General features: G+C 60.7%; 102 protein-coding genes, 1 tRNA gene and 2 pseudogenes (2 of these 105 running past the window's edge). 46 read left to right on the plus strand and 59 right to left on the minus strand.

The features are described from left to right. The 4 genes and pseudogenes from ASD32_RS17255 to ASD32_RS17270 all read left to right on the plus strand — a co-directional run. A protein-coding gene (locus ASD32_RS17255; RefSeq protein ID WP_060639265.1) for a Gfo/Idh/MocA family oxidoreductase crosses the window boundary here: on the plus strand, positions 1-707 show its 3' portion. The gene continues 475 nt to the left of window position 1, outside the view; only the last 707 of its 1182 coding nucleotides appear in the window; its start codon lies beyond the left edge, outside the window; the stop codon is at positions 705-707. Positions 708-791: 84 nt separating this feature from the next. Next, positions 792-1055, plus strand: coding sequence for a type II toxin-antitoxin system ParD family antitoxin (locus tag ASD32_RS17260; protein ID WP_060639266.1), 264 nt, complete (start codon positions 792-794; stop codon positions 1053-1055). Then, entirely contained in the window at positions 1052-1351 is a 300-nt protein-coding gene (locus ASD32_RS17265) for a type II toxin-antitoxin system RelE/ParE family toxin (RefSeq protein WP_060639267.1), read from the plus strand. The genes ASD32_RS17260 and ASD32_RS17265 overlap by 4 nt, the downstream gene beginning before the upstream one ends. A gap of 116 nt (positions 1352-1467) precedes the next feature. Then, positions 1468-2840 (plus strand): annotated as a pseudogene (locus ASD32_RS17270) (GH1 family beta-glucosidase). Positions 2841-2883: 43 nt separating this feature from the next. On the opposite strand, the gene ASD32_RS17275 reads toward ASD32_RS17270, so the two are convergent. The 5 genes from ASD32_RS17275 to ASD32_RS17295 form a co-directional block, all read right to left on the minus strand. Then, on the minus strand, positions 2884-3828 hold the full coding sequence (locus tag ASD32_RS17275; protein ID WP_060639268.1) for a rhodanese-related sulfurtransferase: 945 nt from the start codon (positions 3826-3828) through the stop codon (positions 2884-2886). Between the two features lie 72 nt (positions 3829-3900). Next, a complete protein-coding gene (locus ASD32_RS17280; RefSeq protein ID WP_060639269.1) occupies positions 3901-4260 on the minus strand; it encodes a VOC family protein in 360 nt (119 codons plus the stop codon). Positions 4261-4327: 67 nt separating this feature from the next. Beyond that, a complete protein-coding gene (locus tag ASD32_RS17285; protein WP_060639270.1) occupies positions 4328-5020 on the minus strand; it encodes a YafY family protein in 693 nt (230 codons plus the stop codon). A gap of 50 nt (positions 5021-5070) precedes the next feature. Next, positions 5071-5976, minus strand: a complete 906-nt coding sequence (locus ASD32_RS17290; protein ID WP_060639271.1) for a CHAD domain-containing protein — start codon at positions 5974-5976, stop codon at positions 5071-5073. After that, positions 5951-6448 (minus strand): CYTH domain-containing protein, encoded by a 498-nt coding sequence (locus tag ASD32_RS17295; protein WP_060639272.1) that lies wholly within the window; start codon positions 6446-6448, stop codon positions 5951-5953. The genes ASD32_RS17290 and ASD32_RS17295 overlap by 26 nt, the downstream gene beginning before the upstream one ends. Before the next feature lie 231 nt (positions 6449-6679). Between ASD32_RS17295 and ASD32_RS17300 the strand changes: the two genes are divergently transcribed. From ASD32_RS17300 to ASD32_RS17320, 5 genes are all read left to right on the plus strand, one after another. After that, positions 6680-7318: a 2-dehydro-3-deoxy-phosphogluconate aldolase gene (locus ASD32_RS17300; protein WP_060639273.1), complete on the plus strand. Its 639-nt coding sequence runs from the start codon at positions 6680-6682 to the stop codon at positions 7316-7318. A 36-nt stretch (positions 7319-7354) separates the two neighbouring features. Then, positions 7355-7837, plus strand: a complete 483-nt coding sequence (locus ASD32_RS17305; protein WP_060639274.1) for a hypothetical protein — start codon at positions 7355-7357, stop codon at positions 7835-7837. Positions 7838-7932: 95 nt separating this feature from the next. Further along, positions 7933-8712 carry a tellurite resistance TerB family protein gene (locus ASD32_RS17310; RefSeq protein WP_060639275.1) on the plus strand — a complete coding sequence of 260 codons (780 nt, stop codon included), beginning with the start codon at positions 7933-7935 and terminating at the stop codon, positions 8710-8712. A 134-nt stretch (positions 8713-8846) separates the two neighbouring features. After that, positions 8847-9539, plus strand: a complete 693-nt coding sequence (locus ASD32_RS17315) for a GNAT family protein (RefSeq protein WP_060639276.1) — start codon at positions 8847-8849, stop codon at positions 9537-9539. Continuing rightward, complete coding sequence (locus tag ASD32_RS17320; protein WP_060639277.1) at positions 9536-9751, plus strand: hypothetical protein; 216 nt, start codon at positions 9536-9538, stop codon at positions 9749-9751. The genes ASD32_RS17315 and ASD32_RS17320 overlap by 4 nt, the downstream gene beginning before the upstream one ends. A gap of 3 nt (positions 9752-9754) precedes the next feature. Here the strand turns inward: ASD32_RS17320 and ASD32_RS17325 are convergent, their stop codons facing one another. The 3 genes from ASD32_RS17325 to ASD32_RS17335 form a co-directional block, all read right to left on the minus strand. Beyond that, positions 9755-10780 carry a nickel/cobalt transporter gene (locus ASD32_RS17325; RefSeq protein ID WP_060639278.1) on the minus strand — a complete coding sequence of 342 codons (1026 nt, stop codon included), beginning with the start codon at positions 10778-10780 and terminating at the stop codon, positions 9755-9757. After that, positions 10774-11415, minus strand: a complete 642-nt coding sequence (locus ASD32_RS17330; protein ID WP_060639279.1) for a DUF1007 family protein — start codon at positions 11413-11415, stop codon at positions 10774-10776. The genes ASD32_RS17325 and ASD32_RS17330 overlap by 7 nt, the downstream gene beginning before the upstream one ends. Before the next feature lie 100 nt (positions 11416-11515). Continuing rightward, positions 11516-12415, minus strand: a complete 900-nt coding sequence (locus ASD32_RS17335) for a LysR family transcriptional regulator (RefSeq protein ID WP_060639280.1) — start codon at positions 12413-12415, stop codon at positions 11516-11518. Positions 12416-13128: 713 nt separating this feature from the next. Here ASD32_RS17335 and odc2 point away from each other — a divergent pair. From odc2 to ASD32_RS17355, 4 genes are all read left to right on the plus strand, one after another. Then, complete coding sequence (gene odc2, locus ASD32_RS17340; protein WP_060639281.1) at positions 13129-14262, plus strand: ornithine/lysine decarboxylase; 1134 nt, start codon at positions 13129-13131, stop codon at positions 14260-14262. 101 nt (positions 14263-14363) lie between these two features. Continuing rightward, on the plus strand, positions 14364-14954 hold the full coding sequence (locus ASD32_RS17345; protein WP_060639282.1) for an N-acetyltransferase: 591 nt from the start codon (positions 14364-14366) through the stop codon (positions 14952-14954). A 158-nt stretch (positions 14955-15112) separates the two neighbouring features. Beyond that, positions 15113-16156, plus strand: a complete 1044-nt coding sequence (locus ASD32_RS17350) for a serine hydrolase (protein WP_156383213.1) — start codon at positions 15113-15115, stop codon at positions 16154-16156. 195 nt (positions 16157-16351) lie between these two features. Next, positions 16352-16795: a glyoxalase superfamily protein gene (locus ASD32_RS17355; protein ID WP_060639283.1), complete on the plus strand. Its 444-nt coding sequence runs from the start codon at positions 16352-16354 to the stop codon at positions 16793-16795. 30 nt (positions 16796-16825) lie between these two features. Here the strand turns inward: ASD32_RS17355 and ASD32_RS17360 are convergent, their stop codons facing one another. From ASD32_RS17360 to ASD32_RS17375, 4 genes are all read right to left on the minus strand, one after another. Next, positions 16826-17242 carry a GNAT family N-acetyltransferase gene (locus ASD32_RS17360; RefSeq protein WP_244490191.1) on the minus strand — a complete coding sequence of 139 codons (417 nt, stop codon included), beginning with the start codon at positions 17240-17242 and terminating at the stop codon, positions 16826-16828. Between the two features lie 50 nt (positions 17243-17292). Beyond that, the gene (locus ASD32_RS17365; RefSeq protein ID WP_060639284.1) at positions 17293-18282 is read right to left on the minus strand and encodes a WD40 repeat domain-containing protein; all 990 of its coding nucleotides are present in this window, start codon (positions 18280-18282) and stop codon (positions 17293-17295) included. Next, the gene (locus tag ASD32_RS17370; RefSeq protein ID WP_060639285.1) at positions 18282-19412 is read right to left on the minus strand and encodes a GTP-binding protein; all 1131 of its coding nucleotides are present in this window, start codon (positions 19410-19412) and stop codon (positions 18282-18284) included. The genes ASD32_RS17365 and ASD32_RS17370 overlap by 1 nt, the downstream gene beginning before the upstream one ends. A gap of 128 nt (positions 19413-19540) precedes the next feature. Beyond that, complete coding sequence (locus tag ASD32_RS17375; RefSeq protein WP_060639286.1) at positions 19541-20332, minus strand: creatininase family protein; 792 nt, start codon at positions 20330-20332, stop codon at positions 19541-19543. A 94-nt stretch (positions 20333-20426) separates the two neighbouring features. Here ASD32_RS17375 and ASD32_RS17380 point away from each other — a divergent pair, with 94 nt between their 5' ends. From ASD32_RS17380 to ASD32_RS17390, 3 genes are all read left to right on the plus strand, one after another. Beyond that, positions 20427-20927, plus strand: coding sequence for a MarR family transcriptional regulator (locus ASD32_RS17380; protein WP_060639287.1), 501 nt, complete (start codon positions 20427-20429; stop codon positions 20925-20927). 103 nt (positions 20928-21030) lie between these two features. Then, entirely contained in the window at positions 21031-22059 is a 1029-nt protein-coding gene (locus tag ASD32_RS17385; RefSeq protein ID WP_060639288.1) for a LacI family DNA-binding transcriptional regulator, read from the plus strand. Positions 22060-22087: 28 nt separating this feature from the next. After that, positions 22088-23059 carry a 2-hydroxyacid dehydrogenase gene (locus tag ASD32_RS17390; RefSeq protein WP_060639289.1) on the plus strand — a complete coding sequence of 324 codons (972 nt, stop codon included), beginning with the start codon at positions 22088-22090 and terminating at the stop codon, positions 23057-23059. Positions 23060-23064: 5 nt separating this feature from the next. Here the strand turns inward: ASD32_RS17390 and ASD32_RS17395 are convergent, their stop codons facing one another. Further along, entirely contained in the window at positions 23065-23823 is a 759-nt protein-coding gene (locus ASD32_RS17395) for a gamma-glutamyl-gamma-aminobutyrate hydrolase family protein (protein ID WP_060639290.1), read from the minus strand. Between the two features lie 443 nt (positions 23824-24266). Between ASD32_RS17395 and ASD32_RS17400 the strand changes: the two genes are divergently transcribed. From ASD32_RS17400 to ASD32_RS17425, 6 genes are all read left to right on the plus strand, one after another. Next, entirely contained in the window at positions 24267-26576 is a 2310-nt protein-coding gene (locus ASD32_RS17400; protein ID WP_060639291.1) for an EAL domain-containing protein, read from the plus strand. A 226-nt stretch (positions 26577-26802) separates the two neighbouring features. Beyond that, positions 26803-27549, plus strand: a complete 747-nt coding sequence (locus tag ASD32_RS17405; protein ID WP_060639292.1) for a hypothetical protein — start codon at positions 26803-26805, stop codon at positions 27547-27549. A gap of 219 nt (positions 27550-27768) precedes the next feature. After that, positions 27769-27993, plus strand: a complete 225-nt coding sequence (locus ASD32_RS17410) for an aa3-type cytochrome c oxidase subunit IV (protein WP_060639570.1) — start codon at positions 27769-27771, stop codon at positions 27991-27993. A 192-nt stretch (positions 27994-28185) separates the two neighbouring features. After that, on the plus strand, positions 28186-29343 hold the full coding sequence (locus ASD32_RS17415) for a Re/Si-specific NAD(P)(+) transhydrogenase subunit alpha (RefSeq protein ID WP_060639293.1): 1158 nt from the start codon (positions 28186-28188) through the stop codon (positions 29341-29343). A 63-nt stretch (positions 29344-29406) separates the two neighbouring features. Next, positions 29407-29817 carry an NAD(P) transhydrogenase subunit alpha gene (locus ASD32_RS17420; protein WP_060639294.1) on the plus strand — a complete coding sequence of 137 codons (411 nt, stop codon included), beginning with the start codon at positions 29407-29409 and terminating at the stop codon, positions 29815-29817. A gap of 10 nt (positions 29818-29827) precedes the next feature. Next, complete coding sequence (locus ASD32_RS17425; RefSeq protein ID WP_060639295.1) at positions 29828-31228, plus strand: NAD(P)(+) transhydrogenase (Re/Si-specific) subunit beta; 1401 nt, start codon at positions 29828-29830, stop codon at positions 31226-31228. 79 nt (positions 31229-31307) lie between these two features. Here ASD32_RS17425 and ASD32_RS17430 read toward each other — a convergent pair whose 3' ends face one another. The 3 genes from ASD32_RS17430 to rpsU form a co-directional block, all read right to left on the minus strand. Further along, the gene (locus ASD32_RS17430) at positions 31308-31787 is read right to left on the minus strand and encodes a DUF992 domain-containing protein (protein ID WP_060639296.1); all 480 of its coding nucleotides are present in this window, start codon (positions 31785-31787) and stop codon (positions 31308-31310) included. Between the two features lie 214 nt (positions 31788-32001). Next, positions 32002-32889, minus strand: a complete 888-nt coding sequence (locus ASD32_RS17435; protein WP_060639297.1) for a tetratricopeptide repeat protein — start codon at positions 32887-32889, stop codon at positions 32002-32004. Between the two features lie 281 nt (positions 32890-33170). Then, on the minus strand, positions 33171-33416 hold the full coding sequence (gene rpsU, locus ASD32_RS17440; RefSeq protein WP_328518504.1) for a 30S ribosomal protein S21: 246 nt from the start codon (positions 33414-33416) through the stop codon (positions 33171-33173). A 411-nt stretch (positions 33417-33827) separates the two neighbouring features. Between rpsU and ASD32_RS17445 the strand changes: the two genes are divergently transcribed. The 4 genes from ASD32_RS17445 (at position 33828) to ASD32_RS17460 (ending at position 39201) form a co-directional block, all read left to right on the plus strand. Further along, positions 33828-35081, plus strand: a complete 1254-nt coding sequence (locus tag ASD32_RS17445; protein ID WP_060639299.1) for a sarcosine oxidase subunit beta — start codon at positions 33828-33830, stop codon at positions 35079-35081. A 229-nt stretch (positions 35082-35310) separates the two neighbouring features. Beyond that, the gene (locus ASD32_RS17450) at positions 35311-35655 is read left to right on the plus strand and encodes a sarcosine oxidase subunit delta (protein ID WP_060639300.1); all 345 of its coding nucleotides are present in this window, start codon (positions 35311-35313) and stop codon (positions 35653-35655) included. Then, positions 35652-38645, plus strand: a complete 2994-nt coding sequence (locus tag ASD32_RS17455) for a sarcosine oxidase subunit alpha (protein ID WP_060639301.1) — start codon at positions 35652-35654, stop codon at positions 38643-38645. Before ASD32_RS17450 ends, ASD32_RS17455 begins: the two co-directional genes overlap by 4 nt. After that, positions 38638-39201: a sarcosine oxidase subunit gamma gene (locus tag ASD32_RS17460; RefSeq protein ID WP_060639302.1), complete on the plus strand. Its 564-nt coding sequence runs from the start codon at positions 38638-38640 to the stop codon at positions 39199-39201. The genes ASD32_RS17455 and ASD32_RS17460 overlap by 8 nt, the downstream gene beginning before the upstream one ends. Positions 39202-39493: 292 nt before the next feature. Here ASD32_RS17460 and ASD32_RS17465 read toward each other — a convergent pair whose 3' ends face one another. Both ASD32_RS17465 and glgX read right to left on the minus strand, forming a co-directional pair. Continuing rightward, complete coding sequence (locus ASD32_RS17465) at positions 39494-39982, minus strand: MaoC family dehydratase (RefSeq protein ID WP_060639303.1); 489 nt, start codon at positions 39980-39982, stop codon at positions 39494-39496. Between the two features lie 81 nt (positions 39983-40063). Continuing rightward, positions 40064-42034, minus strand: coding sequence for a glycogen debranching protein GlgX (gene glgX / locus ASD32_RS17470; RefSeq protein WP_060639304.1), 1971 nt, complete (start codon positions 42032-42034; stop codon positions 40064-40066). Positions 42035-42473: 439 nt separating this feature from the next. Here glgX and ASD32_RS17475 point away from each other — a divergent pair, with 439 nt between their 5' ends. Continuing rightward, a complete protein-coding gene (locus ASD32_RS17475; protein ID WP_060639305.1) occupies positions 42474-43385 on the plus strand; it encodes an aldo/keto reductase in 912 nt (303 codons plus the stop codon). 12 nt (positions 43386-43397) lie between these two features. On the opposite strand, the gene ASD32_RS17480 is transcribed toward ASD32_RS17475, so the two are convergent. The 15 genes and pseudogenes from ASD32_RS17480 to ASD32_RS17555 form a co-directional block, all read right to left on the minus strand. Beyond that, positions 43398-43607, minus strand: a complete 210-nt coding sequence (locus ASD32_RS17480; protein ID WP_060639306.1) for a hypothetical protein — start codon at positions 43605-43607, stop codon at positions 43398-43400. A gap of 246 nt (positions 43608-43853) precedes the next feature. Beyond that, the gene (locus tag ASD32_RS17485; RefSeq protein ID WP_060639307.1) at positions 43854-45482 is read right to left on the minus strand and encodes an alpha-D-glucose phosphate-specific phosphoglucomutase; all 1629 of its coding nucleotides are present in this window, start codon (positions 45480-45482) and stop codon (positions 43854-43856) included. Positions 45483-45486: 4 nt separating this feature from the next. Then, positions 45487-46926 (minus strand): glycogen synthase GlgA, encoded by a 1440-nt coding sequence (gene glgA, locus ASD32_RS17490; protein ID WP_060639308.1) that lies wholly within the window; start codon positions 46924-46926, stop codon positions 45487-45489. Between the two features lie 2 nt (positions 46927-46928). Then, complete coding sequence (gene glgC / locus ASD32_RS17495; protein ID WP_060639309.1) at positions 46929-48188, minus strand: glucose-1-phosphate adenylyltransferase; 1260 nt, start codon at positions 48186-48188, stop codon at positions 46929-46931. Between the two features lie 120 nt (positions 48189-48308). Continuing rightward, on the minus strand, positions 48309-50519 hold the full coding sequence (gene glgB, locus ASD32_RS17500) for a 1,4-alpha-glucan branching protein GlgB (protein ID WP_060639310.1): 2211 nt from the start codon (positions 50517-50519) through the stop codon (positions 48309-48311). Further along, a complete protein-coding gene (locus ASD32_RS17505) occupies positions 50516-52978 on the minus strand; it encodes a glycogen/starch/alpha-glucan phosphorylase (protein WP_060639571.1) in 2463 nt (820 codons plus the stop codon). The genes glgB and ASD32_RS17505 overlap by 4 nt, the downstream gene beginning before the upstream one ends. Before the next feature lie 228 nt (positions 52979-53206). Further along, positions 53207-54196 (minus strand): TadE/TadG family type IV pilus assembly protein, encoded by a 990-nt coding sequence (locus tag ASD32_RS17510; protein WP_060639311.1) that lies wholly within the window; start codon positions 54194-54196, stop codon positions 53207-53209. Between the two features lie 174 nt (positions 54197-54370). After that, on the minus strand, positions 54371-55249 hold the full coding sequence (locus tag ASD32_RS17515; protein WP_060639312.1) for a transglutaminase family protein: 879 nt from the start codon (positions 55247-55249) through the stop codon (positions 54371-54373). A gap of 37 nt (positions 55250-55286) precedes the next feature. Further along, on the minus strand, positions 55287-57701 hold the full coding sequence (locus ASD32_RS17520; protein WP_060639313.1) for a circularly permuted type 2 ATP-grasp protein: 2415 nt from the start codon (positions 57699-57701) through the stop codon (positions 55287-55289). 7 nt (positions 57702-57708) lie between these two features. Next, positions 57709-61041: a transglutaminase family protein gene (locus tag ASD32_RS17525; protein WP_060639314.1), complete on the minus strand. Its 3333-nt coding sequence runs from the start codon at positions 61039-61041 to the stop codon at positions 57709-57711. A gap of 140 nt (positions 61042-61181) precedes the next feature. Then, positions 61182-62522 (minus strand): FAD-binding oxidoreductase, encoded by a 1341-nt coding sequence (locus tag ASD32_RS17530; protein ID WP_060639315.1) that lies wholly within the window; start codon positions 62520-62522, stop codon positions 61182-61184. Between the two features lie 115 nt (positions 62523-62637). Next, positions 62638-63024 carry a VOC family protein gene (locus ASD32_RS17535; RefSeq protein WP_060639316.1) on the minus strand — a complete coding sequence of 129 codons (387 nt, stop codon included), beginning with the start codon at positions 63022-63024 and terminating at the stop codon, positions 62638-62640. A 63-nt stretch (positions 63025-63087) separates the two neighbouring features. Further along, positions 63088-63861 carry a VOC family protein gene (locus ASD32_RS17540; protein WP_060639317.1) on the minus strand — a complete coding sequence of 258 codons (774 nt, stop codon included), beginning with the start codon at positions 63859-63861 and terminating at the stop codon, positions 63088-63090. 52 nt (positions 63862-63913) lie between these two features. Then, positions 63914-64483, minus strand: a pseudogene (locus ASD32_RS30705) (DUF1579 domain-containing protein). Next, complete coding sequence (locus tag ASD32_RS17555) at positions 64437-65165, minus strand: thioredoxin family protein (RefSeq protein WP_060639572.1); 729 nt, start codon at positions 65163-65165, stop codon at positions 64437-64439. Before ASD32_RS17555 ends, ASD32_RS30705 begins: the two are co-directional and overlap by 47 nt. A 75-nt stretch (positions 65166-65240) precedes the next feature. Between ASD32_RS17555 and ASD32_RS17560 the strand changes: the two genes are divergently transcribed. The 3 genes from ASD32_RS17560 (at position 65241) to ASD32_RS17570 (ending at position 67031) form a co-directional block, all read left to right on the plus strand. Next, positions 65241-65687: a MarR family winged helix-turn-helix transcriptional regulator gene (locus ASD32_RS17560; RefSeq protein WP_060639320.1), complete on the plus strand. Its 447-nt coding sequence runs from the start codon at positions 65241-65243 to the stop codon at positions 65685-65687. Positions 65688-65747: 60 nt separating this feature from the next. Beyond that, positions 65748-66146, plus strand: a complete 399-nt coding sequence (locus tag ASD32_RS17565) for a VOC family protein (protein ID WP_060639321.1) — start codon at positions 65748-65750, stop codon at positions 66144-66146. A 159-nt stretch (positions 66147-66305) separates the two neighbouring features. After that, positions 66306-67031 carry a class I SAM-dependent methyltransferase gene (locus tag ASD32_RS17570; protein ID WP_060639322.1) on the plus strand — a complete coding sequence of 242 codons (726 nt, stop codon included), beginning with the start codon at positions 66306-66308 and terminating at the stop codon, positions 67029-67031. Positions 67032-67063: 32 nt separating this feature from the next. On the opposite strand, the gene ASD32_RS17575 is transcribed toward ASD32_RS17570, so the two are convergent. The 5 genes from ASD32_RS17575 to cpdR1 form a co-directional block, all read right to left on the minus strand. Then, on the minus strand, positions 67064-67990 hold the full coding sequence (locus ASD32_RS17575; RefSeq protein ID WP_060639323.1) for a cation transporter: 927 nt from the start codon (positions 67988-67990) through the stop codon (positions 67064-67066). Between the two features lie 238 nt (positions 67991-68228). Then, positions 68229-70073, minus strand: a complete 1845-nt coding sequence (ilvD, locus tag ASD32_RS17585) for a dihydroxy-acid dehydratase (RefSeq protein ID WP_060639325.1) — start codon at positions 70071-70073, stop codon at positions 68229-68231. A 426-nt stretch (positions 70074-70499) separates the two neighbouring features. Beyond that, positions 70500-70688 carry a hypothetical protein gene (locus ASD32_RS17590; protein ID WP_060639573.1) on the minus strand — a complete coding sequence of 63 codons (189 nt, stop codon included), beginning with the start codon at positions 70686-70688 and terminating at the stop codon, positions 70500-70502. A gap of 175 nt (positions 70689-70863) precedes the next feature. Continuing rightward, positions 70864-70938, minus strand: a tRNA-Val gene (locus ASD32_RS17595). Between the two features lie 96 nt (positions 70939-71034). Then, positions 71035-71397: a response regulator CpdR1 gene (gene cpdR1 / locus ASD32_RS17600; RefSeq protein WP_018327941.1), complete on the minus strand. Its 363-nt coding sequence runs from the start codon at positions 71395-71397 to the stop codon at positions 71035-71037. A gap of 195 nt (positions 71398-71592) precedes the next feature. On the opposite strand from cpdR1, the gene ASD32_RS17605 reads away from it, so the two are divergent. Further along, positions 71593-72492 (plus strand): N-formylglutamate amidohydrolase, encoded by a 900-nt coding sequence (locus tag ASD32_RS17605; RefSeq protein WP_060639326.1) that lies wholly within the window; start codon positions 71593-71595, stop codon positions 72490-72492. A 395-nt stretch (positions 72493-72887) separates the two neighbouring features. After that, complete coding sequence (gene hisN, locus ASD32_RS17610) at positions 72888-73661, plus strand: histidinol-phosphatase (RefSeq protein ID WP_060639327.1); 774 nt, start codon at positions 72888-72890, stop codon at positions 73659-73661. 14 nt (positions 73662-73675) lie between these two features. On the opposite strand, the gene ASD32_RS17615 is transcribed toward hisN, so the two are convergent. Next, the gene (locus tag ASD32_RS17615; RefSeq protein WP_060639328.1) at positions 73676-74653 is read right to left on the minus strand and encodes an alpha/beta hydrolase; all 978 of its coding nucleotides are present in this window, start codon (positions 74651-74653) and stop codon (positions 73676-73678) included. A gap of 550 nt (positions 74654-75203) precedes the next feature. On the opposite strand from ASD32_RS17615, the gene ASD32_RS17620 reads away from it, so the two are divergent. Next, positions 75204-75680: an Hsp20 family protein gene (locus tag ASD32_RS17620; protein ID WP_060639329.1), complete on the plus strand. Its 477-nt coding sequence runs from the start codon at positions 75204-75206 to the stop codon at positions 75678-75680. A 114-nt stretch (positions 75681-75794) separates the two neighbouring features. On the opposite strand, the gene ASD32_RS17625 is transcribed toward ASD32_RS17620, so the two are convergent. Then, the gene (locus ASD32_RS17625; RefSeq protein ID WP_082546805.1) at positions 75795-76832 is read right to left on the minus strand and encodes a bile acid:sodium symporter family protein; all 1038 of its coding nucleotides are present in this window, start codon (positions 76830-76832) and stop codon (positions 75795-75797) included. 96 nt (positions 76833-76928) lie between these two features. Between ASD32_RS17625 and ASD32_RS17630 the strand changes: the two genes are divergently transcribed. Continuing rightward, positions 76929-77807: a LysR substrate-binding domain-containing protein gene (locus tag ASD32_RS17630; protein ID WP_060639330.1), complete on the plus strand. Its 879-nt coding sequence runs from the start codon at positions 76929-76931 to the stop codon at positions 77805-77807. On the opposite strand, the gene ASD32_RS17635 is transcribed toward ASD32_RS17630, so the two are convergent. Continuing rightward, entirely contained in the window at positions 77808-78854 is a 1047-nt protein-coding gene (locus tag ASD32_RS17635; RefSeq protein ID WP_060639331.1) for a low specificity L-threonine aldolase, read from the minus strand. Between the two features lie 564 nt (positions 78855-79418). Here ASD32_RS17635 and gltB point away from each other — a divergent pair. The 4 genes from gltB to ASD32_RS17660 all read left to right on the plus strand — a co-directional run bounded on the left by gltB (position 79419) and on the right by ASD32_RS17660 (position 87962). After that, positions 79419-84140, plus strand: coding sequence for a glutamate synthase large subunit (gltB, locus tag ASD32_RS17640; protein WP_060639332.1), 4722 nt, complete (start codon positions 79419-79421; stop codon positions 84138-84140). Between the two features lie 51 nt (positions 84141-84191). Further along, complete coding sequence (locus ASD32_RS17645) at positions 84192-84434, plus strand: hypothetical protein (RefSeq protein WP_156383217.1); 243 nt, start codon at positions 84192-84194, stop codon at positions 84432-84434. 208 nt (positions 84435-84642) lie between these two features. Beyond that, positions 84643-86097, plus strand: coding sequence for a glutamate synthase subunit beta (locus ASD32_RS17650; RefSeq protein WP_060639334.1), 1455 nt, complete (start codon positions 84643-84645; stop codon positions 86095-86097). A 359-nt stretch (positions 86098-86456) separates the two neighbouring features. Then, a complete protein-coding gene (locus ASD32_RS17660; RefSeq protein WP_060639336.1) occupies positions 86457-87962 on the plus strand; it encodes a DegQ family serine endoprotease in 1506 nt (501 codons plus the stop codon). Positions 87963-88049: 87 nt separating this feature from the next. Here the strand turns inward: ASD32_RS17660 and ASD32_RS17665 are convergent, their stop codons facing one another. Both ASD32_RS17665 and ASD32_RS17670 read right to left on the minus strand, forming a co-directional pair. Further along, entirely contained in the window at positions 88050-89213 is a 1164-nt protein-coding gene (locus ASD32_RS17665) for a DUF459 domain-containing protein (protein ID WP_244490199.1), read from the minus strand. 231 nt (positions 89214-89444) lie between these two features. Continuing rightward, positions 89445-90665 (minus strand): lytic murein transglycosylase, encoded by a 1221-nt coding sequence (locus ASD32_RS17670; RefSeq protein WP_060639338.1) that lies wholly within the window; start codon positions 90663-90665, stop codon positions 89445-89447. Positions 90666-90965: 300 nt separating this feature from the next. Between ASD32_RS17670 and galU the strand changes: the two genes are divergently transcribed. Beyond that, entirely contained in the window at positions 90966-91853 is an 888-nt protein-coding gene (gene galU, locus ASD32_RS17675) for a UTP--glucose-1-phosphate uridylyltransferase GalU (protein WP_060639339.1), read from the plus strand. A 63-nt stretch (positions 91854-91916) separates the two neighbouring features. Here galU and ASD32_RS17680 read toward each other — a convergent pair whose 3' ends face one another. From ASD32_RS17680 to ASD32_RS17690, 3 genes are all read right to left on the minus strand, one after another. Then, positions 91917-93392, minus strand: a complete 1476-nt coding sequence (locus ASD32_RS17680; RefSeq protein ID WP_060639340.1) for an outer membrane beta-barrel protein — start codon at positions 93390-93392, stop codon at positions 91917-91919. A gap of 94 nt (positions 93393-93486) precedes the next feature. Further along, the gene (locus tag ASD32_RS17685; RefSeq protein WP_060639341.1) at positions 93487-93945 is read right to left on the minus strand and encodes an NfeD family protein; all 459 of its coding nucleotides are present in this window, start codon (positions 93943-93945) and stop codon (positions 93487-93489) included. A gap of 3 nt (positions 93946-93948) precedes the next feature. After that, a complete protein-coding gene (locus ASD32_RS17690) occupies positions 93949-94953 on the minus strand; it encodes an SPFH domain-containing protein (RefSeq protein ID WP_156383236.1) in 1005 nt (334 codons plus the stop codon). Between the two features lie 161 nt (positions 94954-95114). Between ASD32_RS17690 and queC the strand changes: the two genes are divergently transcribed. Genes queC through queE form a run of 3 tightly spaced genes read left to right on the plus strand, consistent with a single transcriptional unit; the run spans position 95115 to position 96918 of the window. Then, positions 95115-95825 carry a 7-cyano-7-deazaguanine synthase QueC gene (gene queC, locus ASD32_RS17695; protein ID WP_060639343.1) on the plus strand — a complete coding sequence of 237 codons (711 nt, stop codon included), beginning with the start codon at positions 95115-95117 and terminating at the stop codon, positions 95823-95825. Next, positions 95825-96181, plus strand: coding sequence for a 6-carboxytetrahydropterin synthase QueD (gene queD, locus ASD32_RS17700; protein WP_060639344.1), 357 nt, complete (start codon positions 95825-95827; stop codon positions 96179-96181). Before queC ends, queD begins: the two co-directional genes overlap by 1 nt. Continuing rightward, a complete protein-coding gene (gene queE, locus ASD32_RS17705; RefSeq protein WP_280139464.1) occupies positions 96169-96918 on the plus strand; it encodes a 7-carboxy-7-deazaguanine synthase QueE in 750 nt (249 codons plus the stop codon). The genes queD and queE overlap by 13 nt, the downstream gene beginning before the upstream one ends. Here queE and hemH read toward each other — a convergent pair. The 8 genes from hemH to hmgA all read right to left on the minus strand — a co-directional run bounded on the left by hemH (position 96915) and on the right by hmgA (position 106327). After that, positions 96915-97949, minus strand: a complete 1035-nt coding sequence (gene hemH, locus ASD32_RS17710; RefSeq protein ID WP_060639345.1) for a ferrochelatase — start codon at positions 97947-97949, stop codon at positions 96915-96917. The two genes, queE and hemH, sit on opposite strands and share 4 nt — an antisense overlap. A gap of 140 nt (positions 97950-98089) precedes the next feature. After that, the gene (locus ASD32_RS17715; protein ID WP_060639346.1) at positions 98090-99976 is read right to left on the minus strand and encodes a 5'-nucleotidase C-terminal domain-containing protein; all 1887 of its coding nucleotides are present in this window, start codon (positions 99974-99976) and stop codon (positions 98090-98092) included. 240 nt (positions 99977-100216) lie between these two features. After that, on the minus strand, positions 100217-100585 hold the full coding sequence (gene omp10, locus ASD32_RS17720) for an outer membrane lipoprotein Omp10 (RefSeq protein ID WP_060639347.1): 369 nt from the start codon (positions 100583-100585) through the stop codon (positions 100217-100219). A 173-nt stretch (positions 100586-100758) separates the two neighbouring features. Then, on the minus strand, positions 100759-102210 hold the full coding sequence (locus tag ASD32_RS17725) for a homospermidine synthase (RefSeq protein ID WP_060639348.1): 1452 nt from the start codon (positions 102208-102210) through the stop codon (positions 100759-100761). A gap of 175 nt (positions 102211-102385) precedes the next feature. Next, positions 102386-103033, minus strand: coding sequence for an alpha/beta family hydrolase (locus tag ASD32_RS17730; protein WP_060639349.1), 648 nt, complete (start codon positions 103031-103033; stop codon positions 102386-102388). 81 nt (positions 103034-103114) lie between these two features. Beyond that, positions 103115-103756 (minus strand): maleylacetoacetate isomerase, encoded by a 642-nt coding sequence (maiA, locus tag ASD32_RS17735; RefSeq protein ID WP_060639350.1) that lies wholly within the window; start codon positions 103754-103756, stop codon positions 103115-103117. Further along, entirely contained in the window at positions 103756-104784 is a 1029-nt protein-coding gene (locus ASD32_RS17740; RefSeq protein ID WP_060639351.1) for a fumarylacetoacetate hydrolase family protein, read from the minus strand. The genes maiA and ASD32_RS17740 overlap by 1 nt, the downstream gene beginning before the upstream one ends. A gap of 187 nt (positions 104785-104971) precedes the next feature. After that, the gene (hmgA, locus tag ASD32_RS17745; RefSeq protein ID WP_060639352.1) at positions 104972-106327 is read right to left on the minus strand and encodes a homogentisate 1,2-dioxygenase; all 1356 of its coding nucleotides are present in this window, start codon (positions 106325-106327) and stop codon (positions 104972-104974) included. A 97-nt stretch (positions 106328-106424) separates the two neighbouring features. Between hmgA and ASD32_RS17750 the strand changes: the two genes are divergently transcribed. Continuing rightward, entirely contained in the window at positions 106425-106880 is a 456-nt protein-coding gene (locus tag ASD32_RS17750; protein ID WP_060639575.1) for a MarR family winged helix-turn-helix transcriptional regulator, read from the plus strand. On the opposite strand, the gene ASD32_RS17755 is transcribed toward ASD32_RS17750, so the two are convergent. Next, positions 106877-107356 carry an Lrp/AsnC family transcriptional regulator gene (locus ASD32_RS17755; RefSeq protein WP_060639353.1) on the minus strand — a complete coding sequence of 160 codons (480 nt, stop codon included), beginning with the start codon at positions 107354-107356 and terminating at the stop codon, positions 106877-106879. The two genes, ASD32_RS17750 and ASD32_RS17755, sit on opposite strands and share 4 nt — an antisense overlap. Positions 107357-107484: 128 nt before the next feature. On the opposite strand from ASD32_RS17755, the gene hppD reads away from it, so the two are divergent. Both hppD and ASD32_RS17765 read left to right on the plus strand, forming a co-directional pair. Further along, positions 107485-108600, plus strand: coding sequence for a 4-hydroxyphenylpyruvate dioxygenase (gene hppD, locus ASD32_RS17760; protein WP_060639354.1), 1116 nt, complete (start codon positions 107485-107487; stop codon positions 108598-108600). Between the two features lie 267 nt (positions 108601-108867). Beyond that, a complete protein-coding gene (locus ASD32_RS17765) occupies positions 108868-109776 on the plus strand; it encodes a GGDEF domain-containing protein (protein ID WP_060639355.1) in 909 nt (302 codons plus the stop codon). 3 nt (positions 109777-109779) lie between these two features. Here the strand turns inward: ASD32_RS17765 and ASD32_RS17770 are convergent, their stop codons facing one another. The 4 genes from ASD32_RS17770 to ASD32_RS17785 all read right to left on the minus strand — a co-directional run bounded on the left by ASD32_RS17770 (position 109780) and on the right by ASD32_RS17785 (position 114076). Then, on the minus strand, positions 109780-110064 hold the full coding sequence (locus tag ASD32_RS17770; protein WP_060639356.1) for a YciI family protein: 285 nt from the start codon (positions 110062-110064) through the stop codon (positions 109780-109782). Positions 110065-110066: 2 nt separating this feature from the next. Further along, entirely contained in the window at positions 110067-110852 is a 786-nt protein-coding gene (locus tag ASD32_RS17775; protein WP_060639357.1) for an aminotransferase class IV family protein, read from the minus strand. After that, positions 110849-112006 carry an aminodeoxychorismate synthase component I gene (locus ASD32_RS17780; RefSeq protein ID WP_060639358.1) on the minus strand — a complete coding sequence of 386 codons (1158 nt, stop codon included), beginning with the start codon at positions 112004-112006 and terminating at the stop codon, positions 110849-110851. The genes ASD32_RS17775 and ASD32_RS17780 overlap by 4 nt, the downstream gene beginning before the upstream one ends. A gap of 207 nt (positions 112007-112213) precedes the next feature. Next, complete coding sequence (locus ASD32_RS17785) at positions 112214-114076, minus strand: M3 family oligoendopeptidase (protein ID WP_060639359.1); 1863 nt, start codon at positions 114074-114076, stop codon at positions 112214-112216. Between the two features lie 204 nt (positions 114077-114280). Here ASD32_RS17785 and ASD32_RS17790 point away from each other — a divergent pair, with 204 nt between their 5' ends. Then, on the plus strand, positions 114281-115343 hold the 5' portion of the coding sequence (locus tag ASD32_RS17790) for a sigma-54 dependent transcriptional regulator (protein WP_060639360.1). The gene runs 488 nt beyond the window's last position; 1063 of the gene's 1551 nt are visible here — the first part of the coding sequence; it begins with the start codon at positions 114281-114283; its stop codon lies beyond the right edge, outside the window.

Below are 115343 nucleotides of genomic sequence, written 5' to 3' on the forward strand. Positions count from 1 at the left end.
TCGAGAATGGTGATATCGGCGCTGTCCGCCTGGTGCAGATGGAATATCCGCAGGATTGGCTGACGGAGAATATCGAACAATCCGGCCAGAAACAGGCCTCATGGCGCACCGATCCGGCAAAGTCCGGTGCGGGTGGTTCCACCGGCGATATCGGCACGCATGCCTATAATCTCGGAGCCTTCGTTTCCGGTCTCGAGCTGGAAGAGCTGGCCGCCGATCTCGACAGTTTCGTCGAAGGCCGGGCGCTTGACGACAACGCCCATGTGATGATGCGCTTCAAGGCAAAGAACGGCCAGCGGGCGAAGGGCATGCTCTGGTGCAGCCAGGTTGCGCCCGGCCACGAGAACGGCCTGATGGTCCGCGTCTATGGCACCAAGGGCGGCCTGGAATGGACGCAGAAGGACCCAAACTATCTCTGGTACACGCCGTTCGGCGAACCCAAGCGCCTCATCACCCGCAACGGCGCCGGCTCCGGCCCTGCCGCCGCCCGCGTCTCCCGCATCCCGTCGGGCCATCCGGAAGGCTATCTCGAAGGCTTTGCCAATATCTACACGGAGGCCGCCCGCGCCATCTTTGCCAAGCGCAAAGGCGAGGCCGTCGATCCGGCCGTCACCTATCCGACAATCGATGACGGCATGAAGGGTATGGTGTTCGTCGATGCCTGCGTGCAGTCGTCGAAGCGGAATGGGGCCTGGATCAAGGTTTAGGCGTCTTCGCGGTCTTTATCCGGTTTGCGCATGCTGCTATGCTAACTGTTATTGTCTTCTGCCAGCGGACACAAAGGAACGAGCATGGCGAGCAGCGCAAACCTCGGGCAACATCTGGAAGACTATGTGACCGATCTGGTGAAAAACGGGCGCTACAATTCGCGCAGCGAGGTGCTGCGGGAAGGCGTCCGTCTGATCGAGGATCGCGAGAAAAGACTGGCGGCACTCGACCAGTCGATTGCTCAAGGGCTTGCCGATGTGAAAGCTGGCCGGGTGAAACCCGCCAAGGATGTGCTTGAGCGCCTGCTGGCCAAATATGAAGGCGAGGCGAAAGACAGCGATTCGTGATCGTCGTTTTCACCGCCGCTGCCGAGGCGGACCTTGAGCAAATCGCCGATTATATTTCTCACGGCAATCCGCGCCGGGCCGCAACCTTTGTTCGGGAGCTGATTGATCGTTGCGAACGGCTGGCGCAATCTCCCCTGGCGTTTCCGCTCGTGCCGCGTTATGCTGAGGCAGGTGTCAGACGGCGTCCCTATCGGGGCTACCTGATTTTTTACACAGTCAATGAGGACAGGGTGGACATCCTGCACATTCTGAACGGTGTTCAGGACTATGAGGCCATTCTTTTTCCCGAAGCCTGAATACCCTATCCTTGCCGGGCGTGAAACCTGCCAGCCCTAACAGGTTCGAGGTTGACTTCTTCGCGAAGCGTTTTTACTGCAACGTTGCAGTTGACGGTGCCTACGCGGAGAATGTCATGATCGATCCCAAAACCCTGGCAGACCGCTTTCCCGGCGATTTCATTTTCGGCGTCGCGACCGCCTCCTTCCAGATCGAAGGTGCGACCAAGGCCGACGGCCGCAAGCCGTCGATCTGGGATGCGTTTTCCAACATGCCGGGCCGGGTCTATCAGGGCCATAATGGTGATATCGCCTGCGATCATTATAACCGGCTGGACGAAGACCTCGATCTCATCAAGAGCCTCGGCGTCGAGGCGTATCGTTTCTCGATCGCCTGGCCGCGCATCATCCCGGAGGGCACCGGGCCGGTCAACGAAAAGGGGCTGGATTTCTACGACCGTCTCGTCGATGGGCTGAAAGCCCGCGGCATCAAGGCGTTTGCCACGCTCTACCATTGGGATCTGCCGCTGGCGCTGATGGGCGATGGCGGCTGGACAGCGCGCACGACCGCCTATGCCTACCAGCGTTATGCCAAAACGGTCATTGCCCGCTGGGTGACCGGCTGGATGCGGTGGCGACTTTCAACGAGCCGTGGTGCTCGGTCTGGCTCAGCCATCTCTATGGCATCCACGCGCCGGGCGAGCGCAACATGGATGCGGCACTGCATGCGCTGCATTTTACCAATCTCGCCCACGGCCTTGGCGTTTCCACGATTCGCGACCTGAAGCCGGACCTGCCGGTCGGCATCGTCATCAACCCGATGCAGGTCTATCCCGGCAGCGACAGCGCTAAGGACAAGGCGGCCGCCGAGCGGGCCTTCGATTTCCACAATGGCGTCTTCTTCGGGCCGATCTTCAAGGGTGCATATCCTGAAAACTTTCTCTCGGCGCTCGGTGAGCGCATGCCCGCCATCGAGGATGGCGACATGGCGACGATCAGCCAGAAGACCGACTGGTGGGGCATCAACTATTATACGCCGATGCGCGTTTCCGATGATCCGGATGCGAGCGCGGAATTTCCGGCAACGGTCAGTGCCAGGCCGGTCAGCGACATCAAGACAGATATCGGCTGGGAGATCTTTCCGCAGGCGCTCGGTGATCTCATCCGCACGGTCAACGACCGCTACACCTTGCCGGACTGCTACATCACCGAAAATGGTGCCGCCTACAATATGGGCGTCGAAGACGGCGTGGTCGATGACCAGCCGCGCCTCGACTACATCGCCGCTCATCTGGCCGTCACGGCCGATCTGATCAAGGAAGGCTATCCGATGAAGGGTTACTTCGCCTGGAGCCTGATGGACAATTTCGAATGGGCGGAGGGCTACAAGATGCGCTTCGGCATCGTCCATGTCGACTACGACACCCAGGTCCGTACCATCAAGACAAGCGGTCACTGGTACAAGGAACTGGCCGGGCAGTTTCCGAAGGGCAACCATAAGGCCGGGTGACGGCCTCCACATGGGGCGCAATAACTTCCTGCCCCGCGCCTATTCAGCTCCCCAGATGCCGCTCGCCGCGCTTCTTTGCCAGGTCCATCTGGCGCTGCCGCTGGCGGTAGCGCTGGCGGTCTTCTTCCGTGCGGCTGTCATAGCAGTGGATGCAGGTGACGCCATGCTCGTGATGGGGTGACAGAAGGTCCTGTGGGGTCAGCGGCTGGCGGCAGGCGTGGCAAAGCGTGTGCTCGCCTTCCTTCAGGCCATGCGTGACCGAGACCCGGTCGTCGAAGACGAAGCAGGCGCCGTCCCAGAGGCTTTCTTCTTCCGGCATGTCCTCGAGATATTTCAGGATGCCGCCCTTCAGGTGGTAGACCTCATCAAAGCCTTGCTCCTTCATGAAGGCGGTCGCCTTCTCGCAGCGGATGCCGCCGGTGCAATACATGGCGATCTTCGGCTTGGCGGCCAGGTCGGCATTGTTCTTTACCCAATCGGGAAATTCGCGAAAACTCTTGGTGTTGGGATCAACAGCGCCGCGAAACATGCCGATGGCTGTTTCGTAATCGTTGCGGGTATCGATCACCAATGTGTCCGGATCGGAGATCAGGGCGTTCCAGTCCTTCGGCGCCACATAGGTGCCGACGATCTTGTTGGGGTCGATATTCTCGACGCCCATGGTGACGATTTCCTTCTTTAGCCGGGCTTTCATGCGCAGGAACGGCATGGACGATGTCCAGCTTTCCTTGTGTTCGAGACCCACGAATTCCGGCTGTGCGCGCAGGAAGGCGAGCACGGTCCGGATGCCCTCTTCGGGTCCTGCGATCGTGCCGTTGATGCCCTCATGCGCAAGCAGCAATGTGCCCTTGACGCCGTTGTCATCGCAGACCGCTTGCAGCGGTTCGCGAAAATCGGCGAACCGCGCGAACGCGGCGAAATGATAAAGTGCCGCCACCAGAAACTGGCCGCTGTCCAACGGGCGAGGCGTTTGAAGCATGTCTGTCATGCGGCGTGAAATACAGCTTTCCGGCCGCGCACGCAATCGGGTGTGCGGCCGGTCGCGGGACGATCAGGCGGATCAGGCGGCTTGCGGCGTAAAGACCCGCAGGCGGTGGCCGTCCGGATCGGTGCAGGTGAACGTATAGTCACTGTCGGATGCGGCCGGTTCCTGCACAATCGTTACGCCTTTCCTGCGCCACTCGTCATGAAGCGCATCGACGCCTTCACGCCCTGCAACGAAAATCGGCAGTTCGGCATCGTTGGCGTTCACGGCAGCCGGTTGCTTGTTCTTGCGCGCGAGGCCCAGTCTCAGGGCATCGTTCATGAGGACGACTGCGTAGCTCGGCGACAGTTCTAGCGGCAGCGCACCAAACATCGCCATGTAGAAAACGGCGCTCTCGGCCGGGCTTTCGACAGGCAGAACAAAATCGGTTTTCATGGCAGTCTCCTCTGGTTGGGTTCGGAGACTTTTTATTCCGGCATGCTGTCAATTTATGGCAGCAGGATCACATATCGTGGGTGACGTTATGGGCACGGCGCCATTCCGCCAGAAGCAGGTCGCGCCGGCGCGGAATACGGATGCCGGTCACGGTCATCGTACTGAAACGGTCGGTGCGGAAATGGCGGAAATCATTGCGCAATTCGCACCAGGCAGCCAACACGCGGGTTTCCTCGAAATAGGCCAGGGCAAAGGGCCAGATGCGCCGCGTGGTCGGCTGGCCGTTGACGTCGGCATAGTCGATGTCGATCTTCATGCCCAGCCGGATGGCTTCGCGGATGGCGGGGAAATCGATGGTGCCGATCTTCAGTTCGCGCGTGTTGTAGACGAGCAGCGAATTCGTCTCCAGTTCGTGGCGCAGATCGGCAGGCAGCACGGCGGCAATCTTGGCCAAGGCGTTCTGCGCCGCATCCTTGAGTTCGTCGTCGGCCCGCGCCGCCACCCAGCGCGCGCCGAGCACCAAGGCTTCGATTTCCTCTTCGCTGAGCATCATCGGCGGCATCAGGAAACCGGGTTTGAGCACGTAGCCGAAGCCGGGTGCGCCCTGGATGTCGGCGCCCTGCGCCTGCAGAGTGGCGATATCGCGGTAGAGCGTGCGGATGCTGATGCCCATGCGCTGCGCCAGCGCGCTGCCGCTCACCGGACGGCGGTAGGTGCGCAAAAGCTGGATCAGATCGAGAAGGCGGGTGGAGCGGGACATGCCCGATCATATTGACAGGGATTGGCAGTATCAATGCCGGGAACGCCGCGTCAGACCGCGTCCTGCCACAGAAGCCTGATCGCGCGGCTTTCTGCTTTTGGGTCGTCGCGGAAAGCTGAAGCCGCGACCGTCAGGGCTTCCTCCCGCAAGATTTTCTGGCGGGTGATGACGGCGGAGAGGAGATAGGCAACGTCCTCGCTCTTGCCCAGAAGATGCGGCTGTTCGTCGACGAGTGAGGCAAGCAGCGCAAGATCATTGTGATGGCCGAGCAGATCGACGACCCTGGTGACTTCGGCCCGCTTTGCATGCATGGCGGAGGGCCAGAGGCGTTGCAGCATATTGAGGTAGAAGCGGTAATCCTGGCTGCGCTTCCGCAACTCGTGAAACAGATGCGCGTCTGTCCTATCGGCGCAGGCCTTTCGCGCCGCCGCTGCTTTTTCCAGTGCCTTGCGCCACCCCTTGGCGATGCGTTTTGCGCCCTTTTTGCCGCCATCCTGAAACGTGATGCGTGACAGTGCCTCCAGCGCCCGGCCGCAGGTGGCGATGGCCGCTGCCACGGTGTCTTCGAGCGGGTTTTCCTCTGCTGCCTGCGCGTCGCGCCGGGCGGGCAGAACCTTGCCGATCCGTTTGAGGGCCGCGCGCTCCTCGTTGTTTTCGGCGTGGTCCAGCAGGTACCGGCTGACTTCGACGAGTGCGGTGGCATCGCGGGAGGTCGAAAGCGTCCGTGCCATGTCGCGGATGCGCGTATTTTCCGAACGCCGGAAGGCCGGGATATCTGCGGCGGCAAGGCGGTAAAGCGAGCGCAGCCGCTTGAATTTCTTGCGGGCATCGTGGATCGCGTCGGCCAGCCCCTGCGGGCGCTCGGTCAAGGCGGCGATGGCAAGCGTCAGTTGCCCGGTGCCGACAGCCTTGAATTCAGCCGTGAAATGTTCAGAAGGGCGAATACGATAGCTCATGATCTGCCTTGGATACCAATGGGCTGGTTGAGAGATACTGGTTGGAATAGTGCGGGTCCCCTGTCACCTCGGCACCCAGCCAGTTGGGCAGGGCTGGCGTGTCGCCTTCAGCGCCGAGCTCGACTTCGGCGACCACTAGGCCCTCATGCGCGCCGGCATAGACGTCGACCTCCCAGACAAAGCCGTGATGATGCACCTTGTAGCGGGTCTTTTCGATGATGAGGCCGATGGCTTTCGACATCATGTCACGGGCGTCGTCCACGGGGATCTCGTATTCGAATTCGTCGCGGGTCATCGCGCCGCTGCCGATCTTGATCGTCAGTTTCGCCCGCTGGTCATCCATCAGCCGTACGCGGGCGGACCGGTCATCCATGGTGACGATATAGGCCTGCCGAAAACGCGTGCCGCCGTCTGCGGCCTCCCGCCAGCTGCCGGACGCCACCAGAAACTTGCGTTCAATTTCCTTGGCCATTGATAAGCCTGCCATTTTTGCTTTCAATCGCGCCCAGACTACAGGATTGTGTCCTTTGAACAAGCAAGCAATTCTGGCCGCTTTTTCCTGTGCTGCAGGTTGGTGCAGCGCCGCTGTCAAGCCTGCGTCACCATGTCCAAATAGGTTCGGCCGGTCCCGTTTGGTATCGACAAAGGCGGATGGGAAGAGTATTCGAACCTCACTTCAATCGTTTTAAAAGGGCTGTCCGGCATGAGCGAGAAAACCGATAGACTTCTTTCCGTCCTGAAATTGCAGCCGGTCGTTCCGGTGCTGATCATCGATGACGTCGCGACTGCCGTGCCCTTGGCGCGCGCGCTTGTGGCCGGTGGCTTGAAGGCGATCGAGATTACCCTGCGCACGACGGCCGCTCTGGAAGCCATCCGCGCGGTTGCCAACGAAGTGGAAGGCGCCGTTGCCGGTGCCGGAACCATCCTCAACGCAGCCCAATATGAGGCAGCCGTCGAGGCAGGCTCGCAGTTTATCGTCAGCCCCGGCACGACGCAGGAACTGATCGATGCCGCCAATGATTCCGAGATCCCGCTGCTGCCGGGTGCCGCAACCGCCAGCGAAGTCATGGGCCTGCGCGAAGAAGGCTACAAGGTGATGAAGTTCTTCCCGGCTGAACAGGCCGGCGGCGCTGCCTATCTGAAGTCGCTGTCTTCGCCGCTTGCCGGCACGCTGTTTTGCCCGACCGGCGGCATTTCGCTGTCCAATGCGAGGGATTACCTGTCGCTGCCCAACGTCGTCTGCGTCGGCGGGTCCTGGGTTGCGCCGAAGGAACTGGTTGCCAAGGGCGACTGGGCCGGCATCACCAAGCTGGCCGCAGAGGCGTTTGCGCTGAGAGGCTGACCTCTTTCGCAGCCAACACGGGCGGAGGTCTCCTCCATGCACAATGGCTCCGCGACGGTCTGCAGCGTTCTTTCCACCCTGCGTGAAAGTGGGGTGGAATGCGATCTTTTTGGCGGATGGGCGGAGGAACTGCTCGGTCTTTTTCCGCCGCGTGACCATGCCGATATCGATCTTGTCTATCGCGGCGCAGATTTCGGCGCGATCGATGCACTTCTCGCCTCGAAAGGCGCTGATATCGATGAGGTCACCGGAAAACGCTTCCGCCACAAGCGTGCGTTTCGCTTCAACGGTGTGATCTGCGAAATCCTGTTGGTTGAGGATTGGCAGCATCAGCCTTTCACGCTGTTTTGGGGCGATATCCACTTTGCCTGGAATCCGCCCTTTCTTCATCCCCATGCCGTTCACTTGATGGACCAGCCGGTTTCGGTCGTCCACGCGGACAACCTTCGCGCATATCGCGCCGGATTCAAGTCGCTGCAGAACCATCGCTGGTTTGACCCTAAGTCGCGCATTCCGTGACTGCGGCACATTTGCTTGTGTCTTTCATTTGTATTCCTCCCGTTGCATTCCTATGTCTCTATCCGACCGAAACCGGCCTCAAGGGAGTGGACCGAATGTTTGACGCAAAGAAATTGCTGGATCAGTTTTTGGGTTCTCAGATCCCCGGCGCCGGTGGCTCGGTGCGTGATCGCGCTGGACAGGCGACGCAGATGGCCAAGGACAATCCGCTGGCCGCCGGCGCCATCGCCGCTGTCCTGCTCGGCACGGGTACCGGCCGCCAGGTCGCGGGTTCTGCCCTGAAGCTTGGTGGTCTGGCTGCCATCGCTGGCCTCGGCTATCAGGCCTACAAGAATTACCAGGCCGGCAAGGAGCCGGTGGTACAGCCGCAAGAGCAGGCGCAGCCCGAGCTTCTGCCGCCACCTGCCGATTCCGGCTTCAGCACGGAGCCTGCGGTTCTCCGCAACGATTTCGTTCTGGTGCTCGTGCGCGCCATGATCGCGGCTGCGCGCGCCGATGGCCATATCGACGATACCGAGCGCGCCCGCATCATGGACAAAGTCAAAGTCTCCGGCCTTGATTCGGAAGCCGAACAGTTCCTGCACGAAGAGCTCAGCAAGCCCGTCGATCTCGACGCCATCGTCGCTGCCGCCGTGAGCGAGGAAGAGCGCGTCGAGCTCTATACTGCCTCCCGTCTGGCCATCGATGCCGACAGCCGTGCCGAGCGCGGTTATCTCGATCAGCTCGCCGGACGCCTCGGTCTTGCCGACGCGCTGGTCGATCATATCGAGGCGACGGTTTCTTCGGCCAAGACTCCGGTGATCGAGGCTCAGGCAAACCCGCCACAAACCTCGGTGCCGCAGACCGGCCAACCGCCGATCAAGTCGCCTTGGTGATCAATCCATCATCACTTTGCATTTGTGCGGATGCCTGAGCTGTCCTATGCCAGCGTCAAAGCCTTAATACAGACCGGTGCGGTAAGACGTGCCGGTTTGAGGGCTGATGGTGTGGTCACTCGGGGAGTGTGCAGATGCGTGATTTGACCAATTGGACTGGCTGTCCGGCGCCCAAGCCGGTCACTCTCGAAGGCCGGTATGTCCGGATCGTGCCCTATGATCGCGCAGCGCATCTCGAGGCGCTCTGGCAGGCCTTCGGCGGTCTGGAGATCAATGCGCGGCTGCAATATTTCGCACAGGACGACTTTCGCAGCATCGAGGATTTCGATGCCTGGCTGACGGGCGTGCAAAAGGGCGGCTGGGTCACGGAGGTATTCTACGACAAGACCACGGGCGATGTGGTGGGCCTGGCCAATTACATGCGGCCGGATCCGGCCAATGGCGTGGTCGAGGTCGGCGGTGTCGCACATTCCTTCTCGATGGCCCGTTCACCTCTGTCCACCGAGGTGCATTATCTGATGGCCAAGCATGTCTTCGATGACCTTGGCTACCGGCGCTACGAGTGGAAATGCGACAACCGCAACGAAGCGAGCAAAAAGACGGCCAACCGTCTCGGCTTCAGCTTTGAAGGCGTTTTCCGCCAGCACATGTTGTCCAAGCGCGCCAATCGCGATACCGCATGGTTTTCGATCATCGACGGCGAATGGCCTGTGCTGAATGCGGCTTTCGAAGCCTGGCTGTCGCCGGAGAATTTTGCCGGTGATGGCACGCAGAAGCGCAAGCTGGAAGATATCCGCACCGAGCTTTCGCAAAAGGAGACCGCATGACCATTCCGGAAAAGAAAGACCGTTCGCCGGCAGTCGCAGCGGCAGTCATCCTGCTCGTCGTCGGCGCGGGCTTCTTCATCCTGCCGAATATCATGCTTTGGATCGGTACCTATTCACCTTGGCTTGCGGCGGCCTTCGGCGCGCTGTTCGTGCTCGCCTTCTTCCTGATCTTCTGGCTGCGCGCCCGCTACCAGCGCGGCCGCGGACTATAAAGGTCAGCCCTGCAGCGAAGCGCCAAGCAGGACGATGCCGAGCGTCAGCACCAGCAACGCGCCGGAAATTTCGATGCCATTGCTGATGCGCATGGCCGATGAGCCGCTGGATGCGTAGCGCACGGCGAGGTCCTTGGCGGTAACCGCGAGCGTCGCCAGCACCGAGACAGTGATGGCGGTGCCGATCGACATGGCAAAGACCGAAAGCACGCCACCCAGATAGAGCCCGTTCAGCAGCGCGAAGCTCAGCACGATCAGTGCACCCGAGCAGGGCCGCAAACCCACGGCAATGATCGCCGACCAGGCTTCACGCAGCGCAAACCGGTCGCCTTTCAGCGTCGACGGATCAGGCGCGTGCGCGTGGCCGCAAGTGTCGCAGACCTCGCCGTGAGCGTGACTATGGCCGTGGGAATGATCGTGGTTATGATGTGCGTGGTTATGCGCGTGTCCGTGGTCGTGTGCAACGGCAGGCGCCAGGCGCCGCGCCCGCATGCCGCGCAGCTTGCGAAACAGCAGCCAGCCGCCGAAGGCTGCGATCAGCGCGTAGCTCGCCACTTCCAGAAAATGCGTCGCCTGGGTCATCGAGATCGAGGAACCGCGCAGGACGAGATAGGCGGCACCCACGAGCAGGATGGCGACGCCGCCCTGCATCATCGATGACAGGAACGATAAAAGCACGCCACGCTTCAGCTCGGTCTCGTTGGCGATCATGTAGGAGGAGATGACCGCCTTGCCGTGGCCGGGGCCTGCGGCATGGAAGACGCCATAGGCAAAGGACAGCCCGATCAGCGACCAGAGATGCCACGGGTCGTCGCGCATGGCTTTGATCGCTTCGGTCAGCGTGTGGTAGAAGCGTTGCTGCTCCATGTTAATCCAGGCGAAAAAGCCGCCGAAGATACCGCTGGTGTTGAAGGATGGCTCTGCGGTGCCGATGCCGAGTGGCGATTGCGCATGGGCGACGCTGATACCGGCGGCCGTGACAATCAGCGCGAGGCCGATCAGGCGGGCAGGACCGCGCCCCATCAGCATTTGAACTCGATTCGTGTGGCAAACATCTTCGACATGTCGGTTCCGGTCGGGTCGTTGAAGAAGGCGTCGGTCAGGCTGGCCTGGTTCTGGGCAAGCACTTCATCCGGGTCGGGGCGTACCACCTTGTGCTCGCAGGCATTCAGCTGGTCGCCGACCGCAACGAGATCGCTGTCCGTCGGAAAATCCATCGCCGTATACATAGTGGGATCATACACGCCGAACGACATATTGCCCTTGAGCGGGATCGGCTCGGCAGGCTTGACGGCGAACATCAAGAGCAACTGGCCGTCCTTGTAATCCGCAGTGATTTCGTTGGGCTTGTTGACCTTGATGGTTTTGCCATTGTCGGTGATCGTCGTGTAATAATTGTATTCCTGCAGGGAATCGAGCACGGTCTGGCCAACCTCCTGCAATTCGTCGGGATCGAGCTGCGCATTGGAATTCTTGTCGAAATCCATCACGACGCTGGCGGAAAACAGCTCGTCAAAGCGCCAGACATTGCGCAATTCGGTGATCTGGTTCGTCCCGTCGGCGACAATCTCCAGGCGGGCCTCGGCGAAGATATGCGGATGCGCGAGTGCGGCACCAGGCGCAAACACGGCCGCTGCCGTCAGGATCAGGGGCAATCGCTTCATTCTATCGTGATTCCTTTGGCTGTTTCGGGCGCAACGCCAATACGCGAGCAATGTATGTCAAATGGGACGGAATTGGGACTTTTCGCCCAATGGGACCGTGTCAATTTTCCGCATTCTTGCGAAACCACTGGTGCAGGAAATCAACGAAGGTGCGCACCTTGGTCGGTAGATAGCGCCGGTGCGGGTAGATCGCGTAGATGCCGCGATCCTTCGGGATATAATCTTCGAACATGGAGACCAATATGCCTGCGGTGACCTTCGGCCTCGCGATGAAATCGGGAACGCTGGCAATGCCCATGCCGGATTCCGCCGCGCGTACAGCAGCAAGCGGGCTGTTGACCTCGATCGGCCCGCCAACCGGCACGCTGAACCCGGTGCCATCCGGCTCCATAAAGCGCCAGTTGCTGTAGGACCGGCCGTTGGTGTCGATGATGCAGGCGTGCCGCGACAGTTCGGACGGGTGGCTGATGGGTCCAAACTCTTCAAGGAATGCCGGTGTCGCGCAGTAGAGAACCTGAAAATCATCGAGCTTGCGGGCAATCAGCGTCGAATCCTCCAGCTTGGTGATTCGGATTGCCACGTCGAAACCTTCTTCGACCAGATCGACGAAACGGTCGTCGGAGATGATTTCCAGCGACAGTTCCGGATGCGCCTTGCCGAAATCGATCAGCGACTGGCCGATTTCCGCATCGACGAAGGTGCGGGGTGCTGAAATGCGCAGGCGGCCCTTGAGGTCGGAATTGCTGGCGCGAACCAGGTCGGCGAGGTTGTCGATCTCTTTCAGGATTTCCGATGCCGTACGGTAATAGGTATGACCGGCCTCGGTGAGCGAAAACTGCCGGGTCGTGCGGTTGAGCAGAAGGGCGCCGAGTTCGTCCTCAAGCTCGCGCACATATTTCGACAGAAGCGCTTTCGAGCGCCCGACGCGCCGCGCGGCTGCGGAAAATCCCTCGGCATCGACGACATCGATGAAGGCGCGAATGCGGGTCAGTGTATCCATCGGGCTGCTGTTCCTGCCTGTTTGGGCTGCCGCCCTGTTCGTGATTCGCTTTTTCTTGGCCACTGCGACGATAGACCGGCATTGCGCAAAGGCGAAGGACCGTTGCAGCCGTTAACGTTTCGCGTTCTGCGGAACACCAAAGCGCGTTTCCCAAAAACGATCTTAAAACAAGGCGTTGGTTTTCGCGACGGGTTCGCTCGGATTGTTCAGCAAATCTGAACATATTAACGGTTGGCGCTGCGCAGAAAAAATCATCGGCCAATTCGAAAAAAGTCTTGATTACGACAATGTTTTTTCTTATCTCCGCTTCAGCCCAAAGTCGCACGTGCCCATGGGTGTCCGCCGACCCTCGAATTTGGTGAGGAAATCGGTAAGGTACCTGGAATTAACCCCTCCAGTCGCTCCTCCGGCCAACCGGAAAATGCGAGGACATCTGAAGCAACGACGGTGCGGGCCTTTTTGTTCTCTCCCTGCTTTCCATCAGCGGGGGTTACTGAAGAGGCACACCTTCATTGCCGGAAGTGCGGTAGGGTCATCCTTCCAATCAATGGCAGACAAAGCGGATCAAAGCTCTTGGCGGGGCGTTGTTCCATCATTCGCGCATCGTGCGCATGTCTGGATCCGGGGTCTCCACCGGCTGGTTCCAGGGCATGTTCGCGTATGTCCTTTGTCCTCCACATCTTTGTGGAGCGTATCTGATTGAGGATAGAACCATGACGACTGCACGTATCATCGATTTCCTGAACACCCGACGTCCCGAAGGTCCTTGCCTTGTGGTCGACCTCGATGTCGTGCGCGACAATTTCAAGGCTTTCCGTCACGCTCTGCCGGATAGCTCGATCTATTACGCCGTCAAGGCAAACCCGTCGCCGGAAATCCTGCGCCTGCTCGCCTCCCTGGGCTCCAACTTCGATTGCGCGGGCGTCGCCGAAATCGAAATGGCGCTCGATGCCGGTGCGACCGCTTCGCGCATCTCCTTCGGCAACACGATCAAGAAGGAACGCGACATTGCCAAGGCGCATGCGCTCGGCGTTTCGCTGTTTGCTGTCGATAGCCATGAGGAAGTCGAAAAGATCTCCCGTGCCGCTCCCGGCGCCCGCGTGTTCTGCCGCGTCCTGACCGATGGCGAAGGTGCCGAATGGCCCTTGTCGCGCAAGTTCGGCTGCGTCCCGCAGATGGCTGTCGACGTTCTCGTCTATGCGCATCAGCTGGGCCTCGTCTCCCACGGCGTCTCGTTCCATGTCGGTTCGCAGATGACCAAGGTCGATGCTTGGGATTCGGCACTCGCCGATGCCAAGCGCGTTTTCGTGCAGCTTGCTAAGCAGGGCATCCAGCTGAAGATGGTCAATATGGGCGGTGGTTTTCCGACCAAGTACCTGCGCGACGTGCCGTCGGCGGAAGCCTATGGCAAGGCGATCTTTTCGTCGCTGCGCAAGCACTTCGGCAACAACATCCCGGAAACCATCATCGAGCCGGGCCGCGGCATGGTCGGCAATGCCGGCGTGATCAAGGCGGAAGTCGTCCTGATCTCGAAGAAGTCGGACAATGACAACCACCGCTGGGTGTTCCTCGACATCGGCAAGTTCGGCGGTCTCGCCGAAACCATGGATGAAGCGATCCGTTACCCGATCCGCACCGTCCATGACGCTGACGCGATGGAGCCTTGCGTGCTGGCCGGTCCGACCTGCGATTCGGCTGACGTGATGTACGAGAAGAACATGTATCCGCTGCCGATCACGCTTTCGATCGGAGACGAAGTTCTGATCGAGGGCACGGGCGCCTACACGACGACCTATTCGGCCGTGGCTTTCAACGGTTTCGATCCGCTGAAGTCCTACGTCATCTGATTGGCGTCAGCTAAACAGTCTGCTCCGGGTCAAACCGGAGCAGCAAATTCACAATTTGTTTTCGATACCGTTTGAATCGGTTTTGAGTACGGGAGGCCAAGATGGCCGCTGTTCTTGATTCTGTCCGCGCCTTTTTTGCGCAGAATGCCTTCACCATCGACGCTGAAAATCCGGGCGACGTTGTCGCACGCGAAAATCTGCTTGACCAGGCCATGGGCCCGAACCGCCGCCGCAAGTCGTCCGAGACGCTGCGCCGCGGCCGTGTGCCGGCCGAAGGCCTGGCTCTGGTCGCCCGCGATCCGGATGGCCATGTCATCGGCACCGTGCGCCTGTGGAACGTCGAAGCCGGCGTCAGCCGCGACGGCACGCCCGTTGACGCGCTGCTGCTTGGCCCCCTGGCGGTCGATGCCGCCCATGAGGGCAAGGGTATCGGCGGCGCCCTGATGCGGGCGGCGATCGGCGAGGCCAAGAGCCGTGGTCACGGCGCCATCCTTTTGGTTGGCGACGCACCCTATTACGAGCGTTTCGGCTTTTTTGCCGCCAAGGCACAGCATCTCGTCATGCCTGGCCCGTTCGAGCGCAACCGGTTTCTGGCCATCGAGCTGAAAGACGGCTGGCTGGACGGTGCGGCCGGCATGCTGGTCGCCAGCGGCCGCAAGCTCGCCATGCCGCGCCTTCGCCGCGCAGCTTGAAATGGCCATGGCATCGCGCTGTAAAAGCGCGATGCCATTTTTCCTGCCGGCATGCTGACGCCTGCCGTGCGGTAACATGCCCGTCAACTTCGCGTGACATTCGGGAAAATCGGGATTTCCTTCTGGAATTCGCCGTCTTCCGCAGCCAGCATACCGGCATGTTGATCCGGACCCTTCTTTGCCTCGCCCTTGTTTTCTCCAGCGGCTCTGTCCTGGCGCAGGACAACGCCGCTCTTCCCGTTGCCGCACAAACGGCTGCGGTGAGCGCCATTCTCGATCGCGCCGCGCAATTGTCATCGCTAAAATCGGTGGTCGTCTCGCGTGATGGCGGCATCATCGCCGAACGCGGTTATGGCGGGCATACGCCGCGAGAGCCCACCAATATCAAATCGGCCTCCAAATCGATCATGTCCGCGCTCGTCGGTATCGCTATTGCCAAAGGCGAACTGGAGGGCGTCGATCAGAAGATTGCGCCGATTTTGTCGCGGGATCTGCCTGAGAACCCTGATCCGCGCCTGCAGCAGGTGACCATCGGAAATCTTCTTTCCATGCAGGCGGGGCTTGGGCGGACGTCCGGTCCCAATTACGGCCGCTGGGTTTCAAGCCGCAACTGGGTGCGCAGCGCGCTTTCCCTGCCGTTTGCTGCCGATCCCGGCGGACCCATGCTTTACTCGACAGGCTCTACGCATCTTTTGTCTGCCATTTTGACACGTACCTCCGGGCAATCGACGCTGGCTCTGGCGCGCCGGTGGTTCGAGCCGCTGAAGGGCTTTTCCATCACCGCCTGGGACCGAGACCCGCAGGGCATCTATCTCGGTGGCAATCAGATGGCGATGAGCACGCGGTCGCTTCTGGCTTTTGGCGAACTCTACCGCAATGGCGGCAAGACGCCGGAAGGGGTTCAGATCGTGCCTGCGGACTGGGTTGCGCAATCCTGGCAGCACAGGACCAATTCGCAGTTTACCGGCGACAGTTACGGCTATGGCTGGTTCCTGCGCAATATGGCGGGCCGCGACGTTCGCTATGCCTGGGGTTATGGCGGCCAGATGCTCTATATCGTGCCGTCGCTTGGGCTTACCGTCGCCATGACCTCCGAGGAAGACGCGCCATCCGCCCGCACTGGTTATCGCGATAGCCTGCACCAGCTGATGGCCGACATCATTCTTGCCAACGAGGCTGCAGCAACGGTGCGCCCCGGCTGATGACCGTGGTTTGACAGACAGGTTCTGCTGCGGTAAACGCTCGCCAACGGGTGAGAGCCCCGGCCGTCCGCGAGCTTCGTGCTTTTGGTGAAGTCTCTTATAATTCCTCTTCGGTCGTCCATCTCTGTGGCGTGCGAACGGTGGCAAGGCGGACCCCCTCCGGATGATTGCACGCTCCATGTTGGAGACTGAACGATGCGTGGATCGATCCCGCTTCCCTCACTCGATGCCCTGAAAGACCAGGCAAAACGGCTGCGCGCCGGTCTTGCCACCGGCGGCCAGGACATCACCCATTCGAAATCGCTGGAGCTTCTTGCCGCGCAATACGGGTTTCGCGACTGGAACACGCTGCATGCCATGATCGGCAACCGGCCGCCCCTCAATCCGTGGATGCTCGGGTCGCGGGTCAAAGGCCATTATCTCGGCCAGCCCTTTGAGGCGACAATTCTCGGCGTCCAGGCCGTGACCGCCCAACCCGGCCGCTACCGCCTCACGCTCGATTTCGACGAGCCGGTGGACGTCGTCACGTTCGACAGCTTCTCGGCTTTCCGCAAACGCGTCCACTGCACCATCGACGAAACCGGACGAACGGTCGAGAAAACCTCGAACGGCCGGCCGCAGGTGGAATTGGCGTGGTGAAGAGCGCGTAGGCTGGCAGGGCTTGCACCATCATCGCGATATGCCGGATTTGTCCCATCGATAGAGCACGTCCGGTTCCCTTTCCTCGTTCTCCGAACCGTCCGTCATTTTGACTAGGACGAAACCGAGTTTTTCATAGAAACGACGTGCGTCGTCGTTCCGCTGAAATGTCCAGAGATGCAAGGACTGCGCGGCATGTTGTGCAACGTCAAGAAGCGCCGAGCCGACACCGGCATGCTGGAAGCCTGGACGGACATAGAGTTGTTCGATCCAGGTTTCGCTTAACGAGATGACGCCGATAAGGTTGCCGTCACTCAGCGCGCCCCAGATTCTGCTCGTCTTGAACAGATGCTCGGACCAGTAGGCAAGGTCTTCAGAGGGTGTGTGCAGGGCCCCGATCCACGGAAAACTGGCATTGAACGTCTCGCGATGAATGCGCGCGGCCATTGGCATGTCCGCGAGCCCGAGTTCACGTAGAGCGAAAACGTGCTTTTTTGTCACCCGGCGATATCGACCACGCCGCAATCTCCCGCTTCCGAGCCGAAGGCAAGCTGGCGGCCGTTTTTGTTCCAGGCCATGGCGGTAATGGCACCCTTGCCGGGGCGGCGCAGCAGCACTTCCTTGCTGTCGGTGAAGCGCACCACCATGATCATGCCATCGGCATAGCCGATCGCCGCGATCTCCTCGACCGGGTGGCAGCACACCTGCGTGACCATGATATTGGCGCGGGTGCCGAGTTCGAGCGGCGCCTTGCCCATCGGGCCATCCTTGGCCTGGAAGGGCCAGACGATGGCGGCCGGTGCGCCGGAGGATGCCAGCCATTTGCCCTTGGCGGACCATGAAATGGATTTGATCTTGGCCGGATAGCCGGTCATGCGCATGTGCCGGGTTTCGGCACCGGGCTTGGTATCCAGCTTCCAGCCATGCAGCGCGTTTTCCTGCATCGAGGTGACGACGAAGCGGCCGTCGGGGGAGAAGCTCACGCCGGTATGGGCGCCCTTCCATTCGAGATCGACCGGCTGACCCGGGATCGCCACCCAATGCAGCGAGACGCCATTATAGCGGGCAAGCGCAATGCGCAGGCCTTTCGGCGCAAAGGCGATGCCCTCGACTGTGCGCTCCTCGGTGAAATCCTTGACGGTCCCGTCCGCCAGCCGCACATGCGCCGTCTTGCCATAGGCATAGCCAACCGCACCCTGCGGTCCGGCTGCGACCTGCGATATCCACTTGCGCGGCACATGGGCGATTTCGCTCACCGTGCCGTCTGCCTTGATGCGCAGCACCTTGCCGTCTTCGCCGCCGGTCAAAAGCGTATCGGTCGCGTCATCGCGGATGGAGGAGAGCAGGCCCTCATGCGCCTCGACGGTTTTGTGGCCGTGATCGAGGCTATGGATGAGCCCGGAGGATTCGGCAAAGAACGGGATGTCGCCGAGAAAGGCCACGCCGGCGACGTGACCTTGAAGGTCGAGAGGAGCAACTGTCGGCATCAGTGAGCTGCGGCCTCGGCGGGAACGGCTTCGCAAGCCTTGAACGTGCGTTCAAGCTTTTCGCGGTCGAGTTCGCGGCCGATAAAGACGAGACGGCTCTCATGCTTTTCGCCGTCCTTCCAGGCACGCTGGTGATCACCTTCGATGATCATGTGCACACCCTGGACAACGTAACGCTCTGCGTCGTCCTTGAAGGCGATGATCCCCTTCAGGCGCAAAATGTTTGGGCCTTCCGTCTGGGTGATCTTCTGGATCCAGGGGAAGAAGCGGTCCGGGTTCATTTCGCCGCCGCGCAGAGACACCGACTGTACCGTCACGTCGTGGATCGGCGAGGGGGCGTGATCGTGATGATGGTGGTCATGGCCGTGATGATCATGGTCGTGGTGGTCGTGATCATGATGATCATGGTGGTGATGGTCGTGGCCGCAATCCGGACCGCAGGTATGGTCGTGGTGGTGATCATCATGGTCGAGGAAATGCGGCTCGTTTTCCAAGGCCCGTTCCAGGCTGAATGCGCCCTGGTCGAGAACCTTGGTCAGGTCGATATTGGAGCGCTCCGTGCGGTGAATACGGGCCGAAGGGTTGATGGCGCGCACGGTGGCTTCGATCTTTGCCAGTTCTTCCGGCGTGACGAGATCGGTCTTGTTGAGCAGCACGACATCGGCAAAGGCGATCTGGTCTTCGGCTTCGCGGCTGTCCTTCAGGCGCAGCGGCAGATGCTTGGCATCGACCAGAGCCACAACGGCGTCGAGTTCGGTCTTGGCGCGCACATCGTCGTCCATGAAAAAGGTTTGTGCGACAGGCACCGGATCGGCAAGACCGGTGGTTTCGACGATAATGGCATCGAAGCGGCCCGGACGGCGCATCAGGCCTTCCACAACGCGGATCAGGTCGCCGCGCACGGTGCAGCAGACGCAGCCGTTGTTCATCTCGTAGATTTCCTCGTCGGATTCGACGATCAGGTCATTGTCGATGCCGATCTCGCCGAATTCGTTGACGATGACGGCATATTTCTTGCCATGGGCCTCCGTCAGAATGCGGTTCAGGAGCGTCGTCTTGCCGGCACCGAGATAGCCGGTGAGCACGGTAACGGGAATGGGCTTGGCGGCAGCTGTGGTTGCTTCGGTCATGGGAGCCTCGGAAAAATCGGGATGCCATCGGGCATGGGGTTAACGCTGATATAGGAGATGGAGAGCGCCAGCGCAAATGCGAGGGCTATGTTCCCGCTGTTTTTATGCGTACCGGCGATGTTCCCAGCTCAGCGCAGGATGGAAAGATCGAAAGCTGCCACATCCTCCAACAGTTCGATGATCCCAGACACCGCGTGCGCAATCAGCTGCTCGCCACGCGTCGCTGTCGCAGCCGATGCGTCACCGGCGGCGCCCTGTTCGTTGAGGTCCGGCATCTTCCAGCCGAAGGCATGTGGACCATAGGCGCGCAGATGTTTGAAACGGCGAGTAAAGTCGGACTGGCGTGACGTAAAGCACTGCGCTTTCGCCATATCCACCTTGTCCGGGTACATGGCCAGCATCACCGATGTCTCGATATCGCCGCCGTGAATGTCGATTGCCTTGTCTTCCGCGCGGATCCAGCCGTCCGGTTGACCGAAGCGGGTCCAGCTGGTGGCCACCGCCAGCATGCCGAACCGTATCCGCGCTTCCGTCGCGACAATGGTCATCAGCGGTGAATTACCGCCGTGGGCGTTGAGCATGACGAATTTGCGGATGCCCTTTTCGTGGAGGTCTTGCGCCATGCCGATCCAGCGTTTTACCGCTTCATCATAGGTCAGCGAACGCGTGCCTGGCGTATCCGCATGTTCGATCGAATAGCCGGTGGGTTCGGCGGGCAGGAATGTGACGGGCAGGGCGGGAGGCAGGCGGGCGATGACCCGCTCGACCAGTCCTTCAGCAATCAGCGTATCGGTTTCAAACGGCAGGTGCGACCCGTGCTGTTCGTGGGCGCCGAGCGGCAGGACGGCGATCCAGTCCTTTCGCGCTGCGGGCGCGAGATCGGAAACATTGTCTTTCCAACGCGGTGCGGGGACTGTCATGCTCCTGAGAGCCTTTCGGTTGTACTTGCGGTATGGCTGTCATTCGAGTCATACAGGTGACGGATGGCCGTGCAAGAAATTTGGTGGAGGACCGATGGGAAAGAAGAGCAAGGCCGAAAAGAAAGCCAAGGGAGCCAAGAAAAAGCATCACGACGTCGAAGTCCACGCGCAGGACCTCGCCTCGGTGCTGGTCCAGGCGGCACGTTCAATGCGCACGGTGCTGTCGCGCAACCTGGTTGAAAGCGGGCTCTATGCGGGACAGGATGGGGTGATGCTGGCTTTGGCCGAAACCGATGGGCTGACCGCCGGGGTTTTGGCGATGAAACTCGGCGTCAAGGCGCCGACCATGACCCGTACCGTCGGCCGCATGGAAGCCCAGGGTTTCCTGGAGCGGCGGGCCGATGATGAGGATGCAAGGCTGACCAAAGTCTATCTGACGACGCTCGGGCGCGACCGGCTGCAGACCATTACAGAGGCCGGCAAGACCTCTGAGGACATGGCAACGAAGGGCCTCACCGAGAAGCAGATCAAGACCCTGATGAAGCTGCTGCGTGCTGTCGATGGCAATCTTCAGGGAACAGTGGTCGCAGAATAGCTCCCTCTCTTCCTGCCTTAATTGGCGATTGCGGCGGCAATTTAAACAGTTTAAAGAGGATTTAAAAATAGCGGTATTGAGCCGGGATAGCTGAGGGGGAAACGTGGCGCAGAAGATCAAGCTCTCCACCATTGCGGAAACGCTGGGTGTGTCCACGGCAACCGTTTCACTGGCATTGCGCGATAGCCCGCTCGTGGCTGCCATGACCCGCGACAAGATCAAGGAGCAGGCCCGCGCGCTCGGCTATATCTACAATCGCCGCGCCGCCAGCCTTCGTACCTCCCGCTCCGGCATTATCGGCGTCGTCGTGCACGACATCATGAACCCGTTCTACGGCGAAATCCTGAAAGCCATCGAGGCTGAACTCGACCGCGACCGGCAGACGTTCATTCTCTCCAACCATTATGATTCCGTCGAAAAGCAGCGCGCCTTCATCGAGACGCTGCTGCAGCTCGGCGGCGACGGCGTCATCATGTCGCCGGCGATCGGTACGCCGCCGGAAGATATTCAGCTGGCGGAGGACAATGGCATGCCGGCCATCCTGATCGCCCGCTCGATCGAGGGCGTGGACGTGCCGATTTTCCGTGGTGACGATGCCTATGGCATCTCGCTTGCCACCAATCACCTGATCAGCCTTGGCCACCGCGTTATCGCCATGGTCGGCGGCACCGACCAGACCTCGACCGGCCGCGACCGCTATCAGGGCTACGTCAATGCGCTGCGCAAGGCCAATATCGACGTCGATCCGGACCTGCGCATTCCCGGCCCCCGCTCGATGCAGGGCGGCTTCGAGGCGGCGGTGCATCTGCTCTCCTTGCCGCAGAAACCCACAGCCGTCGTCTGCTGGAACGATCTGGTCGCCATCGGCATGATGAACGGCATTGCCCGCGCTGGCCTTGTGCCCGGCCGCGATGTTTCGGTGACCGGCTATGACGATCTGGAGGAAGCCTCGATCGCAACGCCGGCGCTCACCACCGTCTGGAACGGTCAGTCGGATGTCGGCCGCAGTGCGGCCCGCGCGCTGCTCGACAAGCTGAATGGCAGCCATGAGCCGGATGGTATCCACCTGATCAAGCCGGAAATGCGGATCCGTCAATCGACCGGTCCGCTCCGGCCCAATCCCACAGAGTAAGTTTATCCAATTCCGCAAGGAGCAAAACATGTCCGATGTCCGCCAGCGTATTCTCGTGCCCGGAAAAATGAACCAGCGCGTGCTCGACCGTTTGCCTGACCATTTCGAGCCCGTTTTCATCGCCGCCACCGATCCAGCGCTCGTCACGGCCGAGCTTTCGTCCAGCGTTGCCGGCATCGCAGTCCAGGGTAAAATTCCAGCCGAATTCGTCGATGCATTTCCCAAGCTGGAAATCATCGCCAATTTCGGCGTCGGCTATGATGGCGTGGATGCTGTGCATGCGGCAGAGCGTGGTGTCATGGTGACCAACACGCCGGATGTGCTGACGGAAGAGGTCGCCGATACCGCTATTGGCCTGCTGCTCAATACGGTCCGGTGTTTCCCGGTTGCCGAACAGTGGCTGCGTCAGGGACGCTGGGTCAAGGAGGGCGCGTTTGTTCTCACGCCGTTGACATTGCGCGGCCGCACCGTCGGTCTCTATGGCCTCGGCCGGATCGGACTGGCGATTGCCAAGCGGCTGGAAGCCTTCGGTGTCTCCATTGCCTATCATGCCCGCACGCCGCGCGAGGGGCTGGCCTATACACACTACACGACGTTGAAGAGCATGGCGGAAGCGGTTGATACGATCATCGTCATCGTGCCCGGTACCGAGAGCACCCGCAGGACCGTCAATGCCGAGGTGTTGCAAGCCCTGGGGCCGCAGGGTGTATTGATCAATGTCGGACGCGGCACGACCGTGGATGAGGAGGCGCTGATCGATGCCCTGCAGCGCGGCGTTATTGCTGCCGCCGGTCTCGATGTCTTTGAGAATGAACCCCACGTTCCCGAGGCTCTTCTTTCTCTGCCGAATGTCTCACTTCTGCCGCATGTCGCCTCGGCCTCGCAGGCGACGCGCGATGCCATGGCCGATCTGGTAGTGGACAATCTGGTTGCCTGGTTTGAGACCGGTGCAGCATTGACGCCGGTCCCGGAAACGCCGTTCAAGCGGAAGACGGCGTAAAGCCGTCAACCCTTCGTCTTGGCCGCCGCATAGGCGCGAACCGCATCGCCGAATGCCTCAAACAAGGTCGAGGACGGTGTGTCCTTCCCAACCCAGTATTCCGGATGCCATTGCACGCCGACAGCAAACGCCTTGGCGTCGATGACCGATACGGCCTCGACAGTGCCGTCTTCGGCGACGGCCTCGACGGCCAACCGGGGGGCTGCCGTCGAGATTGCCTGCCGGTGCAGCGAATTGACCTGCACCGAGCCTGCGCCGAGAATGGAGGCGAGGCAGCTGCCTTCCTTGACGAGGACATTCTGGCGGATGCCGTAGGCGATATCGAGATCCGGTACATCGGGCTTGCGGTGATCGGAAATGCCGGGCATGTCCTGGATCTCGCTTGCCAGCGTGCCACCCAGCGCAACGTTCAGTTCCTGAATGCCACGGCAGATGGCAAGCACCGGCACGCCGCGTTCCAGCGCACGCCGGATCAGCGGCAAGCTTGTGGCGTCGCGGCCCGGATCGAACGGGCCATCAGCCTCCGTCGCCTCCTGACCATAGAGCGAGGGGTGAACATTCGTGCGCGATCCGCTGACCAGCACGCCATCCACCCGGTCGAGGATTTCATCCGCATCATTGCCATTCTCAAGGGCCGGAACAAGGAATGTCATCACGCCAGAGCCTTCGACGGCGGCACGAACATATTGATGCGGCGTGGCATGCCAGACATTGCCGTCGAATGTCCTGAAGTCAGCGGGTATGGCTACAACCGGTTTTGGCACTGCTGGGTCTCCATTTGCGGCCCGTCAGCATCGCTGAAAGCAAAGCCTCTTATCACATGATCAAGCCATTGCCCTGACGGCCAACGGAAGTCAATTCCGGTCGAAGCGGCAGGATACGCAAACCTCTTGCCAGCAACTGGCAAGATATGGCCCTTTGTCTTAGAATTGGAGTAACCATTCCATCAGATAAATCGCCGGGCAAAATTACTGGAAAAAAGCCTTGTGCCGGCGCGGGTAAAAACCGGTTTGCAGCGTGAAACCATGTCCGGTTGCAGAAAGGCTTTACTCCTTAAAGATGGCTACAATACTGGGTTGAAATCCGTCAAAGTCAGCGTGTTTGAACCGATATACCTAATACATGCAGTGATTTTTTCCGGTAACCGCGCGAAATCTTTCGTTAAACCCTCGGGAATAACACTTCGCCAAACCGGAGCAGGGGGTTCATGAAGTCAAATGAACAGAGCGCTCTTCCGACCGATGTGTATCTTTCGTTCGTAAGCTCACTCTACGATTATCGACAGACATTGTTGATCGGCATGCTGTCGCATGTCGTAACATTCCTGCTTGTCTTTGCAAAAACCCACGATCCTTTTTTCCTCGGCTGCACGGTCGCCATTGTGCTGATCTGGCTCGTCCGGGGTGTCGGCATGCGCCGGTTTGACCGGGAAGATCTGGCCTCGCTGAGCTTTGAAGGCATCCGCCGCTGGGAAAACCGCTATAATGCCGGTGGTGTCTGCGCGACGCTGACGCTGGGAATAGCCTGCGGCTATGCCATTCTTGCTACCCGCGATCCCTTTGCCGAACTCGCCTGCATTTCTGTTACGCTCGCCACCATGGTGTCGCTGGTCGGGCGAAACTATGGTTCGGCCCGTGCGGTCGTCGTCATGTCCCTGTCGGCCTGCGGCCCGATCATCCTCGGTCTGCTCGGCCTGATGGACGTATTCATGGCGCTGCTTGCCGTTCTGATCGTGCCGTTCATCCTCACCACCTGGTCGATGGCGCGCGGTGTGCGCGAAACTCTGCACAAGAATGTTCTGGCCGCGCGCGAGATATCGACGATCGCCAGCCGGTTCGATCTCGCGCTTAACAATATGCCGCATGGCCTGTTCATGCTGGACGCAGACAACCGCATTCTGGTCGCCAACCGGCGGGCCTGTGAGCTTCTCAATCTCGGCGAGCGCGAACGCCTCAAGGACTGCCATCTCGATGCCGTCTTGCGCTATGGCGTGCGCCATACATTTTTAGAGCAGGATCAGGCAAAGCAGGTGCTGAAGCAGCTGGACCAGCTGGTGCAGGGCATGCAGTCGCGCGCGCTCATCCCGTTTTCAGACGACCTGTTTCTGGAGTTTTCCGCAAGCCGCCGCGACAATGGCGGCGTCGTGCTGATTTTTGAGGACGTGACGGCGCGGGTGCGGGCGGAAAAGAAGATCCTGCAGATGGCGCGGTTCGACACGCTCACCGGCCTGCCCAATCGCGATTATTTCGGCGAACTGGTCAGCAACGCGCTCGTCGATAAAAACCGCAATGGTCTGGCCGGCTTCATGATTCTGAATGTCGCCGAGTTCAAGCATGTCAACGATATGCGCGGCCATATCGTCGGCGACAGATTGTTGTGCGCGATCTCCGAGCGGCTGAAGAAGGTGACGGGGAACAAGGCGATTGCGGCGCGCCTGATGGGCGACGAATTCGTTCTGTTCTTTTCCAGCGACAGCAACCGGCGTGTGCTGGAAGAGCGCATGCGGGCGGTGCACGCCCAGATGCGCGGAGCTTATCTTGCCAGCGGCTTTACCTTCAATATCTCGATGAGCGCCGGCTACGTGATTGCCGATAATTGCGATTTCCGGCTGGAAGACATGCAGATTAAGGCCGATCTCGCGCTGTTTGAAAGCAAGAGCCGCGACAAGGGCAGCTGCACCGCATTCGAAGCGGAGATGGATGCAAACTATCTCGACAGGCAGAAGCTGAAGACCGATCTGCGCGAGGCAATCGAGATGGGCGGGCTGTCGGTAGCCTATCAGCCGATGTTCATCGCCGACGGCTCGCGCATCGAATGCTGCGAGGCGCTGGCGCGTTGGACCCATCCCGAGCGTGGCCCGGTTGCGCCGGATGTGTTTATCCAGGTGGCCGAGGAAATCGGTGTGGTTTCCAGCATCACCAAATTCATGCTGCGCCAAGCCTGTCTGGATTGCCTGCAATGGCCAAGTCATATCGCCGTTTCCGTCAATCTCTCGGTTCTGGATCTTCGCAATGGCGAGATCATCCCGATCGTCACGGATATCCTGTCCGAGACGGGGCTCGATCCGTCCCGGCTGCATCTGGAAGTGACGGAAAGCTGCCTGATGGAAGAGGCGGCCAAGGTGCAGACGATCCTGCAGGAACTGCGCGCGCGCGGCATTACCATCGCCATCGACGATTTCGGAACGGGATATTCCAGCCTCAGCTATCTCGATGCGCTGCCGCTCGATATCATCAAGATCGACCGCTCCTTCGTGCGCAACATCCGCGAGGATGCCCGCCGCTTCAAGCTTCTGCGCGGCATGGTCAACCTGTCGCGCGAGCTCGGGTTGAAAATCGTCATCGAGGGGGTTGAGACCAGCGACCAGCTGGCGCTGATCAATCAGTATAAATGTGCCGACCTGATCCAAGGATATGTGTTTGCCGCGCCCATGCCGTCGCTTGCGATCGAAAGCCTGTCGGACACGTTGCTGAAAAAGCTTTCCGTATCGAAACGGCGCAGCCGGCGGACCGCTTAGGCGTCCCGGCTGAAAACTTCTTGCTTTCAATCCGACCGTGCTGCCATTCCGGGACACCGGAGTTGCGCCTGTTTCACGCTGTTACGCCATCAAAAAACTCAACGGTAATTTAGCGTTAACTATCTGTTAACCTTAACAAATGGTTTATGCTTAATAAACCATTAAGATATTGTGAGGTGCCTCCGTTTAGCCGATGAATGCCCCTTCAACAGGGGCATTTGACGAGATGAAAGCGGAGCAGAACAGATTTTCAGAGCGGTTGCTCGAACTGTTGGACCATGTGGAATATCGCCGGGTCGAGACGGGCGAGGACATGGAAGATGTCGCCCGCATCCGTTTCAAGGCCTACAAGATGGCCGACATCCTGCCCTTGTCCGGCACGATGCTGATCGATGACATCGATTTCGACAGTCACGCCTATGTTTTCGGGATCTATTTCGAGGAGCGCCTGATCAGCACGGTGCGCGTGCATCATGTGACGCCCGAGCACCGGGTCAGCTCGTCCGGTTCGGTCTTTGGCGCGGAGATCGACAGTTTTCTGGATGCCGGCCTGTCCCTGATCGATCCGGTCCGGCTTGCCGCCGATCCGGAGATCCTCAAGGAAATGCCGGCGATCCCCTATCTGACCCTGCGGGTCGCCACTATGGCCTCCGAGCATTTCGATGTCGACCGGTGTCTGTCGCTGGTCAAGCCGCAGCATGCCGCCTTCTACAAGCGCATCTTCGATGCCGACACGATCGTGTCACCGCAAAAGAACTGCGGCGACTACAAGATCGACCTGACGCTGCTTGCTGCCCGCGTCCGCGAAATCCGGCCCTGGCTCTATACGCGGTTTCCGTTTTTCGATTCGGAAGCGTTCGAGCGGCGCATGATGTTCGGGGATGACCGGGAGGCGCAGTATGCGCCGCTGACGGTGCTGCCCACCGCGCGGCTGGCGCTGACGATGCAGAGCCGTGCGCGCAATCCGGGCTGACCAGGCTTGAAGTGCCGCAACTGCCCTCCGCCACACCGTTATGCCGCAGGTTGCAGCTGCAGTTTTCGTTGCGTTTGACCGTGGCTTTGTGTAAGGCCACCTATGCGCGATCGATGCTCTCGGGCCCTTTGAATGCGCATGGAATGGAAGAGAGACGGGATGCCGCGCTTGCCGCCAAAGGCGAACCAGGGCGCAGCTGAATTTCAGGGAGATATGACAATGGCTGAACATCACTCCGGACCGGCCGAACTGGGCGCACCGATGGATTATGCCGAACACGAGAAGACCTATAATTTCTTCCTCGAGGCGACGAAAATTGTCACGATCTTCTGCGTTGCGCTGCTGATCGCCATGGCTGCCGGTTTCTTCACCAGCGCCGGCTTCTTCACCGCCTTCGTTCTTTTCGTTCTCCTCAATATCGCCGGTTTCGTGCTGCTGCGCTGACCGGCTTTCCAAACTTCTGACGGAAGCGGCACTTGGGAGTGAGGTGCCGGCTTTTGCATGGCCCGGTGTTCGCCGGGCCGGAAAAGACATGCGCGCAGGCCGCCAAAGGGTGGCTCAAGGCGTGATTATCGAGTGTACGGGATAGTGGAAATCGCGGCCTGCCATGTTCCCGCCCGTTTCAGGGAGGAACCTGTGGCAGAGACCGTATTCATACCGTTGGAAACATTTCCGGGTGAGGGCCGTATCGCGGCGTCGCCTGAGAGTGTGAAGAAGCTCAAGACCCTCGGCTTCGATGTCGTGGTTCAGGCCGGTGCCGGCACTCTGTCGCGTATTCCAGACAGCGAATTCGAAAAAGCCGGTGCGGCGATCGGCTCTGCCGGCGATGCTGCCCGCGCCGATGTGGTGCTGAAGGTGCGGCGTCCGTCTTCGGCAGAAGTCGCCGGCTACAAGTCCGGCGCCATCGTGCTGGCGATCATGGATCCCTATGGCAACGATCAGGCATTGGCCGAGATGGCCAAGGCGGGCGTTTCGGCATTTGCGATGGAGCTGATGCCGCGCATCACCCGTGCCCAGTCCATGGACGTGCTCTCCTCCCAGGCCAATCTTGCCGGCTATCAGGCCGTGATCGAGGCAGCCTCCGAATATGACCGGGCGATGCCGATGATGATGACGGCGGCGGGCACTGTCCCTGCGGCAAAGGTCTTCGTCATGGGCGCTGGCGTTGCCGGCCTGCAGGCGATTGCCACGGCGCGGCGTCTGGGTGCCGTTGTCTCCGCCACCGACGTCCGCCCTGCTTCCAAGGAACAGGTCGCCTCGCTCGGCGCCAAGTTCGTGGCCGTCGAGGACGAGGAATTCAAGGCGGCCGAAACCGCTGGCGGCTATGCCAAGGAAATGTCGGCGGAATACAAGGCCAAGCAGGCGGCGCTGACCGCCGAGCATCTGGCCAAGCAGGATATCGTCATCACCACCGCGCTGATCCCCGGCCGCCCGGCGCCCCGGCTCATCACCCGCGATATGCTCAAAGCGATGAAGCCCGGCTCGATCGCCGTCGATCTGGCCGTCGAGCGCGGCGGCAATGTCGAGGGTGCGGTTGCAGATCAGGTGGTCGAGGTCGAGGGCGTCAAGGTCGTCGGCTACACCAATATGCCCGGCCGTATCGCCGCGTCCGCGTCCGCACTCTACGCCAAGAACCTCGTGACGTTCCTCGAGACCATGGTTTCCAAGGAAACCAAGGCGCTGGCGCTCAATGCCGGGGACGAACTGGTCAAGGCGACGATGCTGACGCATGGCGGTGCCGTGGTGCATCCGAATTTCGCCGCAGCGCCGGTCGTGGTTGCCGCAAGCTCTTAAAATACTGGAGAGGGCAGCGTGCGTGCTTCGGGGAGAAGCGCGGCTGCCTCAGGGAGAAATGGTATGGCCAATGAGATGCTCGACAAGGCGATCGGCGAGCTCGACCGGGCGGTCGAAGCGGTGCGCACCGCCGCCGAATATGTGCCGGATGCCACCGGTCATGTCGTCCACGGGTTGAGTGGCGGCGCGATCGATCCGTTCGTGTTTCAGCTGGCGATCTTCGTTCTATCGATCTTCGTCGGCTATTACGTGGTGTGGTCGGTGACGCCGGCTCTGCACACGCCGCTGATGGCGGTCACCAACGCGATTTCTTCGGTTATCGTCGTCGGTGCACTGCTTGCCGTCGGCATTTCTGCCTCCGGCCTTGCCACCGGCTTCGGCTTCGTGGCGCTGATCCTTGCCTCGGTCAATATTTTCGGCGGCTTCCTGGTGACCCAGCGCATGCTGGCCATGTACAAGAAAAAAGAGAAGTGAGGCTGCCGTCATGAGTGCCAATATCGCAGCCTTCCTCTATCTGGTTTCCGGTGTCCTGTTCATCATGGCGCTGCGCGGCCTGTCGCATCCGACCACCTCGCGCCGGGGCAATATTCTCGGCATGGTCGGCATGGGCATCGCCATCGTCACCACGCTTCTGCTGGCCACGCCGTCGTTCGGCGGTCTGGTGCTGATCGTGCTCGGTCTTGCCATTGGTGGCGGTGCGGGTGCCTATATCGCCCGCTCGATCCCGATGACGTCGATGCCGCAGCTTGTTGCCGGCTTCCATTCGCTGGTCGGTCTTGCCGCCGTGCTCGTCGCAGCCTCGGCACTGTATACGCCGTCCTCTTTCGGCATCGGTGAGATCGGCGGGATCCATGCCCAGGCGCTGGTCGAAATGGCGCTTGGTGTCGCCATCGGCGCCATCACCTTTACCGGCTCGATCATCGCGTTTCTGAAGCTCGATGGCCGCATGTCCGGCAAGCCGATCATGCTGCCGTTCCGCCATGTCATCAACACGGTTCTTCTGCTGTTGATCATCTTCTTCATCGTCGGGCTTGCGGCGTCGGAAAGCCATTTCGATTTCTGGGCGATCGTTGTTCTCTCGCTGGTGCTCGGCGTGCTCTTGATCGTGCCGATCGGCGGCGCCGACATGCCGGTGGTCGTTTCCATGCTGAATTCCTATTCCGGCTGGGCCGCTGCCGGCATCGGCTTCACACTTGGAAATTTGGCGCTGATCATCACCGGCGCTCTGGTCGGCTCGTCGGGCGCGATCCTGTCCTACATCATGTGCAAGGGCATGAACCGTTCCTTCATTTCGGTCATTCTCGGCGGTTTCGGTGGCGATACGGCAGCCGCTGCCAGCGATGACGGCGTTGTCCGCACCGTCAAGCAAGGCTCGGCCGATGATGCCGCCTTCTTGATGGCCAATGCGTCGAAGGTGATCATCGTGCCGGGTTACGGCATGGCGGTGGCGCAGGCCCAGCACGCCGTGCGCGAACTGGCGGATGCACTGAAAAAGAATGGCGTCGAAGTGAAATATGCCATCCATCCGGTCGCAGGCCGTATGCCTGGCCATATGAACGTGCTCTTGGCGGAAGCCAATGTGCCCTATGATGAAGTGTTCGAGCTCGAAGACATCAACTCGGAATTCGCGCAGGCAGACGTAGCCTATGTCATCGGCGCCAACGACGTCACCAACCCGGCGGCACGCGACGACAAGACCTCGCCGATCTATGGCATGCCGATCCTCGACGTCGATAAGGCCAAGACCTGCCTGTTCGTCAAGCGCTCGCTCGGCTCCGGCTATGCCGGTATCGACAATACGCTGTTCTATAAGGACGGCACGATGATGCTGCTTGGGGATGCCAAGAAGATGACCGACGATATCGTCAAGGCGATGAACCACTGACGGTATTCTTCAAAGCTGAACGCAAAAATGCCCGCCGGTGTGGCGGGCATTTTTGTGACTGGAGGTCAAAATATCCGGATCAGATGGCTGCCGGAGCGAGCGTCATCTTCTCGACGCCGATAGCAATATTCAGGCCTTCCTGAACCTGAACGTTGACGGGCTGCAACATGAACGCCTTGTCGATGCCGCCACCAAGGATCTTGGCGCCCGCACCGGCTGCAAAGCTCGCATCGGCTCCAACGCCATAATAGGCTCCGCTCAGCGGAAAGTTGGCATCGCTGACGCCGGTCTTGGCGAGCACATCCCAGATCATCACGCTCTTGCCGGTCTGGCCGAGATCGATGCCGAATTTCTCGATCTTGCCGTCATAAACCGCTGCCGGTCCGCCAGCCGCCGAGGTGTAAGTGCATCTCAGCAGCTTCTCGGAGGTGATGATCATGCCGACGTTACCGTCCGAGCCACACACCAGCCGGCCCAGGGTCACATAATCTGCGGCAGCCACTGGTGCGACCCAGACGGCGGCCAGTGCAGTTGCGGCGATGATTGTGCGTTTCAACATGGTTCTTGCTCCTGTTCTACCCTCTCATTGCCGTTTTTGCTCAGAGGGAGCGTTTAATTCTTCGCGCGTGCGGGGTTCATAAGGGCAATGCGCAGATGGTGAGCCAACAACGGATCGCAGAGAAGTTGGTTCCCTCCAGTACGAAGGACAAGCAATAAAAAACCCGCTGCGGTGGCAGCGGGTTGATATGTCGCTTATCGGTAAAGGCTCACTTTTACCCGGTGGCTTTCACGCGCGCCAGGCCGGCGCGGGCTGGTTCGTATTTGGGATCCAGCGACAGCGCATGGCCGTAGGATTTTGCGGCCTTTGCCTTGTCGCCACGGCGCTCATAGACCAGCGCCTGGTTGGCCCAGGATTCGGCGATCTTGCCGTTCAGATTGATGGCCGTGTTGAAATCCGCAAACGCGTTATCGTCGTCGTTGGTGGCGACATAGGAAATCCCGCGGCCGTTGTAAGGCTCGGGCGCGCTGGGCGAAAGCGAGATCGCGGTCGAGAAATCCTCGATCGCCTGGGCATGCTGCTTGCGGGCCTGATAGATCAAACCGCGATTGTGATAGGCGCGGGGATCTGTCGTGTCGAGTTCGATGGCCTTGTTGAAATCGGCGAAAGCCTGATCCAGCTGCCCGGCCTGGCGATAAAGATTGCCGCGGCCGATGAAAGCGACGTCGTAACGAGGGTTCAGCTGCAGCGCCCGGTTATAGTCGGATTGTGCTGACGACTGGTCGCCCATATTGCGTTCGACAAGCGCCCGGTTGGCATAGGCCTGGTAGAATTGCGGGTTGAGTTCAATCGCCTTGTTGAAATCGGCAAGCGCCCGGCGGAATTCGCCGGCGCGGCCATAGGCCGACCCACGCACATTGTAGCCTTCCGGATCGCTCGGATTGGCGGAAATCACGGCGGAGAGCGAAGCGATGTTCTCCTCGCTGCCCTGTGCCCGCTCGACACGCATCATGTCGTTCGACGTCTCGGCGGTGGTGCAGCCTGAAAGCGCCAAAGCGCCGGCCACCGCCAATAGGGAGGCGAGAGCGAAGCCGCGACGATGGGAGCGCCCGGCATGGCCGGTATGGTCGGAAAAATCCGCAGTCCTGGCAGTCGATGTCAAGATTGATTTCCTCGATTAAGCGAAGCGTCTCGGCATGTCCCGGGCCTGTAGCGGCGGATCGGGCCAGCATGCACAGTTTCAAAGTCCGGGACGCTCTTACACCATAATGGGTGGCACCATCATGATGGGCGTTCCGTGTGTCCGAAGACAGTGTAGCACGCTCTGCGCGCTGGTCGCCCGTACGCGGAATTATTTCCGGTGCGACTGAAGAAATAGAAAGAGCGGTGGCGATGATATCGCCCCCGCCCGATTTACGCGTCAAATGCGCCGTAAATGCTTGATCAGCGTGCTGCAGCCGCCGAAGGGCGGGCGGTCACGATGCCGCTTTCGCGCTGCAGACGCTTGCGGGCCAGCTTGCGGATGCGGCGAACGCCTTCAGCCTTTTCGCGGGCGCGCTTCTGGGATGGCTTTTCGTAGGCCTCACGCATCTTCATTTCGCGGAAAATGCCTTCGCGCTGCATCTTCTTCTTGAGTGCGCGAAGCGCTTGATCGACATTGTTGTCGCGGACTAGTACCTGCACGTGAATCCCGTTCCTTCAGTTTGGAGTGATCGCCTCATGAAGTCAGGTCAACGAGGCAAAAAAATAATGTTCGCGGAGCCCGGAAGCTTTACGATTGGGTGAGCGGATACCAGATCGCTCGCCCAAAGTCCAGCTTGCAGTTGCTTTCCCTCGCTGAAACTGCCGGAAAACCGTGGCTTTGCGGCATGGGGTGCGGGAATTGCGATGCGGCGAGGGTGCGCGTCAGCAGGTGCGGCGCGCTTTCCCATATGTGCACCGCCTTATATTGCAGCGGGGATGCGGCATGTCGCAAGTCGTGCGACAAGCGCCGTCTCGCGTCGCAAAAGAAACGTTGCGGAAGTCCGGGATTTGCGATTTCTAGGTTCGACCTTAAGAAATTCACCGGCCTTTCGGCAGGACTACGGAGTGTGAAAGCGGATGCGCAAATATTCGGTTTTTGCTGTCGCTCGCGAAGCGATGCGCGGCCACAGGGGATGGGAGGCGCAATGGACCTCGCCCGAGCCGCGCAAAGAGTATGATGTCATCATCATCGGCGCCGGCGGTCATGGTCTGGGCACGGCCTATTATCTTGCCAAGGAACACGGCATCACCAATATCGCGGTGCTGGAAAAAGGCTGGCTCGGCGGCGGCAATACCGGCCGCAACACCACCATCATCCGCTCCAACTATCTTTATGACGAAAGCGCGGGGATCTATGATCACGCTCTGAAGCTCTGGGATGGGCTCAGCCAGGATCTCAACTACAACGTCATGTATTCGGCGCGCGGCGTGATGATGCTGTCGCACAACATTCACGACCAGCAGGTGTTCAAGCGGCATATCCATGCCAACCGCCTCAACGGCATCGACAATGAATGGCTGACGCCGGAGCAGGCGCAGGAATTCTGCCCGCCGCTCGATATTTCCCGCAACGCCCGCTATCCGATCAATGGCGCCGCCCTGCAGCGCCGCGGCGGCACGGCCCGTCACGACGCCGTTGCCTGGGGCTATGCCCGCGCGGCCGCCGATCGCGGTGTTCATATTATCCAGAACTGTGAAGTCACCGGTATCCGCCGCAACCCGGACGGCTCCGTTGCCGGTGTCGATACCAATCGCGGCCAGATCAATGCCAAGAAGGTCGGCGTCGTCGCCGCCGGTCACACCTCGGTTCTGATGGAAATGGCCGGCGTGCGCATGCCGCTGGTCAGCTATCCGCTGCAGGCCTTGGTGTCCGAGCCGGTCAAGCCGATCTTCCCCTGCGTTGTCATGTCCAACACCGTGCACGCCTATATCTCGCAGTCCGACAAGGGCGAACTCGTCATCGGCGCCGGGACCGACCAGTATTCCTCCTATTCCCAGACCGGCGGCCTGCAGATCATCACCCATACGCTGGATGCGATCTGCGAGCTGTTTCCCATTTTCCGCCGGATGAAGATGATGCGCTCCTGGGGCGGTATCGTCGATGTGACGCCGGATCGCTCGCCGATCCTCGCCAAGACCCCGGTTTCCGGTCTCTATGTCAACTGTGGCTGGGGAACCGGCGGCTTCAAGGCGACGCCGGGCTCGGCCAATGTCTTTGCCCACACTATTGCCAACGACGCGCCGCACAAGATCAACGCGCCGTTCACGCTGGAACGCTTCCGCTCAGGCCGCCTGATCGACGAAGCGGCCGCTGCCGCCGTTGCGCATTGATGGGTGTGTTGATGTTCAGTGCTCGCGGTTACCCCCCTCTGTCACTTCGTGACATCTCCCCCTCAAGGGGGGAGATCGTTCTTTTTCCTTACAGGCGTAAAAGTCAGCGGCTGATCTCCCCCCTTGAGGGGGAGATGCCCCGAGAGGGGCAGAGGGGGGTAAGCCTCCGCAAACTCGATACGCACCTTGTTCCGTCGTTCCGCCATGCCCAACCGGCAGGGAGTCTCCCATGCTTTTGATCTACTGCCCCTATTGTGAGGAAGAGCGTTCCGAGCTCGAATTCCGCCAGGCCGGCGACGCGCATATCGCGCGTCCGACCGATATGACCGATATGACCGACGAGGATTTCGAGGCGTTCTTCTTCCTGCGCGACAACGTCAAGGGCCTCACCTTTGAGCGCTGGCGCCACCTCAACGGCTGTGGCCGGTTCTTCAATGCGGCCCGCGATACCGTCAGCGACAAGTTCCTGACGACCTACAAGGCCGGCTTGCCGAGACCCGATCTTGGCACGCTGCGCCCGGCAACCGAAGTCACAGTCGAAACCTATGAAGCCACGGAGTCGGATGCTAAATGAGCGGCGCCAATCGTATCCCCGGTGCAGGCCGTCTCACCCCTGCAAAAACCGCCCGTTTCTTCTTCGATGGCAAGAGCTATGCAGCCCTTGAGGGCGACACGGTCGCGTCCGCGCTCCTGGCCAATGGTGTGCATCTCGTCGGCCGCTCGTTCAAGTATCACCGGCCGCGCGGCATCGTGTCGGCGGGTGCGGAAGAGCCGAACGCCCTGATCGGCGTCGAGCGGGACGCTGCCCGAAAGCAGCCGAACGTGCGCGCCACGGTGCAGGATGTCTTCGACGGCATGAAGGTGATTTCGCAGAACCGCTGGCCGTCGCTCGCCTTCGATGTCGGCGCGGTCAACAATATCCTGGCCCCCTTCTTTGCCGCCGGCTTCTACTACAAGACCTTCATGTGGCCGAAGCAGGCCTGGAAGCATGTCTACGAGCCGCAGATCCGCGCGGCCGCCGGTCTCGGCGTTTCGCCGACCGAGGACGATACCGATCATTATGCCAGCCGCTACGCTCATTGCGACGTGCTGGTGATCGGCGCCGGCGTTGCCGGTCTTTCGGCAGCGCTCGCCGCTGCCAAGACCGGGGCCCGCGTCATCATCTGCGACGAACAGCCGGAAGTCGGCGGCGCGCTGCATTACGACAAGAGCGTCACCATTGACGGGCTGGATGGTTTCACCTGGGCACAGGCGACCGCTGCCAACCTGGCGAAGATGGACAATGTCACCGTCCTGCCGCGCACGACGGCCTTCGGCTACTACGCCCAGAATTTCGTCGGCCTCAACGAGCGCGTGACGGAGCATCTGGCAAAGCCCGACAAGAGGCTGCCGCGCGAGCGCCTCTGGCAGGTCCGCGCCAAGCGCGTCATCATCGCCACCGGCGCGATCGAACGGCATATGGTGTTTGCCAATAACGACCGCCCCGGCATCATGCTGGCCTCGGCCGCGCGCACCTTCCTCAACCATTTCGGCGTCGCCGTGGGTAAGAAGGTGGGCGTCTACACCGCCAACGATTCAGCCTACGAGGCCGCCTTCGACCTGAAGCGTGCCGGCATCACCATCGCTGCCATCGTCGATAGCCGCGAGCAGCCGGGCGAAGCCGTGCTTGCAGAAGCCCGGGCGCTCGGCATCGAGGTCCTCACCGGCCACGGCGTCGTCGATACCGGCGGCAAGCTTCGGGTTTCGTCCATGTCGGTTGCCCGCAATGGCGGCGGCTCAGCCCGCAAGATCGCCGTCGATGCGCTGCTCGTCTCGGCCGGATGGACGCCGTCGGTGCACATGTTCTCGCAGTCGCGCGGCAAGGTTGCCTACGACTTCGAAAGCCAGCGCTTCCTGCCCGGCACCTATGCGCAGGATTGCCTTTCCGTCGGCGCCTGCAATGGCACCAACGACCTGCAGGCCACCATCGAGGAATCGCTGGCCGCCGGCGAACTGATGTCGAACGCATCGGGCTTTACCGCCGCAGACAAGCTGGAGCTTCAGGGCGTAAACGCCTTTGCCTGGACCGGCGGCATGGCGGGTGCGGCCGAAGGTGCGGGGCCTGACACGACGGTCAAGGCCTTCATCGACTTCCAGAACGATGTCTGCGCCAAGGATATCCGTCTTGCCGTGCGCGAAGGCATGCATTCGATCGAGCATATCAAGCGCTTCACCACCAATGGCATGGCAACTGACCAGGGCAAGCTTTCCAACATTCATGGCCTTGCCATCGCCGCCGAAACGCTTGGCCGCGAAATCCCCAAGGTCGGCCTCACCACCTTCCGTGCGCCGTATACGCCGGTGACATTCGGGACGCTGATCAACCATTCGCGCGGCGAACTGTTCGATCCGACCCGCAAGACACCGATGCATGCGCTGGAAGAAGCTGAAGGCGCGGTGTTTGAGGATGTCGGCCAGTGGAAGCGCGCCTGGTATTATCCGCGCGCCGGCGAGGACATGCATCAGGCCGTCAACCGCGAGTGCAAGACCGTGCGCGACGTTGCCGGCATCTTCGATGCCTCGACGCTCGGCAAGATCGAGGTGGTCGGCCCGGATGCGGCGCAGTTCCTCAATCTCATCTATACCAACAGCTGGGATACGCTGAAGCCCGGCCGCTGCCGCTACGGCATCATGCTGCGCGAAGACGGTTTCGTCTATGACGACGGCGTTATCGGGCGTATGGCGGAAGATCGCTTCCATGTGACGACGACGACGGGCGGCGCTGCCCGTGTCATGAACCATATGGAAGATTATCTGCAGACTGAGTTTCCGCATCTGAACGTCTGGCTGACCTCTGCCACGGAGCAGTGGGCTGTCATCGCAGTTCAGGGACCCAAGGCCCGCGAGATCATCGCGCCGCTGGTGGAGGAGATCGACCTGTCGAACGAAGCCTTCCCGCACATGAGCGTTCGCGAAGGCAAAATCTGCGGCGTGCCGACACGGCTGTTTCGCATGTCGTTCACCGGCGAAACCGGCTTCGAGGTCAACGTCCCCGCCGATTTCGGCCCGGCCGTCTGGGCTGCGATCTATGAACGTGCGCAAGCGCTCGGCGCCTGTGCCTACGGGACCGAGGCGATGCATATCCTGCGCGCCGAAAAGGGCTACATCATCGTCGGCCAGGACACCGATGGCACCGTGACGCCGGACGATGCGTCGCTCGGCTGGGCCGTCGGCAAGAAGAAGACGGATTTCGTCGGCATCCGCGGCCTGCGCCGCCCCGACCTGGTCGCCGATGGCCGCAAGCAGCTTGTCGGACTTTTGACCAAGGATCCCAACGTCGTGCTGGAAGAAGGCGCGCAGATCGTTGCCGATCCCAACCAGCCGCTGCCGATGACGATGATCGGGCATGTGACCTCGGCCTACTGGTCGGAAAATTGCGGCCGTTCGATCGCACTGGCGCTGGTTGCCGGCGGCAAGGCGAAGATCGGCCAGACGCTCTATGTGCCGATGCCCGACAAGACGATCGCCGTCGAAGTGAGCGACATGGTGTTCTTTGACAAGGAAGGAGGCCGCATCAATGGCTGATCTGATTGGGGCCAATGTGGCATCCCGCACCCTGCCGCTTGCAGGCTTTCATGGCGGCTCTGGTGCTGCCGCGCTTTCGGTGGCAGCACCGGCAACCCGGATTTCTCTGCGGGCAAAGCCCGATGCCGTCTCCGCACTCTCCGGTGCGCTCGGACTGCCGCTGCCGGTCAAGGCCAAGACCTCGGCATCGTCGAATGGCCGCCATGCGCTCTGGCTCGGGCCGGACGAATGGCTCGTCATCGACGAGAACGGGGCCGACCTGATGGCGGCTGTCACTTCAAGCAACGTGCTGCATTCGGCAACGGATATTTCCCATCGCAACACGGCTGTCATCGTCAAGGGCCGTGGTGCCGTAGTGGCAATCAATTGCGGCTGCCCGCAGGACCTGTCGCTCACAGCCTTCCCGGTCGGCGCCTGCTCGCGTACGGTCCTGGCCAAGGCCGAAATCGTGCTTCTGCGCACTGCCGAGGACACATTCCGGGTCGAATGCTGGCGGTCGTTTGCGCCTTATGTCTCGACGCTGCTTGCTGAAGCCGCGGAGGATGCGGGGAACTGACGGCGTTTACGCCGCGCTGATCAGCCTCTGGTCTGGCCGATACACTCGGTAGGACCGGCATCCTCCCTCTTCTCCCCAGCGGGGAGAAGGTGGCCCGCAGGGCCGGATGAGGGGGCGGTTCGCCCCGAACTCGCGGAAACACCCCCTCATCGCCTCGCATGCGCTCGGCACTTCTCCCCGCTGGGGAGAAGGGGGAAGTCCCTCTCAGGCTCCCTCATTTCATACGCAGTCACCCGACTGGAGACCGGATAGCCTTGCCGGAGACCGGAGAGGAACCATGCGACCCTCTGCATCACGCATCCTCCGGCCGGTCCTTCGGGTCGAACTGGATGATCGTCAACCAAGTGGCGGTGAGGGCCGGTTTGCGTTCGTCTTCGATATCGACGGTGACCTCGTAGGTGACCATCAGCATGCCCGCGCCGCGGAAGCGGGCTTCGGCCATGGTGAAGTGGCCGCGTACCCTGGCGCCGCTTTTCACCGGCGTCATGAAGCGCACCTTGTCGAAACCATAGTTGATGCCCATCGTCTGTTCGCGGATGCGCGGCAGGCAATTGTAGTTCATCGCCGAGAGCAGCGAGAGCGACAGGAAACCATGGGCGATCGTGCCGCCGAAGGGGGTTTCGGCGGCGGCGCGAACCGGGTCGGTATGGATGAACTGGTGGTCGTCGGTGGCGCCTGCAAATTTGTCGATGGTCTCTTGCGAGACGGTGATCCAGTCGGAGGTACCGACCTCGGTGCCCACCAGGTTCTTGACGTCAGATAGCGAAATTTCCTGCGGCATTCTCTTTTCCGATCAAAAACATCCCCCGTTTCTCTATATGCCGCTCATGCGAAAAACGGCAATCGGGGGGAGCCGTCATGCTCATAAAATCTCGACGTGGAACCCGACACTTCGCGCCGCCACCCGGCCGATGCCGGCATTGGCCAACGGCAGAAGGCTCTGCCAGTCCGACCCCGGCCGGACCGGGAGCTGGATCGCATGCGGGGCATGGCTGCGGTTGACGGCGATGGCAAGCCGGGTGCGCCTGCCTTGCACGGCGTCACCGGTTGAAAGCAGCATGACCAGGTGATCGGTCACAGCGCTTTCCCAGTCGACCGTCGTCATCGGCTGGCCATCGAACCGCAGCCACTCGACATCGCCGTTTCCGCTGAAGAAAGCGGTATCATGAAAGACATCGAAGCGGGCGCGGATCTGCGCAAGCGTGGCCGTGTGCGCAATCAGCGTGTCGTCCAGTGTCGTCCAGTCGATCCAGGTGATGGCATTGTCCTGGCAATAGGCATTGTTGTTGCCGCGCTGGCTGCGGCCGCCTTCGTCGCCTGCCGTCAGCATGATGGCGCCGCGCGTGGCAAACAGGGTCGATAGCAGCGCCATGACGTCGCGGCGGCGGAAGGCGAGAACCTCCGGATCGTTCGTTGCGCCTTCCACGCCGTTGTTCCAGGAGTGATTGTCGTTATGGCCGTCGCGATTGTCCTCGCCATTGGCTTCATTGTGCTTGCCGGCATAGGAAACGAGATCCAACAGCGTGAAGCCGTCATGGGCGGCGATGAAATTGACGCTGCGGGTCTGTTCGCCGTGATTGCGGGAAAAGATATTGGACGAACCGGCAAGGGCCGTCGCCAGATCGCCGATCGTATGGCTATCGCCGCGCCAGGTGCGGCGCAGGTCGTCGCGGGCGCGGTCGTTCCATTCGAGGAACGGGGCCGGAAAATTGCCGAGCTGGTAGCCGCCGGGGCCGATATCCCAGGGCTCGGCGATCAGCACGCGGTCCTTGAGGACCGGATCGGTGCGCATTTCGGTCAAAAGTGCGGCATCGCTGCTGAAGCCATTCATGTCGCGGCCAAGGATCGAGCCGAGATCGAAGCGGAAACCGTCGATGCCGGCGGACAGAACGAAATGGCGCAGGCTGTCGAGGATCAGCGTTCGCACCATCGGATGATCGCAGGCAATGGTGTTGCCGCAGCCGGTGTCGTTGATCAGGTCTCCCGGCCGGTCCATGGCGTGGCGATAGTAGACATGGTTGTCGAGGCCGCGCATGGAGAGCGTCGCGCCAAAACGGTCGCTTTCGCCGGAATGGTTGAAGACCAGGTCGAGAATGGTGCCGATGCCTGCGGCATGAAGGGCTGCAACGGTTTCGCGCAATTCGGTCATGCCGCCCGGCACCAGGCGCGGATCGAGCGCCATGAGGGCGATGGGGTTATAGCCCCAGCCATTGGTCAGCTTGAGCGGCGGCAAATGGCGCTCGTCGATCCAGGCCGTCACCGGCATCAGCTCGATGGCCGAGACGCCGATCCGCTGCAGATGGGCGATGACGGCGGGATGGGCGAGCGCTGCAACGGTGCCGCGCTGATGTTCCGGCACGTCCGGGTGCAGCATGGTGAAGGGGCGCACGGCAACTTCGTAGATCAGGCCGCCGGTTTCAAACACCGGCGCCTGCTGCGGCGCGCTCTGTGGCGCGGTCACGATTGCCTTCGGCACCAGATCGGCGGTGTCGTCGCCAAAGGCCGACAGGCGGGGATCGTAATGGAAGGGCCGGTCGAGTTCGCGGGCATAGGGATCGACCAGAAGCTTGGCGGGATCGAACCAGAGGCCATTATCCGGGTCGTAGTTTCCCGATGCGCGAAAACCGTAGCGGGTTCCCGCAGGGGCGTCGGCAAGGGTGAGGCTATATAGATCGTCTTCGCCACGCTGCATCGGCAGCCGGCGCAACTCGCGATCACCGGTTTCGTCATAAAGGCAGAGGTCGATGCCGGACGCCGTGCTTGAGCGGACCAAAAACGTCGTGCTGCCGCCGGTGAGTGTGGCGCCGAGGGAGGAAACGGGCGGGTTCGGCATCGGGGATCACCTTGGGATGACGCGGGGCGAAGGGGTTTGTACCGGCTTGGTTTGACAGTGATTTGTCGCTGCTTTGGCGAATGTTGCAAGCGCTATGTTTCACCCTCCCCTTGAGGGGGAGGTGGCACTCCCCTTCTCCCCAGCGGGGAGAAGGTGCCCGAAGGGCGGATGAGGGGGCGGTCCGGCATGAGCGGGGCGGTTTAAGCTGCGTTCTCTGAGCGTCAGAACTTTCGGGTTCCTTTGTTTGAGGTGGCTTCGCCCCCCTCATCCGGCCCTGCGGGCCACCTTCTCCCCGCTGGGGAGAAGAGGGNGATGCCGTCTCTTCTGCGGCCCTACGACACGTCTGTCATGATGTTTCAGCCCAGCCGTTGTGCGGGTTTTGTCAGGGCTCTATAGATGGGCCATCCTCATTTCCATATTGCCAAGCGAGTGCCCTATCATGTCATCCCGTATCAAGCTGCATCGTGACGGACCGGAATTTTCAAGGTTGGTCTGGGGGGCGTTTCGTATTGCCGACAATCCGGAGACGAGCGGGATCGCCTCGATTGCGCGCACGGTCGATACTTGCCTGGATGCCGGGATCACCACGATCGATCATGCGGATATCTATGGCGGCTACCGTGTGGAGGCGCTGTTTGGCGAGATGCTGGCGACGCGGCCCGACTTGCGCAACCGGATCGAGCTGGTGACCAAATGCGGTATCGCGCTGACCAGCGCAGCGCGGCCGGAGCATCGGGTCAAGCATTATAACAGCACGGCGGAGCATATCCGCCGCTCGCTGGAAAACTCGCTCAGCAACCTGAAGACCGATCATGTCGATCTCCTTCTTTTGCACCGGCCCGATCCGCTGCTGGATGCGGGCGAGGTGGCCGGGGTTCTTGAGGCGCTGGTGGCGGAGGGCAAGACGCGTGCTGTCGGCGTGTCCAACTATACGCCGTCGCAGATTGCCCTTTTGCAGTCGAAGCTCAACATTCCGCTGGTGGCAAACCAGATCGAGCTTTCGGTCAGCCATACGCAGCCTCTGACCGACGGAACGCTGGACGATTGCCAGCGTCTGGGGATTGCGCCGATGGCGTGGTCGCCGCTGGGGGGCGGGCGCCTGTTCGACAAGGAGAAAGGTAACCCTAAACTCGTCGAGCTCCTGACCCGCCTTGCCGAGAAATATGGCGTACCCGGGGCCGGTACGGTCGCGCTGGCCTGGCTGCTGCGCCTGCCGTCAAAGCCGCTGCCGATTATCGGCTCGACCGATCCGGAGCGGGTGCGCGCCCTTTCGCGCGCAGGCGAAATCGCATTTGACCTGCAGGACTGGTTTCAGGTTCTGGAAGTGGCACGCGGCCGGCCGGTGGCGTAACGACAGGCTGGTTTACCCTAAAAGCTTGACCAGCTGCCATTCGCCATTTGCGTCTTTCTCGACGCGCTTGTTGCCACGGTAGCAGCGCAGCTTACCGGCCTGCTTGTCCATGACGAGGCGGGTTGGGGTGGATTTGGACTTGCCGTTTTCGCCGATGGCGGCGGCGAGCGCTTCCTTGAATTTCCCGGCCTTGTAGAGGGCGACGAGATCGTTGTCGGTCATTGTCGCGGTTCCTTGCGGGTGGGTTAAGTGAGGCATGCCAGTGAGTCAAAGTTTTTTGGGATGGAAGAACCCCTCCCCACAAGGGGGAGGGGCTTCGCCTGCCGCCAGTCCCTGTGGATTAAAATAAGGGTTACGGCAGAGTCTCTCCCCTAGTGGGAGATGGCCGACATGTCAGAGGGTGTCTTCCCGATACGCGCTGGACGTCCCCAAGGGGCGGGAATTTTCCGTCTCTCTTAGAGCGTCCCATCAGGTAATGACGGACGGTTCGGTGCGGCCGGTGCGGGCCTTGATGCCGGCGATCTCGTCGGCGACTGCGATCAGGTCGGCGAGTGCTTCCTGGGTCTCGGTGTCGTGCTTGGAGGCGTCGGGCTCGTAGCGTTCGATATAGACGCGCAACGTTGCGCCCGAGGTGCCGGTGCCGGACAGGCGGAAGACGACGCGCGAGCCGCCTTCGAACAGGATGCGGATGCCCTGGTTGTTGGAGACCGACTTGTCGATCGGATCGTTATAGGAAAAATCGTCGGCCGTTGTGACCTTCAGCTTGCCGAAGCTTTTGCCCGGCAGGGTGGAAAGCTGGTCGCGTAGCGCTGTCATCAGGCCGTTGGCGGCATCCGAATCGACCTCTTCGTAGTCGTGGCGGCAATAGTAGTTGCGGCCGTAGGTCGTCCAATGCTGGCGGGCGATGTCCTCAACGCTTTCCATGCGCACGGCGAGGATGTTGAGCCAGAGCAGCACCGCCCAGAGACCGTCCTTTTCGCGCACGTGGTTGGAGCCGGTGCCGGCACTTTCCTCGCCGCAGATGGTGACGAGGCCGGCATCCATCAGGTTGCCGAAGAATTTCCAGCCGGTCGGCGTCTCGTAGATACCAATGCCCAGCTTTTCGGCAACGCGGTCGGCGGCAGCGCTTGTCGGCATCGAGCGGGCGATACCGGCCAGCCCCTTCGAATAGCCGGGAGCCAGACTTGCATTGGCGGCGAGCATGGCAAGGCTGTCGGAGGGCGTGATGAAGATGCCTTTACCGATGATCAGGTTCCGATCGCCGTCGCCGTCGGAGGCGGCACCGAAGTCCGGCGCATCCTCGCTCATCATTTCCTCGTAGAGTGCGCGGGCGTGCACAAGGTTCGGGTCCGGATGGTGGCCGCCGAAATCGGGAAGCGGGATAAAGTTGAGCACCGAGCCCTTGGCGGCGCCGAGCCGGTTTTCGAGGATTTCCTTGGCGTAGGGTCCGGTGACGGCGCTCATGGCATCGAACAGGATGCGGAAGCCGCCGCCGATCATGTTGCGGATCGCCGGGAAATCGAACAGTTTTTCCATCAGTTCGGCATAGTCGGAGACGGGGTCGATGACGACCACTTCCATGCCCGCGACATTCTGGCTGCCTTCGGTATCGAGATTGATGTCGGCGACCTCGGCGATCTTGTAGGTCTCGATCGTGCGGGTGCCGGAATAGATGGCGTCGGTGACCTTTTCAGGGGCCGGGCCGCCATTGCCGATATTGTACTTGATGCCGAAATCCTCGGTCGGGCCGCCGGGATTGTGGCTGGCCGACAAGACGATACCGCCGAAAGCCTTGTATTTGCGGATGACGTTGGAAGCGGCCGGGGTCGAGAGGATACCGCCACGGCCAACGAGGACGCGGCCGAAACCGTTGGCAGCGGCCATCTTGATGGCGATCTGGATGACTTCGCGATTGTAGTAGCGGCCGTCGCCGCCGATGACCAGCGTGTCGCCCTTGAACCCGTCGAGGCTGTTGAAGATCGACTGGATGAAGTTTTCGGCGTAGTTTTTCTGCTGGAAGACCGGCACCTTCTTGCGCAGGCCGGAGGTTCCGGGCTTCTGGTCCAAATAGGGCGTGGTCTGAACGGTTCTGATCATGGTCTTAGCCTTTCGCAAGAAGACTGGAATAGAGATCGGCATAACGATGCGCGCTCATATTCCAGGACACGTCTGATTTCATACCCTGGGCCTGGAGACGAGCCCAGACTTTCGGTTGCCGGTAGGCGGTAAAGGCACGCCGCAGCGCCTGGCGCAGACTTGCAGCAGAAACGGGCGAGAATTGGAAGCCGGTTGCCACCTTCGCGGCAAGTGCTGCCTCGTTGGCATCGATGATCGTATCGGCAAGACCGCCGGTATGGGCAACGATCGGCACGCAGCCATAGCGCAGGCCGTAGAGCTGGGTGAGGCCGCAGGGCTCAAAGCGCGAGGGGATGAGGATGGCGTCGGCGCCTGCCTGCATCAGATGCGACAGCGGCTCGTTATAGCCGATCACCATGCCGACCCGGCCGGGATGGCGGGCCGCAGCGGTAATGAAGGCCGCTTCGAGCGCCGGATCGCCGGACCCGAGCACCGCGAGCTTGCCGCCATTATCGACGATATCGTCGATGACTTCGGCAAGCACATCCATGCCCTTTTGCCAGGTGAGGCGGCTGACGACGCAGAAGATCGGGCCGGGGGCATTGTCGAAACCGAATTGTGCCGACAGCGCCTTGCGGTTGGCCTCGCGTTTTTTCAGCGAGGCGGGGCCATAGGTCTCCGCAATGTTCTTGTCGCTCTGCGGGTCCCAGACATCGGTATCGATACCGTTGACGATGCCGGAGAGGCTGGAAAGGCGGGAGGCCAAGAGGCCTTCGAAACCCATGCCGAATTCGGGGGTCAGGATTTCCTGGGCATAGGACGGGCTGACGGTGGTGATGGCATCGGCCGTTTGCAGGCCGCCCTTCAGGAAGCCGACATCGCCGAAATATTCGACATAGCGCATCGAAAAGGCTTCCGGCGGCAGTGCCAGCTCGACGAAGACATCGGGGCCGAATTGCCCCTGGAAAGCGATATTGTGGATGGTCAGCACCACGGGCGTCGCAGAGGCCGGGCCAAAACGCATGTAGACGGGCGTCAGCGCCGCCTGCCAGTCATGCACATGCACAAGGTCCGGCTTCCAGCTTGGCAACAGGCCACCCGCAATCTCTGCCGCAGTCAACGACAGGGCTGCGAACCGGCGGAAATTATCGGTATAGTCGCGTCCGGTCTGATCGACATAGGGCCCGCCGTCGCGATCAAACAATTCAGGCGCATCCAGCACAAGAAGATCGAGGCCGTCATGGTCCACGGCGAGAATCGAGGCGGGACTGCCGAACAGATTGTCGAAGCCGCCGATCTTCTGCGGCTCCTTGATCTTTTGCATCACCACCGGATAGCCGGGCATCAACGTGCGCATACGCACGCCATGCGGTTTCATCGCCGCCGGCAGGGCGCCCGCCACATCGGCGAGACCCCCTGTCTTGATCAGCGGAAACACTTCCGATGCGACGGACAGAACTTCCATGCTCACATATCCAGCTTGTCGATCATCGCCTGGGTGATCAGGCAGATGCCGTTTTCCGAGCGGCGGAAGCGCTTGGCGTCGAATTCCGGATCGTCGCCGACGACGAGGCCTTCCGGGATGACGACACGGCTGTCGATGACGACATTGCTGAGTTGGGCATGCCGGCCGATCTTGACGTTGGGCAGGATGACCGCGCCGTCGAGACGGGAGAAGGAATTGACCCGCACGCCGGTAAACAGCATGGAACGGTTGAGCGAGGCACCGGAAATGATGCAGTCGCCCGATACCAGCGAGGATGTGGCGGACCCCCGGCGGTTTTCGTCATCATGGACGAATTTTGCCGGCGGCTTGATCTCGGCGAAGGTCCAGATCGGCCAGGTGCCGTCGTAAATGTCGAGCTCCGGCGTGACATGGGTGAGGTCGATATTGGCCTGCCAATAGGCATCGATCGTACCGACATCGCGCCAATAGGCTTCGCGCTCGAAATCCGAGCGGACGCAGGACTCGTTGAACCGGTGGGCGACGGCTTTGCCGTGCTGGACGATGTAGGGGATGATGTCCTTGCCGAAGTCGCGCGAGGACGACGGATCGGCGGCATCCCGGCGCAGCACGTCCATCAGGAACTTGGTGTGGAAGACATAGATGCCCATCGAGGCCAGAGCCATCTCCGGATTGCCGGGAATGCCCGGCGGGTCGGCCGGCTTTTCGACGAAGGCGATGATCTGGTCCTTTTCATCGACATGCATGACGCCGAAGCCGGTGGCCTCCATGCGCGGCACTTCGAGGCAGCCGATGGTCACGTCGGCACCGGAGTCCACATGCTGTTGCAGCATGAGTTCGTAGTCCATCTTGTAGACATGGTCGCCGGCCAGGATGACCATGTATTCGACGCCGTGATCCTCGATAATATCGATATTCTGGTAGACGGCGTCGGCGGTACCTTCATACCATTGCGTCTCGGAGACGCGCTGCGAGGCCGGCAGGATATCGAAGCTTTCGTTCCGCTCCGGGCGCAGGAAGTTCCAGCCGCGTTGCAGATGGCGGATCAGCGAATGCGCCTTGTACTGGGTTGCGACGCCGATGCGGCGGATACCGGAATTCAGCGCGTTGGAGAGCGCGAAATCGATAATGCGGGCCTTGCCGCCGAAATAGACCGCGGGCTTGGCGCGGCGATCGGTCAGTTCCTTCAGGCGGCTTCCGCGGCCGCCGGCAAGGACATAGGCCATTGCATCACGGGCGAGGGGCTGGGTGCGTTTTTCCATTGAATTTCCTCCCGATAGTATGGTTCCCGGGCGGTTTGACCGCTCCTGGAACTGTGTCCTCTCCAAATATTATTCTGGCCCATGGCCATGGCGGGTCTTGGGAGCCCGCCTTGCCATGAACTAATCCTGTTCCAGCATCAGTGTCGCCAAAGGCGGCAGGGTGATGGTGGCGGTAATGACGCCTGCACTGTTTTTCGTTGCCTGAACGGCTCCTCCGTTGCCCTTGCCGCTGCCGCCATAGATCTCGGCATCGCTGTTGAGAATTTCCTTCCACCGCCCCTCCACCGGCAGCGGTATCGTATAGTTTTCCCGGTAGACCGGGGTAAAATTGCTGATCACGGCGATGGTCTTTTCTCCAGGCGCCTTGCGCAGCCAGGCAAAGACCGAATTCTCGCGGTCGTCGGCAATCAGCCATTCGAAACCTTCGCCCTCGCAGTCGCGCGCATGCAACGCGGCCTTGTTGCGATAGGTGCCGTTGAGGTCGCGCACCAGCCTGCGCATGCCTTCGTGCAAGGGATATTCGAGCAGGTTCCAGTCGAGCGAGCGGTCTTCGGCCCATTCCTGCCATTGGGCAAATTCCTGCCCCATGAACAACAGCTTCTTGCCGGGATAACCCCACATGAAACCGTAATAGGCCCGGAGATTGGCGAATTTCTGCCAGTCGTCGCCGGCCATCTTGGCAATCAGCGAGCCCTTGCCGTGCACCACTTCGTCATGGGAGAGCGGCAGCACGAAATTTTCGCTAAACGCATAGAGCAGACCGAAGGTCAGGTCGTTGTGATGGTGTTTGCGGTGGATGGGCTCGCGCTGCAGATATTGCAGCGTGTCGTGCATGAAGCCCATGTTCCACTTGAACCCGAAGCCCAGGCCGCCGGCATGAACCGGTGCCGAGACCTTCGGCCAGGAGGTGGATTCCTCGGCAATGGTGATGATGCCGGGATGGCTGCCGTAGACCTCCGTGTTCATGGTCTGCAGGAAGCGGACCGTATCGAGGTTTTCGTTGCCGCCATATTCGTTCGGCACCCATTCACCATGCTTGCGCGAATAGTCGAGATAGAGCATCGAGGCGACCGCATCGACGCGCAGACCGTCGAGATGGAATTTCTCCGCCCAGTAGAGCGCGTTGTTGACCAGATAGGAAAACACTTCGGCGCGGCCGAAATTGTAGATCGCGGTGTTCCAGTCGGGGTGATAGCCCTGACGCGGATCCTCATGTTCGTAAAGCGCCGTGCCGTCGAACCAGCGCAGGCCATGGGCGTCGGTCGGGAAATGCGCCGGCACCCAATCCAGGATGACGCCGAGACCGACCTTGTGGGCGCCGTTGACGAAGCGGGCAAAACCTTCCGGCTCGCCGAAACGGGCGGTCGGCGAATAGAGGCCGGTGGTCTGGTAACCCCAGGACGGATCGTAGGGATATTCGGTCACCGGCAGGAATTCGATATGGGTGAAGCCCATGTCGACGCAGTAAGGGATAAGGCGTTCGGCCATTTCGTCCCAGGTCAGCATGTCGCCATTGTCGCGGCGCTGCCAGGAGGCGGCGTGAACCTCGTAGATCGAAATCGGCTGGCGCCTCGCATCGACATCAGCCCAATGCGCCCGGTGCGCCTCGTCCTGCCAGACCTGTTCGATCTCACCCGTGGTCACCGACGCGTTGTTCGGGCGCAGTTCCGAGCGGCGGGCGAACGGATCGGCCTTCAGGGGCAAAAGTTCGCCGTTCTTGCCGACGATCTCGTATTTGTAGATCGCGCCTGACGGCACATCCGGAATGAAGATTTCCCAGATGCCGGTATCCTGGCGCAACCGCATCACATGGCGGCGGCCATCCCACTCGTTGAAATCGCCGACGACGGAGACGCGCTTTGCATTCGGAGCCCAGACGGCGAAATGAAAGCCCTCTGCGCCATCATGCTTGAGCGGATGCGCCCCCATCTTGTCGAACAGCCGCAGATGCGAGCCCTCACGGATGTAATAATCATCCATGGGGCCGAGCACCGGACCAAAGCTATAGGGGTCGGTGACGGTCCATTCGCCACCGCTATTGCGGGCGCGGTAACGGACCGGCTGAGCCTTCTTGACGGCGATGGCGCCCTCGAAGAAGCCGGCCTCGTCACGCCGTTCCAGCGTGCCGATCTCCTTGCCAGCTAAGGTTTCTGCGGTCACCGTTTCGGCACCGGGAATGAAACAGCGGGCGACAAACGCCTTGCCCGCCGGGTGCACCCCGAGGGCGGCGAATGGGTTGTTATGAGTGCCAGCGAGGATCGCCGCAATCTCTTCCGCCGACAGACTGGCTGGCGAAGCGGTAGGCGTGGCGTCTTTTGGCACTAATGTCATCCAGCTCTCCAAATTTCCCCGGCATATTGCCGGATTGTGCGGTCAGAGGAAAACCAGCCCATGCGCGCGGTGTTGCGAATGGTCTTGGAATACCAGCTGCCCGTATCCGTCCAGATAGCGTCCACCTCACGCTGTGCCTTGGTATAGGCGTCGAAATCGGCCGCCACCATGAACCAGTCGTGATTGTAGATGCCGTCGATCAGGCCGGTAAAACGGTTACGATCATCGGGGGAAAAGACACCGGACGAGATCGCAAACAGGGCCTGTGACAGCTCGCGCGATTGCTCGATGATGGCGCGGGGATTATGGCCTTCCGCGCGCACCTTGGTCACTTCGTCTGCCGTCATCCCGAAGATCTTGATGTTCTCCTCACCGACCCAGTCACGCATTTCGACATTGGCGCCGTCAAGCGTTCCAATGGTCAGCGCACCATTCAACGCGAACTTCATGTTCCCGGTTCCAGACGCTTCCATGCCGGCAGTCGAAATCTGCTCCGACAGGTCGGCGGCAGGCACCATGATCTCGGCAAGCGAGACGTTGTAATTGGGGATGAAGACGATCTTCAAAAGGCCGCGCACCGCAGGGTCGTTGTTGATGACGCGCGCCACATCATTGGCGAGTTTGATGATCAGCTTGGCGTTGTGATAGCTCGGCGCTGCCTTGCCCGCAAACAGCTTGACCCGCGGGACCCAATCCAGCTCCGGATGCGAGCGGATCTGGTCGTAGAGCGAGATCGCCTCGATGATGTTGAGGAGCTGGCGCTTATATTCGTGAATACGCTTGATCTGGATGTCGAACATTGCCGAGGGATCGATGCGGATGCCCATGCGGCTCTGAACCAGCTGCGCAAGCTTGACCTTGTTGGCGCGCTTGATCGCCGCGAATTTTTCCTGGAAATCCGGCTTGTCGGCGAAGGGGTCGAGCGCTTGCAGAGCCTCGGTATTGTCCATGAACTCGTCGCCGATCGCATCGCGGATCAGCGTCACAAGCTCAGGATTACACTGCATCAGCCAGCGGCGCGGGGTGATGCCGTTGGTCTTGTTGTTGATCCGTGCCGGATAGAGCCGGTGCAGGTCTGCAAACACCGTTTCCTTCATCAGCTCGGTATGGAGGGCGGAGACGCCGTTGATCGAGTGGGAGCCGACAAAGGCGAGATTGCCCATGCGCACGCGGCGGTCGCCGCTTTCGTCGATCAGCGAGATATTGCGGACCTCCTGGTCCGTATGGGTCTTCTGCTTGCGGGCCTCGAGCAGGATCTTGGCGTTGATGGCGTAGACGATCTGCATATGGCGCGGCAAAAGCCGCTCGAACAGCGGCACCGGCCAGGTTTCCAGCGCTTCGGGCAGCAGCGTGTGGTTGGTATAGGAGAAGGTGTGGCGGGCAATATCCCAGGCGGTTTCGAAATCCATGCCGTGAACATCGGTCAACAGGCGCACGAGTTCGGCGACGGAGACGGCCGGATGGGTATCGTTCAGCTGGATCGCCACCTTGTCTGGAAGCGATGTGAAATCCGGATATTGCTGCAGGTGACGGCGTAGGATGTCCTGCAGCGAGGCTGACGAGAAGAAGAATTCCTGGCGCAGCCGCAGTTCCTGTCCGGCGGGCGTCGCATCCGCCGGATAGAGCACGCGGGCAAGGCTTTCGGCCTTGTTGCTTTCTCTGAGCGCGCCGATGTGGTCGCCGGCATTGAAGGCATCGAGCAGGATCGGGTCGATCGGATGGGCGGTCCACAGACGCAGTGTGTTGACGCGCTTGGCACGCCAGCCGACGACCGGGGTATCGCAGGCAGTCGCGATGACGCGTTCGGCCGGTTTCCAGACGTAGCGGGTAACCTCCTCATCGACATTGACGGTTTCGACAGAACCGCCGAAGCCGATTTCGTAGGAGCTTTCGCGGCGCTCGAATTCCCATGGATTGCCGTGCGCGAGCCAGGTTTCCGGCAGCTCCACCTGCCAGCCATCGGCCATCTGCTGGCGGAACAGGCCGTGCACATAGCGGATACCGTAGCCATAGGCGGGGATATCGACGGTGGCCATGCTTTCCATGAAACAGGCGGCCAGGCGGCCAAGGCCGCCATTGCCAAGGGCTGCGTCCGGCTCAAGCGCTGCAATGACGTCGATATCGACGCCGAACGAGGCAAGCGCCTCGCGCAATTCATCCATCAGCCCGATATTGGTGACGGCATCGCGCATCAGTCGGCCGATCAGGAATTCCAGCGACATATAATAGACGCGCTTGGCATCGGTGGCATAGGTCTTGCGCGTCGATTCCATCCAGTTGTCGGTAATACGGTCGCGCACCACCAGAATTGCGGCGGTCAGCCAGTCATGCGGCTTGGCGACCTTCGGGTCCTTGCCGATACGGTAGGTGAGGCGCTCGATGATCTCCTGGGCGAGAACTTGCGCGCTGGAAGCGCGGGGTGCGGCACTTGGAATTTTTTCGTTGGACAAACGATCAATCATGGAAAAAACTTACCCTTTGCGTGCGGTTTGGGAGACCGGAGGCGAACACCAACGGGGCATATGAGCGATTTATGCACCGATACGAAGCGCTTGCAATAGCGTTTTCAATAAGATGAAAATTGTAGATGATGCCGTGTTCGAAACGGCTTGCGATTTTAAAGGCAACGCGGAAAAGCCCGCTCCGGAATGCCGGAACGGGCTATGAAATCATAGGGGTAAAGGCGGTTATTTTGTCAGGCGGACATAGGTTCCGTCGGGTGCGCAGGTGGCTGTCACGGTGTAGAAAAAGTCCTGCCGCTCCCAGCCACCGCCGTCTTCCCAGGCATGATTTTGAGTCTTCGTGCAGCCGAAGTATTTTTCCAGTGATGCCGTCACCCCGAGGGGAACCTGCTTACCATCAACGAACAGATGGTTGCTCGTGGCTGGGTCATCGGTGCGCAGAGCAGAATTATAGGTCCGATAGGACTTGCCGGTGTCATCCGTGCAGGTCACCTTGCTATTGCTGACCGTTGCTTTCTTTCCAATATCGCAACCGTCATTCTTGATATCCATACGCAGCGCGAGGTTGGTGTAGGAGCCGAGGTCGATAACCCCCTTCGGGTTTGCCACGAAGGTGCCCGAGCCACCGTCTTTCTGGGTTGTCGGCTGATACGTCACCGTGCCGACGACCTCTTCCTTGGTGGCGCCCTTGCGCATAACGAGGATCGAGACCTTCTTGTAGTACCAGCCTTGCACCGTTGTCGGATTCAAAGTCATTTTTTGTGGTTTCATCGGAGACAGGGCAGATGCGGTGACGCTGACATTGATCTCGTTCATCGATGCCAGCTTCAGCAGGCTCGTCGGCACCGGTTTGTTCATCTCCACAGTGAGTGTGTTTTCCAGCGCGCTGATCTTAAAACGGGACACAGCGAGTGTCTTTTCCACCTCGATGTCCTCATCAAGCGCACTGGTCGTGTGCGCTTCGACAAATGCCTCAGCAGCCTTTTTTGCATCCGGGAAATTGCTGCCGTCAAAAACCCCACCGGCTGCCAAAACTGCCGCATCGGCAATACCTTGCAATTTGGAACGCTCTGAAACGGCAACGCTGTAGTCAACCGCAGATCCGCCCGCAACAAGCAAAACCGGCAGGATAATAGCGGTCAGTATTGCGAAGTTGCCAGCCTTGTCGCGGGCGAGATTGAAGCATAATTGAAGGATACGGTTTCGCTTGGTCACTTTATCTACCTGGCCTGTTCAATTTTCCATGAAAAGCCTTTTAACCGTTAAGTGTTACGATCCCGTTCAACCTCTAGGTTGCAATTAAATACAATTGTAATTGCCCCTCAAATGCAGGCGGTCAGGGCTCTTTGGAGTGTGCGAAAAGGGGACTGTGGCCGTTACCGTTTCGGGTCACTGCAGCGGAATGACGTCCACGGCCTGTTCGGTCTTGTGGGATCCGTAGCTTTTCAGCACACCGATGACGGGGGCGACGTCGCTGTAGTCGCGGCCGTGGCCGACGACAATATGGTCGAGGCCGGCGAAAATATTGTTGGTCGGATCGAGTTCGAGCCAGCCGGTGGCCGATCCGCACCAGACGCGCACCCAGGCATGCATGGCGTCGGCGCCTTCAAGACGCTCCTTGCCCGCAGGCGGAATGGTTCTGAGGAAGCCGCTGACATAGCCGGCGGGGATGCCGAGGCTGCGCAGCGCCGTGATCATCACATGGGTGAAATCCTGGCAGACGCCGCGCTTCAGCTTGAAGGCCTCGCGCGGGGTGGTATCGACGGTGGTCGCCTTGGGATCGTAGACAAAATCCGTGTGGATCTTGGCGCAGATGGCGGTGGCGATCTGGCGGATGGTCATGCCGGGCTTGGCGATCTCACGGGCATAGGCCGAGATCGCGGCATCTTCGGGAAGGCGCGGGCTGGCGCCAAGGAAATGATGCGGCGAATTGGCGTCGAGCGACCAGACATTGGCGATCTCTATGGGAAAACGGCTGAGATCGGGTGAAAAATCGGCAGCGAGCGGCTGCTGATCCAGCTGGACGCGGGCCTGCATGCGGATCACCAGCTTTTCATGCTGCTTGCGAAACAGGATCGAGGTCGAGGGATTGGCGAAGAAATCGACGCTGTCGCGGCGCTCTTCGGGGGCCGGCGTGCAGGTCACGGTTCCGGCCACCAGCCTCTGGCGGTCGGGACGCGACAAGGGCAGCACGCGCACCACATGCCGTCCGCCCGAAACCGGAACTTCGTAGGTATAGGTGATCTGCAGGTTGATGTCGTAGAGCATGAAACTCTCAGTTTGCGCGCATGGGGTTTGTCATATCCTATCCGAGATAGGTTTGCGCGAGGATGTCGGAGAAGCGGCCGAGTTCCTGTTCCAGATTGTTATAGACCTCGGAGGTCATCGCCTCGGGTGTCATGACGGCGAGACCAGCGTGGAGCTTCATGGCTTCGCGGTAGAACGGCGACATCTGGCCGTTGACGAAAGCATTCGGCAGTTGCTCGACCTCCGTCTTGATCTCGTTCAGCTGGTAGAGGATCGAGCGCGGGTTGAGCGGGTCGAGCACCAGCAGGTCGGTGACGGTCAGGGCTGCGGTGTTGACATTGTAGCGGCGGCGATGGGTCATGACGCTGTCGCCGATTTCGAGCAGCATGTCATAGGCCCCATCGGGCGCGTCCTCGCCGGACATGTGGCCGAGCAGCCGGGTCATGTGCAGGCCGCGCTCGAGATAGCGGCCGATCGACAGGAAGCGCCAGCCGGTGAAGCGGTACATGTTTTCGTGCACCAGACCGGCAAAGCCCGCGAGCTTCCGCAACAGGATGGTCATCGCATGGGTGGCGTCGTCGCCGGCCTGAACGGTGGACTGGAACTTGCGGGCGGTCTTGGCGAGATCGTTGAGCGCCAGCCAGCCATCGGCGGAGAAGCGGTCGCGGATATTGCTGGCGGAAAAAAGCGCGCTGTTGAGATTGGCCATCAGGCTGTCGGGCACCGGCTGCTTGGTGTCGATATCCAGCCCGGCCAGATAGTCGGTAATATCCTTCAACAGCGGCATTTCGGTATCGGCTGTTTCGGCAAAGCGCCCGTGCCAGGCGCGCAGGATGCGCAGGGCCCCTTCGGCGCGCTCGATATAGCGGCCGAGCCAGAACAGGTTGTCGGCCGCCCGGCTCGGCAGGCTGCCGGGCATGATGCGGATGAAGCTTTCCTCGGCCGGCAGCAGCGTCATCTGTTCGACGGGCTTTTGGCTGACGATCCAGACATCGGCCGCCGAACCGCCCGCCTGCATGGCGATCGCGGCGGCATCGGCGCCGGAGCCGATGCGGGCAAAACCGCCCGGCATGACCTGCCAGCCATCGCGGGTGCGCGCCACATAGACGCGCAGGCTCATCGGCCGCGGCGTCAGCTTGCCGTTGATCCAGGCGGGTGTGGTGGACAGGGTGACGACTTCCTGTCCGACGAGTTTCGGGCCGTCCGTCTGCAGCCATTCCGCAACGGATGTCTTTGCGGTATCGCGCAGCGACGAGCCGAGAACGGACTGGCCGTTATCATCGAAGAACGGCCGGGTGGAATAGGCCGGGCCGATGACCATTTTTTCGATATTGCCAGCCACCTGATCGCGTTCCGGCTGCTGGCCGCACCACCAGGTGGCGATGCTGGGCAGGACGGGGTCTTGCCCAAGCAGACGGCGGCAGATGGTCGGCATGAAGGCGAGGAAGGCGCGGGTCTCCAGAATGCCCGAGCCGAGCGAATTCACGATCGAGACCGAGCCCGAACGCAGCGCCTCCACGATCCCGGGCGTGCCGATATGCGAACTCTGGTTCAATTCCAGCGGATCGGCAAAGGCGGCATCCAGGCGGCGCCACAGCACGCCAACGGGTTTCAAACCGGCCACGGTGCGCACCATCACGCGGCCGTCGATCACGGTCAGGTCTTCGCCCTCAAGCAGCATGAAGCCGAGATAGCGGGCGATATAGGCGTGCTCGAAATAGGTTTCGTTGGCAACACCCGGTGTCAGAACGGCGATGCGGTCGTCCGGATGTTTCTTGCGCGATTGCAGTTCGTCGCGGAAGGCACCGAAGAAGCCGGCGAGGCGATGGACATGGGTTTCGGCATAGAGATCGGAAAAGGCGCGGGTGGTGGCGACGCGGTTTTCGAGCGCAAACCCTGCACCCGACGGCGCCTCGGTGCGGTCCGACAGCACCCACCAATTGCCATCCGGGCCACGGCCGATCTCGAAGGAACAGAAATGCAGGAAATGCCCGTCGGCCGGAAGCACGCCGACCATCGGGCGCAGGAATTCTGGATTGGACGCCACCAGCGACGGCGGCAGGAAGCCTTCGGCAACAAGCCGGTTCGGGCCATAGATATCGGCAGCGATCCGTTCCAGGAGTTCGGCGCGCTGGACGAGCCCTTTCGAGACCGCCTGCCATTCGGTGTCGTCGATCAGGACGGGGACGTGGGAGAGCGGCCAGTTGCGTTCCGAATTTTCCTTGGTGCCATAGGCCCGGTAGAACACGCCGGCATCGCGCAGATAACGGTCGGCGCGGGCGAAGCGATTGGAGAGTTCGGTCTCGTCCATACGGCCGATAGAGGCTAGAAAATGCTGCCAGACTGGCCGGACATTGCCCTGCGTGTCGAGCATTTCATCGGCAATGCCGGGCAGCGCACGATAGCCGAAGACCGGATCGTTGCCGATCCGGTCTTCGCGCCGTGTCGCTTGGGCCGTCTGCTTCTTTGACATCAAGGTCCTACATGCCTGCCGGACGCCGCAAATCGAGCGTCAGGGGAAATTCTGCCGACGGGGCTTCCGGCTGAAGCGCATAGGCGCCGGCCGTGTGCCCCCACGGTTCGAAACGGGCGAGCCTTCGCGCTTCCGCTTCATTGCCGTTCACCGGGAAAGTGTCGTAACTGCGCCCGCCCGGATGGGCAACATGATAGATGCAGCCGCCGATCGAACGCTTCGACCATGTATCATAAATATCGAATGTAAGCGGCGTGTTAACCGGCAAATTGGGGTGCAAACCCGACGAGGGCTGCCAGGCCTTGTAGCGGACGCCCGCAACCGCAACGCCATTGAAGCCGGTCTTGGTCAGCGGCAGTGCCCGGCCGTTGCAGGCCACGGTGTAGCGTTCGGGATTGGCGGTTTCGAGCTTGACCTGCAGCCGTTCGACAGAGCTGTCCACATAGCGCACGGTGCCGCCGGGAGCGCCTTCCTCACCCATCACATGCCAGGGCTCCAGCGCCTGGCGCAGCTCAAGCTTGGCGCCCTCGTATTCGACCTCGCCGCAGAAGGGGAAGCGGAATTCGAGCTGGGCTTCGAACCATTCCGGCCGGATATTGAAGCCGTTGGCGCGCAAGTCATTGAGCACGTCGAGGAAATCCTGCCAGACATAATGCGGCAGCATGAAGCGGTCATGCAGGGTCGTGCCCCAGCGCACCAGCTTGCCTTCGGCCGGGTTTTGCCAGTAGCGGGCGATCAGCGCCCGAACCATCAGTTGCTGGGCAAGGCTCATGCGCGCATTGGGCGGCATTTCGAAGCCGCGGAATTCGACGAGGCCGAGACGGCCGGTCGGGCCGTCCGGAGAGAACAGCTTGTCGATGCAGATTTCCGAGCGGTGCGTGTTGCCGGTGACATCGGTCAAAAGATTGCGGAACAGGCGATCGACCATCCAGGGCAAAGGTTGCTGCGCCATGCCGGGCAAGGGCACCTGCGCCATGGCAATTTCCAGCTCGTACAGCGTGTCGTGCCGGGCCTCATCGACACGCGGCGCCTGGCTGGTCGGGCCGATGAACATGCCGGAAAACAGGTAGGACATCGATGGATGGCGCTGCCAGTGCAGGATCAGGCTTTTCAGCAAATCCGGCCGGCGCAGGAAGGGGCTGTTGTTGGGATTGTTGCCGCCGACAACGACATGGTTGCCGCCGCCGGTGCCGGTGTGGCGGCCGTCGATCATGAACTTGTCGGCGCCAAGGCGGGTGAGACGGGCCTCCTCGTAGATCGCCGTGGTGATGGCGACGCAATCGGCCCAGTTGGAGGCCGGATGGATGTTGACTTCGATGACGCCGGGATCTGGTGCGACGCGCATGACGTTGATGCGCTCGTCCTGCGGCGGCGAATAGCCTTCGATATGGATGGGCAGACCGAGATCGGCGGCGGCTTTTTCGGCCGCCGCGACCAGGTCGAGATAGTCCTCGATGCGCTCGACCGGTGGCATGAACACACAGAGGCGGCCATCGCGCGGCTCGACGCTCATGGCGGTGCGCACGGCGCCGCGAATATCGGCATTGGCCGCTTCCAGCACCTGCTCGACACGCTTTTGCCGCGCTTCGGCTGCGGCCTTGCGCGAGGCCTCGGCCAGCGCCCGTGCCGGCGCGCCGTAATCGGGCAGCGGATCGCGCGGGATCGAGGGATCGGCCTCGTGGATATAGGGATATTGCGATGGCGGCACATAGGGCAGGGTGCCGAGCGGCATGCGGAAGCCGATCGGCGAATCACCGGGGATCAGGAAAATCTTGCCACGGCGGGTGCGCCATTTCTCGGAGATCCATTTCTGTCCCTCCGCCTTGGAGTTCCAGGCCTGGACGGGCAGGATATAGCCGGTCGGGGTGGTGAGACCTCTGGCGAAAACCTTGGCGATACGGGCCCGTTCTTCCGGGCTTTCAAGCTTGGAATTGTCGGGATCGACATTTTCCGGCAGGCTGCCTTCCTTGATGATCCATTCGGCCGGATCCTCGAAGGCGGGGATGACCATTTCCTGTTCGATCTCAAGGGCTGCCGCGATGCCGGTGATCAGGGCTTCGGCTTCCTTGGCGGTGACATTGGTATCCTTGCCTTCGGCGGCGATCAGGTCCGGGTCATGCCAGATCGGCTTGCCGTCCTTGCGCCAGTAAAGCGAGAAGGTCCAGCGCGGCAGGCTTTCGCCGGGATACCACTTGCCCTGGCCGTAATGGAGGAAGCCTCCGGGGGCGAAGCGTTCGCGCAGGCGCCGGATCAGCTCGTCGGCCTTGTCGCGCTTGGTCGGGCCGACGGCGCCGGTGTTCCATTCCTCCGATTCGAAATCGTCGATGGAAACGAAGGTCGGCTCGCCGCCCATGGTAAGGCGCACATCGGCGCCGTTCAGCACCGTGTCAACGTGCTCGCCGAGCGCATTCAGCGCCTGCCAGCTTTCCTCGGAAAATGGCTTGGTGATGCGCGGATGCTCCGCCACGCGGCTGACGGTCATGGCGAAGTCGAACGTGGTGTTGGCATCGCCGTAAAGGCCGCCGGAGATGGGTGCGGCATTGCGGTAATGGGGGGTGGCTGCCAGCGGGATATGGCTTTCGCCTGTCAGCAGGCCAGAGGTCGGATCAAGCCCGACCCAGCCGGCGCCGGGGATATAGACTTCGCACCAGGCATGCAGGTCGGTGAAATCGACCTCGGTACCCGAGGGACCGTCGAGCGCTTTCAGATCGGGGGCGAGCTGGATCAGATAACCGGAGACGAAGCGGGCGGCGAGCCCGAGATTGCGCAGGATCTGCACCAGCAGCCAGCTGGAATCGCGGCAGGAGCCGAGCGCCAGCTGCAGCGTCTCTTCCGGCGTCTGGACGCCGGGTTCCATGCGGATGATGTAGTTGACCTTCTGCTGCAGACGGGCATTGAGGCCGACGATGAAATCGATCGTGCGCGTTGGGGTCAGATCAATGCCGTTGATATAGGCTTCCAGCGCCGGGCTCATCGGCTCCGGCTGCATGTAGATCTTCAGGTCGTCGCGGATGTCTTCAGGGTAAGAGAAGGGAAAAGTCTCGGCGTCTTCCTCGATGAAAAAGTCGAAGGGATTGTAGACGGTCATATCGGCGACGAGATCGACTTCGATCTTGAACTCGGTAAGCGGGTCGGGAAAGACGTAGCGCGAGAGGTAGTTGCCGTAGGGGTCCTGCTGCAGCGTGACGAAGTGATTTTCCGGCGTGACTTTCAAAGAGTGGCTGATCACCTTGGTCTTGGAATGGGCCGCCGGCTTCAACCGGATGATCTGGGGACCGAGCCGTACGGGCTTGTCATACTTGTAATGCGTCAGGTGATAGATGCTTGCTTTGATCGCCATGCGAATTTTTATCCCCTTGATGGCGTGTCTCTGCCGCCATTGAGGGGATTTTGTGCAATGCGAAGAGAGATTGCAAGGCGCAATTCCCGGCGGGAAGATTCATTTCCCCGCAGGAAGAGCATTGCATAGCTGACTTGGGCCTATTCCTGCGGTTCGATGTTCTGGTTGAGGCGGAACAGATTGGCCGGATCGAGGCGGGCCTTGAGGCGGGCAAGGCGCTGGTATTTCTCATGGCCATAGGCATCGCGGGCGATGTGCGAGCCGGTGTCGCCCTGCTCGTTGACGTAATTTCCGGGGATCGAGCCATCGGACAGCAGACGGCCGTTCCTGCGGCCCCATTCGATACATCCGTCATCGCCGGTGCTATCGTCCCAGATGGGTTCGCACAGCCAGTAAAAGCCGGCGTTGCGCCCGGTATAGGCGGTTGCCTCGTCCGGCACGTCACTGATCGCGCCGCCGAGCTGAAGGACGTAGATTTCGCAATCCGGCGCCGGCGCATGCGCGATCGCATCGACGATGTGCCCGATGGCCTGATCGCTGATTTCGGACCAGAAACCGCCTTTGGCATAATAACGGCGCGACCAGGCATAGGCTGCGTCGTTGCGGCTTTGCAGCGTGAGATAGGACAGGTTTTCCAGGCCGCCACCGGCACCGTGAGCCAAGGTTCCGAACGGTAACAATGTTGCTGGCGCGTATGCGGTATCACCGAACCAAACAGCCGTGACGGCGATCCCCGATTGCGATGCAGTGAAAGACACGGTCAGATCCCTGGATTGTTGCCGCAGCAGATCGCGCAAAGCCGGAAGGACCTGGCGGGCACGGCTGAACGGGTAGTTCCATTGGCCAGCGACAATTCCGTCGAACGGATGCAACTGGAACCGGAAGCGGGTGATAACGCCGAAATTTCCGCCGCCGCCGCGAATGGCCCAGAAGAGTTCCGGGTTCCAGGTTGGGCTGGTCCAGGTGATATCGCCGCTGGCGAGCACGATTTCGGCACCCAGCAGGCTGTCGATCGTCAGGCCATACTTGCGGCTCGCCCAGCCCATGCCGCCGCCCAGCGTCAGTCCGGCAATGCCGGTGTGGGAAATCACGCCTGCGGGCACGATGTAACCCCGTGGCACCGTTGCGCGATCGAGATCGCCGAGCAAAGCGCCGCCGCCGACATCGACGGTCTGGGCCTGGTTGTCGATAACGATGGGACGGATCAGGGAGAGGTCGAGCACCAGCCCGTCATTGCAAGTGGAGAGACCAGGCAGGCTATGGCCGCCGCCGCGCACGGCAAGTAAGGCTCCGGAGGCCGCCGCCGCCCGCACGGCTTTTTGAACATCCTCGACATCCTGAGGGCGCACGATCGCGCGCGGCAGGCGGTCGGCGATGCCGTTCCAGACATGGCGGTAGCGATCATAGTCCGGATCACCGGCAGTGATCACCGGACAGTGAAGTTCTGCAGCGCTCAGTGCTTCCAGTAGCGAATTGGACATGGTCCTTGCCCTCGACTGGGCGATATCTACCATATTTTAGGAGTTGCAGAAATAACCCGTTTGCAGGTGATGCTGGTGTCCATCTTGGGTAAAACACCGGGGAATGCCCTGCCGGTTACTTGATGTCTGCCGCAATCTCCCAGACATGGCCGGAAGGATCGGCGAAGGCTGCGGTGCGGCGGCCCCAGGGACGGTCGATCGGGCCGTTGAGCAGCGTGATCCCGAGGCGGTTGAGTTCGGCGCAGACGGCGTCGGTGTCATCAACCTTGATCGTCAACAACATACGCGAGCCGGAGGATGATGCAGCCACAGGCAAAGGTGTCACCAGCTCCGGTGCTTCGCTCGATATCAGCAAATTGACCAGCAGGCCGGAGAAATTCAACACGGCGGAGACGTCGTCTTCAAATAGAACCTTGGGATTAAACGCCCGCTGATAAAATGACATGGCTTCATCGATATCATCGACGAACAGGGTGATGACCTCGATTGCGTCCAGCGTCATGGGACCTCCGGGAGTTCCTCATAAGGTGGCACCGGCGTATTGCGCCGGTGCCCGTCGAATGGATCAGCGTTTCATCGCCACGAGATTGAAATGGGCGCCCTGCGGATCGACGCAATTGACCACCCAAGCGCCGCCGGGGACTTCCATCGGGCCGTTGACGACCTTGCCGCCCTTGGCGTTGGAGCGGTCGATGGCTGCATCGAGAGCATCGACGTTGAAGTAGAACCCCCAATAGGGTGGTGCCGGGATGGCGGCCAGCTTGTTCATCATGCCGCCAATCTGGGCGCCGTCATGGGAAAAGAGCTGGTAAATGCCCATGTCGCCCATATCGAGGCCATCATCCTTCTGCCAGCCGAACATTTCCTGATAGAACGGAAGCTCGACGGCAATATCGCCGGCCATCAGCTCATGCCAGCCGATGCTGCCGGGGTCCATCTGCTTGATATCCGGCATTTCGCCGTCACTCGTGCTGAACAGGGCAAACACGGCACCATGCGGGTCGGCAACAACGGCGAAGCGGCCAACGCCTGGGATATCGTCCGGCTGCCGGTGCACGGTGCCGCCGAGCTTGACGAGTTTTTCCGCTGAAGCATCGACATCATCGACGCCGATATAGCCGAGCCAGGCCGGTGGAACGTTCATGTCCCGGGCGCTCTGCGGCAATGTCATCAGGCCGGCAACCCGCAAGCCGTTGGTCTTGAACAGCGTATAATCCGCATCGGGCATGCCGGAATCGGCCGAGGTCCAGCCGACCACGTCATCATAGAAGGTTTCGGCAGCCTTGGTATCGGTGGTCATCAGTTCGTACCAGACGAATGCGCCATGTCCTTTTTTCATTGCAATTCTCCTCCTCAAGTTTATGGCCGTCTGGCCGGGATCGCTGGATTGTTCAAATGCGGTTGTAGTCGCAGGACATGACGGATTTCCACGTGCCGTCGGCACGGCGGATGCGGGACGAGAAATTGCGGCTATCCGCGTCCCTGATGGTGATGATGTCCTGGTAGCGGGCGGTTTGGCCGGGATTGCCGAAATCGGGGCCTTCGCAGTCGAGCGTCAGCACCTTTCCGGTTTCATCGAGCTTTCCCTCGTAAATCCAGAGGTTTGTCATGACGGAACTGATGAACGATCCAACTTAAAGTTTCCTTGCCGGATCGTAGCCGAGCGCCAGGATATTCGTTGCCGCGCTGCCGTCCGGCATCGTGCCGGTGGCCTCGGCAACGATCCAGGCATCGCCCAGCAAGCGGGCGGTCTCCTCCCAGCTGGCGCCGCCATCCATATCGCCGCTTTCCTGGGAAGGATTGAACGTCAGGCGCCATCGTCCCGTCAGCTGCTGGAGCCAGCGGTGTTCGTCCACAAGATCTGCCTTCATCGCGTCTTCTCCTCTCCCAAGGGCGATTTCCGGGTCAGTCAGGTCAGGCACAGCAGGAATGGGGCTTTGCCTCTGCGTCATATTCGTCATGACGCTTCACGAAGCTCAGTGTCGATGTTTCATTGCGGCCCTTGGGCGCCCGGTCGAGGATCATCAGCGTCGTCAGGATTTCTTCGCCGCCGCGGGCATAGTCGGAATAGGTGTGGTAGATATTGCCGGCCTCGTCGCGGATGAAGGCGCTCATGCCAGGCAGCTCGTCATGGGCGTCGTCGCCGGATGTTTCGCGGAAATTGTAAAAGACCTTGCCGCTTTCCAGCTCTTCCTTGGTGAGGGAGACATGGTAGTCGAAATTGAAATCGCTGCCGAAGGACGAGACCCAGGGGAATTTCCAGCCCATGCGCTTCTTATAGGCTTCGATCTTGTCGAGCGGTGCGCGCGAGACGGTCACATAGGTGACGTCGTGATTGTTGAGATGGGCAAGCGTGCCATCGATATGATCGGACAGGAAAGAACAGCCGGGGCAGCCGGCCTCCCAGTCCGGGCCGAACATGAAATGATAGATCATCAGCTGGCTGCGGCCGTCGAACAGGTCGGCAAGTGTCTTTTGCCCCTGCGGCGTCTCGAACATATAGGCCTTGTCGACCTTCACCCAGGGCATGTTCTGCCGGGCGGCGCGGATCTTGTCGCGTAGCTTGGTTTCTTCCTTTTCGGTAACGAGCAGGGCCCTGCGCGCTTCAAGCCATTCGTCTCTGGATACAACCGGATTGCTCAACATCGTTCATTCCTCCTCAGAAAATCGCGTTTCGTTCCGCTTGACTAAATAGGTTGATATCAACATTATTAGCCCATGTCAAAGCCCATCGTGATTCCCTTCGAAACCACCCTTCATGTTCGCGACACATGCCTGTGCCTTCATGTGCAGCGCGCGGCGCGGGCTTTGGCGCGGAAATTCGACGAGGCATTGCGGCCGCTCGATCTGACCAATGGGCAATTTTCCCTGCTGATGTCGCTCAATCGGCCGGACCCGCCGGGAATGGGCCCGGTTGCCAATCTTCTGGCGATGGATCGCACCACGCTGACGGCGGCGCTGAAGCCACTGGAAAAGCGCGGGCTGCTCGTTACGATGAGCGATGACAGGGATCGCCGGCTGCGGCGGATGAAGCTGACGCCGGCAGGTCATGCGCTGCTCTCGACGGCGGTGCCAATCTGGAAGCGCACCCATGCCGATGTCGATGATGCGCTGGGCGAGGGGCGGCCGGACCGGTTGCGTTCCGACCTTCTGGCGCTTGCCTGATGACGAATTCCGGTCCGCTTCTGGAAGCGGACCATGTGTTAACCAAGGAGGAGACTGTCCATGAGAATGATTTTCGTCAACCTGCCGGTCAAGGATATCTCGAGGTCGAAGGCGTTTTTTGCCGGCCTCGGCTTCGGCTTCAATCCGGATTTTTCCAGCGACGATACGCTGTGCATGATCGTCGAGGAAAACATCTTCGTCATGCTCTTGCAGGAAGCGCGTTTCAAGGACTTCATCATCGATGAGATCAGCGATACCAGCAAGGCGACGGAAGTGCTGACAGCGCTGTCTGCCGCAAGCCGCCAGGAAGTGGACGAGACGCTGGCCAAGGCGCTGTCGCTCGGCGGCAAGGAATGGCGGCCGGTGATGGATTACGGCTTCATGTATGGCTGCAGCTTCCAGGACCCGGACGGCCATGTGTGGGAACTGGCCTATATGGAGCCACAGGCGGCAAACTGATACCCGTTGGGGGGAGCTGGAGTTCACCACCCGTCGCTCCGCCCCCCTCTCATTTCCATGCAAATTCATTCCAGACCGCACAATTCCTGCCACAAAGGGCTGACAGGACGAGGAAAAACGCCGCTATAAGCGCTGCGGCGGCAAAGACGGTGGTGAACCATGACGCAGAATGTCTACGACAATCCGGAATTTTTTGAAGGCTATAGCCAGCTCGGCCGGTCGGTCGAGGGGCTCGACGGGGCTGCTGAATGGGCGTCGATCCGGGCGTTGCTGCCGGACCTGAAGGGCAAGCGGATTGCCGATCTCGGCTGTGGGTTCGGCTGGTTCTGCCGGTTTGCCTGGGATGAGGGTGCTGCAAGCGTGGTTGGCTTCGATGTGTCGGACAACATGCTGGCGCGGGCACGGGCGACCTCAAATCCGGCGATCGTCTATGAGAAGGCCGATCTCGAGGTGCTGGAGTTGCCGCAGGCGTCGGTTGACCTCGTCTACAGTTCGCTTGCCTTTCATTACCTCAAGGATCTTCAAGCGCTGCTTCGCCGCGTCCATGCGGCCCTTGCGCCCGACGGCCAGCTGGTGTTTTCGACCGAACACCCGATCTACATGGCGCCGGCCCATCCCGGCTGGTCCAAGGATGCCGATGGGCGGACGACATGGCCGGTCAACGGTTATCTCGACGAAGGTCCGCGCACGACGGACTGGCTTGCCAAGGGCGTCGTCAAGCAGCACCGGACGCTGGGCACGCTGATCAATATGCTGATCGGCGCCGGTTTCACATTGCAGCATGTCGAGGAATGGGGGCCGTCGCTTGAACAGGTGGCCGCCCATCCGGAATGGGCAGACGAACGCGAGCGGCCGATGTTCCTGATAGTTTCCGCACGCAAATAACCGGCAGCACCGGGAACTTCGCGGGAAAACGGCTATTCCGCCCATTCCGTGTCGGCGGTGAAAGCGATTGTCAGCCAGCGATTGGGGCCTTCGCTGCCGATGCGGGCGCCGATATCGTCGCGCAGCTGGTCCCATTCCTCGATCGTGCGGGCGGGCATGCCCGGTGGCACGATGAAATAAAGCTCCACCTGCATCAACCGGCCGATGCGGGCGACATAGGCGCGGTGGGACAGGAAGGCCTGTTCCTGCACCACCTCTTCCGCCACTTCGTCGATCCTTGCCCGCAAGGGCGCCGGTGTCATCAGCAGGATATCGGACAGCGCCTGGCGCACCGTGCCGACCGGCATCGGAATGATGACGACGGAGACCAGCGCCAGAACGGCCGGGTCAATATAGGGCGCGATCCAGGCAAGCTGCGTGCCGTCGACGAAAAAGCCGCCGATAAAGGCGATCAACAGGGCGGCCGTGATACCGGCGGACATCAGCCAGGCGGTGGCATCCAGGGTTAGAAATCCGGAGCGGATCGTGGCGTTTTTCCTGCGGACGACGGCGGCCATGGTCAGGCAGGCCGCAAGCGTGATGGCCGCATAGAGGATCGCATAATCGAATTCGAGCGCATGGCCGCCGGAGAGAATGCTGATGATCGCGTTGATCAGCGCGTAGACGGCAACGCTCATCAACAGGACGCCGTTCAGCCCGAGCACGATCGGCTCGAGATGCCAGAAGCCGAGCGAAAACCGCGCCCGCAGCTTGCCCTTGCCACGGGCCGGGTCCGCATCGCTGGCAATCAGCCTGGCGACCACCAAAGCGAGCGTGCTCATGCTGGCATCGGCGAGCGAGTAGACCCCGTCGAAGGCGATCGAGAAGGAGCCGGTGACGATGCCGAATGCAATGCCGGAACAGGCGATCAGAATCGTCACGGCAATGGAGATTTTCAGGATCGTCTGTTCGGCTTGCATGGGTCTGCTCGGAATGGTGGGCTTTGGGATGGGGCTTGCACACGGAAGTGTGGGCGCGTTTGCGGCATTTGCCTATATCCGAATGACGGCCGAATGGCGGCTCTGCAAAGAATTGCACCAAAGGGCGGCGTTCAGTTCAGAGCGTTGTGCGCAAGAGTTTTTGCAGTTGAAAAAGAAACACCCCTGAATCCACTGGGATTCAGGGGTGTCGATCGGTGAAAGATGCGTACGGCTGCTTTTAGCCGAGATCGCCGAGATCGCGAACGGCGCCACGGTCGGCCGAGGTGGCGAAGGCGGCGTAGGCTTTCAGCGCCGTGGTGACCTTGCGCTTGCGCAGCTCGACCGGCTTCCAGCCCTTGGCGTCCTGTTCGGCGCGGCGCGCAGCGATTTCGGCGTCATCGACACGCAGCGAGATCGTCCGGTTGGGGATGTCGATATCGATCATGTCGCCTTCGCGCACGATGCCGATCAGGCCGCCATTGGCAGCTTCCGGCGAGACGTGGCCGATGGAGAGGCCGGACGTGCCGCCGGAAAAGCGGCCGTCGGTGATCAGGGCGCAGGCCTTGCCCAGTCCCTTCGATTTCAGGTAGCTGGTCGGATAAAGCATTTCCTGCATGCCCGGGCCGCCCTTGGGACCTTCATAGCGGATAACAACGACATCGCCGGCTTTGACCTCATTGGCAAGGATCGCCTTGACCGAGGAATCTTGGCTTTCGAAGACGCGGGCGGGGCCGGAGAATTTCAGGATCGATTCATCTACGCCGGCTGTCTTCACGATGCAGCCGTTGATGGCGATATTGCCCTTGAGCACGGCCAAGCCGCCGTCCTTGGAGAACGGGTGCTGGGCATCGCGGATGACGCCCTTTTCGCGGTCGAGGTCGAGTTCCTTCCAGCGTGCGCTCTGGCTGAAGGCAACCTGCGTCGGCACGCCGCCGGGTGCGGCACTGAACAGTTCAAGTGCTGTCGGATTGTCGGTGACGGAAATATCCCATTGCGACAGGGCATCGCGTAGCGTCTTGGCATGCACGGTCGGCAGGTCGGCATTCAAGAGGCCTGCGCGGTTGAGCTCGCCCAGGATCGCCATGATGCCGCCGGCCCGGTGCACGTCTTCCATATGCACGTCAGACTTGGCGGGCGCGACCTTGGAGAGGCACGGAACCTTGCGCGACAGCCGGTCGATGTCATCCAGGTTGAAATCGATTTCGCCTTCATGGGCGGCGGCAAGAATGTGCAGAACGGTGTTGGTCGAACCGCCCATGGCGATATCGAGCGCCATGGCATTTTCAAATGCGCCCCTGGACGCGATGGTGCGCGGCAATGCCGTTTCGTCATCCTGTTCGTAGTAGCGCTTGGCGAGACCGACGATGCGGCGGCCGGCTTCGAGAAACAGCTTTTCACGATCGGAATGGGTCGCCAGCGTCGAGCCGTTGCCGGGCAGCGACAGGCCAAGGGCTTCCGTCAGACAGTTCATCGAATTGGCGGTGAACATGCCGGAGCAGGAGCCGCAGGTCGGGCAGGCCGAGCGCTCGATGGTCTTGACGTCCTCGTCCGACATGCTGTCGTCGGCGGCGGCCACCATGGCATCGACCAGATCGAGCGCATGGATCTTGCCGTCGGACAGCAGAACCTTGCCGGCTTCCATCGGGCCGCCGGAAACGAAGATGGTCGGGATGTTGAGGCGCAGCGAGGCCATCAGCATGCCGGGGGTGATCTTGTCGCAATTGGAAATGCAGACCATCGCATCGGCGCAATGGGCATTGACCATATATTCGACGCTGTCGGCGATGATCTCGCGCGACGGCAGCGAGTAGAGCATGCCATCATGGCCCATGGCGATACCGTCATCGACGGCGATCGTGTTGAATTCCTTGGCGACGCCGCCATTGGCTTCGATCTCGCGGGCCACCAGCTGGCCGAGGTCTTTCAGATGCACATGGCCCGGCACGAACTGGGTGAACGAGTTCACCACCGCAATAATCGGCTTGCCGAAATCGCCGTCCTTCATGCCCGTCGCACGCCAAAGGCCGCGAGCGCCGGCCATGTTGCGGCCGTGGGTGGTGGTGCGGGAGCGATAGGCAGGCATGGACGTCTTCCTTGAGCTTGTCTGGGTGAACGGCAGATATAGGGTTCAGGGACCACAATTTCAGCGGTTCCTATCGCAAAACTGCGCCCGCGTCACGAATTTCGTAACAATATTTCGTGTTTTTTGGAGGGCGGCAGTCTTTCAAACGGGCTTGCCCCGCACGTTTGAATGGATTGCTTTGCGATCATATCGCCCAAAATTGCAAATTTGGCCGGACTGACGTCGCTGAGCCCCGATCGCAGCCCGAATTCCGGCGCAACTGATTGATTTCGAAGAATAACGGTCACCACCTACCTTGTTTGGGGGATGCGGACGGCCGGTTTTCACTCTTTATTGCCGGGGCTGGACACTTTGCAAACCCGGCAATTTCATCACGTAAACCATTGTATAATCTCCTCTCCGGTAACGGGGAGGGGATTTTGCAATCTAGAGAAGCGGGCTTTTGCGCCCTGCAAGATGATCGCGATTAAGCGCCTCCATGATGTCGCGCGCATCGTCGCGATCTAGGCCTGCAAGATCACGGCCGTCCGATGCGGCCGGCAGATGCGTGATCACGTCCATCACGGTCCAGGTGCCATTCCGTTCCTGGCGCAGCTCGTAGCGCGGTTCCTTCACAGGCGAACTCGTCCTTGGTTTTGGTGTGAGGTCTGTCTTTGACGGCGGTTCATGATCCCGGTGGCGGATGGCAAAGTCAACCGGTTCATTCCGGGAGCTGCTGCGGGCGGTCATCCAGGCTGAAACAACAACGAAAAAGGCCTTCCGGTTTCCCGAAAGGCCTTTAGAAACTGGATGGTGGGCGTGACAGGGATTGAACCTGTGACCCCTACGATGTCAACGTAGTGCTCTCCCGCTGAGCTACACGCCCATCCGATGTCGGCGCATAGACCATAAACCTCCTGGGGCGTCAATAGGCTTTTTTCGGCTTTTTGACAGGAAGTTTTGCGGCCCCTGCGGCACAGCCTTAAGCGGCCAGCATCTTGTTCACTTCGTCCACAAGATCACGCAGATGGAAGGGCTTGGACAGGACCTTTGCGTCCTTCGGAGCTTTCGAATCGGGGTTCAGCGCCACTGCGGCAAAGCCGGTGATGAACATGACCTTGAGGTCGGGATCGAGTTCGGTCGCCCGGCGGGCAAGCTCGATGCCGTCCATTTCGGGCATGACGATATCGGTCAGAAGAAGCGAAAACGGCTCTTCGCGCAGCCGGTCATAGGCGCTGGCGCCATTGTCGAACGACAATACCTTGTAACCGGCCTTTTCCAGGGCTTTCACCAGGAACCGGCGCATGTCGTTATCGTCTTCGGCGAGGAGGATTTTTGGACTCATGGATTAAAGCCGTTGCACCTTACGTGTCGATGTCGGGAATTGCGGTGACGTCATGAAACCGCAGTTGAGTAAATATCCGGTGAAGACTGAAGGTCAAGCCCCGCTCACCGGCAGGAAACGACTATGGACATGATTGCCGCCTGCTGGCAACATACACGAAGCATCAAGATTGTGACATGGTAAAAAAGGGCTGCGATGACGCAGAACGTCAGCGAAACCGAACAGTTCGAAGTTCGCGAGCCGGAAATGCAGCGCATTCCCTTTGTCTTCAATTCGCCCCATAGCGGCAGGGTCTACAGTTCATCCTTCCTGAAAAAATCCCGCCTGGACCACCTGTCGATCCGCCGCTCCGAAGATCATTTCGTCGATGAACTGTTCCATTGCGTCACCGATCTCGGCGCCCCCTTGTTAATGGCGCATTTCCCGCGTGCCTTTCTTGACGTCAACCGCGAACCTTATGAGCTCGATCCGCGTATGTTCGACGGTCCCTTGCCGCCGCATGCCAATATCAGCTCGATGCGGGTGGCGGGCGGTCTTGGCACAGTGCCGCGGCTGGTCGCTGAAAACATGGAAATCTACCGCGGCCGCTTTCCCGTTTCCGAAGCGCTGGAACGGATCGAGACCATCTACAAACCCTATCATGCCTGCCTGCGGCGGCTGATTGCCCGCACACATGTGCAGTTCGGACTGGCGGTCCTGATCGACTGCCATTCGATGCCGGGCAATATCCGGCTGGCCGGGACGGGCCAACGGCCCGACTTCATTATCGGCGACCGCTATGGCACCAGTGCCTCGGCCGATCTGTCGCGGACTGCGGTCTCGCTCCTGGAGGATCTCGGCTTTTCCGTCGCCCGCAACAAGCCCTATGCCGGCGGCTTCATCACCGAACATTACGGCCGGCCGGCGCGCGGGCTGCATGCGCTGCAGATCGAGATCAATCGTGGTCTCTATGTCGATGAAACGACGCTGCAGAAGAAGCGGGATTTTCCGATGCTGGCAGACGCGATCGGCATGTTTCTCAGCGGACTTGCGGCGCATGTTGAAAGTTATGCGCCAAGTACATCGGCGGCCGGGACGCCGCTCGCTGCCGAATAGCCGTCTTTTCCAGGACATTCTTTCCCTGACATCAAGACAAAAAAAACCGCGCTTGTGGCGCGGCTAAGTCTAGGGAGGAAACACCCAAGGAGGGTATTTACAGCCACAAGTGACTGTAGGGAAAATTTAATATTGCAGCGCACAATTGTCAAGCTAGATTTGGCCACAATTGGTGCAGTGCGCCAAAACCCTGGGATGTGGTATTGCTGTAAATTGGCCGGTTTCGCGCTGTTTATTGATTTTTCAGGCCGGTTCTTCGTAAAACCGTCACAAGACTGCCGTCACATCTGCTGATCGGCGCGATTTTTTCCGATTTTCCTGCCAAAGGCTTCTTTTTCAAAAAAATGTGCCATAAGCAGATTCAGCCTTCCATTCCCCTATTTTCGTGAGGTTTCATGCTGCCGGACCGTGAATTTTTCGATCGCCTTGCCGATGCTGCCAAGGCGCAGACCCTGCCGCGTTTCCGCACCGGCATCAGTGTCGCCAACAAGGAGGCTGCCGGTTTCGACCCGGTTACCGAGGGCGACCGGGCGGCCGAAACGGCAATCCGCGCGCTGATCGAGGCGCATTTTCCCGAGCATGGCATTCTGGGCGAGGAATTCGGCAATATCGGGCTCGACCGGGATTATGTCTGGGTGATCGATCCGATCGACGGGACTCGCGCGTTCATCTCTGGCCTGCCGGTCTGGGGCACGCTGATCGGCCTCTATCACAAGGGCGAGGCGGTGATGGGGCTGATGGACCAGCCGTTTACCGGCGAGCGCTATTTCGCCGATGGCAAGAACACTCATTATCGCGGGCCGGGCGAAGACAAGGTGGTCTCGACACGCGCTTGCGCCGATCTCAGCCAAGCCATCCTCTTCACCACCTCGCCGCATCTTTATACCGGCGATATCAAGACCCGCTTCGAGGCGGTGCAGGACAAGGTGCAGCTCGCCCGCTACGGCTGCGATTGCTACGCTTTCGCGCTGCTGGCAGCCGGTCATATCGACCTCGTCATCGAATGCGGCCTGAAGCCCTATGATGTCGGCGGGATCATTCCGCTGATCGAACAGGCCGGCGGCATCATCACCGACTGGAATGGCGGCCCGGCGGAAATGGGCGGCGAGGTGATTGCTGCTGGCAGTGCCGAAATCCACACACAGGCGCTGGCCATCCTGAAGGGCTGAGAGCCCAACGGATGTCAGGCCGACAGGTCCTCGCTATCGGCGAGCGCCGTGTCCGCCGTGCTGCCGGGGATGAAGGCCTCGATGGCGGCGATCGCCTGGGCGCGATAATGGTCTGATTCCTGCAGGAGTTCGTGCCGGGCGCCGTCGATCGGGATCATGTGGCCGGCGCGAAAATTGCGGGCAAGGGTCTCCACCGCCAGATGCGGCACCAGCCTGTCCTGCGTCGGCGCCAGCACGATGGTCGGCACGCGGATCTGAGTCAGATGTTCGCGGGCGGACACGCGCTTGATCGCCTTGAATGTCTCATGCAGCCAGCGGGCGGTGGGCGGTCCAAGCGCAAGTTCCGGATGGGCGTCCGTCAATGCCTTGTTGCGGGCAAAGCGCCGTGCATCCGAGGTTAAAAGATTTTCCGGAAAGGGCCGCGAACCCTTGTCGCGCATCAAGGGCAGGGAGCCGAGACCAAAGAGCGTGAAAGCGCTGGCCAGGAGGCTGACCATGCCGTGGCCGACCTTTTGGCCGCCGAGCGCCATGAAGGGGGCGGCGATCGCCAGCCGGTCGATGCGGCTGGCAAGCAGCGGCGCCTGCGCCAGGGCGACCAGTGCGCCCATCGAATGGGCCAGCATGAAGAAGGGCAGGCGGGTATCGGGAAGCACGATCTTTTCAAGGAAGGTCGAGAGATCGCTCTCGTAATCGGCAAAGCGCCTGACGTGACCACGGCGCCTGTTTTTCAAGAGCCGCTCGGAGCCCGCCTGGCCGCGCCAGTCGAAGGTTGCGACCCACAGGCCACGCGCGGTGAGCTCGCCGATCGTCTCGGCATATTTCTCGATCGATTCATTGCGTCCCTGCAGCAGCACGACGGTGCCCTTGGCGACCGGCGTATCGGACTTGAAGATCGCATAACGGAGCTTGCGGTTGCCCACGCCTTCGAAGAACCCGACGGTATGATTGCCGGGGATCGGATTGTCCGGGGTGGAATGAAGCATTGACGTCATGGCAGGTCCGTGTCCGGCGGGTCTTTCAGGGTGCAGTGGCAACACACCAGTGCGCCGGCTGCAGAAGAATGCGCCTGCAATGCACCGGATTTATGATCGCCTATTTTGATCAATATCGATTAAGGAACGGTGCAGGCAAAGCAGTGGGGAAGCGATCCGCACGGTCAAAAATGTTGGCCATCTGGAAAAAGGGCCGGAAACGGTGGGGGACTTATACCGTTCCCGGCCAGAGACAGTCGGCTGGTAGAGGACAGGGAGCTTTGGGAGAAGGGACGTTCACCTTGGCTGCCTGCCTCGTCTTCCGATGGTTCGGTTTTAAAGCATGAAAGCTGAACGCAGCTCGAACCGGCCGTTCATCCTGCGTTTATCGGCGGCGTGGGTCATGAGATGCGCGTTCTTAGTTGTGCAACGGGGGGCTTGAAGGCCGCAAAAACAATTCCCATCTCATCCTCACGGGCGCCGAAACCGGGCCCGTTCACCGGTTCTGCCATTGCCACTTGCAGGGATGACAGAGCCAAGATCGCACACCCGTTGCTCACAAGAGGACATCATGCGTCACGTTGATTTTTCCCCCCTTTACCGTTCCACCGTCGGTTTCGACCGTCTCTTCACCATGCTCGACAGTCTCGGCCAGCCGGACCAGTCGCAGACCTATCCGCCCTACAATATCGAGCGGACCGGCGAGAGCACCTACCGGATCACCATGGCTGTTGCCGGGTTTGACGAAAGCGAACTTTCGATCGAAGCCCGCGAACACACGCTGACCGTCAAAGGTGAGAAGAGCGAAGAAAAGGCGACCGACAACCAGTTCCTCTATCGCGGCATTGCCAAGCGCGCGTTTGAACGCCGCTTCCAGCTCGCCGACCATGTGGAAATCCAGTCCGCTTCGCTGAAGAACGGCCTGCTTCACATCGATCTCCTGCGCGAGATCCCGGAAGCCGCCAAGCCGCGCCGCATCGATATCGTTGCCGCGCAGTCGGCGCCGAAGCAGATCGAAGCGACGCAGGTCACCGGCGCCACCAACTAAACCGTTGATCTGAAGAAAAAACGCAGTGCTTTTCGGGGCACTGCGGATATTCGGGAGCCGTTTGCAGCCGCGTGTTGCAGGCGGCTTTTTTGTTCCAAAGCGCTCTCGACGCCTTTATTGTGCAACCGGAGCCGGAGCCGAAACCTCAGCCTGAGCCGCAGCGACGGCTGCATTTGCGGCGGCAACGGCCAGGCGGCGGTTGCGTTCGGCATATTTCTGGGCAATCACCGCGCAGGCCATCAGCTGGATCTGGTGAAACAGCATCAAAGGCAGGACGATACTGCCGATGCCCTGGCCGGCGAAGATGACGTTGGCCATCGGTACGCCGCTGGCAAGGCTCTTTTTCGAGCCGCAGAAGGTGATGGCGATCTCGTCCTGCTTGGAAAAGCCCATCAGGCGGCTGCCGTACATGGTGACGATCAGCACGACGGCGAGAAGCAGGATGTCGAGGACGATGACGACAGCGATGTCACGGATGGAGAACGTGCTCCAGATGTTTTCGGTGACCGCTTCGCTGAAGGCGAGATAGACGACCATCAGGATCGAGCCGCGATCGACCGGCATCAGCAGCGTCTTGCGGGCGCGGATGAAATTGCCGATCCACGGCTGCAGGATCTGGCCGAGAATGAACGGCGCCAGCAGCTGCAACAGGATCTGTTCGAGCGCATCGAACGAGAAGCCGCCATGGCCGCCGGCTGTAAACAACAGGCCGACCAGAAGCGGCGTCAGGAACATCCCGAAAATATTGGAGGCCGAGGCGGCACAGATGGCGGCGGGTACATTGCCGCCTGCCATCGACGTGAAGGCAATCGACGACTGTACGGTCGAGGGCAGCACACAGAGAAAGAGGATGCCGGTATAGAGCGCCGGTGGCAGGAGGGTCGGCGGCAGGAAGCCGATGGCAAGGCCGAGCAACGGAAAGAGCACGAAGGTCGAGGCCAGGATGACGATATGCAGCCGCCAATGCAGCAGGCCGGCCACCACGACATCGCGCGACAGCCGCGCACCGTGCAGGAAGAACAGCAGCCCGATAGCAATCTTGGTGGCAAGACCGAACCAGTCCGCCGGCTCGCCGGAAATCGGCAGCAGCGATGCCAGGATGACCGTGCAGACCAAAAGGAGGGTGAAGGTATCGGGCAGGAAACGGCGCATATCGATCGTCCAGACAGTGAAAAGGTGATTGGCGGCATCATTGTCATTATGATATCGAATGCAAGTAATAACGATTATCACAAATCAGGATGACCGATGCTGGATCTGGCTCAGCTGCGCAGTTTTCTTGCCGTCGAGCAGATGGCGAGCTTTACGCTTGCCGCAGAGCGGCTGGGGCTCGGGCAATCGACGGTCAGCCAGCATATCCGCAGGCTGGAAGCTGATCTCGGGCGAAAGCTGGTGGAGCGCGATACGCATCGTGTGTCGCTGACGGCCGATGGCGAGGCGCTTTTGGGACCGGCGCGCGCCATGCTGTCGCTGGACGGGCAGGTGAAATCGCTGTTTGCCGAGCGCAGTCTGCATGGCCGCCTGCATCTTGGCGTCTCGGAAGATTTCGTCATGAGCCGGCTTCCGGCCGTGCTGGAAGATTTTACCCGGGCGCATGCCTCCGTCGATCTTGAACTGACCGTTGCGCTCAGCGGTACGCTTTATCAGATGCAGGATGAGGGCGCTCTCGATCTGGTGCTCGCCAAGCGCCGGATCGGCGATGCGCGCGGCCAGCTGGTCTATCGCGAGCCGCTGGTCTGGCTGGCGCGCGATCCGGAGCGGGTGATGCGGGGTGACGTGCTGCCGCTGATCGCCTTTCCGCCGCCAAGCATTACCCGCAGCGTTGCACTCGAAGCACTGGAGCGGGCAGGCGTGCCGTGGCGCATCGTCTGCACCTGCGGCAGCCTTAGCGGCCTGACGGCCGCCGCCCGTGCCGGAATGGGCGTTCTGGTGCAGCCGCGCAGCATGGCCCCGGCCGGATTGCGGGAAATCACGTCGGACAGGTTGCCGCGGCTTGAGGATGTGGAATTCGTGCTGGTGGCGCGGCGCGGCGCGGACAGGGCACTGGTGAAAGCTCTGTCCGGTGAAATCCTGGCGACGGTCGGCGGGCTGCAGGCGGCGTCCCCGGCAGGCAAACCGTCGCTCTGATCAGAGCGCCTTCAGGAACTGATCGACATCATCGGGCGTCGTCGCAAAGCTGGTGACCAGGCGGTAGAGGCCCTCGTCGCCAGCGACGGTATCCGCCAGCGCATGCGGCACTGGCCAATCATAAAACACGGCACCATCGGCCTGCAGCTTGGCAGCGGTTTCCGTTTTAAGCACAACGAACAGTTCGTTGGAGCCGCTTGGCCAGGCAAGCCGCGTGCTGTTTGAGCCCGCAATACCCTCGGCCAGCCGGGTTGCCATGCCGTTGGCGTGGCGGGCGAGATCGAGCCAGAGGCCGCCTTCCAGATAGGCGTCGAACTGGGCGGCGATGAAGCGGGATTTCGAAAACAGCTGGGCGGAGCGTTTGCGCAGATAGCCCATTTCCTCGGCCTTCGACGTATCGAACATGATCAGCGCCTCGGCGCACCAGCAACCATTTTTGGTACCGCCAAAGGAGAGAAGGTCGATGCCGCGTTTCCAGGTCATTTCGGCCGGTGTCGTATCAAGCGTCACCAGTGCATTGGCAAAACGGGCGCCGTCCATATGCAAGGGCAGCTTGGCCGCCTTGGCGATGGCGGCGATCGTGTCGATTTCGGCAAGGCTATAGACGGTGCCGGCTTCCGTCGCCTGCGTCATGGTGATTGCCATCGGCTGGCCGCCATGGACGCCGCCGCCGCGTGTGCGCTGGATTTCCTTTTCCAGCCGGGCCGGATCCATCTTGCCGTGGGGGCCATCGACCGGCGCAAGCTTGGCGCCATGCGAGAAGAATTCGGGCGCGCCGCATTCGTCGGCATTCACATGCGCTTCGCGGTGGCACAGAACGTGACCGCCTGGGCGATTGGTGCTGGCCAGGGCAAGTGAGTTGGCGGCCGTGCCGGTTGCGACGAAGAACACGGCTACGTCGCGCTCGAACACTTCAGACAGCGTCTTTTCGACCTTCTTGTCGAGATCGCTGGTGCCATAGGCCGATGCAAAGCCACCGGCAGCCTTGACGAGGCTTTCGGCGATCACGGGATGGGCGCCTGCCCAGTTGTCGGAGGAGAAAATCATGATGCGATCCTGCTATGCCGGAGAAACGCTCCCCGAATTGGTTGGTCAGGCGAGACCATACGGATGCCGTTGCGGCAATCAATCCAGGAGAGGCGAGATAAGGACAATATCAGACCAGTTTGAAACCAAATTGAAGAAAATATGGAGTTGACGAAAGAAAATTACAAAAACGTGAAATTAACCGCAATGTTCGGCAAAATAGGTCTGAATATTTTGCATGAGTGGTCTTGCGGAGGAGGGTGCTTTCTGGCATAGAGCCTATGAAATAGGACAGTATGACTGTCCTATTTCGGTCTCAAGACCGGAAGGACGCCGGAACGCCCGCCTGATGCGGCTTCCAGCTGACGATTGTAGACCGCGCCGGACGTTATCTGATCCGGGCCGGCGGGACAATCGCGATGGTCGCGAGCACTCTGTGCCGGATGCAGTCAATGCTTCATTTGCGACCGGATCAGGATCATGCAACGATAATGCCGGTGCCGGCCTGAACGGGACTCTTGCCCGCAAAAGCCTGCCTGGACTGCGGAAATATCCGGCCATGCCGGGTTAACAGGAGGGAAGACGATGACGGACCTTACGCCATCCACCGTAACTGGGCTCAACATTGCGCGCGAAACCGCGACGGTTGAGACGCATACCGCATTTCCGGGCCTGCCGAAAAAACAGGGTCTTTACGACCCGCGCAACGAACATGATGCCTGCGGCGTCGGTTTCGTCGCCCATATGAAGGGCCAGAAGTCCCACCAGATCGTCAAGGATGGCCTGTTCATCCTGGAAAACCTGACGCATCGCGGCGCTGTCGGCGCCGATCCTTTGATGGGTGATGGTGCCGGCATTCTGGTTCAGATTCCCGACCGCTTCTTCCGCGAGGAAATGGCGCTGCAGGGCGTTACGCTGCCGAAGGCTGGTGAATACGCCGTCGGATACCTGTTCATGCCACAGGACGAGGCGCAGATCGCCCATTTTAAGCAGGTGATCACCGAGGTCGTTGCGGAAGAGGGCCAGACGCTGCTCGGCTTCCGTGAAGTGCCGGTCGATAACGCCTCTTTGTCCAAGGCCGAGCATATTGCTGCGACCGAGCCGCATCATGTGCAGGTGTTCATCGGGGCCGGCCGCGATGCCGCGACCAATGCCGAATTTGAACGCCGCCTGTTTACGCTGCGCAAGGTGATCTCAAACCGCATCTACGATGCCTTCAAAGGCGCCGAGACCGGCTTCTATCCGGTGTCGCTGTCGACCAAGACCATTGTCTACAAGGGCATGTTTCTGGCCTATCAGGTGGCCGCCTATTTCAAGGATCTGGCCGATCCCCGCTTCGAATCGGCTGTCGCCCTTGTGCACCAGCGCTTCTCGACCAACACCTTTCCGTCGTGGAAGCTGGCGCATCCCTACCGCATGGTCGCCCATAACGGCGAGATCAACACGCTGCGCGCCAACGTCAACTGGATGGCCGCACGGCAGGCTTCGGTATCCTCGCCGCTGTTCGGCGGCGATATTTCCAAGCTGTGGCCGATCTCCTATGAGGGGCAGTCGGATACAGCCTGTTTCGATAACGCGCTCGAATTCCTGGTGCAGGGCGGGTATCCGCTGTCGCATGCGGTCATGATGCTGATCCCGGAGGCCTGGGCCGGCAACCAGCTGATGGCGCCCGAGCGCAAGGCATTCTACGAATATCATGCCGCTCTGATGGAGCCGTGGGATGGCCCGGCCGCCGTCTGCTTTACCGATGGCAAGCAGATCGGCGCGACGCTCGACCGCAACGGCCTGCGCCCGGCACGTTATCTGGTCACTGACGACGACCGCGTCATCCTCGCGTCCGAGGCCGGCACCCTGCCGGTCAAGGAAGAGAGCATCGTCAAGAAGTGGCGCCTGCAGCCGGGCAAGATGCTGCTGATCGATATGGAGGAAGGCCGCATCATCTCCGACGAGGAGCTGAAGTCGAACCTTGCCAACCAGCATCCCTACCGCCAGTGGCTGGACAACACCCAGCTCATTCTCGAGGACCTGAAGCCGGTCGAACCCCGGGCGCTGCGCCGCGACGTGTCGCTGCTCGATCGCCAGCAGGCGTTCGGCTATACCCAGGAAGACACCAAGATCCTGATGTCGCCGATGGCCACGACCGGCCAGGAAGCCATCGGCTCGATGGGTACCGATACGCCGATTTCGGCAATGTCGGACAAGACCAAGCTGCTTTATACCTATTTCAAGCAGAACTTCGCGCAGGTCACCAACCCGCCGATCGATCCGATCCGCGAAGAGCTGGTGATGAGCCTGGTCTCGTTCATCGGCCCGCGCCCGAACCTGCTCGATCATGCCGGCATGGCGCATGCCAAGCGGCTGGAAGTGCGCCAGCCGATCCTGACCAATGGCGATCTGGAAAAGATCCGCTCGATCGGCCACACGGAAGACCGTTTCGACACCAAGACGCTCGATTTCACCTATGATATCGCGCGTGGTGCGGAAGGCATGCCGGAAATTCTCGACCGGCTGTGCGAGCGCGCCGAAGCCGCCGTCAAGGGTGGCTACAACATCATCGTGCTGTCCGACCGGCAGATCGGCCCGGACCGCATCGCGATCCCGGCACTGCTGGCGACCGCCGCCGTCCACCATCACCTGATCCGCAAGGGGCTTCGCACCTCGGTCGGTCTCGTGGTGGAGACCGGTGAGCCGCGCGAAGTGCACCATTTCTGCCTGCTGGCAGGCTATGGCGCCGAGGCGATCAACCCTTATCTCGCGTTCGATACGCTGACCGACATGCACAAGCGTGGCGAATTTCCGAAGGAAGTCGATGGCAGCGAAGTCGTCTACCGCTACATCAAGGCGGTCGGCAAGGGTATACTCAAGGTCATGTCCAAGATGGGCATCTCGACCTACCAGTCCTATTGCGGCGGCCAGATCTTCGATGCGATCGGTTTGAACTCCGAACTGATCGACCGGTATTTCTTCGGCACGGCAACGCAGATTGAAGGCATCGGCCTGGAAGAAATCGCCAAGGAAACCTTCAATCGCCATCAGGCCGCCTTCGGCGCTGATCCGCTGTTGAAGAGCACGCTCGATATCGGCGGCGAATATGCCTACCGCATGCGCGGCGAAGGCCATGCCTGGTCGCCGGACGCTGTCGCCTCGCTGCAGCATGCCGTGCGCGGCAATGCAGAAGATCGCTACCGCGAATTTGCCGAGATGGTGAATGGCGCAGCCTTGCGGATGAACACCATTCGCGGCCTGTTTTCAATCAAGGGCGCGGAAGCGACCGGCCGCAAGCCGATCCCGATCGAGGCGGTCGAGCCGGCCGCCGATATCGTCAAGCGGTTTTCCACCGGCGCCATGTCGTTCGGTTCGATCTCGCGCGAAGCCCATACGACGCTGGCGATTGCCATGAACAGCATCGGCGGCAAGTCGAACACCGGCGAGGGCGGCGAAGAAGCCGACCGTTACCTGCCGCTTTATAATGGCTCGCGCAATCCGGAACGCTCGGCGATCAAGCAGATCGCGTCCGGCCGTTTCGGCGTCACGACCGAATATCTGGTCAATGCCGACATGCTGCAGATCAAGGTGGCGCAGGGTGCCAAGCCCGGCGAGGGCGGCCAGCTGCCCGGCCATAAGGTCGATGCGACCGTTGCCAAGACACGGCATTCGACACCGGGCGTCGGCCTGATTTCGCCGCCGCCGCACCATGACATCTATTCGATCGAAGATCTGGCGCAGCTGATCTACGACCTGAAGAACGTCAACCCGGAAGCGGATATCTCCGTCAAGCTGGTCTCGGAAGTCGGCGTCGGCACGGTTGCGGCCGGTGTCGCCAAGGCGCGCGCCGATCATATCACCGTCTCCGGCTATGACGGCGGCACCGGCGCGTCGCCGCTGACATCGCTGAAGCATGCCGGCAGCCCCTGGGAAATCGGCCTTGCCGAAACCCATCAGACGCTGGTGCTGAACGGCCTTCGGTCGCGTATCGCGCTGCAGGTCGATGGCGGCCTGAAGACCGGCCGCGACGTGATCATCGGCGCGCTCCTGGGCGCCGACGAGTTCGGCTTCTCCACCGCGCCGCTGATTGCCGCCGGCTGCATCATGATGCGCAAATGCCATCTCAACACCTGTCCGGTTGGCGTGGCGACACAGGACCCGGTCCTGCGCAAGCGCTTCAAGGGTGCGCCCGAGCATGTGGTCAACTACTTCTTCTTCGTCGCAGAGGAAGTACGCGAAATTCTCGCATCGCTCGGTTTTGCCAAGTTCGACGAGGTCATCGGCCTTTCCGAACTGCTTGAAAAGGATGCGATGATCTCGCACTGGAAGGCCAATGGGCTCGACTTCTCCCGCATCTTCCACAAGGTGGATGCGCCGAAGGAAAAGACCTATTGGACGGAGCGGCAGAACCATCCGATCCACGACATTCTCGACCGCAGGCTGATTGCAGAAGCACAGCCGGCGCTGGAATCAAAGACGCCCGTCACCATCGAGGTCGATATCAAGAATGTCGATCGCTCGGCCGGTGCGATGCTGTCCGGTGAAGTTGCCAAGCGTTACCGTCACAAGGGACTGAAGGACGACACGATCACGGTGAAGCTGACCGGCACGGCGGGACAGTCGTTCGGCGCGTTCCTGGCGAACGGCATCACGTTCGAGCTGATCGGCGATGGCAACGACTATGTCGGCAAGGGTCTTTCAGGTGGCCGCATCGTCGTGCGTCCGCCGGAAAATTCCAGGATCGTCGCGGCCAAGTCGATCATCGTTGGGAACACGGTGCTGTACGGCGCGATCTCGGGCGAGTGCTATTTCAACGGCGTCGCCGGCGAACGCTTCGCCGTGCGCAACTCCGGCGCCATCGCGGTTGTCGAGGGCGTGGGCGACCATGGCTGCGAATACATGACCGGCGGTGTGGTCGTGGTTCTCGGCGAGACCGGCCGCAACTTTGCAGCTGGGATGTCGGGCGGTGTCGCCTATGTGCTGGATGAGAGCGACGATTTCCCCAAGCGCTGCAATATGGCGATGGTCGAACTCGAGCCGGTTCCGGAAGAGGACGATATGCTGGAGAAGCTGCATCATCACGGCGGCGACCTCATGCACAAGGGCATGGTCGATGTCGCCGGCGACATGACACGCCATGACGACGAGCGGCTCTACCAGCTGATCTCCAATCATCTGCACTACACGGGCTCGCCGCGCGCCAAGGAAATCCTCGACCATTGGGTCGAGTTCCGGCCGAAATTCCGCAAGGTCATGCCGGTCGAATACCGCCGTGCGCTTGAGGAAATGGAGCGCATGCGGATGGGCATCGCGGCGGAGTAATTGAAGTCGCCGCCTTGTGTTATGGGAATCCAACCTGTGATGGAGGCACCGATGTCGCCAACTACAAGAGAACATAGAAGCAGGATCATCAGAGAAGATAATCGGCGCCTTGTTGCCATTCCGGATGATTTCTTCCTCGAAGGGGAGGAGATCGTCCTCATTCAAGACAGGGACGGCGTCATATTGATCCATCCGGGCGAAGAAGCTGCGCGTGAAGCGATGTGGGAAAGGTTTAATCCTTTCATCGTGTGGAAGGATGGGATGTGGCCAACGGTTGTTGAGCCGGACGAATAAACTGGCAACAGAACGGTTTGGGACATGCGTTTCTCTGCTGCCATTCACAAGCTGATTTCAGTCTCCATCGCAGCCGCCATTCCGTTGGCAGTCTATGTGGTGAACGGTGCAGCAGGGTGGGAATTCATCGTATTGGGCGCGACCGTGGGTTTCGCTTACTGGTATTGGGGTCCCACGTGGCCCCCACTGTGAAATAAGGGACGAGTAAATGGGCAAGGTCACAGGCTTCATGGAAATCGACCGGCAGCTGGCGAAGTATCAGCCGGCGTCGGACCGCATCCGGCATTTCCGCGAATTCACAATCCCGATGTCGGACCCGGAAGTGCAGAAACAGGCCGCGCGCTGCATGGACTGTGGCATCCCCTATTGCCATGGCCCGACCGGCTGCCCGGTGCACAACCAGATCCCCGACTGGAACGATCTCGTTTATAACGGCAACTGGGACGAGGCGATCCGAAACCTGCACTCGACCAACAATTTTCCGGAATTTACCGGCCGCATCTGCCCGGCGCCGTGCGAGGAAGCCTGCACGCTGAACCTGGAAGACGCACCGGTGACAATCAAGACCGTCGAGCAGGCGATTGCCGACAAAGCCTATGAAATGGGCTATATCGTGCCGCAGCCGGCCGTCACCAAGACCGGCAAGAAGGTTGCGATCATCGGGTCTGGTCCTGCCGGCATGGCGGCGGCCCAGCAGCTCGCCCGCGCCGGTCACGAGGTCCATGTGTTCGAGCGCGAGAGCAAGCCCGGCGGCCTGCTGCGATACGGCATCCCGGACTTCAAGATGGAGAAGAACTTCATCGACCGCCGTGTTGATCAGATGCGCGGCGAAGGGGTCACCTTCCATTGCGGCGTCAATGTCGGTGTTGATCGCACCGTCGATAGCCTGATCGAAGAGCACGACGCCGTGCTCTATTGCGGCGGTTCGGAAACCCCGCGCGATGCCGGTATTCCGGGCGTCGAGTTCACCGGCGTGCATGATGCCATGCCGTATCTTGTGCAGCAGAACCGCCGTGTCGGCCGCGAAAATATCGACAGCGTCGGCTGGCCATCGGATTCGATCCTGGCAGGCGGCAAGCATATCGTCGTCGTCGGCGGTGGCGATACCGCGTCCGACTGCGTCGGCACCGCATTCCGCCAGGGCGCCGTGAAGGTTACCCAGCTCGACATCCGCCCGCAGCCGCCGGAAAAGGAAGACAAGCTTTCCGTCTGGCCGTTCTGGGCGACCAAGATGCGCACATCCTCTTCGCAGGCCGAAGGCGCCGTGCGCGAATTCCAGGTGGCGACGCTCGAATTCGTCGGCGAAGACGGCGTGCTGACCGGCGTCAAGTGCTGTCAGGTGGACGAGCGCCGCAAGCCGATCGCCGGCACGGAATTCGTCATCAAGGCTGATCTCGCCCTCATCGCCATCGGCTTTAGCGGCCCGGGCACCGACAGCGTGCTGAAGAACATGGGCGAGAAGCTCGTGATCGGTAAGGACAAGCGCGGCGGCTCCTTCGTCACCGCCAACGAGAAGGACTACCGGACATCGGTCGATAAGGTCTGGGCAGCCGGCGACGTGCGCCGTGGCCAGTCGCTGGTCGTCTGGGCGATCCGCGAGGGCCGCCAGGCGGCGCGCGCGATCGACGAAACACTGATGGGCTCGACCGTCCTGCCGCGTTAATCGGCTAGCGTCTTTGCCGAAGCAAAACCAAATGAAAACGCCGCGTGCCGGGCTGGTGCGCGGCGTTTGCCGTTTTGCCGCAAAGTGCCGCCGCCCGTATTTGGTTTGACGTATGGCGGCGGTATCTTGTGCAACATTAACTTGGTGCAATGAAACGGTAATAAACCTTTAATTTGTAAATATTCGCGGCCGTTATAATATCCATCTCAAGCGTATTCCTGGATTGCTCAGTATTGACCCTATCATCGGCAATATTTCTGAACAAAGTCCCGGAAGGAACGCTGCCGATCACCCGACGCCGCGTTCCCGCGCAGGGAACCATGACGCCGCACCCAAACATCTGTAAGGGACCCTTTGTCATGCCCAATATTCTCCGCACTCACCGTGCCGCAGCGCTGGTCGGAGCCGCCATTCTGGCCGGCGCGGCAGCGTTCCCCTTCACCCTGCCCTCCACGTCTGCGATGGCGGCATCCGCATCCGCATCCGCTACCGTGCCGCAGGTTTCCAGCGGCTCCTTCGCCGATGTCGTCTCCGCCGACAAGCCGGCCGTCGTGACAATCACCACCACGATGAAGGCAACCGATGTCAGCGATAGCGGCGACCAATCGCCAATGGACGAGCAGTTCCGCCAGTTCTTCGAGCAGCAAGGCATTCCGATGCCCAAGCAGGCACCGCAACATCAAGGCGGCGAACGCGGAATGGCGCTCGGCTCCGGCTTCATCGTCAGCAGCGATGGGATCATCGTCACCAACAACCATGTGATCGACAATGCCATCGACATCAAGGTCACGCTGGACGACGGCACGGAACTGCCGGCAAAGCTTTTGGGCGCTGATCCGAAGTCCGATCTCGCCGTTTTGAAGATCACGGCCGGCAAGCCGCTCGCCACCATCGCCTGGGGTGATTCCGACGCGTTGAAGCTGGGCGACCAGATCCTGGCAATCGGCAATCCCTTCGGCATCGGCACGACGGTCACCGCCGGGATCGTGTCGGCCCGTGGCCGCGATCTGCACAGCGGTCCCTATGATGATTTCATCCAGATCGACGCGCCGATCAATCACGGCAATTCCGGTGGCCCGCTTGTGGATCATTCAGGCAATGTCGTTGGGATCAATACCGCGATCTACTCGCCGAACGGCGGCAGCGTCGGTGTCGGTTTCGCCATTCCCTCCGACCAGGCGCAAAAGGTCGTCGCCAAGCTGGAAAAGAGCGGCTCGATCGACCATGGCTATCTCGGCGTCCAGATCCAGCCGGTGACGGCGGATGTCGCTGATGCCGTTGGTCTCGCCAAGGCGGAAGGCGCTCTGGTCGCCGCCGTCAATGCGGGCACACCTGCAGCGCATTCGGGCGTGAAGACCGGCGACATCGTCATGACTGTTGGCGGCGAGGCGGTGAAGTCGCCGCGCGATCTGTCGCGGCTGGTGGCCGATCTCTCGCCGGGCGCAAAGGAAGCCATGACCGTGTGGCGCGACGGCCGCAAGGTCGACCTCAGCGTCACCGTCGGCGGCAATGATGGCGATCAGAAGCAGGCGTCCGCAGCAAAGGATGAGGGCAAGATGCAGACTGGGCCGAGCATCGGCGTGGCCCTTGCCGATCTGACACCGGATGTGCGCCAGGAACTGAGCCTGCCCGACAATGTTACCGGTGCCGTCGTCGCCAAGGTCAATCCCGATAAGCCGGCCGCTGCGGCCGGTATCCAAACGGGCGATGTCATTGTTTCGGTCAATGACAAGGCCGTGCTCGGCGCCAGCGACGTGAAGACGGCGATCGCCGCTGCCGTGAAGTCGGGGCGCAAGTCGGTGCTGTTGCTCATCGAACGCGGTGATCAAAAGACCTTCATCGCCGTACCGTTTGCGGCTGCCTGATCTCGATTGACAGCTTTATTCGCAAGATGCGAGCTGCCGAAGACCCTGTCCTCTTGGCGGAAAGAGGACAGGGTTTAATCTTGAGGGTCAGTTCCTGAAAACCGGATTGCTGATCACGGCTTCCGGTTTCGACAGGCGGAAATCGTCCACCCGGCCGGCTGGTGCTTCGGCGACTTCGCCCTTTTCAACGAGACGGTCGCGCGGGCTCTTGCCGTTGCTGGTCATCACCGCGCCGCCACCCAGCAGAGTGGCGCTGCCGTCGAGATCGGGATCGTCAAGGCCGATCGGCTGCGTCTGGATGATATCCTCGTTGGCCGTGGGGGCAGCAACGACCAGGTCCTTCATGCCATCGGCACCGGGAATATCCTGTGTCGAGGCGGCGGCGTCGCCTAAGAGCTTGCGGATATCCTTTTCGACATAGAAGGCGAGCTTGCGCTTGCCGGCCTTGGTGAGGTTGATACCGTCCGATCCACGCAGGCGGACCTGCTGGCCGTTGATATCGGATCCCGTCATGACGAATTTGCCCTCCTCATCGACGAACCCATCCCAGATATCGACGAATGTGCCGCCGGCCTTTTCGGCTTCCGTCCGGAAGATGCCGTTGAGCGTCACCATATCGGCGGTCATCGATGTCGATTGGAACGGCGGCATGCCAACCCAGAGCAAGGGTGTCTTGTCCTTGCGGGCAAGGGCTGCGAAGTCTGCGGTGCGGCGCGCATATTCGGCCAGCCAGCGGTCGGTGCGGAATTTTTCCTTGTCGCTGCCGATCGACATCTGCTGGCGCTCGTTGGCGCCGAGGCTGATGATGATCAACGCCGGTTTCGTCTCCGCGATATAGGCGGGCAGGTTTTCGGGCCAGTTGAAATAGTCCTCGCGCACGAGGCCTGAGGAACCGTTGCTGCGGGTTTCAATGACGATCCCCGGTGTCGTTTCAAAGGCGGTCTTCAGCCCATCGCCAAGACTGCCGGCAACGAAGTCGCCGACGACGAGCACCTTCTTGGCCGTCTCCAGTTTCTCGACGACGACCGGGGCGGGCTCGGCGGGGACGGGCTTGGGCTTCTGCTGCGTCTTTCTGATCTTCGGGCGTTGCTGCGGCTGCAGCTGTTGTTGCTGCTGCTGCTGTCTCTGCCGGGGCTCGTAGATTGGCTCGTCGTCATAGACAGGCGGTGGCGCCTGCCTGCGGCCAAAGCCGAACAGCATGTCGAGAATGGTGCGGCGCTCTTGTGCCTGCGCCTGGCGCGGCGGCTCCATGACAAGCGCAGACAGGCTGATCGCGACGACGATCAGGCCGTTGAACAGCCGGTAAAGGCCGTTGCTGCTATGTCTGCCGCTCATGCACCTGTTCCGCACTGTTTCCGGCCGAGGTTTCGGCCGGCGTTCAAAAATGTCTCTACGCAAAGATGCAACGCCTCTCTTTCGACAAGGCGTTGCATGAACGATGCATCCGGATTGCGCCACAATTGCGGGCGTTCGCGATCCGAACTATTTGCGCAGCGCCTTCAACAGGTGCTGGGTCGGCTCGCCATCGGGAGACAAGCCGTTGCGGTTCTGGAAGGCCTGGATGGCGGCCTTGGAGCCGGAGCCGAAATTGCCATCGACTTCGCCGTCGTAATAGCCGAGTTCCTTCAGCCGCGACTGCAGCTCGAACTTCTGCTTGATATCGAGCGAACCGTCCGGGCGGCTCCAGGCCTGCTGCATGCCGCCATAGCCGGCGATCTCATCGGCCAGAAGGCCAACGCCGAGCGCGTAGGAATCCGAGGCATTGTAGCGCTTGATGACGAAGAAGTTTTTGGTCATCAGGAAGCCGGGGCTGCCGGGACCGCCGGGCATTTTCAGTTCGGCACGCGTGTCGCCGTTGCGGAAATCCTTGCCGTTCGGCCGGGTGAAGCCAAGTGCTGCCCATTGGGAAACCGTCTTTGTCTGGCCGGCATACTGGCTGCCGTTGCGCGGCGGCGATACTTCGTAACCCCAGGTCTGGCCCGATTGCCAGCCGTTCTTCTTCAACAGGTTGGCTGCGGTCGCGAGTGCGTCCGGTATCGAGTTCCAGATGTCCTTGTGGCCATTGCCGTCGGCATCAACGGCGTAGAGCAGGTAGCTTGTCGGAATGAACTGCGTATGGCCCATGGCACCGGCCCAGGAGCCGTTCAGCTCGCGCGGCGTCACATCGCCGTTTTGCAGGATCTTCAACGCGGCGATCAGCTGCGTCTTGGCATATTTCGACCGTTTGGGGTCGGCATAGGCAAGCGTGGCGAGCGCGCGCGGCACGTAATGCAGGCGATCGTCCTTTTCCAGCACGGCGCCATAATTGGATTCCATCGACCAGATGGCCAGGAGCACGTTCCTGTCGACGCCGAAATGGCGCTCGAGGGCTGCAAGCGTGCGGGCGTGCTTGGCCGACATTTCCTGTCCGACCTTGCGGGTATAGGGATTAACGCGGCTGTCGATATATTCCCAGATCTTGTGCTTGAACTCGGGCTGATAGGCAGCCTTCTGAAGCACGTCCGGATCGGGCGTTTTCACACCGGCAAAGGCCTTTCGGTAGGTTGCCTTGGTGATGCCGCTCTGGGAAGCGGTGGCATAGAAGCTGTTGATCCAGGTCTCGAAACCCGCGTCAGCCGAGGCCGTTGCCGGGGAAAACAGGGCTGCGGCTGTCATGAATGCGGCGGCAGCACAGCGAAGGAGGGTGTGTCGGGTCTTTGTCATCAGCTGTCGTTTCCGTTGGTCGGCGCTCTGCTGCGATCAGGGGTGACCGGCGGTGCGCAAATTTACAGTCTTAGAGCCAGCTTCATGCATGGGTAGATGCATGTGGTTCCATTTTCAGGCCGTTCAGCCCAGGAGGCAACCGCCAGAACCGAAATCTTACGAAAATGAAGTCAACAAATTCTTTACCATGAATGGTTGGTAAGGTCTTCCTTTGCAAAAAAATAGCAATTTTACATTTATTGCCTATTGATACATGCCCCAACCGATTTAAATCCCGCTGCTGTGATCCTGGAGATGTCAATGACTGACAAGCGTAAAGTTCGTAAAGCCGTGTTCCCCGTCGCTGGCCTCGGGACCCGATTCCTACCGGCGACCAAAGCCGTCCCGAAGGAGATGCTGACCGTCGTCGATAGGCCGGTGATCCAGTATGTCGTGGATGAGGCGTTGAATGCGGGGATCGAACACCTGATCTTCGTTACGGGCCGCAGCAAGCACGTAATCGAGGACTATTTCGACATCCAGGTCGAGCTGGAACAGACCCTGCGCGAGCGCAACAAGACGGCGGAGCTGACGCTTCTGGAAAGCATCCTGCCGGTTGCGGGCAGCACCAGCTTTACCCGCCAGCAATCGCCGCTCGGGCTTGGCCACGCCGTCTGGTGTGCCCGCGAACTGGTCGGCGACGAGCCTTTTGCGCTGCTCCTGCCCGACATGATCATGCAGGCCGAAAAGGGCTGCCTGAAAGGCATGGTCGAGCTTTACGAGCAGAGCGGCGGAAACGTTATCGCGGTTGAAGAATGCGCCCCCGATCAGACCCATAAATACGGCATCGTCGGCGCGGGCGACAAGGTTGGCGATGGCTTCAAGATCACCAAGATGGTCGAAAAGCCGCCGCAGGGCACCGCACCGTCGAATTTCTTCATCAACGGCCGTTACATCCTGCAGCCGGAAATCTTCTCCATCCTCGCCACTCAAGAGCGCGGCGCGGGCAACGAGATCCAGCTGACCGACGGCATGCTGAAGCTTGCCCAGAGCCAGGATTTTGCCGGGTACCATTTCCGCGGCAACACCTATGACTGCGGCATGAAGGAAGGTTTCATCCTGGCAAACGTCGCCTTCGCGCTGGCGCGCGGCGATATCCGTCCGGGCGTGGAAGCGCCTTTGAAGGCTTTGCTGCAAGGCCTGAAATAAACGATTTTCAAGAGATGACAATGCCCGCTGGCTGAATGGCCGGCGGGCTTTTTTGTTTTTGGATCAGCGGCGCAGGGTCAGCCCGACGCCGACGCGGGCGACATTGGTGGACGGGCCGGTTTCGCGTGTCGTGCGCTCGTAGCTGACATCGCCGGTGAGGGCCAGATAGCGGTTGAGGTCCCAGGTGAGGCCTGCACCTGCAGCCCAGACTTTTTCGTCCTGCGAACTGCCGCTGGGGAAATTGCGCAGGGTCAGGCTATTGGAAAGCCGTGCCACGAGAGCGCTGCGCAACTCGTGGGTCACCCGGCTGCTCAGCGTATAGACCATGGCGCCGCTTTCGCCGGCGGTCGTCGATGGTTCCAGGCCGGTGGAAATACCATAGGCCACATCGGTGCCACGCTGTGGCGACCAGTTGATCGTGCCATCGACCGTGAAGCCCCTCAGGTCGTCGAGCCGGTTATCGTCGAAACGGTAGGTCTGATAGCCGAGCGCGATCTCGCCATTCAGCTTTTCACCCAGATCAGCCTCGACACCGGCGCGGGCGCCGTAACTGTTGTACGAACGTTCGAACCCCAGCGTGTCCCTGCGCAGGTCGTAAATCGATTTTCCGGCCGATGCCTCGATGAATGGAATGAGGGCCGGCGAAAGCTCGTAGCCGACACGCACGGTGACGGCACCCGCATTGCGGTTTCGGTCCTTCAGCGACAGCGAACCGCCATTGTTGAGCTCGGCGTCGCCGTAGACGTAGCGGTCGAAATCGATCTTGGCCGAGCCGCGCAGGATGCCGAAATCGCGCTCGATACCGGCACCCAGTGTATATTGGTCGATGCCGGACTGGACGCTTGCATTGGTGATCGCGTTCGGATCGGTCGAATCCTCGCGCTCGAAATGATAGCCGGCCTTCAGCGTCGCGGTCGTCTGTTCGGAAAGATCGAGCCGAAGTGCTGCCTCGATATCGGCGGTCGGTTCCGTTTCCCCGGTGCCGGAGACATTGCGCTGCCAGGTGCCTTCGCCTGTGACCGTCAGCTGATGGCGGGACCAGTCGGAGGTGAGCGTGCCCTTCAGGCCGGTCTCGAGATAGCTGCGGTTCTCCTTGGAACTGCCGGTCTTGTTGCTTTCAAAATTATAGGTCTGGCCGAGCGTCGGTTTCAGCACGAAACTGCCAAACCGGATGCCCTGCGCATCGTTACGGTCGATATCGAGCTGGGCTCTGAGGCCATCGACGGTGTTTTCGCGCAGGTTGGTGCGGGCCATATCCTCATCGACCGTGGGGTCGTTGAGCAACGGTTCGCCAGCGTCTGTGTTAATGGAGTTTGTGGTGATTGCGTCGGTATCGGCAGGCTCTACCCCGGGGGATGCAGCCGCTGTGGGGATCTGTGTAGTGGTACCGGTTGCTGCGGTGGCATTTGCGCCGGGAAGCAGAGCCTGGGCGGAAACGGCGTTTGGCAGAAACAGGGCGCAGCTCGCCATCAGCCAGGCCGCAGTGGCCGCCGGGCGCGCGAGGGTCGTCCTCTTCGTGCGTGGATAGAAAGGCGTCATCTGCCGAATGCCCGGAAATCCGTTTACCAGTGTTGAGCAACCGTAAACGGATGTGGTTAACTATTCCTTTCCGAAATGGCATTCGGCTTTATTTTCAGGCGCTTTCGACGGTCAACCGGCCGCCATTGCTGCCGATGACCTTGACGCGGGTGCCCGCAGGCAGGTCCGGACCGTTGACGGTCCAGGTGGTGTCGTCAAGCCGGATGCGGCCGCGTCCCTCGGCGATCGGCTGTTCCAGCACGGCGGTGCGGCCGATCAGGCTCGCGCCGCGCTGATTGAGCAGCGGCTCGTCCGACGTATCGCCCGAGCGGGCGAGCAGCCGGCGGCCGATGAGGGCGGCTGCGACGGACAGGACCGCGAAGAATACCAGCTGTGCCTGCCAGACCCAGAAACCGGCGTCCCAGAACAAAAGCGAGAGAGCGCCGGTGATGATGGCCGCAATGCCGATCCAGACGAGAAAGACGCCGGGCGCCACGACTTCGGCGGCGAGAAGAACGAGGCCCAGCACCCACCAGCTCCAGGGGCCAAGTTCGAGGATGACGCGCTCGATCATCGGTCAGCCTTCCCGCTTGGCCGTGTCGAACGGATTGCGGACTGGAACCGTGCGCGGCAAGGGCTGGCGCGTGGGTGAGGGTGCGTCACCGCCGCCATTGCCGAAGACTTCGCGGGCAATCGCGCCGATGCCGCCGAGCGAGCCGATCAGCGAGGAGGCTTCCATCGGCATCAGCACGATCTTCGAATTGGGCGCGGTGCCGATCGCAGCCATGGCTTCGGTATATTTCTGGGCGACGAAGTAGTTGATCGCCTGCACGTCGCCGGCGGCAATAGCCTCGGAGACCATTTTGGTGGCTTTGGCTTCGGCCTCGGCCAGGCGCTCGCGCGCTTCGGCATCGCGGAAGGCGGCTTCGCGCTGGCCTTCGGCCTGCAGGATGGCCGATTGCTTGGCACCTTCGGCGCGCAGGATCTGGGCGTTGCGCGAGCCTTCGGCTTCCAGGACCTGGGCGCGCTTTTCGCGCTCGGCCTTCATCTGGCGCGCCATGGCATCGACGAGATCCTTCGGCGGCTGGATGTCCTTGATCTCGACGCGGGTCACCTTGATGCCCCAGGGGCCGACGGCTTCGTCGACCACATGCAGCAGCTTGTCGTTGATGATTTCGCGGTTGGACAGGAGTTCGTCGAGGTCCATCGAGCCCATGACTGAGCGGATATTCGTCATCGTCAGGTTGAGGATGGCGCTCTGCAGATCGGAAACCTGATAGGCGGCCTCGGCGGCGTTCAGCACCTGATAGAAGGCGACGGCATCGGCAGCGCAGCTGGCATTGTCGCGGGTGATGACTTCCTGGGTGGGGACGTCGAGCACCTGTTCCATGACGTTCATCCGGGCGCCGATCTTGTCGATGAACGGGATGATGATGTTGAGGCCGGGCTCAAGCGTTCTGGTATAGCGGCCGAAACGTTCCACCGTGTAGCGAAACCCCTGCGGCACCGTCTTGATGCCGGCAAACAGCACGAGGATGACGAGTACCACGAAGGCGATGACGACGATGTCCAGTCCGGCCAAAGGCATCCGGTTTCTCCCTTAAATGTTTGTTTCGCCGCACTTTACGCAACCAGCGGCAAGAAGCCAGCGGATTTCCCCATTCACAAGACGGGTTGTTTGCCTTAAAGAGCGCCCATTCGCTTACCGGTCGCAGCCTACCCGGTCAAAACAAGGACTAAACTATGAAAACCATCGTGATCTGCTCCGGCGGATTGGATTCCGTTTCGCTTGCCCACAAGGTGGCAGCCGAAAATACGCTTTTAGCGCTTCTCTCCTTCGACTATGGCCAGCGCCACAAAAAGGAGCTGGATTTTGCCGCCGCCTGTGCCGTGCGTTTGAACGTGCCGCATCATATCATCGATATCCGCGCGATCGGCGCGCATCTGACGGGGTCGGCGCTCACCGATGATATCGCCGTTCCCGACGGCCATTATGCCGAGGACACCATGAAGGCGACGGTTGTGCCCAACTGCAACGCCATCATGCTGGCGATCGCCTTCGGAGTTGCCGCCGCGCAGAAGGCGGATGCGGTGGCAACCGCCGTGCATGGCGGCGATCATTTCATCTACCCCGATTGCCGCCCCGGTTTCATCGATGCGTTCCAGGCCATGCAGAACCACGCGACGCAGGGTTATGCCGACGTCACGCTGCATGCGCCTTATGTGAATGGTTCGAAGGCCGATATCGTCACGGATGGTGCGAGGCACGGCACACCGTTTGAAGAGACCTGGTCCTGCTACAAGGGCGGGATGCGGCATTGCGGGCGATGCGGAACCTGCGTCGAGCGGCGCGAGGCCTTTCACCTGGCAGCCATTGCCGATCCGACCGGTTATGACGATGCGGATTTTTGGCTCTCGGCGACCGGCGGCTTTGTTTCTGCGGAGGTAAAGTGATGTTCCGCATCAGCAAGGAATTCCATTTCTCCGCCTCGCATCAGCTCACCAGCCTGCCTGCAGATCATCAATGCGCGCGGCTGCATGGGCATAATTACATCGTCGTAGTGGAGCTTGCAGCCGAAGAGTTGAACGAACACGGCTTCGTGCGCGACTATCACGAACTCTCGCCGCTCAAGCGCTATATCGACGAAACCTTCGATCACCGGCATCTCAACGATGTGTTGGGCCATGACCGGGTGACGGCGGAATGCCTGGCGCGGCATTTCTATGATTGGTGCAAGGCGCATCTGCCGGAAACGGCCTCGGTGAAAGTCAGTGAGACGCCCAAGACCTGGGCGGAATACCGGCCGTGACGGGGACCTCAGGAACCGGCACCATTCGCGTTTCGGAAATGTTCGGCCCGACGATCCAGGGCGAGGGCGTCCTGATCGGCCTGCCGACCGTTTTCGTGCGCACGGGCGGCTGTGATTACCGCTGTTCCTGGTGCGATAGTCTGCATGCCGTCGACAGCCGTTATCGTGACGATTGGACGCCGATGACGCCGCAGGCGGTGTGGGAAGAGGTGAAGCGGCTGTCAGGCGGCGTGCCGCTTACCGTCTCGTTGTCGGGTGGAAATCCGGCGATCCAGCCACTGGCGGAGCTGATCCGACTCGGGCACCGGGATGGCTACCGCTTCGCGCTGGAAACCCAAGGGTCCGTCTCGAAGGACTGGTTTGCCGATCTCGACGTTCTGGTGCTCAGCCCCAAGCCGCCATCCAGCGGCATGGCGACGGACTGGGCACAGCTGGCAAACTGTCTTGAGGCCGCCGGCGCGCGGCCGCAAACGGTGCTGAAGATCGTCGTCTTCGACGCGGCCGACTATGCCTATGCCCGAGGCGTGGCGGCGCGCCACCCGCATTTGCCGGTCTATCTGCAGCCCGGCAACCACACGCCGCCTGACGGCGGCGAGGTCGATGCCGGCATCGACATGGACGGGATCGCAGACCGCATGCGCTGGCTGGTCGAAACAGTGACGCAGGATCGCTGGTTTGCCGCCCGTGTGCTGCCGCAGTTGCATGTGCTCCTGTGGGGCAACAGGCGCGGGGTTTAGGCCCAGCCCATCAATTCGCGGCGCACCACATGTTCGAGCACGGTCATGCCGCCCTCACTGTCGTTCAGGCAGGGAATGTGGGTGAATTTCTCGCCGCCGGCATGGTGGAAGGTTTCGGCTGCTTCCACGGCGATTTCTTCCAGGGTCTCGAGACAATCGGACACGAAGCCGGGATTGATGACGGCAATGCGCTTGACGCCGTCCTGGCCGAGCTTTTCCACCGTCTTGTCGGTATAGGGCTGCAGCCATTCTTCCGGCCCGAAGCGGGACTGGAAGGTGACCTGCAGTTTCTCCTTCGACCAGCCAAGCTTTTCGCGCACCAGCCGCGCGGTCTTGTAGCACTGGCAATGATAGGGATCGCCCTTCATGAAATAGGATTTCGGGATGCCATGGAAGGAGGTCAGCACCACCTCCGGCTCCCAGTCGAGCGTGGCAAGATGCTGGGTGATCGAATTGGCCAGCGCCTCGATATAGACCGGGTCGTCATGATAGGGCGCAACGGTGCGCAGCGCCGGCTGCCAGCGCATCTTCAACAGCGCCTTGAAGGCCTCGTCGTTGACGGTTGCGGTCGTTGCGGCCGCATATTGCGGATAGAGCGGGAAGACGAGGATCTTTTCGCAGCCGTCCTTCTGCAGTTCGTCCATCTTCGAGCGGATCGACGGCTGGCCGTAGCGCATGGCCCAATCGACGCGGATATTGGGCAGGTCTGCAAAGGACCGGGCCATGATCTCGGCCTGGTTGCGGGTATAGGTGCGCAGGTAGCTCTCGTTCAGATCCTTGTTCCAGATCGTCTCATAGGCCTTGCCGACCTTGGCCGGCCGGGTGTTGAGCACGATGCCGAACAGGATCGGATACCAGAAGAACGGCGACCATTCGATCACCCGCCGGTCCATCAGGAATTCCTTGAGATACCGGCGCATCGACACTTTGTCGGTGCCATCCGGCGTGCCGAGATTGACCAGCAGCACACCCACCTTGCCGAACTTGACGGGGGGATGGTTCGGTACGGTCGTCTGAATGGCGGCGGTCATGGCATATCCTGCATTATCGGGGCGGCGTCTCTTATACGGTAAGCGGCGTCTGCGGTTCATGCCGTTCTTAAAAAGAAAAACCGGCCCGGGGAACCCCGGACCGGCCGATTGGCAAGAGACATATTGTCTTACCTGTTTTCTCACTTGGCAGGGATCGTCAGCTCCTTGCCGATTTCCAGATGCCGTGGGGCCGGGTTGCCGTTGGCGCTGGCAATGGTCTTCCACAATTCGCCATTGCCGTAGACGGCCTTGGCCAGATCCCAGAGCGTATCGCCCCTGACGATGACATGCTTGGTTTCGGCCGCCGCTGGCGTTGCCGGCTTGGTTTCCGGTGTCGCGGTTTCCGCTGTTGCAGGCTTTGCATCGGTGGTCACGGCCGGGTCGGTGCTGGTTTGCGTCGAAGGCTCGGCTGGGGTCGCTGCAGCGATTTCTGTGATGCGGCCGTCGGTCGTCGGTTTGTAGGGATTGTTGGCCGTCAGGTAGTCGGCAAGAACCGTCTCAAGTCCTGGACCGTAGTCATAGGCATTTTCTCCCTTGGTCTTGAAGACGCTGTAACCGTCGCCGCCATTGCGCATGAAATTGTTGGTGACGACATTGTAGGTCTTGCCCGCATCAAGCGGCACATAGGCTTCGCCTTCCTTGACCTCGACGACGGAGAGACGGCTGCCGACGGGGCGGGATTTGTCGAAGGAGAATTTCATGCCGGCCACCTGCGGGAAGCGGCCGCCGAATTGCTCGATCTGGCTCAGGCCGTTTTCCAGTGCGGCGCTGATGTCGGCGCCCTTGATCTGCAAGGTGGCAACCGTGTTCTGGAACGGAAGGACGGCGATGGCTTCGCCCATCGAGACATCACCGGCATCGATGGAGGCGCGCAAGCCGCCACCATTGGTGATGGCGATGGTCACGCCCTGACCCTTGACGCGGTCGAGCATGGCATCGGCCACCAGGTCGCCCATTTCGCATTCCTTGGTGCGGCAGGAATCGCGGCTGCCGTCGATCGCAGCTTCCGTCTTGCCAATGATCTTGGCCTTCAGCTCGTCGATCGGCTTTGCCATTTCCTTGACGCGGGCCACGACGGCCTCGTCGGGCTTGAATTTGGAATCGATCAGGATCGGATCGCCCTTGGCGGACTTGACGACGCCATTATCATCGAAGGTGACGACGAGATCGCCGAGATATTTGCTGTAGGAACCGGCCTGCACGACCGGCACCTTGTAGCCGCCGGGATTGTCGGCCAGCGACGGATACGGACCTTCGGCCTTTGCGTCGGTGTTGGACAGGAGGCTGTGCGAATGGCCGCCGACGACCACGTCGATATCGGGGATTTTCGCAATCACCGCAAGCTCGCGCGGATAGCCGATATGGGTGAGCGCGATGATCTTGTTGACGCCCTGTTTCTTCAGGTCCTGCACGGCGGCGGAGATCGTATCGACGTCGATGCCGATCAGAACATTTTCGCCCGGCGAGGAGATTTCGGTCGTGTCATTGGTGACCGCGCCGACAATGCCGATCTTCTGGCCGCCGACATCCAGCACCACGGAAGGCTTGATGCGATCAACCAGCTTGGACTTGTAGCCGGCCAGGACATTCGAGGAGATGACCGGGAAGGTGACCTTGTCGAGGAACGTGGCCAGGCCGTCTTCACCATCGTCGAATTCGTGATTGCCGACGGTCAAGGCATCGAACTTCATCAGGTTGAGGAATTCCGCTTCAGCCGCGCCCTTGTAGGTCGTGTAGAACAGCGAGCCCTGGAAATTGTCGCCGCCGTTGAGCAGCAGCACGTTCTTGCCGGTCAATTCCTGGCGCTTCTGGTCGATGGCCGTCTTCAGGCGGGCGACGCCGCCGAAGCATTCATTCTTGCCCTCTTCCTCGGCCGAGCAGGTGGAATCGTATTTGTTGATCGATTCGATGCGCGAATGGAAATCGTTGATATGCAAAATGTTCAATTCATAATCGGCGAAGGCGGCCCCGGATGAAAGTGCAAGGATGGAGGCTGTCAGCAGCCCGGTTCGCAATTGTCTGATCAAGGGAATGTCTCCTGTTCTGGCGTTTGTGGTCGGTATCGTAGAGCACGGCTGTGACAGTTGGGTCGGAGCGGATGGTTTCACTTGGCCTTACCGACTTCAAGCCCTAAATCGCCTTATCCCTTTGTTGCATTGCAGCAAGGTTAAAATCGAAGGTTGCTAGAGGTGACAGATAAAAAGAAAAACCCTCCGGGCGTGAGGCCCGAAGGGTTTTGATAGTCGACATCGCAAAAACGCGTTAGCTCAGGCCTTGCGCGACAGCGAGAACTGCGCGCCGGAATCGGTGGTGCAGTTGAGCTGCGAGGTCGTCACCATGGCGCAATTGACCTTGGACTGGGTCTTTCGCAGCACCGAATACATGTTGATCTCAACCAGTTGTGGCGAAAGATTGGTATAGGTGCCGGATGCGATTTCCTGGTTCGTGTCGGTCGTGCGCGTGCTGAAGGTTCCGCCTGCAAAGGTGGAGACGACCCCGTTGGGATCAACCCAGGCGCCCTGGACGCCAACGGGCGCCATCTGGCGGCTCTGCGGCAGTTCCCGCACTTCGCGCGTCCCCTGGCAGGAGGCCAGAGCTACGGCGGACAGAACTGTCAGGATGGCGATCGGCTTCATAAGGGTCTCCCGGAGGCTGCGCGGTAAGCTGTCTATCGATTGAAAAAACCATGCCGTGATCAGGAGTTGAATGCAAGAGTGCGGCATGAGCACGGCAGGTATTATTCGGTCCATAACGAAAACGCCCGGAGATCGTTCCCCGGGCGTTCAATATTCAAGCCTTATCAGTCAGTTCAGCGAACGAGGATGTTCTTGAACTGCCAGGGATCCTTGGTGTCGAGATCTTCCGGGAACAGGCCCGGACGGCCGTCGAGCGGGGTCCAGTCGGTATAATGGCCTTCAACCGGGCCGAGATACGGTGTCTGCACTTCGAGGCAACGCTTGTAGTCGACCTCGTCGGCTTCGACGATGCCGGCATTCGGGTTTTCCAGCGCCCAGACCATGCCCGAGAGAACGGCCGAGGTTACCTGCAGGCCGGTCGCGTTCTGATACGGCGCGATGCGGCGGGTTTCTTCCAGCGACAGGCGCGAACCGAACCAGTAGGCGTTCTTGTCGTGGCCATAGAGCAGCACGCCGAGTTCGTCGATGCCATCGACCAGCTCATGCTCGTCGAGAACGTGGTGGACCGGCTGTGCATTGCCGCCATTGCCGAACATTTCATGCAGCGACAGGACGGCGTCATTGGCCGGATGATAGGCGTAATGGCAGGTCGGGCGGAACGTCACGTCGCCGTCCTTATCCTTCACCGTGAAATAGTCGGCGATCGAGATCGACTCGTTGTGGGTGACGAGGAAGCCATATTGCGGGCCCGGCGTCGGGCACCAGGTGCGGACGCGGGTGTTGGCGCCCGGCTGTTCCAGATAGATGGCCGCCTGGCAGCCCTTCTTGTGCTTCTTGGCGTTCTTCGGCATCCAGTTTTCGTGCGTGCCCCAGCCGAGTTCGGCAGGCTGCAGGCCTTCGGAAATGAAGCCTTCGACCGACCAAGTGTTCCAGAAGACGTTGAGCGGCTTCGGGTTCTTGGTCAGCTGCGTATCGCGCTCGGCAATATGAATGCCCTTGACGCCGGTCTTCTTCATCAGCTTGGCCCAGCCTTCGCGGTCATGCTGGTCGGGCTCGTCGAACTTGATGTCGAGATCGTTGGCAAGGTTAACCAGAGCCTGCTTGACGAACCAGGAGACCATGCCCGGGTTGGCGCCGCAGGTGGATACGGCTGTCGCGCCGCCTGGGTTCTTGGCCTTTTCCTTGCGCAGGGTTTCGCGCAGCGCATAGTTGGTGCGCTCGGAGTTCTTCATGTTCTTGTCGAAATAGAAGCCCAGCCAAGGCTCGATAACCGTGTCGATATAAAGCACGTCGAGCTTGCGGCAGAGTTTCATCAGGTCGACCGAGCCGGTATCGACCGACAGGTTGACGCAGAAGCCCTGGCCGCCGCCTTCGGTGAGAAGCGGCTTCAAGAGGTCCTTGTAGTTGTCCTTGGTGACATATTCCTTGATGTGGCGGACGCCATGCTTGGCAAGGATTTCCATGTCGCCTGCGTCTTCGCGCGGGTCGATGACAACCATCCGGCTCTTGTCGAACTTAAAGTGGCGCTCGATCAGGGGCAGGGTGCCGCGGCCGATGGAGCCAAAGCCGATCATGACGATCGGGCCGGTGATTTCGCCGTGAATCGGGTAGGTTGTTTCTGCCATTTCGTTTTGTCTCCTGCGGACGGGTTCGTCTGGTGTGAACGGCATATAATGCCTGTCTTTCACTTGAAAGGCCCTAGAGCATAGATTTCTGTCACAATAAAGGGTGACACGGCAACTCGGCCGGTTTGTAGCATGCGGCCGATGACAGGTTTGTGGATGGCGGGAGAGGCGGTTCTCAATCCGTCTTCGTTATTTGCTGAGACCAGTGCTTCACAGTTCCGGCCATCGTCTTCAGGTGGTCGGCGGCCGAGAAGCCGGAGATCGTCTTGCGCGGTTTCAGGTCGTGATCGCCGTCTTCCAGCCAGAGAATGCGGATGTTGCCGGAGAGTGCGTAGCTTGCAACTTCCTCGCGCGTTCCGAATTCGTCGCGGGTTCCCTGGCAGATGAGCGTGGGCGTTTTCAGCTCCGCCAGATGCTGCGTGCGCAGGCTTTCAGGCTTGCCCGGCGGATGAAAGGGATAGCCGAGGCAGAGCAGGCCGGCGATCTCTCCCCGCGACAAAAGGTCATCGGCCACCATGCTGGCAACGCGGCCGCCCATCGACTTGCCGCCGATGATCAAAGGCCCGGTTGCACCGAGTGCGGCAATGGCTGCCAGATATTTGGGGATCAGCTTTTCTGCTTTTGGCGGCGGTTTGCGTGCGCCGGAACTGCGGCGGGCAGCCATGTAGCCGAACTCGAAGCGGACGACGCGAAATCCTTCGGCGACAAGGGCCGCCGTGGCTGCATTCATCGATGCGGAATCCATCGGGGCACCGGCGCCATGGGCGAGAAGGATTGTTATCGCCGCGTTGGCCGCGCCGTCGATGAGAAAGTTCTGTTCCATGGCGAAGCCTGCGTCTGATTGCCGGGATGGCCGTTATGCCAAGAACAGCTTCCGGCGGAAAGCAGCCTGACCGGCATTTTCCTATTGAGGCGCGGCCTGATCCGGATGGGCCGCTGCAAAGGCGGGCAGCGCGGCACATCGCTCGGCAATGGCCACCGTGCGTGCGCAGTCCGCTAGATCGACATTCCAGCGCCGGGCATTGTAGAGCTGCGGCACGAGGCAGAGATCGGCCATGCCCGGCCTGTCACCATGACAGAAGGTGCCGGTTGCCGGGTGATCGAGAAGGCGTTCGAAGGCGGTGAGACCTTCACCGATGAACTTGCGCATCCAGGCCGCGCGCGCCGCCTCCGGATCGCTCGCCTGCTGCATGACATGGGCGACGATGCCGAGATTGCAGGTGGGATGAATGTCCATGGCAATGGCGTAGGAGAGGGCGCGGACGCGGTGGCGGCCCAGCGGATCGGCGGGCAGGAAGGGCGTGTCCGGCCGCGTTTCCGCCAGATATTCAATGATGGCAAGCGACTGCGTCAGCATATGGCCATCGATCTCAAGGGCTGGAACCAGACCCTGCGGATTGCGGGCGAGATGCTCCGGCTGCTTGTGCTGTCCGCTCAACAGATCGACCGGTACGGAGCTGTAGGGAATATCCAGCATGTTGAGCGCAATCCGTACCCGGTAGCTGGCGGAAGAGCGCCAGTAGTCGAAGAGAACCGGAGAGGTCATCAGGATTGCCTCGCGCCGGGTTGATATTTCGCCACGGTCTGCTCGATCGTGCCGAAGATCGAATGCCTGGTCTTGTCTTTCATTTCGATCCGCACGGTGTCGCCGAAATGCAGGAACGGCGTGATGGGCGCGCCTGTCTCGATGGTCTCGATGGTGCGGATTTCGGCGATGCAGGAATAGCCAGCGCCACCTTGTGAAACAGGTTTGCCCGGTCCGCCGTCGAGCTTGTTGGAAACGGTGCCCGAGCCGATGATGGTTCCGGCGCAAAGCGGCCGGGTTTTGGCCGCATGGGCAACCAGTTCACCAAAATCGAAGGTCATGTCGATACCGGCATTGGCGCGGCCGAAGGGGTTTCCGTTGAGATCGACGAGAAGTGGAAGGTGCAGCTTGCCTCCATCCCAGGCGTCGCCCAGGTCTTCCGGCGTGACCGCAACAGGTGAAAATGCAGAGGAGGGCTTCGACTGGAAGAAGCCGAAACCCTTGGCGAGTTCGGCCGGGATGAGGCCGCGTAGGGAGACATCGTTGACCAGCATGATCAGGCGGATCGCGGCCCTGGCAGCCTCGGGTGTTGCGCCCATCGGCACGTCATCGGTGATGACGGCTATCTCTGCCTCCATGTCGATCCCATAGGCCTCGTCCGCCATCACGATCGGATCGCGGGGGGAAAGAAACGCGTCGGAGCCGCCCTGATACATCAAGGGCTCGGTCCAGAAGGAGGCGGGCATTTCGGCGTTGCGGGCCTTGCGCACCAGTTCGACGTGATTGACATAGGCCGAGCCATCCGCCCACTGATAGGCACGCGGCAGGGGAGAGGCGGCCTCGTGTTCATGGAAGCGCTGCGAAGGCTGTGCGCCGGTTTCCAGACCGTCCGCGACCTCGCCAAGGCGCGGGCCGGCATGGGCCCAGTCGTCCAGCGCCGCCTGCAGCGTGCGGGCGATATGGCCGACTTCGGAACAACGGGTCAAATCCCGGGACACGACGACCAGGCGGCCATCGCGGGTGGAGTCCTTGAGTGTGGCAAGCTTCATGCTGGTTTCCGTTCTTTATCTATGCGCCGCCTTGTCCCTCAATATTAAATTGCGGCCTTGCCCCTCACCCTAGCCCTCTCCCCGCAGGCGGGGAGAGGGGACGATGGAGCTTGCCGCTTGTCCCTTCTCCCGGCCTGCGGGGAGAAGGTGCCCGACAGGGCGGAAGAGGGGCCTTTGTCGTTGGGCTTCACCGGATCCCGGGCGTGCCGTCGAATTTCCGCTCCAGGCCGTCCCAGCATTCGAGATAGTCGTCCTGCAGCGTTTCCAGTTCGGCGGCGTAGCGGGTGAGTTGCTGCGGGTAGCGGGTCTCGAACATGAAGGCCATGGTATGGTCGAGCTTCACGGGCTTCAGTTCGCTGTTGGAAGCTTTCTCGAAGCCGGGTGCGTCTGGTCCGTGTGGCAGCATCATATTGTGCAGGCTCATGCCGCCGGGCACGAAGCCCTCTTCCTTGGCGTCATATTGGCCATGGATCAGGCCCATGAATTCGCTCATGATGTTGCGGTGGTACCAGGGCGGGCGGAACGTATGTTCGGCCACCAGCCAGCGCGGTGGGAAGATGACGAAATCGACATTGGCGGTGCCGGCCTCCTCCGTCGGGGCCGTCAGCACCGTGAAGATCGACGGGTCGGGATGATCGAACAGGATGGCGCCGACCGGCGAAAACGTCCGCAGATCATATTTGAAGGGTGCGTAATTGCCGTGCCAGGCGATGACATCGAGCGGCGAATGGCCGATCTCGGTAACGTAGAACTTCCCGCACCATTTCACATGCACCCGGCAGGGCGTTTCCTTGTCCTCGTAGGCGGCCACCGGTGTCTTGAAATCGCGCGGATTGGCAAGGCAGTTGGCGCCGATCGGGCCGCGATCCGGCAGGGTGAATTTGGCGCCGTAATTCTCGCAGATATATCCCCGCCAGACTGAGCCTTCGCCAAGCCGCGAGACCTTGAACATCATGCCGCGCGGGACGAGGCAGATCTCCGACGGTTCGACATCCATGATCCCCATTTCGGTGAAGACGCGGATGGCGCCGAGTTGCGGTACGATCAAAAGTTCGCCATCGGCGTCGAAGAAATAGTCGTCGATCATGTCATCGTTGAAGATATAGGCATGGGCGGCCATGCCGACCTGGGTCATGACGTCGCCGGCGGCAGTCATGGTGCGGATGCCGGAAAGGAAATTGAGCGTTTCCGCCGGTTCCGGGATCGGGCTCCAGCGCAATTGTCCAAGCGGCAGGGAGTGATCGTCGAGACAGGGCGCCGATTTCCAGAAAGGGTAGCTGGCATTGGAGAAACGGCGCGTGTGGCGCACGCTCGGGCGGATGCGGTAGAGCCAGGAGCGTTCATTGGTGCCGCGCGGTGCGGTGAAGGGGGAACCGGAAAGCTGTTCGGCATACAGGCCGTAATTGCATTTCTGCGGGCTGTTCTGGCCTTGGGGCAGGGCGCCGGGAAGAGATTCCGTTTCGAAGTCATTGCCGAAGCCGGGCATATATTGCGGGCTGTTGACCTGCGCATCGGCCGCCGCCGTCCGGGTTTTTTCCAGCATCGCTTGATCCTCCTTCGTGGATATGGTTACAAACGTAACTGTCAATTTTGTAACTATCAAGGAAGCCATGAAGGAACCGATGAACCCCGAGAATGTCATCGCCGATTTCGATCTCGAGCAGTTCCTGCCGTTCCGCCTCAATCGTGCGGCGGAGTTCGTCGCTTTGCGCTTTGCTGCGGCTTACAAGGCCGAATACGGGCTGACGCGGCCCGAATGGCGCACATTGGCAGCGTTGGGGGCGGCACTTGGAAGCTCCGGCCGGATGACGGCGACGGAGGTGGGGGCCCATTCCACCATGCACAAGACGAAGGTCAGCCGCGCCGTGTTTGCGCTGGAGGATCGCCGCTGGCTGAAGCGGACGCGGGACGAGGACGATCGCCGTGCCGAGCATCTGGAACTGACGCCCGCCGGCATCAGGGCCTACCGGGACCTGACGCGGCTGGCGCGTGATTATTCGGCCGAACTCTCACACCTGTTGGGCCAGGATGGTTTGCAGGCCCTGTCCTCCGGGGTCACCGCCGTTGAAAAAGCCATGCCGAAGAGACCGCGTTAGGATTTTGCGCGCTGGCGCACTGGAAGCCCCTCGAAATCCTTCAACGTTGCCAGCACGATCGACGTTTTCACATGCTGCACGCTGTCATGCGGCAACAGCACGTCGTTGACGAAATGGGCAAGGCCGGCAAGATCGGGTGTCACGACCTTGAGGTGATAATCCATCTCGCCGGTCAGCGCGTAACATTCCAGCACCTCCGGCAGATCGGCGATCAGGGCTGCAAAACGCTTGGCATTGTCGCGGTTATGGGTGGCCAGCGTCACGGCAATGACGATCAGAAGGTCCAGCCCCAGCCGGCCGCGGTCCAGCATGGCCCGGTAGGTCTGGATGAACCCTTCGGTCTCTAGCCGCGCCCGCCGCCGCGAGCATTGCGAGGGCGATAAGGCAATCCTTTCGGAGAGTTCGTTGTTGGTCAGCCGGCCATCACTCTGCAATTGCGAAAGGATCTTCAGGTCATATCCGTCGAGCTGTTCCATCTGTGCGCAAATCCTCAATATTTCGCATGAACCATGCATAGATTTCGCCTGACTGCGCAAGAATGCAAGCACAATGCACGGAATCTCCGTCATCATGGCCCAAATTCTGACGTTCAGAGGAGAGAACGATGGGCCCCTTCCCGCATGACACGCCGCCGACCGGCATTACTGTTGACAACCCGGCCGGTACCGATGGTTTCGAGTTTGTCGAATTCGCCCATCCGGAGCCCGAAAAGCTGCGCGAGCTTTTCACCCGCATGGGCTATTCCTGCGTTGCCAAGCATCGCAGCAAGGATATCAGCGTGTGGCGCCAGGGCGATATCAACTACATCTTGAATGCCGAGCCCGGCAGCCATGCCATGCGCTTCGTGGAGGATCACGGTCCCTGCGCGCCATCCATGGCCTGGCGTGTTTCGGATGCGAAACATGCGTTCGATCATGCCGTTTCCAAAGGTGCCATGCCCTATACCGGCAAGGACAAGGCGCTCGACGTTCCCGCTATCGTCGGCATTGGCGGTTCGCTGCTCTATTTCATCGACACCTATGGCAGCGAGGGTTCGCCCTATGAGGCGGAATTCGAGTGGCTGGGCGCGCGCGATCCGAAGCCTGAGGGCGTCGGCTTTTATTATCTCGATCACCTCACCCATAATGTCTATCGCGGCAACATGGATACGTGGTGGGATTTCTACCGCGAACTGTTCGGCTTCAAGCAGATCCATTTCTTCAATATCGACGGGCGCATCACGGGCCTCACAAGCCGGGCGATCACGTCCGCCTGCGGCAAGATCCGCATCCCGCTGAACGAGTCCAAGGACGATACGAGCCAGATCGAGGAATACCTGCGCAAATACAAGGGCGAAGGCATCCAGCATATCGCCGTTGGTACTGATGGCATATACGAGGCGACCGACAGGCTGGCTGCCAATGACCTGAAGTTCATGCCTGGACCGCCGGAAACCTATTACGACCTGTCGCATGACCGGGTAAATGGGCATGACGAGCCGATCGAGAAGATGAAGAAGCACGGTATCCTGATCGACGGCGAGGGCGTGGTGGATGGCGGCATGACCCGCATCCTGCTGCAAATCTTCTCAAAGACGGTGATCGGGCCGATCTTCTTCGAATTCATCCAGCGAAAGGGTGACGAAGGTTTTGGCGAAGGCAATTTTCGCGCTCTGTTCGAATCGATCGAGGCCGACCAAATCCGCCGCGGCGTTTTGAAACCGGCCGCCGCAGCCGAGTAATCCCCGGCGTCAATCGCCATCTCTGTAGAAGCCCCGCCAGATGCAAACCGGCGGGGTTTTTGATGTTTGCGGGCCGGTTTTTCGCGTGGCCTGACACCCCGTCCGCCGTCATATTATTCTGATCTTTATGTTCCATTTTGAGACGCGGGCATATATTTCATTGAGCATAACAATCTCCGGCTGCGGGGAATTCGCACAATCGGCATTATTCTGGCGTGCTGACCGCTATGGCTGGTATCATGAATGCGGTGATACGGAATCAATGCGATGGATGACTTACAGGCGAGACTGGCGTCCTTGCGGGATGAGACTGCGGTTTTCATCGCGCTTTACGATCAGCGGGATCGCCTGCGCTACGCCAACCGGGCTTTTCGCGCGGCTTTCGCGCTCGATGAGGCGGAGACGCCGCTCTGGGCGGATTTGATGCGGCGCAATCATGCGCTTGGCCGGGGCACCGTCATTAGCGTGCCGGATTTCGAAGCCTGGGTCGTCTCGGCGCAGTCGCGGCGCGGCAAGATGCCGTTCCGCGCATTCGAGACCGATCTGGTCGATGGCCGGTGGCTCTGGATGACCGAAAGCGTCGATCGCAGCGGCTGGATGCTGTGCATCGCCAATGACATCACCCATCTGCGCGCCGACGAAAGGACATTACGGCAGGATCGCGATTTTGCTTTGAAGGCATCGCAAACCGACGAACTCACCGGCATCTCCAACCGCCGTTACATGATGGCGCAGCTGGAGGCGATGATCCGCAGCCAGCCGGCGGGCGGACCCGTCAGTGGCTGCATTTCCATTCTCGATATCGACTTTTTCAAGGGCATCAACGATCTCTATGGCCACCAGACCGGCGACGAGATCCTGCTCGACTTTGCCCGCCGGGTCCATCCGGTCGTGCGGCGCCATGATTGTTTCGGCCGCATCGGCGGCGAGGAGTTCATGCTGATCTTTCCGCAGACAACGCTTGCCGAGGGGGAGTGGATCATCGACCAGGTGCTGGAGACGGTGCGCACGGCGCGTCCGCTTTTGTCGGCCCCGCTGTTTTCCTATACCTGCTCGGCCGGCATTGCCGCCCTGCGGCCGGGCGAGACTGCAAAGGAAATCTATTCGCGCGCCGATGCCGCCCTTTACGATGCCAAGCATTCCGGCCGCGACCGCATGGCGGTTGGCGCCCGCTGATCTCTACTCTGCCAGTCCTTCAAGGCCGTCAGCCGTCCGGGTCACTGTGACCTCGGTGATCTCGGTATCTGCGACGCCATGGATGGTAAACGGGTCCGCCGCCACGATCGCCTCGATGTCGGCCCGTGTGCCGCGTGCGAAAATCACCCCGCCGGTGCGCGGGTTCTTGCGTCCGGATGCGAGGAAAATGCCTCTGTCATAGCCGTCTTTCACCCAGTCCATATGGGGTTCGATATGGCGGTCGACTTCGGACAGCCGGGCCGTATAGGTCAGTGACAGGATGAACATGATCAGTCCTTCATCAGGTGTTTGGCGCGGATCAGACCGCGCAGCGAATTGCCCATATAGAGTGTGCCGGTCTTCAGATCGGCCAGGGTCAGGCGCTGGACGCGGGCGCGCCGGGCGCAGATCAGCTCTGTGCGCAGCACGCCCGCCAAAAGACCGCAGGCGACCGGCGGCGTTTTGAGCATCCCCGAGCCGTCCTCGAGAAAGATCGAGGTGATCGTGCCCTCGCAGGGTTCGCCCTTCTCATTGAGCAACAGCACCTCATCGGCATCGGAGGCCGGATATTCGGCGCGCGCCGCCTCGTAAATTTCGCGACTTGTGGTCTTGTGGCGCAAAAGCCTGTTGTTGGAATCGAGCCGGGCTGCGGCGATTGCGACGCGCCAGATTGTATCGGGCGGCAGTGGCGCGAACGGCGCGGTGGTGATGGCGATTTCGCCGGCGGGGCTGAGGGTCAGGCGGACGCGAAGGGGCCCCGGCCGCTGCTCTTCCTCCTCCCCTGTGGGGAGAAGGTGGCCCGAAGGGCCGGATGCGGGGGAGCGGCTGGCGCTGAATGTGCCGGACGGCCCCCTCATCGCCTCGCTTTGCTCGGCACTTCTCCCCGCTGGGGAGAAGAGGGAGCGCGCGGTAGGCGTCTCCCCCAGCACCTCTGCCAGCTTTTCCGCTGCCCGATCCGCGCCTATAAACCCCAGCCGTCCCGCCGAACGTGTCAACCGGGCCAGATGCAGCCGCAGGCGGATGATGCCGGTTTCAGGCTCCCATCGCATCGTTTCGATCAGCGAAAAATCGCTCATCGGTCGATCCAGGTATCGCCGACGGCGAAGCGGGCTTTGAGCAGGCATTCCTCATATTCGGCTTCGGCGGTGGAATCAAAGACGATGCCGCCGCCGACATTGAAAATGGCTTCGCCTTCCGGAAAGAGTGACAGCGTGCGGATGGCGACGTTGAAGCGCATTGTCCCGTCAGGCGCGATGAAGCCGATCGAGCCGCAATAGGCATCGCGCGGCCCGTCTTCGAGATCATGGAGAATGTCCATCGCCCGCATTTTGGGCGCGCCGGTGACGGAACCGCAGGGGAAAAGCGCCTCGAAAATCTGGGTGATGCCGATATCGGGCAGCAATTTTGCCCGGACATGGCTGACCATCTGGTGCACGGTCGGATAGGTTTCGATATCGAAGAGTTTGGACACATCGAGCGTGCCAACCTCCGTGATGCGGGAAATGTCGTTGCGCAGGAGATCGACGATCATCCGGTTTTCGGCCTGGGATTTCGGATCCTCCCGCATTTCGCGGATCAGGTCCTGGTCTTCCGCAGGCGTTGCGCCGCGCCGGGCCGTGCCTTTCATCGGGTGCGTCTCGATCCAGCCGTCCTGATCCACCCGGAAGAACAGTTCGGGCGAGCGCGACAGAAGGGTGGGGCCACCCAGCGAAACCAGCGCGCCATATTTGACCGGCTGCCGCTCGATCAACGACCAGAAGGCAGCCAGCGGATCGCCGTTCCAGCGGGCGTTGACCTGCATGGTCAGGTTCGCCTGGTAACAATCGCCCTGCCGCAGATGCTGGTGCAGCCGGTCGAAACGCTGCTTATAGGTCTCAAAATTCCAGCTTGCGCGGGGCTCGGTGATAAAAGGCTCGTTCTCAATGCGGCGCTGGGGCTCTGCCAGTGCATGGCCGTCGGCCGGGCCATCGAACACGCCGAACGCCATCAGCGGCGTGCGACGGTTTTCCTGCGCGAAGGGGGTAAGCTTTTCTTCAAAGAGGTGACCCGCTTCATAGCTCATGAAACCGGCCAGCCATTTGCCTTGCCCGTGGGCGGCTTCCATATCCTTCAGGCCGGCCCAGAACTGCGCCTTCGTGTGGGCGGTGATGACGCGCAGCGGCTCGGCAAAGACGGTCGTCCTGTCTTCGCTGTCGTCCCGGAACAGGACATAGGGGCCGGTGTCGGTCATGCGGCTCACGCTTGTGTCCGCGTGGATCCTCGGATCGAGCCCGAGGATGACAGAGAACGGGGGTGACGGCGGACATGGGTTTGCCGGCCGCAGAGTGGAAGTAACTTTGCAGCCAGCCGAGCCCACGGATCGCCAACCCCGGGCTTGACCCGGGAATCCATACGGGCATCCGCAAAGCTCGCTGTCATCGTCCGTTCCTGCTCAAGTCTATGCCTGTCTATCAAGCACTTCCAACTCGTCGATCAGCCCTTCCAGCATCGACAGGCCCTGTGCCCAGAACGACGGATCGGTGGCGTCGAGGCCGAAGGGGGCGAGAAGCTCGGAGTGATGCTTGGTGCCACCCGCCTTCAGGAGCTCGAAATATTTCTGCTGAAAGCCGGTTTCGGCCTTCTGGTAGACGGCGTAGAGCGAGTTGACCAGGCAATCGCCGAAGGCATAGGCATAGACGTAGAAGGGCGAATGGATGAAGTGGGGGATATAGGCCCAGTAGGTCTCGTAGCCCTCGGAAATCCGGATGGCCGGACCGAGGCTTTCTTCCTGAACCGACAGCCATAGCTGGCCGATATCGTCGGCAGTCAGCTCGCCATTCTTGCGGGCGGTGTGCACCTTGCGCTCGAATTCGTAAAAGGCGATCTGGCGCACGACCGTGTTGATCATGTCCTCGACCTTCTGGGCAAGCATGGCCTTGCGTTCCCGCTTGTCCTTCGTCTTGTCGAGCAGGGCCCGGAAGGTCAGCATTTCGCCGAAGACGGAGGCGGTTTCAGCCAGGGTCAGCGGCGTCGAGGCCATCAGCGCGCCCTGGCCGCCGGCCAGAACCTGATGCACGCCATGGCCGAGCTCATGGGCGAGCGTCATCACGTCGCGCGGCTTGCCCATATAATTGACCAGCACATAAGGATGCGCGGACGGCACCGTCGGATGTGCAAAGGCGCCCGGCGCCTTGCCGGGGCGCACCGGCGCATCGATCCAGCCGCCATCGAAAAAGCGCCGGGCGATATCGGCCATTTCCGGCTGGAAGCCCGCATAGGCGGATAGAACCGTTTCCTTGGCTTCGCTCCACGGGATCAGCGTCGCCGGCGTTTCCGGCAGCGGCGCGTTGCGGTCCCAGAATTCCATCTGTTCCATGCCAAGCCACTTGGCCTTCATCGCATAATAGCGGTGCGACAGCCGCGGATAGGCATCCTTGACGGCTGCAGCCAGCGCATCGACCACGTCGCGCTCGACGCGGTTGGCCAGGTGGCGGCTGTCGGCGATATCGGTAAAGCCGCGCCAGCGATCGGAGATGTCCTTGTCTTTCGCGAGCGTGTTGGTGATCAGCGTGAAGGTGCGGATATTGTCCTTGAAGGTCTTGGCCAGGGCAGCTGCCGCCTTCTTGCGGATTTCCGGATCGGCTTCCTGCAGCATGCTCAGCGTCACTTCGAGCGGCAGCGTCTCGCCATCGACCTTAAAGGTCAGCGCCGCCATGGTTTCATCGAACAGCCGGTTGAAGGCGCTGGCGCCGGTCATCGATTTTTCGAGGAAGAGCTGCTCGATCTTGTCATCCAGCTGGTAGGGCTTGTCCATACGCAGATCGACGAGCCACGGCTTGTAATGGGCTGCAAGCATGTCGGTTTCGAGCGCCCTGTCGATGACGGTGTCGTCGATGCGGTTGAGTTCCAGCGCAAAGAATAGGAGATGGCTCGCCATATCCGTGAGCTTGGCCTGGGCATCGCCATAGAGCTTGCCGTTGGCCGGATTGGACGTGTCGGAAAAATAGGTGAGGCCGGCGAAGGAGCCGATCTTGCCCATCAGATCTTCGAGCACTTCATATTCGCGCACGGCCGCGCCGATGCCCGCGTCTCCTTTAAGCGCTGCTGCATCCGACAGCTTGCCCTTCCATTTGGCCTCGAAGGCCTTGGCGAGCGTGTCCGCCTTTTCCAGGTCGCCGAGATATTCCGCAGAGCTTGCCGAGGGGTAGAGATCCTCCAGTTTCCAGGTGGGCAGATCGCCCAATTCCACCGCATTCGCGCCACCGGACGAGGCGGAAAGGGCGATGCGTGACGATGTCTGGAAGGCAGAGAAATGAGGCATGGGCGGTCACTCTTTTTGTCGATGCCGGCCCGGTTTCGGGCGGCGAAGCAGAGGTCGGATATGGGTCCATGACCTAACGTCGGCAATGGATAAAATGCAAGCATTTCTCAAAAGAGGATTTTCAGGCCTTTCTGACAGGAATGTTTCTCACGATACGGCACATGACGTGGCGATCGCGTTCTACGCGGAAAGCAGGAGGCCTTCATGACATCCCAAATTCTCGTCATCGATGACGATCCGGTCCAGCGCCGGCTGCTGACGAACATGATCGAGCGGCTCGGTCACATCGCCCATCTCGCCGATAATGGACGCAGCGGTCTGGAACTGCTGGAGCGCAAGCGCGGGCTGATCAGCGTTATCCTTCTCGATCTGATGATGCCGGAAATGAACGGCCATGGTTTTCTCGAGGCCATCGCCGAGCGCGGCATCGATACGCCCGTAATCGTGCAGACGGGGCAGGGCGGCATTGAGACGGTGGTTCTCGCCATGCAGGCCGGCGCCTTCGATTTCGTGGTCAAGCCGGTCTCGCCCGAGCGGCTCTCCGTTGCCATTACCAATGCCTTGAAGATGGATCACCGCGAGGGCAAGAGTGGGCGCGCGCCAAAACGGTCGCGCAGCGGCACCGTCGGGTTCGACGATATCGTCTCGGCAAGTCCTGCAATGATCCGGGTGCTCGACCTGGCGCGCCGCGCGGCGCAGTCCAATATCCCGATCGTTCTCGAAGGCGAATCCGGCGTCGGCAAGGAAATGGTCGCCCGGGCCATCCAGCATGCCAGCGAGCGCGCCAGCAAACCGTTTATCACAGTCAATTGTGGTGCCATCCCGCACAATCTGGTGGAGAGCATTCTCTTCGGCCATGAAAAGGGTGCGTTTACCGGCGCCACTGAAAAACATTCCGGCAAGTTTGCCGATGCCGATGGCGGCACGCTGTTCCTGGATGAGATCGGCGACCTGCCGCTTGAAGTTCAGGTGAAGCTGCTGCGCGCCGTGCAGCAGGGCGAGATCGAAACGATCGGCGCCCGCCACCCGCAAAAGGTCAATGTCCGGCTGATCTCGGCCACCAACAAGGACCTTATCAACGAAGTCCGCGAGGGCCGCTTCCGCGAGGATCTCTATTACCGGCTGAACGTGTTTCCGATCGCCATGCCGGCGCTGCGCAAGCGCAAGGAGGATATTCCGGTTCTCGTGCGCACCTTCGTCGAGCGTTTCGCGCTGGAGCAGCGGCTGGCATCGCCGCTTTCGGTTTCCAGCGGCGCAATGGCGCTTC

Origin of the sequence: Rhizobium sp. Root483D2 (genome assembly GCF_001426685.1) — a bacterium.
In the GTDB taxonomy this organism is placed as follows: Bacteria; Pseudomonadota; Alphaproteobacteria; order Rhizobiales; family Rhizobiaceae; genus Pararhizobium; species Pararhizobium qamdonense.

Coding starts and splice junctions, on each gene's coding strand:
- ASD32_RS17410 (WP_060639570.1), top strand. CDS start 27,769: ATGGCTGAACATCACTCCGGACCGGCCGAACTGGGCGCACCGATGGAT.
- ASD32_RS17645 (WP_156383217.1), top strand. CDS start 84,192: ATGTCGCCAACTACAAGAGAACATAGAAGCAGGATCATCAGAGAAGAT.
- ASD32_RS17295 (WP_060639272.1), bottom strand. CDS start 6,448: ATGGCCAAGGAAATTGAACGCAAGTTTCTGGTGGCGTCCGGCAGCTGG.
- ASD32_RS17275 (WP_060639268.1), bottom strand. CDS start 3,828: ATGACAGACATGCTTCAAACGCCTCGCCCGTTGGACAGCGGCCAGTTT.
- ASD32_RS17290 (WP_060639271.1), bottom strand. CDS start 5,976: ATGAGCTATCGTATTCGCCCTTCTGAACATTTCACGGCTGAATTCAAG.
- ASD32_RS17560 (WP_060639320.1), top strand. CDS start 65,241: ATGTCAAAGCCCATCGTGATTCCCTTCGAAACCACCCTTCATGTTCGC.
- ilvD (WP_060639325.1), bottom strand. CDS start 70,073: ATGCCTGCCTATCGCTCCCGCACCACCACCCACGGCCGCAACATGGCC.
- ASD32_RS17320 (WP_060639277.1), top strand. CDS start 9,536: ATGACCATTCCGGAAAAGAAAGACCGTTCGCCGGCAGTCGCAGCGGCA.
- ASD32_RS17360 (WP_244490191.1), bottom strand. CDS start 17,242: ATGGCCGCGCGCATTCATCGCGAGACGTTCAATGCCAGTTTTCCGTGG.
- ASD32_RS17300 (WP_060639273.1), top strand. CDS start 6,680: ATGAGCGAGAAAACCGATAGACTTCTTTCCGTCCTGAAATTGCAGCCG.
- glgA (WP_060639308.1), bottom strand. CDS start 46,926: ATGGAAGTTCTGTCCGTCGCATCGGAAGTGTTTCCGCTGATCAAGACA.
- ASD32_RS17465 (WP_060639303.1), bottom strand. CDS start 39,982: ATGCCGCAGGAAATTTCGCTATCTGACGTCAAGAACCTGGTGGGCACC.
- ASD32_RS17635 (WP_060639331.1), bottom strand. CDS start 78,854: ATGATTTTCTCCTCCGACAACTGGGCAGGCGCCCATCCCGTGATCGCC.
- ASD32_RS17630 (WP_060639330.1), top strand. CDS start 76,929: ATGCTGGATCTGGCTCAGCTGCGCAGTTTTCTTGCCGTCGAGCAGATG.
- ASD32_RS17725 (WP_060639348.1), bottom strand. CDS start 102,210: ATGGCAGAAACAACCTACCCGATTCACGGCGAAATCACCGGCCCGATC.
- hppD (WP_060639354.1), top strand. CDS start 107,485: ATGGGCCCCTTCCCGCATGACACGCCGCCGACCGGCATTACTGTTGAC.
- ASD32_RS17775 (WP_060639357.1), bottom strand. CDS start 110,852: ATGAGCGATTTTTCGCTGATCGAAACGATGCGATGGGAGCCTGAAACC.
- ASD32_RS17345 (WP_060639282.1), top strand. CDS start 14,364: ATGGCCGCTGTTCTTGATTCTGTCCGCGCCTTTTTTGCGCAGAATGCC.
- ASD32_RS17730 (WP_060639349.1), bottom strand. CDS start 103,033: ATGGAACAGAACTTTCTCATCGACGGCGCGGCCAACGCGGCGATAACA.
- ASD32_RS17330 (WP_060639279.1), bottom strand. CDS start 11,415: ATGAAGCGATTGCCCCTGATCCTGACGGCAGCGGCCGTGTTTGCGCCT.
- ASD32_RS17325 (WP_060639278.1), bottom strand. CDS start 10,780: ATGCTGATGGGGCGCGGTCCTGCCCGCCTGATCGGCCTCGCGCTGATT.
- ASD32_RS17525 (WP_060639314.1), bottom strand. CDS start 61,041: ATGGCGATCAAAGCAAGCATCTATCACCTGACGCATTACAAGTATGAC.
- glgC (WP_060639309.1), bottom strand. CDS start 48,188: ATGGAAAAACGCACCCAGCCCCTCGCCCGTGATGCAATGGCCTATGTC.
- ASD32_RS17785 (WP_060639359.1), bottom strand. CDS start 114,076: ATGCCTCATTTCTCTGCCTTCCAGACATCGTCACGCATCGCCCTTTCC.
- ASD32_RS17565 (WP_060639321.1), top strand. CDS start 65,748: ATGAGAATGATTTTCGTCAACCTGCCGGTCAAGGATATCTCGAGGTCG.
- hmgA (WP_060639352.1), bottom strand. CDS start 106,327: ATGCTGGAAAAAACCCGGACGGCGGCGGCCGATGCGCAGGTCAACAGC.
- galU (WP_060639339.1), top strand. CDS start 90,966: ATGACTGACAAGCGTAAAGTTCGTAAAGCCGTGTTCCCCGTCGCTGGC.
- ASD32_RS17665 (WP_244490199.1), bottom strand. CDS start 89,213: ATGGAGCCGCCGCGCCAGGCGCAGGCACAAGAGCGCCGCACCATTCTC.
- ASD32_RS17390 (WP_060639289.1), top strand. CDS start 22,088: ATGTCCGATGTCCGCCAGCGTATTCTCGTGCCCGGAAAAATGAACCAG.
- queD (WP_060639344.1), top strand. CDS start 95,825: ATGTTCCGCATCAGCAAGGAATTCCATTTCTCCGCCTCGCATCAGCTC.
- ASD32_RS17445 (WP_060639299.1), top strand. CDS start 33,828: ATGCGCAAATATTCGGTTTTTGCTGTCGCTCGCGAAGCGATGCGCGGC.
- glgX (WP_060639304.1), bottom strand. CDS start 42,034: ATGCCGAACCCGCCCGTTTCCTCCCTCGGCGCCACACTCACCGGCGGC.
- ASD32_RS17355 (WP_060639283.1), top strand. CDS start 16,352: ATGCGTGGATCGATCCCGCTTCCCTCACTCGATGCCCTGAAAGACCAG.
- ASD32_RS17305 (WP_060639274.1), top strand. CDS start 7,355: ATGCACAATGGCTCCGCGACGGTCTGCAGCGTTCTTTCCACCCTGCGT.
- glgB (WP_060639310.1), bottom strand. CDS start 50,519: ATGACATTAGTGCCAAAAGACGCCACGCCTACCGCTTCGCCAGCCAGT.
- ASD32_RS17280 (WP_060639269.1), bottom strand. CDS start 4,260: ATGAAAACCGATTTTGTTCTGCCTGTCGAAAGCCCGGCCGAGAGCGCC.
- ASD32_RS17650 (WP_060639334.1), top strand. CDS start 84,643: ATGGGCAAGGTCACAGGCTTCATGGAAATCGACCGGCAGCTGGCGAAG.
- hemH (WP_060639345.1), bottom strand. CDS start 97,949: ATGACCGCCGCCATTCAGACGACCGTACCGAACCATCCCCCCGTCAAG.
- ASD32_RS17615 (WP_060639328.1), bottom strand. CDS start 74,653: ATGACGTCAATGCTTCATTCCACCCCGGACAATCCGATCCCCGGCAAT.
- ASD32_RS17380 (WP_060639287.1), top strand. CDS start 20,427: ATGGGAAAGAAGAGCAAGGCCGAAAAGAAAGCCAAGGGAGCCAAGAAA.
- ASD32_RS17335 (WP_060639280.1), bottom strand. CDS start 12,415: ATGGATACACTGACCCGCATTCGCGCCTTCATCGATGTCGTCGATGCC.
- ASD32_RS17535 (WP_060639316.1), bottom strand. CDS start 63,024: ATGACGCTGGACGCAATCGAGGTCATCACCCTGTTCGTCGATGATATC.
- ASD32_RS17460 (WP_060639302.1), top strand. CDS start 38,638: ATGGCTGATCTGATTGGGGCCAATGTGGCATCCCGCACCCTGCCGCTT.
- ASD32_RS17770 (WP_060639356.1), bottom strand. CDS start 110,064: ATGTTCATCCTGTCACTGACCTATACGGCCCGGCTGTCCGAAGTCGAC.
- ASD32_RS17530 (WP_060639315.1), bottom strand. CDS start 62,522: ATGTCCAATTCGCTACTGGAAGCACTGAGCGCTGCAGAACTTCACTGT.
- ASD32_RS17520 (WP_060639313.1), bottom strand. CDS start 57,701: ATGTCAAAGAAGCAGACGGCCCAAGCGACACGGCGCGAAGACCGGATC.
- ASD32_RS17540 (WP_060639317.1), bottom strand. CDS start 63,861: ATGAAAAAAGGACATGGCGCATTCGTCTGGTACGAACTGATGACCACC.
- ASD32_RS17480 (WP_060639306.1), bottom strand. CDS start 43,607: ATGACCGACAACGATCTCGTCGCCCTCTACAAGGCCGGGAAATTCAAG.
- ASD32_RS17315 (WP_060639276.1), top strand. CDS start 8,847: ATGCGTGATTTGACCAATTGGACTGGCTGTCCGGCGCCCAAGCCGGTC.
- ASD32_RS17400 (WP_060639291.1), top strand. CDS start 24,267: ATGAAGTCAAATGAACAGAGCGCTCTTCCGACCGATGTGTATCTTTCG.
- ASD32_RS17680 (WP_060639340.1), bottom strand. CDS start 93,392: ATGACGCCTTTCTATCCACGCACGAAGAGGACGACCCTCGCGCGCCCG.
- ASD32_RS17605 (WP_060639326.1), top strand. CDS start 71,593: ATGACGCAGAACGTCAGCGAAACCGAACAGTTCGAAGTTCGCGAGCCG.
- ASD32_RS17365 (WP_060639284.1), bottom strand. CDS start 18,282: ATGCCGACAGTTGCTCCTCTCGACCTTCAAGGTCACGTCGCCGGCGTG.
- ASD32_RS17485 (WP_060639307.1), bottom strand. CDS start 45,482: ATGATCAGAACCGTTCAGACCACGCCCTATTTGGACCAGAAGCCCGGA.
- ASD32_RS17455 (WP_060639301.1), top strand. CDS start 35,652: ATGAGCGGCGCCAATCGTATCCCCGGTGCAGGCCGTCTCACCCCTGCA.
- queC (WP_060639343.1), top strand. CDS start 95,115: ATGAAAACCATCGTGATCTGCTCCGGCGGATTGGATTCCGTTTCGCTT.
- ASD32_RS17570 (WP_060639322.1), top strand. CDS start 66,306: ATGACGCAGAATGTCTACGACAATCCGGAATTTTTTGAAGGCTATAGC.
- hisN (WP_060639327.1), top strand. CDS start 72,888: ATGCTGCCGGACCGTGAATTTTTCGATCGCCTTGCCGATGCTGCCAAG.
- ASD32_RS17405 (WP_060639292.1), top strand. CDS start 26,803: ATGAAAGCGGAGCAGAACAGATTTTCAGAGCGGTTGCTCGAACTGTTG.
- odc2 (WP_060639281.1), top strand. CDS start 13,129: ATGACGACTGCACGTATCATCGATTTCCTGAACACCCGACGTCCCGAA.
- ASD32_RS17685 (WP_060639341.1), bottom strand. CDS start 93,945: ATGATCGAGCGCGTCATCCTCGAACTTGGCCCCTGGAGCTGGTGGGTG.
- ASD32_RS17310 (WP_060639275.1), top strand. CDS start 7,933: ATGTTTGACGCAAAGAAATTGCTGGATCAGTTTTTGGGTTCTCAGATC.
- ASD32_RS17370 (WP_060639285.1), bottom strand. CDS start 19,412: ATGACCGAAGCAACCACAGCTGCCGCCAAGCCCATTCCCGTTACCGTG.
- ASD32_RS17430 (WP_060639296.1), bottom strand. CDS start 31,787: ATGTTGAAACGCACAATCATCGCCGCAACTGCACTGGCCGCCGTCTGG.
- ASD32_RS17780 (WP_060639358.1), bottom strand. CDS start 112,006: ATGACCGACACCGGCCCCTATGTCCTGTTCCGGGACGACAGCGAAGAC.
- ASD32_RS17285 (WP_060639270.1), bottom strand. CDS start 5,020: ATGTCCCGCTCCACCCGCCTTCTCGATCTGATCCAGCTTTTGCGCACC.
- gltB (WP_060639332.1), top strand. CDS start 79,419: ATGACGGACCTTACGCCATCCACCGTAACTGGGCTCAACATTGCGCGC.
- ASD32_RS17625 (WP_082546805.1), bottom strand. CDS start 76,832: ATGCGCCGTTTCCTGCCCGATACCTTCACCCTCCTTTTGGTCTGCACG.
- ASD32_RS17740 (WP_060639351.1), bottom strand. CDS start 104,784: ATGAAGCTTGCCACACTCAAGGACTCCACCCGCGATGGCCGCCTGGTC.
- ASD32_RS17515 (WP_060639312.1), bottom strand. CDS start 55,249: ATGCTCTACGACATCAACCTGCAGATCACCTATACCTACGAAGTTCCG.
- omp10 (WP_060639347.1), bottom strand. CDS start 100,585: ATGAAGCCGATCGCCATCCTGACAGTTCTGTCCGCCGTAGCTCTGGCC.
- ASD32_RS17620 (WP_060639329.1), top strand. CDS start 75,204: ATGCGTCACGTTGATTTTTCCCCCCTTTACCGTTCCACCGTCGGTTTC.
- ASD32_RS17575 (WP_060639323.1), bottom strand. CDS start 67,990: ATGCAAGCCGAACAGACGATCCTGAAAATCTCCATTGCCGTGACGATT.
- ASD32_RS17450 (WP_060639300.1), top strand. CDS start 35,311: ATGCTTTTGATCTACTGCCCCTATTGTGAGGAAGAGCGTTCCGAGCTC.
- ASD32_RS17420 (WP_060639294.1), top strand. CDS start 29,407: ATGGCCAATGAGATGCTCGACAAGGCGATCGGCGAGCTCGACCGGGCG.
- ASD32_RS17755 (WP_060639353.1), bottom strand. CDS start 107,356: ATGGAACAGCTCGACGGATATGACCTGAAGATCCTTTCGCAATTGCAG.
- ASD32_RS17260 (WP_060639266.1), top strand. CDS start 792: ATGGCGAGCAGCGCAAACCTCGGGCAACATCTGGAAGACTATGTGACC.
- ASD32_RS17375 (WP_060639286.1), bottom strand. CDS start 20,332: ATGACAGTCCCCGCACCGCGTTGGAAAGACAATGTTTCCGATCTCGCG.
- ASD32_RS17765 (WP_060639355.1), top strand. CDS start 108,868: ATGGATGACTTACAGGCGAGACTGGCGTCCTTGCGGGATGAGACTGCG.
- ASD32_RS17660 (WP_060639336.1), top strand. CDS start 86,457: ATGCCCAATATTCTCCGCACTCACCGTGCCGCAGCGCTGGTCGGAGCC.
- maiA (WP_060639350.1), bottom strand. CDS start 103,756: ATGACCTCTCCGGTTCTCTTCGACTACTGGCGCTCTTCCGCCAGCTAC.
- ASD32_RS17350 (WP_156383213.1), top strand. CDS start 15,113: ATGTTGATCCGGACCCTTCTTTGCCTCGCCCTTGTTTTCTCCAGCGGC.
- ASD32_RS17475 (WP_060639305.1), top strand. CDS start 42,474: ATGTCATCCCGTATCAAGCTGCATCGTGACGGACCGGAATTTTCAAGG.
- ASD32_RS17425 (WP_060639295.1), top strand. CDS start 29,828: ATGAGTGCCAATATCGCAGCCTTCCTCTATCTGGTTTCCGGTGTCCTG.
- cpdR1 (WP_018327941.1), bottom strand. CDS start 71,397: ATGAGTCCAAAAATCCTCCTCGCCGAAGACGATAACGACATGCGCCGG.
- ASD32_RS17670 (WP_060639338.1), bottom strand. CDS start 90,665: ATGACAAAGACCCGACACACCCTCCTTCGCTGTGCTGCCGCCGCATTC.